Genomic DNA, 115,343 nt, shown 5'->3' with positions numbered 1-115,343 from the left:
GGGAAGCGTCTCGCGCCCCGCGGACCTCGGCTTCCTGCTCCAGGAGATGCCGTTCGAGGCCGGTGCCACCGTCGCCGCCGTCCTGGACGACGCGCTGCGCGAGGCCCGTGAGGACCTCGCGGAACTGGACCGGCTCGGCGCGGAGATCGCCCGGCTCCCGGAGTCCGACCCGGGCCACCCGGAACTCCTGGACGCCTACGGCCGGCGGCTGGAACAGGCCCGGGACCGGGAGTCCTGGGACGCCGACCGGCGAGCGGCCCTGGTCCTCGACGGGCTGGGCCTCGGCGCGCTCGGCCACGACCGCGCGCTCGGCTCGCTGTCCGGCGGGCAGCGCGGCCGGCTGGCCCTCGCCGCGCTGCTCGTCCGGCGGCCGTCCGCGCTGCTGCTGGACGAGCCGACCAACCACCTCGACGACGGCGCCGCCGCCTTCCTGGAGGAACAGTTGCGCGCACTGCCCGGCACCGTGGTGGTGGCCACCCACGACCGGGCGTTCCTCGACGCCGTCTGCACCCACCTGGTCGACCTCGACCCGGCGGTGGACGGGCCGGTCCGCTACGGCGGCAACTACAGCGCCTACCTGGGCGAGCGGCGCGCGGAACGGGAGCGCTGGGAGCGGCGGTACGCCGAGGAGCAGCAGGAGTTGGCGCGGCTGCGGCACACCGCCGGGGTGACCGCGCACCTGGTCGCGCCGGACCGGGGACCGCGCGACAACGAGAAGATGGGCTACGGCCACCGGGCGGGCCGGGTGCAGAACCAGGTCTCCCGCCGGGTGCGCAACGCCACCCGGCGGCTGGAGGAGCTGGAGCGCGCACAGGTCCCCGAGCCGCCGCGCCCGCTGCGGTTCGCCGTCGAGGCCCTGGCGACGGACGTCGACGTGCTGGCGACGGACGTCGACGCACTGGCGGCGGACGCCGACGCGCCGGCGGCGGACGCCGACGCCTCGGCCGTGGACCCCGGGGGGAACCCGCGCCCCCTGGTGTCACTCCGGAACGTCCGGGTGCCCGGCCGCCTCGCCCTGGACACCCTGGAGCTGGCGGCCACCGACCGGCTGCTGGTCACGGGCGGCAACGGGACGGGCAAGTCGACGCTGCTCGCCGTACTCGCCGGGCTCCTCCCCGCCGAGGGCACGGTGCACCGGCACCCCGGGCTGACGGTCGGACTGCTCACCCAGGACACCGTGTTCGACCGGCCCGACCGCACCGCCCGCGACACCTACGCGCTGGCGCTGGGCGCGGCGCGGGCCGAGCGGGTGCCGCTCGGGTCGCTCGGCCTGCTGCACCCGGCGGACCTGGACAAGCCCGTCGGCCGGCTGTCCGTCGGGCAGCGCCGACGGCTCGCGCTGGCCCTGCTGGTGGCCGACCCGCCCCGGCTCCTGCTGCTCGACGAGCCCACCAACCACCTCTCCCCGCGTCTCTGCGACGAACTGGAGGAAGCCCTCGGCACCGGCCCCGGCGCGATCGTCCTCGCGAGCCACGACCGCTGGCTGCGCCGCCGCTGGCAGGGCCGCGAGCTGCGGCTGGAGCCGGCCGGGGCCGCGCGTCATTGCTCCCCCGGGTAGTCACCTGTCAGCATGGTGATGTGAACCTCGACCATGTCTTCGTCTGCGGGCACCCGGCCCTGGACTTCGCGGCCACGCTCCGCGCACGGCGCACCGTGCGGTTCGAGATGTTCGTGACGCCGGAACGCCTGAACGCCTGGTACCTGGACTGCGAGCTCGTGGACACGATCACGCCCGGCGACGAGCACGGCCTCCGCGAGGCGAAGACCGTCCGCGAGGCCGTCTACCGGCTCGTCACCGACCGCCGGCTCGGCGAGGCCTTCGACCGGGAGGCCCTCGCCGTGCTGAACGCGGCCGCGCGCAAGCCGCCCGTGACGCCGCAGCTCACCACGACGGGGCGGCGCAACGCGGCGACCCCCGGGCAGGCATTGGCGACCGTCGCGCGCCAGGCGGTCGAACTCCTCGGCGGCCCGGACGTCCCGCTGATGAAGGAGTGCGGCAACCCGGAGTGCACCCGGGTCTACATCGACCGCTCCCGGGGCCTGCGCCGCCAGTGGTGCGGCATGGAGTCCTGCGGCAACAGGATCAAGGCCGCCGCCTACCGCGCGCGCAGGAGGACCCCGCCCGCCTCGGCCGCGCGATAGCTCGCCGCCAAGGGGCGCGTCCGGCGCCGGACGCAGCACCACTCTCCGTCCTGGACACCCTGGTGCGGCCGGGCCGGGACAGCGACGGCTGACCGGTCCCGCCCTCAGGCGAAGAACGAGGCCGCCGGACCGTACCCCAGCCGCAGGACGGCCTCCGCCCAGCCCCACAGCTGCGCGCCGTCCGGCCAGGGCCGCTGCTCCGCGCCGGTGGAACACCGGTCAGGGGTGTGACGGCGACACCCGGCCGCCCGCGGACACGTGTGCGCCGAGGTTGCCATGTCCTGCCTCGCTCTCGAATCGGGGGGGTGGGCGGGTCCCGTGCCGGACGGGGGGCAGGCACGGGACCCGCCGCCTGGGAGGGGTGGATCAGGCGGCGACGCCGGCGTGGATGACGACCGGGATGTTGTCGCGCGTGGCCTTGGAGTACGGGCAGATCCGGTGCGCGGCGCGGGCCAGCTCCTCGGCGGTGGCCTGGTCCACGCCGCCGAGCACGGGGCTCAGGACCGCGGAGAGCGAGAACTCGCCGTCGTCGCCGTGGGTCAGCGTGATCTCCGCCGTGATGGAGGTGCTGGTCAGCCGGACCCCGCGGTCGCCGGCCGCCCGGCGGAGCGCCCCGAGGAAGCAGGCGGCCCACCCGGCCGCGAGCAGCTGCTCCGGATTGGTCGCGGTGCCGGCGCCACCGAACTCCTTCGGAACGGCGAGACCGGTCTCCAGCAGACCGTCGGAGGAACGGACCCGGCCGCCGTTGCGGCCCTCCCCGTCGACGTCGACGACGGCGGTGTAGCTGACTGCCATGACTGGTGCTCCCCATCTGGATCGGATCGGTGTCCGGCCGCTCCCTGCGATGCGCACAAATCCTCTGCGCCATCACCTGTTCAGCCGGTGACGCAATGATGGCAACCCATTCCGTCACCCGTCAAGCAGGTGACGAGATCTCATCGAGGGGCTAGCACAGGGCGGGCGGAAGGATAAAGAACATGCCAAAGGTGAACCGGCCGGAGGCTCGGACGTGCTATGGCCGACGGGCCGCGCACGTGCCATGCTCTCCAAGGCGACGGACGGGACAGACCGGCGGGGGTACACCGTGGAGTTCCATGTTCTGGGGACAGTCGAACTCTCCGTCGGTGGAAGGCCGGTGACCCTCCGGACCAACAAACTGCGCTGCCTGGCGGCGGCACTCGCACTCGACGTCGGCCGGCCCGTACCGGTCGACACCCTGATCTCCCGGCTCTGGGGAACCGAGCCTCCCGCCAAGGCCCGGGCAGCCGCGCACTCGTACATCTCCCGGCTGCGCACCGCGCTCCGGCTGGCCCAGCACGCGGACGGCGACGCGCCGCCCGCGGTGATCAACCGCAGCGCGCACGCCTACACCCTGGCCACCGATCCGCAGCGGGTCGACTGGGCACGGTACGTCCGACTCGGCCGACGCGCGCGGTCGCTCGCCGACGCGGGCCACGACCGCCAGGCACTCGAAGTCCTCCGGCAGGCGGACGACACCTGGCGGGGCGAGCCCCTCGCCGGCCTCCCCGGCCAGTGGGCGCAGGCCGCCAGGAGCACCATGCGCGACCAGTGGCTCGCCACCACACTCATCCGCTTCGAAGTCGAGCTCAGACTCGGGCACTTCGCCGATCTGGTGCCCGAACTGTCCGCGCTGGCGGAACAGCGCCCGACCGACGAGCGGGTGGCGGGCCACCTGGTCACCGCGCTGTACGGCTGCGACCGCTTCGCCGACGCGCTGGAGGTGCTCCGGCGGACCCGGCGGTTACTGCGCGAGTACCTCGGCACCGAACCCGGGGACCAGCTCAGACTCCTTCAGCAGCGCGTCCTCCGCCGTGCCCCGATCGGCGGGATCCTGACCCGTCCGGCGGGTGCCGCCGCCCCCGCCGCCCCGACCGCCGCCGCGCCGCCCCCTCCCCCGCCCGCCACGGCCGACCGCGGCCCCGCGCGCAGCAACTACCTCCCCGTGCTGCACCGGCTGGTGGGCCGCGACGCGGAACTCCGGCGCCTCCTCTCAGCGTCCACGGGCGGCTACATCGGAGCGGTCTCCGGCATGGCCGGCACCGGGAAGACCCGCCTCGTCGTCACCGCGGCGCACCTCCTCCAGGACCGCTACCCGGACGGCCAGTACTACGTCGACCTCCGCGCGAACGGCGGCGCCCAACAGCCCCTGGAGACCGGGACGGTGGCGACGCTGCTGCTCAGGCAGTTCGGGATCCCGGCCACCTCGATCCCGACCGACCGGGAGGAGCTGTCGGCCCGGTGCCGCGGCCTGCTCGCCGAACGCCGGGCCGTGGTCGTGCTGGACGACGCCCGGGGGCCCGAGCAGATCCGTCCCCTGCTCCCGGCCGACCCGGCCTCCTTCGTGCTCGTCACCAGTCGGCACCGACTGGTCGAACTCCCGTGCAGCCCGATCTTCCTGGACGTCATGACGCCCGAGGACGCGGTGGAGCTCTTCACCATGCTGGTCGGCAAGGAACGGGCCGACGACGCCGCAGGAGCCGAGGCCCTCGTCGAGCTGTGCGGTCGGCTCCCGCTCGCCATCGACCTGGCGGCGAGCCGGTTGAAGGCCCACCCCACCTGGTCCCTGGAGCACTTCCTCCGGCGGCTGTCCCGCAGGAGCGGCCGGCTGGACGAACTCCGCCACGGGCTGGAGAGTGTGGCCCTGGCCTTCGACGTCTCCTACCGGTCGCTTCCGCGCCCGCAGCAGGAGGCGTTCCGCCTGCTCGGTCTGCACCCCGCTCCCGACTTCGGCCCCGACACCGCCGCGGCCCTGGTCGGCCGGCCGCTGCGGGAGACCGATCGGATCCTGGAGAGCCTGCACGACCTGCACATGCTCCAGGAGAACTCGCCGGAACGGTACGGCCTGCACGACCTCCTGCGCGAGTTCGCCGTCGATCTCGTCACGGCCGAGGAACGGCGGCAGGCGGTCCGAAGACTCGTCGACTTCGCCTTGCGGGCGGCCGATCGAGCCGACCGCAGCCTCAATCCCCGACGCTTCCGACTGGCCGTTCCCGAACTGCCGCGACACGCCCCCGTGGACGCCCTGCTGGACGGACTCGACTGGCCCGACGACCGGGCGATCAGGGGGTGGCTGGGCGCGGAACTCCCCGGGCTGGTCGCCGTGGAGGCCCACGCCCGGACCAACGGCCTGGCCGAGGAGGCCGCATGGCTCGCCCACGCCCTCACCGACCACCTGGAGTCCGAGGGACTGTGGCGCGAGGCCGACGGGATGCACCGGGCCGCGGCCGACCACTTCCACGCCCGAGGCGAGGACCTGGCCGAGAGCCACGCCCTCCTGGCGCTGGCCTCGGTCCGGATCCGCACCGCCCGGTACACCCTCGCCGAGCCGGCCGCGGAGGGCGCCCTCGCCATCGCCCGGACAGCGGGCGACGCCGGGTGCACGGCGGAGGCGCTGGAGCGGCTCGCGAAGATCCGTTGGAACCAGAGCGACCTGACGGCCGCGCTGTCGATCCAGCGCGAGGTCGTGGAGATACACCGGCAGGCGGGGGACGAAGGGAACAGAATCCGCTGCCTGAACAATCTCGGCGCGGTTCTCGTCTATGTCGGCGACCATCAGGCAGCACTGGAATCGTTCACCGAAGCCTTACCCCTGGCCGAATCCATGGGTGATGCGCGCCTCCGGCTCCTGATTCTCGGAAATATCGGCGGCATACACCTCAGCACCAGGAATCCGAATGCCGCGCGCGACGCGTTCGAGCAGATCCTGACCATCGGGGAAAACATCCTCTCACCGAATGATCTGGCGATCGTCCGCATGAACCTCGCGGAGTCCTTGCCGCTCCCCGCCGACGCCGACCGCGCCACGGAGCTCATCCGGTCCGCGTTCCGCACCTTCCGCCAGACCGGAAACCGGCAGCTGGAGACCAGTGCCGGCAACGGGCTGGGAAACGTGCACCTGGAGACCGGGCGCTACGAGGACGCCCTGGACCAGTACGCGCGCGCCCTCGAACTGGCCCGGTCGATCGGCGCCCAGCGCGAGGCCGCCGGTGCGCTGCGCGGACTGGGCCGGGCCGAGCACGCCCTCGGCCGGTCGTCCGACGCGCTCGGCCACCTCCAGCAGGCCGTAGAACTCTCCCGGCAGATCGAGGCGACGGAGGAGGAGGCCCACGCCTGCGAGGCGCTGGCCGAAGCGCAGCTCAGGGCCGGACACCTGGAGGCGGCCCGGACGACACTTCAGCGCGCTGTCGAGCTCTCGGAGTCGGCCAACCTGTCAGAATCGAAAGAGATGCGCAACCTTCGCAAAGAGCTTGATCAATAGTCGAACATAAATCGCCAGGCTGGCCTGAAGTCAACGCTCATGCCATTATTCCTGTGATCACCCGCCCAAACGATCATCAGGAAAGTATTTCGTGGACAAATTTGCCTTGTACATGGCGGCCGCCCTGGCCGTGGCCCTGCCCGCGCTGACCGTAACCGCGCACGGCAGGCCCGACAAAGCCGAAACGGCGTCGACCACCGAGGCCTGGGTGCCGCTCTGGGCGCTCAAGGCGGCTGCCGCGGACCCCACCGCCTGAACCGGGTCCGCGGCAGCCCGTCACCCGGTTCACACCGCGACGCCGTACCCGGCCGACAGGCCCGGCACCCCCACGGCTCCCGGCGTCGGCCCCTGGCCCGCGCCGGCCTGCCACCCGCGCGGGGACACCCCGTAGGCGGCGCGGAACGCCCGGCTGAAGTGACTGGCGCTCACGAAGCCCCAGCGTCCGGCGATCGCCGCCACGCTCACCTGGCCCGAGGTCCGGCGGGCCAGGTCCCGGCGGGCCATGTCCAGCCGCTGGCGCTGGATCCAGCGGGCCACCGTCACCCCCTCGAAGCGGAACAGCTTGTGCAGGTAGCGCACCGACACGTGGTGGGCCGCCGCGATCCGCTCGGGCGAGAGGTCCGGGTCCCCCAGGTGCCGCAGGATGTGGTCCTTCACCCGGGCCAAGGTGGCGAGCGCGACCTCGGGCGCCTCCGGGACGGACCGGCCGCGGCGCTCGTGGGCGAGCACCGCGAGCAGGTCGAGCGCCGTGGCGGCGAGCCAGGAGGCCAGCTGCGGCTCCATCGTGTCGGCGGACCGGGAGAGGCACTCCAGGTAGGCGGCGACCAGCCGGGCGGTGCCCCCGCCGGCGTCGAAGGCCGTCGCGGTCAGCACCCGCAGGTCCTCCTCGGAGACACCCCCGGCCGACCGCGGCCAGTGGAAGGCCGTGAGGACGAAGGGCTCCGGCAGCTCCTTGACGAACGGCCGCCCGGCGTCGGAGATCGCGAAGGTGCCCGGGCGCAGCTCCACCCGGTGGCCGTCCTGGAGCAGCCGGGCGGTACCGCAGTGCTGGAGCCCCAGGGTGAGGTGGTCCTCTCCCCCGCGGGCGATCAGCCCCGCGGTGCGCTCGACCCGCTGGGGGCCGGCCTGCACCAGGGAGACCCGGGTGGCGCCCAGGCCGTGGCTGGTGATCGTCGCGGGCGCGGGCACGCTCTCCAGCAGCGTCACGTCCAGCGGGACGAAGGTGCGGGAGACGGCCCGGTGCCAGTACTCGGCGCGGTCGGCGGGCGGTACCAGGGCGGAGTCGAAGACGACGGGCATCGGTACTCCTCGTACGGCTGTCGGCCGGACCGGCCGGTCCGGTGTCGCGGTGTCGGGTGGGCACGGGCCCGCGTCGGGACGGTGCGAGAGGGTCACCAGGAGCGTCCGTGCAGGGCGACGTGCACGGTGTCGACGGCCTGGATCAGCGCGGCCCGGGCGGTACTGGTGGGGCAGTCCGCGGCGAGCAGGAGGAAGCCGTGGACGGCGCCCTGGTAGCGCATCGCCACCACCGGGACCCCGGCCGCGCGGAGCCTGGCCGCGTACGCCTCGCCCTCGTCCCGCAGCACGTCGGCCTCGGCGGTGACCACCAGGGCCGGCGGCAGCCCGGCGAGTTGGTCCAGGGAAGCGCGCAGCGGCGCGGCGGTGGCCTCGGTCCGGCGGTCCGCCTCCGGCAGGTAGTCGTCCCAGAACCGGCGCATGTGGTCGCGGTGCAGGAAGTAGCCGGCCGCGAACCGGTGGTAGGACGGCGTGTCGAAGTCGGCGTCGGTGACCGGGCAGAGCAGCACCTGGTGGACCAGCGGCGCGTCGCCGCGCTCCCGGGCCAGCAGGGTCAGCGCCGCCACCAGGTTGGCCCCGGCGGAGTCGCCGACGGCGGCGATCCGCTCGCCGTCCAGTCCGATCTCGTGGCCGTGCGCGTGGATCCAGCGGGCCACGGCGTGGCACTGCTCGACGGCCACCGGGTAGCGGGCGGCGGGCGCCCGGGCGTAGTCCACGTAGACCACGGCGGCGTCGGTGCCCAGGGCGAACTCCCGGATCAGCCGGGCGTAGCAGGCGGCGTCGCCGAGCGACCAGCCGAGGCCGGGCAGGAACAGCACGACGGGGCTGGGCCCGCCGGCGCCGACCGGCCTGGTGACCTGGACGTGCACCCGTCCGGTCGGGCCGCAGGGCAGGGCGAGCCACTCGGTCGTGGTGCCGTACGGGTCGTCCTGGTCCTGGTGCCCGTCCGGGTCACCAGGCCCGTCGGCGCCGTCCGGAGGGTCGTCCGGGGCGAGGAAGGAGAGGTCCGGCAGTTCCGTCGCGGACCGGCCGGCTCCGGCGTCCAGGAAGTCCTGGAGCGCCCGGTCGAGCACCGGGCGCCGGTCGGGCTGGGGGGTGGGGTCGGACAACTCTTGCTCCTGGCTTCGGTCGGCGGGCACGGTGGTTCCTTGAGTGCCCCGGCCGTGGTGGCCTGCGGGGAGGCCTGATCGTTCCCTGTGGCGGGCGGGCCGTCGGCTCCTCCTCAGCCGGGTTCACCGTGCGGGAGTGAACGCCACTCGCGCGGCGAGACGCCGTACGCGGCGCGGAAGGTCCGGCTGAAGTGCGCAGGGTTGACGAAGCCCCACCGCTGGGCGACGGCCGAGACCGTGGGCGCGGTGCGGCCCCGGCGGGCGAGTTCGCGGGCGCAGGCCTCCAGCCGGAGCTGCTGGACGAGGCGGCTCACCGTCACGCCCTCGCCCTCGAACAGCCGGTGGAGGTAGCGCACCGAGATGTGGTGGGCCTGGGCGATCCGCTCGGGCGACAGGTCCGGTTCGCCCAGGTGGCGGTCGACGTACTCGCGCACCCGCTGGACCAGGTGCACGTTCTGGGCGCCCGGCTCGTCCGTCTCCCGGGCGGGTGCCAGCTGGGCGATGAGCGTGCCGAACAGGTCGGCGACGCTGCCGGCCAGCCGGTCCCCGACCGGCGCGGGGAAGGAGTGCGCGGAGGCGGCGAGGACGCCCAGGAAGGGCAGCAGCACCGGTCCGCACCCCTCGGTGGGCCCGACGGCCGTCGCCGAGGCGTGCCGCAGGTCGCGCTCCGGCACCCCGAGCATCCGGCGCGGCACGTGGAACAGGTGGGTGCGGAACCGCTCGGGGTAGTCGACCGCGTACGGGCGCGCCGTGTCGTACAGCACCAGCCCGCCCGGCGGCACCTCCGCGCGGCGCCCGTCCTGCTCCAGGACGGCCCGGCCGGCCACCTGCAGGCCGACCCCGACCTGCGGCTCGCTGCGCGGGGCGCGCGCGATCAGCGCCGCGGTGCGGGAGAGCCGGGCCGCGTCCGCCTCCAGGGTGGAGATCCGCACGTACCCGAGGCGGTGCGACTCCAGGAGTCCGTCGAAGGGCCGCCCGGTGCGCGGGTGCACCTCCAGCGGTACCAGCGACCGCGACACCGCTCCGCTCCAGAAGGCCGCCCTGTCGCCGTCCGCGACCGACGCCGTCGTCACCCGCACGCCCATCTGACCGTCCTTCCGCCGGAGTCCTGCGCACTCCAGCCTGGACCGCCCGCGCGGCGGGCCGGTAGGTCATCTGACTGTCGTGCCGGGGCGGTACGTCACGGGGCTCGGCGGGGCGACCGGGGCGGACCGGTCGGCCGGGTGTTTCCGCAGGTCAGACGCCATCCAGGGCGTGGGCGAGCGCGGCCCGCGTGGTGATGCCGAGCTTCGGGAAGATCTTGTAGAGGTGGGCCCCGACGGTGCGCGGCGACAGCTGGAGCTGCCGGCCGATCTCCTTGTTGGTCAGACCGGTCGCGGCCAGCCGGGCGATCCGCAGCTCCTGCCCGGTCAGCCCGGACGGGTCGGTGGCCGGCGGCCCGTCCTGGGGCAGGGCCACCGAGTCGCCCGCGGCCCGGAGCTCCTCCTCGCACTGCGCCGCCCAGGGGGTGGCCCGCAGCCGGCGGAACACGTGGTGGGCCGCGCGCAGCGCCTCCCTGGCCCCGGGCCGGTGGCGGCGGCGCAGCCACGCGCCGTGGGCGAGCCGCAGCCGCGCGAGGTCGAACACCCACTGCTCGGCGCCCGGCACGGCGTACGCCGCGCGGTAGGCGGCGTCGGCCTCCTCGTCGTCCGCGGCCAGGGCGGTGGCGGCCGCCCACAGGAAGGCGTGCCGACCGGAGATCTCGGCCGAGCGCGCGGCGGCGCCGGCCGCGAGGTGGGCCCGGGCCTCCTCGTGCCGGCCGGTGTGCACGGCGGCCGTGACCAGGTCGAGGACCAGCGCGTGGTTCCAGGGCGGGCCGCCGGGCAGCCGCCCGGGCGGGGTGAGCTCGCAGAAGTGGGCGTACGCCTCCTCGTAGCGCCGGTGGGCGAGCGCGACCAGTCCGCGCAGATGGGCCAGGCGGTCGAGGACGTACCGCATCCGGGCGCGGGTGGCGGTCGGCCGGACGCTCCGCTCGATCTCCCGCAGCCCGGCCTCGTCCCCCCGGCCGGCCAGGAAGTGGGCGTAGTACTGGCGGAACATCAGGGCGTTGGTGTGGTAGCCGAGCTCGTCCGCGATCTCGGCCTCCCGCAGGCAGACGGCGGCGCGGTCCCAGTGGCCGAGCAGGTAGTCCTGGTGGGCCTTGGCCTTGGCCACCGAACCCTCGATGGCGTAGCCGTGCAGGCCGGCGAAGCGCTGCCAGAGGTCGCCCACCGGGCAGTCGAGCGCCGAGGCGGTCCACAGCAGGAGCCAGGCCGCGCCGACCTCCTGCTCCTCGGTCATGCCCTCGGCCGTCGCCAGCAGGTCGTCGGCCGCGCCCGGGGCCGGGTCGGTCCAGGCCCGCAGGCACAGCCGGCCCGCCTCGGAGACGTTCTCCCGGTGCCGTTCCAGGGCGCGCCAGGCCCAGGGGTCGTCCGTGTAGGTGGCGGCCAGGAGGAGTTTGAAGTACACCTGCTCGACCAGCCCGCCGAAGGTGTCGGCGCCCGGCGCGGTCAGGGTGTCCAGGGCCGCGGGCAGCAGCGCGGCGGAGGACTCGAAGTCGACGTGGTGGCTCTGGTCGGCGTAGACCACCGCGTACGAGAACAGCGGGGCGACGTCCGGCGGGACGGTGCCGGTCCTCAGCTCCTCCACCAGGGCCGCGGTCTGGCGCAGCTGCCCGCCGCGGGCCGACATCACGGCGGCCGCGGTGAGCCGGCGGACGCGGTCGCCGGGGCTGGGGCTGAGGGCGGCGGCGCGTTCGAGCAGCAGCGCGCCCTCCGCCTCGCCGCCCCGGCGGGCGAGGTCGTGGCCGGCCTCCTGGAGGCGGCGCGCGAGGTCGTCGTCGGGCAGCAGCGCGGCGGCGGCCTCGTGGACCAGCCGGCGGGGGTCGTCCGGCGCCAGGGCGTCGGACAGCGCGCGGTGCGCCTCCCGGCGCGCGGTGTCGGAGGCGGCGGAGACGACGGCGGTGCGGACCAGGGGGTGCCGGAACACCAGCTGTCCGGCCGGGTCGAGCCGGGCCAGGCCCTCCGCCTCGATCCGTTCCAGGATCTCCCGCGCGTTCTCGTCCGCGAGGGCGCGGAGCCACTCGGCGCTGCCGGAGTCCGGGCCGGCGGCCAAGGCGCCGAGCAGGAGGATCCGGCCGACCTCCGGGGTCACCGTCCCCAGCCGTTCGGTGAACATCCGCTCCAGCTTGCGCCCCAGCGGCAGCCGCTCGGGCAGTGGAGCGGTGCCCCGCTGCTGGGCGGCCGCCAGCTGGCGCGGCAGCTCCACCAGGGCCAGCGGGTTCCCGGCCGCCTCGGTCAGCACGCGTTCCCTGGCGGGCGCCGCGAGTTCGGGATAGCAGGTGCCCAGCAGGACGGCCGCGTCCTCCTGGGGCAGCGCCGGGACGTCGACGGCCTCGGCCGACCAGGTCTGGACGGCCGGCCCGTCCGGGCGGGTGGCCCCGACGATCACCACCGGCAGCTCGGCGCACCGCCGGTGCAGGAAGGCGAAGACGGTCGCGCTGGACGAGTCGAGCCAGTGCAGGTCGTCCAGGACCAGCAGCACCGGGGCGGTCCGCACCGCCTGTTCCAGCAGGGCGAGGGCGGCGGCGCCGACGGCGAAGCCGCTCGGCGTCCCGGAGCGGACGCCGAAGGCGCTCTCCAGGGCCTCCCGCTGGTGCCCGGACAGCGCGTCGGAACGCTGGAGCAGCGACCAGAAGGCCTGGTGGAGGGCGCCGAACGCGAGGTCCGTCTCGGCCTCGGTGCCGACCGCGCGCAGGACGGTGAACCCGCGTTCGCGCGCCGCCCGCTCCACCCAGGCCACCAGGGTGCTCTTGCCGACCCCGGCGTCCCCGTGCAGCAGGACGGTGGAACCGCTGGCGCCGTCCACGGCCTGGACCAGCGCCGCGGTCAGCAGCTCCGTCTGCCGCTGCCGACCGACCAGGATCGGGAACCGCCTGTCCTCCGCCACTGCTTCTCTCCCTCGGGCCGGCCGGGCCGCTCGCCGGGCACCCAAGGCTACCGCCCGCCGGAACCGCTCCGAGGTCACGGGCCGGGCGGCTGGAACGCCCCCGGCCGCCGGGCGGGGGCGGTGCGTCCGGCCCCGGTCATGCGCCGGTGGAGCCGGTCACTCCCGGTAGAGCAGGACGGAGGCGCCCGCCAGGACGGCGCTGGCGACCAGGGCCCAGGCGATCTGCCCGTGCAGGACGAGGACGGCGCCCGGGGCGGCGCCGGCCAGCATGGTGACGACGGAGAGGACCTTGCGCCGCTGGCGGGGGGCGCTGCCGCCGGCCGGCCGGGAGTCGGCGGCCAGGCCGGTCAGGGTGAGGGTGAGCACGGTGGTGGTGAGGTCCGGTATGCCCAGGCCCCTGACGGTGGCGTTGCGGATGCCCATGGCCAGCGCGAGCAGGGCGATCACCGGGTACTGCGCGGCCCCCTCGGGGCTGTGGACGAAGAGGACGGCGGCGGCCGCCGCGTGCAGCACCGCCTCCAGGACGAAGGCCGCGCGCAGCCGCGCGGGGCGTCGGACCGAGCCCTGCCGGGTCGCGATCCGGCCGGCCACTCCCGCGCCGAGCAGGAAGGCGGCGAGCGAGGTCAGCGAGCCGGCGACGGAGAAGCCGGGTGCGCCGGCCAGGGCGAAGGCGATGACGACGACGTTGCCGGTCATGTTCGCGGTGAAGACGTGGCCGAGGCCGAGGTAGCTGACGGCGTCGATGAGGCCGCTGACCAGGGTGAGGCCGAACAGGGCCAGGGCCAGGGGGTGGCGGTCGTGGATGTGAGGTCCGGACGGCTGCGGCGGCGGTGGGGTGGTCACGACGGCTCCTCGTGCGGGAGGGGGAGGGGGACGCGGGTGGGGCACCCCCCGGTCCGGGCGGTGCCCCGTGACGGAACCGGCGGGCGCGTCAGAAGAAGCAGGGGTCCAGCGGCACCTGGGGCTGCCCGGGCAGGGCGAGGCCGCGGGCGGTACGCCAGGCGAGCTGTTCGCCGGAGGCCGCCACGGCCTCCAGCACGCCTTCGGCCTGCTGGACACCGGCGGCCGGGCCGGGGGCGGGGGTGGCGTGGTAGCCGCCGAAGCGGGTGACCGGGCTCCAGGACGGCGACACCTCGGGCAGCTCGGGGGCCAGCCCCTGGTGCTCCTGGACGGCGTGGACGATGCGGCCGCCGACGACGGTCAGGACGGCCTCGATGTGCGGGATGTCGGCCTCGGGGACGGTGAAGTAGTCGGCGCTGAGCAGCGCCAGGTCCGCGTAACTGCCGACCGTCAGACGCCCCTTGACGTCCTCCTCGCCGGTGAGCCGGGCACCGCCCAGGGTGTAGAGCTCCAGGGCCTGCTCGCGGCCGAGCCGGTTGTGCTCGGCCGCCAGGCGCCGGCCGCTGACCGCCCGTCCGGAGACCAGCCAGTGCAGGGCGACCCACGGGTTGTAGGAGGAGACCCGGGTGGCGTCGGTGCCCGCCGCGACGGTCAGGCCGCGGTCCAGCATCGCACGCAGCGGCGGGGCCTCGGCGGCGGCCGGGGCGCCGTAGCGCGAGACGAAGGCCTCGCCCTGGAAGGAGAGGCGGTTCTGCACGGAGACGGCTCCGCCCAGCGCCGCGATCCGGTCGAGGCTGTCCGGGCTGACGGTCTCGGCGTGGTCGAAGAGCCAGCGGTTGCCCTGCGGGAAGAGGCCCTCGGCGGCGAGCTTCTCGAAGACGGCGAGGTCGCGGCGGATGGTCTCGTCGTACGTGGCGTGCAGCCGGAAGCCCCAGCCGTTCTCCATGAGCAGCCGGACGGCCTTCTCGAACTCCGTCTCGTAGGCGCCCAGTTGTGGCCGGGGTTCGGTGAAGTTCTCGAAGTCGGCGGCGGCCCAGGTGAGGTTCTCCCCCGCGCCGTTGAGGCGCAGCCACGCGTCGCCCTCGCCGGGGCGCACGGTGTCGACCCACCGGCGGAGGTCGTCCAGTTCCTGCCCGGCGGTCTGCGGGAACAGGTGGTAGGCGATGCGCAGGCTCAGCTCACCGCGGCGGGCGAGTTCCATCACGGTGCCGTAGTTCTCGGGGAAGCTCTGGAAGCCGCCGGCGGCGTCGATCGCGGAGGTGAGGCCGAAGCGGTTCAGCTCGCGCAGGAAGTGCCGGGTGGAGCCGATCCGGTCGGCCTCGTCCAGGGTCGGTGCCTTGGCCAGGGTGGAGTACAGCAGCAGGGCGCCGGGGGCGGCGATCAGCAGGCCGGTCGGCTCGCCGTCGTGTCCGCGGACGATCTGGCCGCCGGCCGGGTCGGGGGTGTCCCGGGTGAAGCCCGCGGCGCGCAGCGCGGCCTTGTTGAGCAGCGCCGACTGGTAGAGGTGCAGCACGAACACCGGGGTGTCGGGCGCGGCGGCGTTGAGCTCGGCCAGGGTGGGCAGGCGCCGCTCGGCGAACTGGTCGGCGGACCAGCCGCCGACCACCCGCACCCACTGGCCGGGCGGGGTGCGCTCGGCCTGCAGCCGGAGCATGGCCAGGGCCTCGCGCAGCGTCCGGACGCCGTCCCAGCGCAGCTCCAGCACGTAGTTGAGGCCGCCGCGGATGACGTGCAGGTGCGCGTCGTTGAGGCCGGGGACGGCCCGGCGGCCGAGCGCGTCCACCACCCGGGTGCCGGGGCCGACCAGCGGGACGACGTCGGCGTCGTCGCCGACCGCCTGGATCAGTCCGTCCCGGACGGCCACGGCGGTGGCCTGCGGGCGGCGCGGATCGTTGGTGTACACCTTGGCGTTGCGCACGACGAGGTCGGCGGGCTGGTCGGGGGTCCCCGGGCGGATTCCGGCGACGGGCATGGTGGACAAGGGGGGTCCCTTCGTTCAGTGCTGGTTCGGCGCGGGGCCGCGAGGGCGCTCCGGCGCGAGGCCGTGCGTCGAACCTAGGCAGCGGGTGGCGCCGAAGGGGCTTCGCAGCGCATGACCGGTTGTCCGGCAGTGCACTTCGGTGCGCGGGGGCCCGCGGCCGGCCGGTGGTGCGTTGTCGGAACAGTCCCGGGCACAGAGCGAGCAGAACCGCCGGAGCATCGCGGACTAATGTCGCCAACGTGACGCCGAGCCGATCCGGCCGGCGTCCGACGCAGTGTCAACTTCCTGCATCCCCAAGGAAAGAGAACCCACCATGGTCGACTTCGCCAACGTCCACGCCGCGCCGAGCCCGGACCTGCTGACCCCGGACAACGCGATGATGCTGTTCGTTGACCACCAGCCGCAGATGTTCTTCGGCACCGGCAGCGGCGACCGCACCGCCATCATCAACTCCACCGTCGGCCTGGCCAAGGCCGCGAAGATCTTCGACGTGCCGGTGGTCCTGTCGACCGTCGCCGCCGAGTCCTTCTCCGGCCCGATCCTGCCGCAGCTGAAGGCCGTCTTCCCCGACCAGGAGGTCATCGACCGCACCAGCATGAACGCCTGGGAGGACGAGGCCCTGGTCGAGGCCGTCAAGGCCACCGGCCGCAAGAAGATCATCCTGTCCGGCCTGTGGACCGAGGTCTGCCTCGTCCTGCCGGCGCTGTCCGCGCTGGACCAGGGCTACGAGGTCTACGTCGTCGCCGACGCCTCCGGCGGCGTCAGCCCGCTGGCCCACGAGCACGCCCTGCAGCGGATGACCGCCGCCGGCGCCGTGCCCGTCACCTGGGTGCAGGTCCTGCTGGAGCTCCAGCGCGACTGGGCCCGCAGCGAGACCTACGTCGCCGTGACGGACCTGGTCAAGGAGCACGCCGGCGCCTACGGCCTGGGCGTCTTCTACGCCCAGTCGATGATCAACCCGCACGCCGCCGGCTGACGGAGCCTCCCATCATGAACACGGGTCTACTCCTGCTGCGCCTGGTCGTCGGCCTGCTGATCGCGGGCCACGGCGTCCAGAAGGTCAGCTTCCACCTCGGTGGCGGCGGGCTGGAGGGCGGCAGCGCCGAGTTCCGGGGCGACGGCTTCCGCGGTGGCAGGCTCACCGCGGTGGCCGCCGGCGGCACCCAGATCGGGGCCGGGCTGATGCTGGCCGCCGGCCTGCTCACCCCGCTGGCCGGCGCGGGCGTCATGGGCGTGATGACCGTCGCCCTGACGGTCAAGTGGCCCCACGGACTGTGGGTCCAGCACGACGGGTACGAGTTCCCGTTCGTCCTGATCGTCATCGGCGCGGCGCTGACCGCCACCGGCCCCGGCCAGTGGTCCCTCGACGGGGCCCTCGGCCTCGCCGCCTGGCCGCTGTGGTGCCTGCCCGCGGCCGTGGTCGCCGGTGTCGGCGGCGGCCTGGCCACCCGGCTCGCACTGCACCGCCGCTGACGCGGCGCACCACGGCCGAAACGGAGCACCACGGCCGGAGCGGCCGGAACACACCGGGCTCGGGCCCCCTCGGAAGGGACACCTTCCAGGGGGCCCGAGCCCGTTGGGCGTGCCGGTCCCGACCCCTGGAGGGTCTGGGCCTCCGGAAGGCGACGTCCCCTGGAAGGCCTTCGGCCCCCTGGAGGAGGGAGCACCCGCGGGTGCTCCCTCCTCCAGGGGGCCGATCCGCGCTCCCCCGCCGGATCCGGTCTCAGCGACCGTCCACCAGTCGCCTCGACTCGGCGTCCCAGTCGATCAGTTCGGCCTCGCGGCCGCGCGGCACGAGGGCGAAGCTCTCGCGCAGCCAGCCCTGCACCGGCCCGACCGGGACGTCGATCGAGGCGGTGCCGTCGTCACCCCGCAGCGTGATCCGCAGCCGCCGGCGGCCGTGGCAGCGGCACGGCGGGGAGATCCGCACGTCGCCCGTCCCGGCCGGCCGGTGCAGGCCCTTCCACAGCAGGTCGCGGGAGAACTCCCAGGTGCCGACCGCGGGATCGGAGCCGGGGAACTCCATGACCACGGAGAACGGCTCGGTGCCGTGGTAGCCGAAGCGCACCGGGAGGTCGATGAACTTCCCTTCGCCGATGTGGAGTTGGGCGGCGACGGCGAGCACGGCACAGTCCGCGCCCGCCGTGGGGCCCTGGTCGGGGAACGGCTGGCGTCCTGGCACGGGCACGGGACCTCCGGGGGCTGGGGACGGAGACGGAGAAGTGCCGGGCCCGCCGACGAAACGGGCCCGGCACTGTGCGGAGCCGGGCCTGCCGACGAACAGGCCCGGCCCGCGGTCACTCCCCGGTACCGGGGGTGACGACCAGGTGCTCGGCGAGGAACCAGACCTGGGTCTCGCCGGTGCGGATGATCTGCGAGACCAGGAGGTCCTGAGTGCCGTCGTCGCCGAGCTTCGCCGTACGGGCGGCGGCGTCGCGGACGTCGGCCAGGATGGTCTCGTGCGCGTCGAGGAGCCGCGAGAGCATCGACCGCGCCCCCTCGACGCCGTCCGGCGGGCGCGGCACGCCGGTGATCTGGGCGGCGTGCCGGGGGTCGCCCACCGCGACGCCGCCGAGGCTCTGCACCCGTTCGGCGAGCGCGTCGACCAGCTCCAGTTGCTCCTGGGCGTGCTTGTCGAAGAGCAGGTGCAGCTGGTAGGCGGTCGGCCCGCGCATGCCCCAGTGGTACTTCTTGTACAGCGCGTACAGGAACTGGGTGTCCGCGAGGACCCGGTTGAGCCGCTGGCACGAGTACTGCCGGGCGTCGTGGGAGAGCGCGATCGGCAGCTGGGTGACGGTGCCGAACTCCTGGATCTCGGGACCGTGCTGGTGGAGGCGAGGCTGGCTGGTCATGGTGCTCCTGGGGCTGGGTGGTTGCGGGGAAGGGCGGGTCAGTAGGCCGTGGACCGGACGGCCTCGCGGATCACGTCGGCGACGCGTCCGGGGTGGGAGAGCATCACCAGGTGCGAGGAGTCCACCTCGACGGTGGTCATGCCGGCCCGCTGGTAGCCGAAGCGCTGGACCTCGGGGTTGAGGGTCCGGTCGGCGGTGGCGACCACCCCCCAGGACGGCTTGGTCCGCCACGCGGCGGTGGGCGCGGCCTCGCCGAACGCGGCGGCGGCGAGCGGGCGTTGGGAGACGGCGAGGACCCGGGCCAGCCCGGGGTCGACGTCGGCCGCGAAGATCGCCGGAAGGCGGTCGACCGCCACCGACACGTCGGTGCCCTCGCCGTCCCCGCCCTCCAGCGGGAAGGGGGCGTACACCAGGGCGGAGGCGAGGTCGGAGTCCGGGAAGCGGCCCTGCAGCTCGCCCAGGCTCTCGCCCTCCTCCAGCGCGTAACCCGCCAGGTACACCAGCGCCTCGACGTTCTCCTCGGCGCCCGCCACGGTGATCACCGCGCCGCCGTAGGAGTGGCCGACCAGCACCACCGGCCCGGGGATCCGCCGGACCACCGACGCGAGGTACGCGGCGTCCCCGGTCAGGCTGCGGTTGGGCACCGCCGGCGCCACCACCTCCAGCCCGTCGGCCAGCAGTTCGGGGATGACCTCGGCGAAGCTGGAGGCATCGGCGAAGGCGCCGTGCACCAGCACGACGGTGGGCGTGTCTCTGGTCGTCATGAGGGGTCCTCACTGGGGCCTCGTCAGAGGCCTCCGGATCACTGGCGGCTGTCGCCCCCAGGCTAGGAACGCGCGGGCCCGGGGCCTGTTCCGACGGCGCACTGCCTGCGGTCGGCCAGCGCACCGGGCACCGGGGCCGGGGCAGGATCCGGGGCCGGGCCGCCGGTGCGCCCGGCCGCAGCGCTCTCGGACGATTCGGGGTGCTCTCAGAGGCAACCGGCCGGCGGCGGCCGGGCCTAGCGTGGGCCGCGTCGCAGCCAGACGCTGCCGCAAGGAAAGGAACACCCCATGCCGTACATCACCGTTGGCCAGGAGAACTCCGCCTCCATCGACCTCTACTACGAGGACCACGGCACCGGCCAGCCGGTCGTGCTCATCCACGGCTTCCCGCTGAACGGCGCCTCCTGGGAGCGCCAGAGCGCCGCCCTGCTGGACGCCGGCTACCGGGTCGTCACCTACGACCGCCGCGGCTTCGGCCGGTCCTCGCAGCCGACCACCGGCTACGACTACGACACCTTCACCGCCGACCTCCACACCGTGCTGGAGACCCTCGACCTGCGCGACGCCGTCCTGGTCGGCTTCTCGATGGGCACCGGCGAGACCGCCCGGTACGTCGCCACCTACGGCTCCGAGCGGATCGCCAAGGTCGCCTTCCTGGCCTCGCTGGAGCCCTACCTGCTGAAGACCGACGACAACCCGGAGGGCGCCGCCCCGAAGGAGTTCTTCGACGGCGTCGTCGCGGCGGTGAAGGCCGACCGCTTCGCCTTCTACACCGACTTCTTCAAGGACTTCTACAACCTGGACGAGAACCTCGGCACCCGGATCAGCGAGGAGGCCGTCCGCAACAGCTGGAACGTCGCCGCGTCCGGCGGCGCCTTCGCCGCCTCGGCCGCGCCGACCACCTGGTACACCGACTTCCGCGCCGACGTCGCCCGCATCGACGTGCCCGCCCTGATCCTGCACGGCACCGGCGACCGCACCCTGCCGATCGACAACACCGCCCGCGTCTTCCACAAGGCGCTCCCCGCCGCCGACTACGTCGAGATCGAGGGCGCTCCGCACGGTCTGCTCTGGACCCACGCCGAAGAGGTCAACGCCGCGCTGCTCGCCTTCCTCGCCAAGTAGCCCGGACGGCCGCCACACCCCCGACCGCGGCCGTCCGCACCCGCGCCGGTACCGCCGTCGCCGCCCTTGGGCCCGGGCGACGGCGGTACCGGCCACCCCCGACCCGCGCCCGGGACCGCTCCCGGCGGACACCGGGCGCGCGCCACGACCAGGAGGTCCCCGTGAAACCCCGCTTAGCCCGTCGTCTGGTCCCGCTGGTGGCGGCGCTCGCCGCCCTGACGGCCGCTCCCGCCGCCTCGGCGGCCGGGAACGCCCCCGCCGCGCAACCACCGGGCGCCCACCGGCAGTTCGCCGTCGGCCCGCAGTACGACTCCACCCACGTCTACGTCGAACCCGGCACCGAGCAGGCCTTCGTGACCAGCTGGACGTCCACCTTCGGCGGCACCACGATCGGCCCGGTCTCCACCCAGGTGACCCCGACCCCCAGCCGGACCCTGTCGGAGCTGGTGGTGTCCCCGGTCGGCACGCTGTCGGTGTTCGACTTCACCACGCCCGTCCCGTACCCCTTCGGCACCGAACGCACCGGCTGGCTGGTGACCGACCTCGACCAGGCCGTCCGCGCCGCCCGGGCCGACGGCGCGACCGTCACCGTGGCGCCGTTCGCCGACCCGATCGGCCGCGACGCCGTGGTCCAGTTCCCCGGCGGGGTCAGCGCCCAGCTCTACGTGCACACCACGCCGCCGTCCTACCCGGCCCTGGCGAGCGTGCCGGAGAACCGGCTCTACCTCTCACCGGACGCGGTCGGTGCCTTCCTGCACAGCTACCTCTCCTTCACCGGCGGCCGGATCGTCTCCGACGACCGGAGGGCCGACGGCGCCGCCCTCGGCCTGCCCGGCACCACCTACCGGCTGATCCGCCTCACCTCCGGATTCGGCACCACCACGGTCGCGGTGACCGACGGCCACCTGCCCCACCCGTTCGGCCGGGAGCTCACCGGATACGGCGTGCCGGACGTCGCCACCACCCTGGAGCGGGCGAAGGCCGCCGGCGCCTCGGTGCTGTCGGGGCCGGTCCGCGCGGACGGCCGGGACAGCGCGATGGTGCGGTTCCCGGGCGGCTACATCGCGGAGATCCACACCGCTCGGTGACCGGCGGGACGCGGAGGCGCGGGTGGGCGGCCGGGCACACGTCGCCCGGCCGCCCACCCGCGGGCCTCCGCTCGTCCGCGTCCGCCCCCGTCAGGTGGCGCTCCGCCCCCACCACCCGTCAGGTGCCGTACCCCTCGGCCGCGTTCCGCCCCGGCCGGGCCGGAACCGACCTGGCGGCGTCGTGGATGAACTCGGCGACCGTGCTCGGCCGGGAGACGGCCACCGCGTGGGAGGCGTCCGGCAGTTCGAGCACGGTGGCACCGGCCCGCTGCGCGGTGAAGCGCTGGATCGACGGCGGCAGTGCCTGGTCGGCCCCCGCCACCAGGGCCCAGGCGGGCGTGGTGCGCCAGGCCGCCACCGTCGGCACGTCGGTCAACACCCGTTCTGCGGCCGGGCGTTGGAGCGCGGCCAGCACCTGGGCCACCTCCGCGTCGAGGTCGGCGGCCACCAGCGGCCGGAAGCAGTCCGCCGGCACGGTGAGCTCCGTCGCCCGGTCGGTGCCCCCGACGGTGAACTCCGAGCGCCGCAGCCGCGGGATGAGCGGCGAGGGGTCGAAGCGGCTCGCGAGCACGTCGTAGCTCTCGCCGACGTCGGGGAGGTACGCGGCCACGTAGACCAGCGCCACGACGTTCGGGGCGCCCCCGGCCTCCGTGATCACCATGCCGCCGTAGGAGTGGCCGGCCAGGACGACGGGGCCGTCGATGCCCGCGACGACGGAGGCCAGGTAGGCAGCGTCGTGGGCCAGTCCGCGCAGCGGGTTCGCGACGGCGAGGACCGTCAGGCCGCGTCTGTGGAGTTCGGCGATGACGCCGAACCAGGTGGTGGCGTCGGAGCAGCCGTCGTGGACGAGCACGACGGTGGGCCGGGTGGGGTGCATGGCTGCCTTTCGGATGGCGCCGGCGCCACGTCCCGCCGGGCGCGGTCGGGCCGTCGTCACCGGGCGGCGGTCGGGCCGTCGTCACCGGTCGACGGGGCATGGCCTCGGCGGGACGTGGCGTCGGCGGCGCCGGGTGGAGGGGGTCAGGAGGCCGGGCTGCGGCCGTCGGTCTGCGCGGCGTAGGCCTGCCACTCGCGGGGCGAGACCCCGTAGGCGTCGCGGAACGCCCGGCTGAAGTGGGAGTGGCTGACGAACCCCCACCGGTGCGCGACCGCGGAGACGCTGGTCTGCCGGCGGGACGGGCGCTCCAGCTCCCGGCGGCAGGCGTCCAGCCGCCGCTGCCGGACCCACTGGCCGACGGTCGTCCCGTCCTGCTGGAAGAGCTTGTGGAGGTAGCGCACCGAGATGTGCTGCGAGCGGGCGATCGACTCCGGCGCGAGGTCCGGGTCGGCGAGGTTCTCCTCGATGTGGGCGCGGATCCGCGCCAGCAGTTCGGCCGAGCCGCTCAGGTGCTCCGGGCTCTCCCGTTCGAGCAGTTCGGTCACCAGGATGGCGACGATGTCGGAGACGCTGCGGGCGAGGTGGTCGCCCGGCCGGGCACGGTGGGCCCGGGTCCGGGCGGCGAGGGTGCGCAGGAACTGGGAGGCGAGCGAGCCGACGCCCTCGCTCCCGCGCGCCATCAGGCCGCCCGTGCGCCGGACGTCGCCGTGCCGGACGCCCAGGTAGAAGCAGGGGACGCGGAAGTGGATCATCCGGCACCCGACCTCCTGCAGCAGGCCCGCCGGGTGGACGGTGGTGCCGATCAGCAGGTCCCCGGGGGCGAGCGCGGTGCTGACGCCCTGGCGGCGGACGGAGGCCGCGCCGCGGACGTGCAGGGCGACGTAGAGGCAGTCCTCGGGATCGGTCCCGGGCGGTGGGGAGAGGACGTCGATGACGCCGTTGCCGCTGTCGTGGGCGACCCCGTCGAGGGGGTGGACTTCGGCTTCGGGCGCGGGGGTTTCGGGCATGGGTGAGGGACCCGACGGGATCACGGGAGGCTCCGACCGGTTTCGAATCGTTCAGGTGCAGGGGAAGTGGCCCGCCGCGCCGCAGGGCCGACGCGGCGGCGGGGCGTTCAGGAGAGGAACTGCTCCACGACGGCGTTGAACTCGCCGGGGTTCTCCAGGAACGGGAAGTGCGAGTTCGCCACGGACTTCGGGAACACGTGGAGGCGGGCGCCGGGGATCCGCTCGGCGATGAAGCGCTGGGAGGCCGGGTCGACGTGGCTCCCCTCGCAGCCGAGCACCAGGGTCGGCACGTCGACGCACTCGAGGACGTCGCGCCAGTCCTGGGCGCAGTGGTCGAACAGCAGCGGGACGCCCGCGTACGCCGGGGTGGCGCGGACCTGCTCGGTCACGAACGCCGGCAGGCCCGGGTCGGTGTCCCCGCCGAACATCGAGCGGACGAAGTCCTCGCGGACCTTCTCCCCGTCCGGGCCGGCCAGCGCGGCGCCCAGTTCCAGCAGCCCGGCGACGTCGAAGAGGGCGCCGGACTCGCGCCGCTCCCCCTCCGTCATCCAGGGCACCGCCGCCACCGCGGCCGGCTGGTCGACCAGGACGAGCCGGCGGATGCGGCCGGTGCCCTGCTGGTCGATGAGGCTCCACCACACCGAGGCGCCCATCGACCAGCCCAGCGCGTCGAAGGCGTCCAGGCCCAGGTGGTCGACCAGGCCGAGGACGTCGCGGGCCAGCCGCGCGATGCGGTAGCCGTGGCGCGGCTTGCCGGAGCGGCCGTGGCCGCGGAAGTCCACCGTCACGACGCGCCGGCCCGGCGCCAGCCCCTCGACCTGGTGACGGAACATCTCCTGGGTCTGGCCCCAACCGTGGAGCATCACCAGCGGCACCCCGTCGCCGCCGCTGTCGCGGTAGGCCAGGCGCACACCGTCGTTCGTGATCAGTTCGTGCATGGTGCTCGTTCTTGTCCGTTCGTTTCGGCTCACGGGTCCGGGGAGTCCGGAACCCGCGGGTCGCCGGGGGATGAGCGGCAGCTCGTGGTGACGATTCTCGCGGTGGGCTGAACCCGTTGGCCACCGACCGACGTAGGGATTGCCCGACGAAGCTTCATCGCTCTGTAGCAACGGGGGGCTTCGGCGCCGCCCCCGGACCGGCCTCCAGCAGGTCCCGCAGCCGCAGCCCCATGTGCAGCACCAGGCGGTGCGCGCCGTTGTCCAGGTCCAGGCCCGTGATCTCCTGGATCTGGCGCAGGCGGTAGTACAGCGAGGTGCGGTGGACCTCCAGGGCCTCCGCGGTCTTGGGCACCGAGCCGGCGTTCTCCAGGAAGCAGCGCAGGGTCTCCTCCAGCCGGGCGTTGCCGCCGCCGTCCAGCAGGCGCCGCAGCGGCACCGGCAGGAGGGAGGCGGTGAGCGCGCTGTCGGGCAGCTGGAGGAACACCGCGTACTCCCCGAGCCGCTCCCAGTCGCCGATGCCCTCCAGCCGGGGCAGCCGGCGGGCCGCGCGGGCCGCCACCCGGGCCTGGTCGTAGGAGATCCAGGCGTCGGCGAGCGCCGTTCGGCGTCCGCCCACGCCCACCACCACGGCCGGCTCCGGGCCCAGGAAGGTCCTCAGGGAGCGGACGACCGCGCGGCACTGCTGCTCCAGGTCCTCCGCCGCCGGTTCCCGCTCGAAGACCTGCACCAGGACCGCCCGGTCCTGCTCGACCGCCGCCAGGCCGCGGGCCGTACGGGTCTGCCGGAACGGCTCCAGCGCACCGCGCAGCGCCACCGCGATCTGCCCGGACGGCCCCCGCTGGTCGGAGACGGCCACACTGGTCACCACGACGTGCGGGCCGGCCGGCAGCAGCCCGTCGTCCAGCAGCCGCTGGTGCGCCGCGCAGCGCCGCGCCGAGTCCGAGCCGACCAGCTGGTCCACCAGCCGCCGGATCTGCTCCTCGTCTTCGTCCGACGCCAGCTGCTCGGCGAACATCTCGATCGCCACGGCGCGGGCGACCCGGTCGATGGCGGCGGTCTCGGCCGCGGTGAGGGGCTCCCCCGCGGCCACGACCATGAGGATGCCCAGCAGGTGGCCCCGCTCGCGGACCGGGACGCAGTAGCGCGGCTGCAGCCCCAGGTCGTCGCGGCCCGGCAGGACCCCGGGCCTGGTCCACTGGGCGACCCCCTGCGACAGCACGTAGCGGATGGCCTCGTCGTCCGCGATGCCCTGCAGCAGCGTGCGCACGCGCACCGGGTCCTCGTCGCCGAAGTGCCGACTGGTGCAGATCATCCGCACCAGCGGGTCGTCGAGGACGACGGAACGTCCCAGTTCCTCGGCCAGGCCGTCCACCAACGTCTGGAGCGCCTCGCCTCCCGAACGCGAGCGCTGGTTCCACCTCTGCATGATCAAAATCCTCCCGGCGCCCTTCATACAAGGAGCGGAACAGGATGGACAAACCTTCAACAAACCGAGGATTCGGGGGGCTCCGACCGGACCGGAGCACGCCCTCCCCGGGCGGCCGCCACCCCCGGACGAGGCGCCGCTCGCACCGCCGCTCTCCGCCAGACGCCTTGCTGAACAAGCAAGTTGAATGACCATCAGGCGACGCGACGACCGTCGGACCGGCCACCGACCGCACCACTGCGCGAACGCCGGACCGGTCGGACGGGACAACGAGGAGCCCGCGCCCCGCCTTCCACACCGACCGAACGGTGCGCAGATCGTCAGCTCGCGGTGCACGGCCGGAACATCCGGGCCGTGCACCGCTTCCTAACCTGAGGAGCGATTCCGCCTCCCCCTGCTCGTCGGCAGCTCCCAGGGCCCGAGGCGAGAGCGTCGCGCCGCCACCGGCCCCGCCCCGGTGCCCCGACCGTCCGACGCGCCGCCCGACCCCTCTCGACCCCGTCCCGACGCCGCACCAGGAGAAGACCCGTGCCCGCCCACCACTCCCTCTCCGGCCCCCAGCCCCGCCCGGAGGCCACCAGCACCGACGTCGCCCTCGACGCCCGGCTGGTCCTCGGCGAGCACAGATCCGTCGACATCCCGGTACGCCTCGGCTACCGCAGCGACGACCCGCTCGCCGTCGCCCTCCAGTTCCTCGGCCCCGCGGCCGAAGCAGGCACCTGGCGGTTCTCCCGCGACCTCCTGTGGGAGGGCCTGCAGAAGCCCGCCGGCCTCGGCGACGTCCGCGTCTGGCCGCCCTGCACCTGCCACGGCCGCGCCTCGCTGCGCATCATGCTCCGCGGCGTCGACAGCGTCGTCCTCGTCGACCTCCCCTCCCGCCAGGTCCGACGCTGGCTCCGCCGGGAGACCTTCTCCCTGGTGCCCCAGGGCTCGGAGGGCGCCCTGATCGACTGGACCACCGAACTGAACGGCCTGACCACCTGACGGCCGGGCCCCCGTCGGGGATCCGTCCCGTCCCCGAACCGCGGGCGTTCCGGCCCGGGTACGTCGGCGACGAGCTCGGTCGCGACGCGGACTCGTGAACAGCCCCGCCGCTACGCAGCTGCGACGACCGCGCCGCGCAGCAGGCTGCGTGCGCGTTCGGCGCCCCGCCGGTTGCGTTCGAGAGCGGCCGCATCCGGCCCGGCCCCAGGAGTCGCGACTCCCGTGCACCGTCGGCAGACGGCGCCCCCGCCCGCCACCGGATCCGCGCAGCGCGCGCATTCCCCCACGCCGCCGGAAGCGTCACCGGCCGCGACCACCGCCATCGGCACCGCCCCCGCCCCCGGCATCCGCCGCTCCAGACGCGCGCGCAGGAAGCCCGCCGGCGCCAGCACGTGTGAGGGCAGACCGCCCAACAGCGCTTCCCGCAGCCGCCCCACGTCCGGATCCCGGGCGAGCCAGTCCGCCACCAGCGGTGCGAGGTCCAGGACTTCGACCGCCCCCAACCGCAGGCGCCGGTCCGGGGCGGTCAACCGCCCGAGCAGTTCCGCCGCTGCGGCCCGGGCCTCCCCGTCGGCACCGGCGTCACCACCCCCGACCGCCCCCGCCACGGCTGCCGCGCCCACCGCCGCGCGGGAGGAGGTGTTCTCCTCGTTCTTCTCCCCCTCGGGGGAAGTGCCGACCTCCCGGCCCTCCCCCGCACCGAGTGCCGGGTTCTGGACCGCACCGCGCCAGGCCGCCTCGATCTCGTCCGCCTCCGTCAGCGGCACGCTGCTGACCAGGACACGCGTCGTCCACGTGCCCTTGGTCGGGTGCTGGGAGCGCCGGACGTGCAGGAAGCCCTCCTCGATCAGCTGGGCCCGCGCACCGGCGACTGCCGTGCGCCCCTCGGGCATGCGCCCGCCGATCGTGAGGACGGTGTCCCGGCTGCCGGGCGGCAGCGACAGCGCCCACAGCAGCAGCGTCTTCGCCGTGGCCCGCAGACGCGGGTGGCGGACGATCTCGTGTGGCGCCCGTACGTAGCGTTCGGGCGCGATAAAGTGCACGTGCATGAGGAGCCTTACTCCTTGTGCCTGACCCCGGGGTGTTGGTAGCACCGCCGGGGTCAACTATTGATCTGTAGCCGGACGGTAGCACACCGTCACCACCCCCCGCCCGGGAATCCGCGAACCGCCCAGGCGGGATGCCGATCGCCGCGAGGGGTCAGGACGCGCCGGCGGTCGAGAGGGCGCCCACGGCGAACTCGTGGGTCTTCGCGGCCGCCTCGTCGACCGGCACGTGCTTGCCGTCCGGCGGGAAGAGGTCGACGACGCCGATCGCGCCGTGGTGCGCCCAGAAGCAGGTCGTCATCTTCTGCAGGTCGTCGTCACCGGCGACCATCATGTCCAGGTCGCTGCCGAAGCGGAAGTGTCCGTCGCCCTTGTCGCAGGTCATGCCGTCCAGCGCGGGCACGCGGACCGCCTCGTACCGCACACCGGTGTCGGCGGCGAGCTTCTCCGCCTTCGGCAGGCCGCCCTTCGCGCCACCGCCGTCGGATCCGCAGCCCGTGGCGAGCACGCCGACCACGACGACGGCGGCCAGAATCCCCCGGTTGTTCTTCACCACTGATCTCCCCTGATCGATGATCATCAAGAGATCCTATGACCTGCCCGGGGCGCTTCCCTGACGGTCCGTCCGCGCCCGGACGGTGCGGAGCGACCCGGCCTCGCCTCCCCTCCGTGCGATCGGCCCGCCCCTCACCGCCGGAGTTGCCCGGGGAGCGTACGACACGTCACACTGCCTCCCTCACTGGCGGCTTCCGCTGCGCAGTGGCCCCGGGGCCGGGGCCGCGGTGGTCGGCCTCGACGCGCGCCTCAGGGCGTGGGAGCGGTGAGGTATCGCTGGATCGTGGGTCCGAGCCAGTCCACGATCTCCTCCCGGCTGAGCTCCATGCTCGCCGGGAACCGAAGGACATAGCGCGTCAGGGCGAGCCCCAGCACGGTCGAAACGCACAGCGCCGCGCGCGCCTGGGCCTGCTCCGGGTCGGGGCCGACCCTGCGGGCCAGCGGGATCAACTGCTCGCGGAGCACGCTCTGGATGCGATCGGCGGCGGCCGGATCGGTGGCTCCGACCCGCATCAGTGCGGTGAACTCCCCGTTCTCCTCCCACAGGGTGAGGAAGTGGCTGACCAGCGTGCGCCCGATCTCCTCGCTGGGCTCGACGGGGAGGTCGAGCAGCCCGGGGTTGATCGCGACGGCGGCCGCGAACAGGCCCGCCTTGCTGTCGTAGTAGCGCATCACCATCGATGGGTCGATCTTCGCGTCGCGCGCGATGGCCCGGATGGTCGCCTTCTCGTAGCCGTCCGCTGCGAACCGCTCGCGGGCGGCGGCGAGGATCGCGGCGCGGGTCGCGTCGGAACGCCGTACGGCCTGCTGGTTCTCGGTGGTGCCAGTCATGCCCACGAATGTAGGCCAACGGCTGTTGACAGTCCAGGGGCGCACCTCTACGTTTGCCAACACATGTTGCCAACGCTTGTTGCCAACGTGCGTTGTGGAGATCGGAGCACCCTTGACCGGGCCACCGACCGCGAGAGGACGTACCGACATGGCCAGGGCGGCCGGCGGATCCCCGTCCTCCCCCGGACGGTCACCCGTCAGTGCCCCCCCCGCTCCGGCCCCCGTCATTCGGCAGGCCATCGGCCGACCCGGCCTCCTGCCCCACCCAGTCCGAACACCGAAGGAGAAGCGTCGTGTCACTGAAGAAGGTCAACACCGTCCTGGCCACGCTCGTCGTCCTGTTCGTCCTCTACCTCGGGCTGTCCTTCATCCTGGCGCCCGGGGCATCCACTCCCGGCGTGGGCCTGCCGACCTGGCCCACCGGTGACGGCGGCGGCTTCCTCACCATGAAGGGCATCCGCGAGTTCTCGATGGGCCTGGTCGTCGGCATCCTGCTGCTGACGGGCCACCGCCGCGCCCTGGGCTGGGTCCTGCTGATGGAGGCCGTCGCCCCGTTCGGCGACATGATCAACGTCTTCGCCCACCACGGCTCCGTCGCCGCCGCCCTCGGCATCCACGGCCTGACCTCGGCCCTGATCGCCGTCACCGGCCTGCTGATGCTCCGTGAGACCGGCAGGGCCCACGAGGCCCCCGACTCCACGCCCGCGCCCGCCGCGCAGCCCGCCTGACACTCACACCGAACGCGAGACGCCCCCGAGCACGCCGAACCCGCCGGGCGACGGACACCGGGCAGGCAGCGGACCGACCGTCCCGACACGGCGGCCGCCTGCTGGAGAGCACCCCGCCTGGCCACAGCCCCCCAGCTCAACGCTCGCGCCCCCGGGCCTTCAGCGGCACGGCCGGCAGCTCCGGGGCGGCCAGCCGGTCGCCCGCGTAGCCGTGGACCTCGCCGAAGCGGGTGCCGGTGATCCAGTCGGGCCTGCCCCAGCGAGGCAGGCCCGCACGTGGCTCCGGCTGTTCGGGTCACGCAGCCGACATGCGTTGCTGCTTCACTCACGCATGAACGTCGGGGGAGCGTCCCGATACACCCACGGGACCGACATGTTCGGATACTCCGCAGTCTTCCCGACGCTCATGAACTGTTGAGCAACGGGACCTCCTCTGCAACGGCTACCGAACGCCGGAGAGGTTCGCACTCGAATAGCAGTGCGGTCGAGCCGAGGTCACCTGTTAACCGACTCCACCATCCTTACTATCCGTACCATCTTCCCGGCACTTACAGCCCGGGCCTTCCACCATTCGCCCCCTTGACTCCCAGTCACCCGGGGATGGCTATCGCTGAACGTCAGACGAAGGTTTCAGGTCCAGTGAGACGGTCGTGACGCCATGAGGTCTGTGGTGCGGGTCCCCTGCGCTTGGCGGGATGGTCGATCCAAGCCGTCCAGCCCAAGACCGAGGTCAGCCGCACCTAACCCAGCCTCTCCCCAGAGTCATGGCCGCCTTCCAGCGTCAGGATCCAGATGGCCAGCTACCCGAAGCCACCTCAAGGCCTCGTCTTCCCGCGACCGGCGGTCTATCGAAGCGCACGAGCCCCGCTGACTCTCCATCAACCGATCGGTGGATGGAGAGCATCCGCCGCAGCAAGCGGCAGGTGTGGCCGTCCAGTCGATCCGGCGGACCGGGGTCGGCTGCCAGGCTGATGCCATGGCAATCATCGAGGTGGAGAACCTCGTCAAGCGCTATGGCGACCACTCCGTGCTGAACGGGGTCAGCTTCGCCGTCGAGCAGGGCGAGATCTTCGGCATCCTGGGCCCCAACGGGGCCGGCAAGACCACGACCGTCGAGTGCATCGAGGGTCTGCGCACCCCGGACGGCGGGACCATCAACGTCTGCGGTTTGGACCCGCAACGCGACGACGGCGAGCTGCGGCAGCTGCTCGGCGCGCAGCTGCAGGAGAGCGAGCTGCCCGACAAGCTCAAGGTCGGCGAGGCGCTGGAGCTGTACAGCTCCTTCTACCGCCAGCCGGCCGACTGGCGCGAGCTGGCCGAGATCCTCAACCTCACCGGCAAGCTCGGCACCCAGTTCCGGCGCCTGTCCGGCGGTCAGAAGCAGCGGCTGTCGATCGCCCTCGCGCTGCTCGGCACCCCGAAGGTGGCGGTGCTCGACGAGCTCACCACCGGCCTGGACCCGCAGGCGCGTCGCGACGTGTGGGGCCTGATCGAGCGCATCCGCGACCGGGGCGTGACGATCTTGCTGGTCACCCACTTCATGGAGGAGGCGGAGCGGCTCTGCGACCGGCTGGCCGTGATCGACACCGGGCGCGTCATCGCGATCGACACCCCGGGCGGCCTGGTGTCGAGGGTCGACAAGAGCCAGCGGCTCCGGTTCCGGCCGTCCGGGCCGCTGGACGAGGCGAAGCTGTCCGCGCTGCCCGAGGTCACCGCCGTCGAGTGGGCCGGCCCCCAGATCGTCGTGACCGGCACCGGGGACCTGCTGCTCGCCGTGACCACCCTGCTGGCCGGCCAGCGGATCTCCGCCCTCGACCTGCGGGTCGAGCAGAACTCGCTGGAGGACGCGTTCGTAGCGCTCACCGGCCGCCCCGTCGAATCCTGAGGAGTCCCACCGTGTCCCCCCTGCTCCGGCTCACCGCCACCGAGACCAAACTGTTCCTCCGCGAGCCGATCGTCGTGTTCTTCGCGGTCGCGTTCGCCCCGATCCTGCTGGTCGTGCTCGGCCTGATCCCGTCTATGCGGGAGAACAGCCCGGAGCTCGGCAACGTGCGGCCGATCACCCTGTACCTGCCGATCGTCGTATCGATGGGCATCGCCCTGTTCGCACTCAGCGGTCTGTCCCAACTGTTCGCCTCCTACCGGGAGAAGGGCGTGCTGCGGCGGATGCGGACCACGCCGGTCAAGCCCGGCGTGATGCTCGGCGCGCAGTTGCTGATGGCCACGGTGCTGTCCGTGGTGACGATGCTGGTCATGCTGGCCATCGGCAAGCTGGCCTTCGACGTGGACCTGCCCCGCAAGCTCCCGGCGTACCTGCTCAGCTACCTGCTGGTGGCGCTGGCGATGTTCGCCGTCGGCCTGCTCGTCGCCGCGCTCGCGCCGACCGGCCGCAGCGCCAGCGCGATGGGTTCGCTGGTCTTCTTCCCGCTGGTCTTCTTCGCCGGCCTGTGGCTGCCGCGCGCGAAGATGAACGACGTGCTGCTGACGATCAGCGACTTGACGCCGCTCGGCGCCGGCGTGCAATCATTGCAGGACACCACCGCCGGACACTGGCCGCAGCTGATCCACCTCGCCGCCATGCTGGGGTGGACGATCGTGGCCGGCGGACTGGCCGCGCGATACTTCCGCTGGGAGTAGTGGGTGAGCATCGAGGCCGAGCTGCGCGCCGAGTTCGATCACTGGGAGCGTACGGAGACCGCGACCTTCAAGGCCCTCCCGTACGTACTCCTGGCCATCAGCACCCTGATCACGCTGTTCCAGCTGGTCCGGCAGGTGCCGATGCACGTAACCCTGGTGCTCGGACTCTCCGCCGCCGCCGCGCTCTGGATGCTCTGCTTCCGTACGCTCCGCCTGGAACGGCGTCAGAACCGCCGGCTGATGGGCGGATACTACGCCGGGCTGATGCTGCTGGCCGCCTGCCTGGTGGCCGTCGCTCCCTGGTACGGGCTCTTCACTTTCGTCGGCTACCCCCAGGCGTTCCAGTACCTGCGGGGTCGTCGGCGTTACGCCGGCGCCGCCGCTACCGCGATGATCTCGGCGGCGGCGTTCATGGGGGGCGTGAGCGGCATCAACGACGCCCGGATGTGGTGGGCGTGGCTGGCCGTCGGGCTGATCTCCGCGGGGTTGGCCGGGGCGCTCTTCTACTTCGTCGAGATGGCCGACCACCGCAACGACAAGCAGAAGCAGGCGCTCGTCGAACTGCACGAGGCCAACGTCAAGCTGGAGGCGGCACTGGCGGAGAACGCCGGCCTGCACGCCCGGTTGATGGTCCAGGCCCGTGAGGCGGGCGTGCTGGACGAGCGGCAGCGGATGGCCCGGGAGATCCACGACACCCTCGCCCAGGGGCTGGCCGGCATACTCACCCAGCTCCAGGCCGCCGAGCAGACCATGGACGAGCCCCCGACGCTGCGTCAGCACCTGGCGAACGCGACGAACCTGGCCCGCGAGAGCCTCGTCGAGGCCCGCCGGACCGTCCACGCGGTGGAGCCGTCGGTGCTCGCCGAGGCCCGGCTCCCGGACGCGATCGGCGACGTGGCCAGGCGCTGGTCGGAGATCCACCACATCGACGCGGCGCTCACCACCACCGGTGACGCCCGGCCGATGCACACCGAGGTCGAGGTGACGCTGCTGCGGACCGCGCAGGAGGCACTGGCCAATGTGGCCAAGCACGCGCGGGCCAGCCGGGTCGGCCTGACGCTGTCGTACATGGAGGACCTGGTCACCCTCGACGTGCGGGACGACGGCGTGGGCTTCGACCCGAACGCCAAGCGGGTCAGCGGCTCCACGAACGGGGGCTTCGGCCTCGTCGGCATGCGCCAGCGGGTGCAGCGCCTCGCCGGGCGGTTGGCCATCGAGTCGGAACCGGGTGGCGGGACGGCGATCTCGGCGGCCGTCCCCGCCATCCCCGCGGGAGGTGCGGATTGATCACGCTACTGATCGTCGACGATCATCCGGTGGTGCGGGACGGACTGCGGGGCATGTTCACCGCCGACCCCCGGTTCGAGGTGCTCGGCGAGGCCGGTGACGGCGCGGAGGCCATCACCGCCGCGGAGGAACTGCGGCCCGACGTGGTCCTGATGGATCTGCGGATGCCGAGGACCGATGGGGTGACCGCCATCAAGGAACTGACGAAGCGCGGCGTGCCCGCGCGGGTGCTGGTGCTCACCACGTACGACATGGACAGCGACGTCGTGCCGGCCATCGAGGCCGGCGCCACCGGCTACCTGCTGAAGGACGCGCCGCGGGAGGAGCTGTTCCGTGCGGTGGAGGCTGCCGCGCAGGGGCAGGCGGTGCTCTCCCCCTCGATCGCGACCCGGCTCATGGGCCAGGTGCGACGGCCCGCGCCCGCGCCGCTCTCGGCGCGCGAGCTGGAGATCCTGGAGTTGGTCGCCCAGGGGACGACCAACCGCGAGGCCGCTCAGAAGCTCTTCATCAGCGAGGCGACGGTCAAGACCCACCTCCTGCACATGTACGCCAAACTCGGGGTCAGCGACCGGGCGGCCGCCGTGGCCGCCGGGTTCTCGCACGGCTACCTGACGCCCTGACGAGGCTCGCACCGCACACGTGGGTGCCTCCCCGGCGGCACAGCGCCGGGGAGGCACCCACGCGACGCGTCACCGTCCGCCGGCGGAAGGGCTGGTAGTGCCCACGGCCTCCGAGAGGTGGCCGTCCAGGAGCCCGATGACCCGCGGCATCTCCTCGGTCAGGAAGAAGTGGCCGCCGGGGAAGACCTGGAGGTCGAACGCCCCGGTGGTGTGGGCCCGCCAGTCCTCCGCCTCCGCGATCGAGGTCTTGGGGTCGCGGTCGCCCGTCAGGGAGGTGATCGGGCAACTGACGACGGCGTCCTGCTCGGCACGGTAGGTCTCGATGGCGCGGTAGTCGGCGCGCAGCGCCGGCAGCGCGGCCGCCATCAGGTCGGGGTCGTCGAGGACGATGGACGAGGACCCGTCCAGTCGGCGGATCTCGGCGGTGATCGCGTCGTCCCCGAGCAGGTGCACTCCCTCGGACGGTCCCAGCCCGATCGCCGGGCCGCGGCGGCCGGAGACCACCAGGCGGGCGGCCGGCCGCCCCGCCGCCTCGAGACGGCGGGCCACCTCGAAGGCGACGACGGCGCCCATGCTGTGGCCGAACAGGACCAGGGGCAGCTCGGGCCGCCGGGCCAGCACCTCGTGGATGCGATCGGCCAGGACGTTCAGGTCGGCGATCGGCTCCTCACGGCGGCGGTCCTGGCGGCCCGGGTACTGGACGGCCAGCACCTCGACGCGGTCGGCGGCGGCCAGCGCGAACGGCACCGGGCGGTAGAAGGGGGCGGTGCCCCCCGCGTGCGGGAAACAGACCAGGCGGGCGGTGGGAGCTTCCGTACCGCGGTAGCTGCGCAGCCACAGGTCGTCGTCGGCGGCGGGGGTGGGGTCGGGTCGGGTGGACATGGTTCTCCGTTCAGTGTTCGCGGTCGGGACCGATCTCGGCCTCGATGAGGGCGAGCAGTTCGTCGTCGGTGGTGTCGGACAGGGCGTCCGCGGCGGTCCCGCGGCCGGGCCCGCCGACGGGCCGGCCCACCAGCGACTCCAGCCGGACCAGCGCCCGCGCCCTGGCCGTCGGGTCCTCGGTGGCGGCGAGCAGTGCTTCGAGGGTGTCGAGCGCCGCGGGTAGCGGGTCGGGGTTCAGCTCGGCGTGCAGGCGGGACGCCAGGGCGGCGGGCGACGGGTGGTCGTACACCAGGCCCGGCGCCAGCGCGAGGCCGGTGGCGGACGCGAGCCGGTTGCGCAGCTCGACGGCCAGCACGGAGCCCATGCCCTGGGACTTGAAGGTCCGGGTCGGGTGCACCCGCCCGGCGCCGTCGTGGCCGAGGACGGCCGCGGCGTGGCCGCGGACGAGGTCGAGCACGGCCCGTTCGGTGCCCAGGGCCGCGGCGACCGGCCGAGCCCCCGGGTCCGGGGACACGGCGGCGGCGGGAGCCGGACGCACCGAGGCCGGCTGCCCGGCGGCCAGCCAGTGGTGCGTGCGCTGGAAGGGGTACGCGGGCAGGTCCACGGTTCGTCCGGCCGCCGGCAGGACGGCGCGCCAGTCGACGGGCACGCCCTGGACGTGGGCCTCGGCCAGCGAGGCCAGCAGGCGCTCCGCGCCGCCGTCCTCGCGCCGCAGCGTGCCGACGGCCACCTCGGCGGCGATGGCGCCGACCAGCAGCGGATGCGGGGACACTTCGACGAAAACGCCGTGGCCGGCGGCGGTGAGCACCCCGACGGCCCGGTCGAACTCGACGGTCTCGCGCAGGCTCGCGTACCAGTAGTCCGGGTCCGCCTCGGGGCCGGCCAGCCACCGCCCGGTCAGCGCGGAGACCATCGGCACCCGGGCCGGGCCCGGCTCGATCCCCTTCAGGACGGCCAGGACCTCTTCGCGCAGCTCGTCCACGTGGGCGCTGTGCGAGGCGTAGTCGACCGGGACCATCCGGGTGCGCACCGTCTCGCCGCACGCGGCCGCAAGCTCCCGCAGGGCCTCGGGCTCACCGGACACCACTGTCGTCGCGGGACCGTTCACCGCCGCGACCGACAGCCGCCGCCCGAACGGCGCGATCCGCGCCCGGACCGCGTCCACCGGCTCGGCGACCGAGAGCATCCCGCCACGACCGGCGAGCGCCGTCAGCGCCCGGCTGCGCAGCGCCACGACCTTGGCCGCGTCGTTCAGCGAGAGGATCCCTGCGACGGCGGCGGCGGCGATCTCGCCCTGCGAGTGGCCCACCACCGCGTCGGGGACGACACCCGCCGTCTCCCAGACAGCGGCCAGCGAGACCATCACGGCCCACAGCGCGGGCTGCACCACGTCCGCGGCCTCGAAACCGTGGCGCCCGGCCAGGACGTCGTCCAACTGCCAGTCCACGTACGGCGCGAGAGCCTCAGCGCACTCCGCCAGCCGGGCCGCGAACACCGGGGACGACGCGGCCAACTCACGGCCCATGCCGACCCACTGGCTGCCCTGGCCGGGGAAGACGAACACCGTACGCCCGGGACCTTCGGGGCGGACCGCGCCGGTGACCACCACGGCGGAGGGGCGGCCCTCCGCGAGGGCCGCCAGACCTTTCCGCGGCTCCGGGCCGAGCAGCACCGCGCGGTGGTCGAGCGACGCCCGCGTCGTGGCGAGCGACCAGGCGACCTCACGGTCCGACGGCTCCGGCCGGGCCGCCAGGTGCTCCCGCAGCCGGTCGGCCAGCGCGGCCAGCGCGGCCGGTGTCCGGGCCGACAGCGTCCAGACGGCGGCGGCGTCGAGCAGCGGCCGGGGGCCGGAGCCGTCCGCCGCGGTCACGCCGGGGGCCGGGGCGGACGGGTCGGCCGGTGCGACCGGGGCTGCCTCCAGGACGACATGGGCGTTGGTGCCGCCGATCCCGAAGCCCGAGACGCCCGCGCGGGGCGGGTGCGTGCTCTCCGGCCACGGTGCCGGCTCCGTCAGCAGCTGCACCGCGCCGTCTCCCCAGTCGACGGCCGGCGTGGGCTCGGTGATGTGCAGCGACGCGGGGAGCGTGCGGTGCCGCAGCGCGAGGACGGTCTTGATGACGCCGGCGGCACCCGCCGCGGCGAGGGTGTGACCGAGGTTGGACTTCACCGAGCCGACCAGCAGCGGGCGCCCGTGCGCCCGATCCCGGCCGTAGGCGGCGAGCAGGGCGCCCGCCTCGACGCGGTCGCCCAACCGGGTGCCGGTGCCGTGCGCCTCGACCGCGTCGACGTCCGCGGGGGCCAGCTCCGCGTCGGCGAGCGCGGCGAGTATGACCTCGCGTTGGGCCTCGCCGTTCGGAGCCGTCAGGCTGTGGCTGGCGCCGTCCGAGTTGACGGCCGATCCACGGATCACCGCCAGCACCCGGTGGCCCAGGCGGTGCGCCCGCTCCAGCCGCTCCAGCACGAGGACGCCGGCCCCCTCCGACCAGGCGACGCCGTCCGCGTCCGCGGAGAAGGGCTTGCAGCGGGCGTCCGGGGCCAGACCGCCCAGCGCGCTGAACGCGACGTGGTAGCCGGGTGTCGTCATCACCGTCACCCCGCCGGCCAGTGCCAGGTCGCACCGGCCGTCGCGCAGCCCCTCGACGGCGAGGTGCAGCGCCACCAGCGAGCTGGAGGCAGAGGTGTCAACGGTGAGCACCGGCCCGTTGAGGCCGAGGACATGGGCGAGGCGCCCGCTGATCACGCTCGGGGCGGTGCCGGTGAACAACACGCCGGCCAGGTCGGCGGGCGCTTCGTGCAGCGGCGGCCCGTACGGCCGGGCCTCGGCGCCGAGGAACACCCCGGTGCGGGAGCCCCGCAGGGTGGTCGGGTCGATGCGGGCGCGTTCCAGGGCCTCCCAGCCCACTTCCAGGGCGAGCCGCTGTTGTGGGTCCATGGCGTCGGCCTCGCGCGGGGAGAGGTCGAAGAACGCGGCGTCGAACCGGGTCGCGCTGTCGAGGAACCCGCCGCGGTCGGTGGCGCAGCGCCCGTCGCGGCGCAGCGCGTCGAGGTCCCAGCCACGGTCGGTGGGGAAGGGGCCTGTGACGGTGCGGCGGTCGACGAGGGCCTGCCACAGGTCCTCGGGCGAGTCGATGCCGCCGGGGTAGCGGCAGGCCATGCCGACGACGGCCAGGGGCTCGGAGCTCATGCGCCGGCTCCGCCCGCGGATCCCACGGGGCCGAGGGCGGGGGCCTCGACGCGCACGGTGGTGGGGGCCGGACGGCGGTCGGGCACCAGGTGCCGGAACTCGATGCCCGCGCGCCCGGAGCCGGCCGCCCCCGCGTCGGCGGCATCAACGTCGACGGGGCCCGCGGAGGGCAGTTCGGCGAGGCAGTCACACGCCGCGTCGGTGAAGCCGGCGAACCGGTAGGCGATCTCCATCATCCGGTTGCGGTCGGTGCGGCGGAAGTCGGCGGCCAGGTGGACGCCGGCCGCCGCCGCCTCGCCGATCAGCCAGTCGAGCAGGACGGCGCCCGCGCCGAAGGACACCACCCGGCAGGAGGTGGCCAGCAGCTTCAGGTGCCAGACCCGCTCGTGGTAGCCGACGAGCAGCACGCCGACGGCGCCGTGCGGACCGAAGCGGTCGGTGAGGGAGACCGTGAGGACCTCGTGCTCCGGATCGGCGATCAGGCGCCGCAGGTCGGCGTCGGAGTAGTAGACGCCCGTGGCGTTCATCTGGCTGGTGCGGAGGGTGAGTTCCTCGACCCGGGAGAGGTCGGCGTCGTCGGCCCGCTTGATCTCCATGACCAGTTCCAGCGAGCGGAGGAACGCCTCGTCGGGGCCGGTGAACTCCTCGCGCTCGGCGGCCCGGCGAAAGCCCGCCTGGTACATGCTGCGGCGGCGGGCGGCGTCGACGGTGACGACGGCCGGGCTGAACTCGGGCAGGGCGGTCAGCTCCGCGGCCCGCGCCGCGTCGAAGCAGCGGACCTCGGGGTGGTGGTGGGCGACCTCGGCGCGCTCCGCCGGCTGGTCGTCGATGAAGGCGACCGTCGTCAGGGCGAAGTTCAGCCGGTCCGCGATCTCCTTGACCGACCGGGACTTGGGGTGCCAGCCGATCTGCGGCAGAACGAAGTACTCGGCGATGCCGAGGGCCTCCAGCCGCTGCCAGGCGTGGTCGTGGTCGTTCTTGCTGGCCACGGCCTGGAGGATGCCGCGGGCGTCGAGTTCGACGACGGTGCGGCGGATCTCCTCGGGCAGGACCACCTCGTGGTCCTCCAGGAGGGTGCCCCGCCACAGGGTGTTGTCCAGGTCCCAGACCAGGCACTTGACGAGGGTGGGTGCGTCGGACACGGGGCGCTCCTTCGATTTCCGTCCGTTGCCGTGTTCGTGGTGCGTGTCGTGTATGCCGTACTCGTGGTACGTCGTGCCGGTCGCGCCCGTGCGGGGCGGGGGGCGGCTCAGAGCCGGTCTAGGGCGTGCCGGGCGAGGATCAACTGCGAGATCTCGGTGCTGCCTTCGATCAGTTCCATGGCCTTGGCGTCCCGGTAGGCCCGGGCCACCACGTGGCCGTCGGTGAAGCCCCGCGAAGCGAGCACCTGGACGGCCGTCGCGGCACCACGGGTCGCGTGGGTGGCGGCGACCTGCTTGGCCAGCACCGCCGTCACCGCCGCGTCCGGGGCGGTGCGGTCCCACTGCTCGGCGGCATGCCTGCAGACCTGGGTGGCGATCCGCTCCGAGGTGTAGAGCTCGGCGATGTGCCGGGCGACCAGCTGGTGCTCGGCGATCGGGCCGCCGCCCTGCTCTCGGGTGCGGGCGTCCCCGACGGCGGCCGTGAGGCAGGCGCGCAGGATGCCGACACAGCCCCAGGCCACCGACATCCGGCCGTAGGACAGGCCGACCGTGAACAGCAGCGCCAGCGGCTGGCGGCCGCCGCCGAGCACGGCGGCGGCCGGGATCCGGACGTCGTCGAGCACGACACGGCAGTGCGTGGCGGCGCGGCAGCCGAGCGGGGCCGCGACGGGCTCGACGCGGACGCCGGGCGCGTCGGTCGGCACCATCGCGGCGGCGCCGTCCGGACCGTCGCCGTAACGGCCGATGACCATGACGAGGTCGGCGTAGGCGGCCCCGGTGATCCACATCTTCTCGCCGGAGACGATCAGGTCGCCGCTCCCGTCCTCGGCCGGACGGATGCGGGTCGTCATGCCGCTGAGGTCGGAGCCCGCGCCCGGCTCGCTGAAGCCCACGCAGGCGAGCCGGCCGCTCGTCAGCTGCCCGAGGTAGCGGTGACGCTGCTCGCGGTCGCCGAAGCGACGGACGACCGCCGCGGCGATCCCCTGGACCGTCATGACGCTGCGCAGCGAGCTGCACAGGGCTCCGACGTGAGCGGTGAGTTCGCCGTTCTCCCGGCCGGTGCGGCCGGGCCCGCCGAAGCGGGCCGGCACCTCGGCGCACAGCACCCCCATCGCACCGAGCTTGCGCAGCAGGTCGACGGGGATCCGGCCGGCCGCGTCCCAGGCGGCCGGCCCGTCGCCGATCAGGGCGTCGATCGCGACGGTGTCGAAGCCCGTTCCGTCCGGACCCGCGCCGCCCGTACCCGTGGCGTCGCCGCTCATGCGTCCCCGGTTTCGCGAAGGCGCAGCACCATGGCCGCCATGGCGCGGATGCTGCGGAAGTTGTCCCGGTTCAGCTCGGCGCCGACGATCTCGATGTCGTACTCGTCCTCCAGGAACACCACCAGTTCCATGGCGAACATCGAGGAGATCGCGCCGGTGGCGAAGAGGTCCTGCTCGACCTCGGGTTCGGCGCCGGTGTGTCCGACGAGGAAGGCGCTCAGTGCCTGCTCGACGGCGGTCGTCCCGGCACCGGCATTCGCGGTGGTCATGTGTCCGTACCTTTCGTAGTTCCGTGTGGCCGTTCGGGGGAGCCCGGTGCTCAGCCGTACGTGTAGAAGCCCCGGCCGGACTTGCGGCCGTGGTGCCCGTCGCGGACCTTCCGGAGCATCAGCTCGCAGGGATCGCACTCGGGGTCGCCGGTGCGCTCGTGCAGGACCCGCAGGGAGTCGACGAGGTTGTCGATGCCGATCAGGTCAGCGGTGCGCAGCGGCCCGGTGGTGTGGCCGAGGCAGCCTTCCAGCAGCCCGTCCACCGTCTCGACGGAGGCGACGCCCTCCTGCACGAGCATCGCCGCCCGGTTGATCAGCGGGTGCAGCAGCCGGTTGACGACGAAGCCCGGTGCGTCGTTGACCACCAGCGCCGTACGGCCGAGCGCGGTCAGCAGCGACGTGACGGCGGTCATCGTGGCGTCACCGGTGGCCCGGCCGCGGATCACCTCGACCATGGTGATCAGGTAGGCCGGGTTCATGAAGTGCACGCCGACGAGCTCGTCGCCGCGCGCCACCCAGCCCGCCATCTCGTCGATGGGGATGCACGAGGTGTTGGAGATCAGCAGGGTGCCGGGGGCGACCAGCCCGGAGACCTCGGTCAGCACCTTGCGCTTGACCTCGGCGACCTCCACGACGGCCTCGACGACGGCGGTCGCGTGGGCGATGTCGGCCGGCGCGGTGGTGGTGGCCAGCGTGCCGTGGGCGCGGCCCGCGGGGAGGGCCTCCAGCAGCTGGGCGTGCTTCAGCTTGCGGCGGATCGCCGTCCGGGCCGTGGCCAGGGTCTGCTCGTCGACGTCGACGAGGGTGACGTCCACGCCGTGGCCGAGGGCGAGGGCGGCGATGTTGGTGCCCATGACGCCGCCGCCGATGACGGCGAGGCGGTGCTGCTCGTGACGGTCAGTCATCGTGTCCCTCCCGGGTGGTGGTGAAGCGCTCGTCGAGCCAGGAGTCGACGGCTCGCGCCGTGGTCCCGGCGTGGGCGCCGATCATGGTGAAGTGGTCGCCCGGAACGGTCACCGGGGTGAGGTCGCCGGAGAGGCCCCACGGGAGGTCGACGGCGCCGTCCCCGCCCTCGGGGCCACCCGGCTCGCCACCGTGGCGGACCAGCAAGGTCGGCAGGTCCGCGGTGTACGGGACGTGGCCGCGCCAGTCCTGGACGTAGTAGTGGGCGAGCGCGGTCAGCCAGTCGTCCCCGCCGATGCCGCCCGCGTCGACGCCCCCGGGGTTGCCCAGGAGTACGGCGGCCGGCAGGGTACCGATGATCTCGTCGGGGGCGCCGGCCGACCGCGGGGCGAAGCTGTCCAGCAACACCAGCGCTGCGGGAGCCCGGCCCAGCTCGGCGAGGCGGACGGCGAGGGCCTGCGCGACCAGCCCGCCGGAGGAGTAGCCGACGAGGACGAACGGGCCGGCCTCCGGGGCGGTCTCCGGGGCGGCGAGCACCGTCCGGGTGCACAGGTCGAGCAGCGCGTCCGGGTCGGTGGCCAGCGGTTCCCCCGCCGTGTAGCCGGGGATCACCGCGGAGAGGACGTGCCGGGGGCGGCGGAGGCCCTGCACCACCCGGACGAACTCCTGGGCGCCGCCCGCACCGAACGACGGCAGGCAGACGAGCGTCGGCCCGACGGTGTCCGCCGACCGGCGGGTGAGCGGGACCAGGGGCGGGACGCCCGCCAGCTCGTCCGCACCGGCGAAGCGGGGCCGGAACCGGGCCAGCCCAGCGATCATCCGTACGGCGTCGGCCCCCTGGCCGAGGCTGTTCGCCCGCAGGTACAGGGCGGCCAGCGTCTCGGGAGCCGATAGGCCGGAGCCCGCCGCCGTCCCGGTGCTCCCGGCCGGCCCCGTACCATCCGCGGGCTCCGGCGAGGCGGCCAGCGCGAAGCGGGGCGCGGCCCGCTCCGGCCCGCCGTCCTGCCGCACCGGGCCCTCGGCGAGCCGCTCCCGCAGGTACGCGGCCGTCAGGGCGGGGGTCGGGTGGTCGAAGACCAGCGGACCACTCAGCCGCAGACCGGTGGCCCCAGCGAGCCGCTTGCGTAACTCCAGGGCGCTCAGCGAGGTGAACCCCTGCTCCAGGAAGGTGGCGTCCGGATCGACGGACGCCGCGTCCGGGTGGCCGAGCGCGGCGGCGGCGTGCTCAAGGACCAGCTCCAGCAGGACCGCCTCCCGCTCCCGCGCCGACCGCGCCCCGCCGAGCCGGGCGGACAGCCGGACGGCGGCGGACGACCGCCGCGCACCGGCGCCCTCGTCGCCCTCGAACCCGTCCCCGTCCTCGTCCCCCTGCTCCAGGACCCGGAGGGCGTCGGGAAGCGCGGACAGCAGCGGGCTCGGCCGGTGCAGCGTGTACAGCGGCACGAACCGTTCCCAGTCGACGTCGGCGACGACGAGCAGCGTCTCGTCGTCGTCCAGTGCCTGGGCGAGGCCCTCGATGCCGCGCTCGGGAGCCATCATCCGCAGCCCGTACGCGCTCAGCTGCTCACCCGCCTCCCCCGCGCCCATGCCGCCGCCGCCCCACAGGCCCCAGGCCACCGAGGTGGCCGCCAGTCCGGCCGCGCGCCGCCGCTCGGCCAGGGCGTCCAGCGCCGCGTTGGCGGCACCGTACCCGGCCAGCAGCCCGCTGCCCCAGGTGGCGGCGCCGGAGGAGAACAGCACGAAGGCGTCCAGCTCCAGTCCGCGTTCGGCCGACAGCTCGTGCAGGTGCAGGGCGCCGCCGACCTTCACCTCGGAGACCTCCTGCAGCCCGGCGTCGGTCAGCGCGGCGACCGGCGCCCCGTGGCCGGTACCCGCCGAGTGCACCACCGCCGACAGCGCGGGGCCGGTGGCGGCGACGCGGTCCAGCAGCGCGCCGACCGCGGACCGCTCGGCGACGTCACAGGCGACCACCTCGACGGCACTGCCGAGGGCCGCCAGTCCGGCCGCCAGCTCGGGCACCCCGGGCGCCGCCGGGCCCGAGCGGCCGGCCAGCACCACGCGCGGGGTGCCGCGCTCGGCCAGCAGCCGCGCCGTCCGGCCTCCGATCAGGCCCGTACCGCCGGTGATCAGCGCCGTCCCGGCGGTCCGCCACGGCTCGGCGGGTCCGGCGGGTCCATCCGGGCCCGCCGCCGGGCGCGGGGCGCGCACCAGGCGGCGCGCGAACGCTCCCGTGCCGCGCAACGCGACCTGGTCCTCGCCCCCCGGCCCCGCGGCGAGCAGCCCGGTCAGGCGGTCCCCGACCGAGGCGTCGAACCCGGCCAACGCGTCTCCCCCGGCCGGGAGGTCGACCAGGCCGCCCCACTGCTTGGCCTGCTCCAGACCCGCCGTCTGCCCCCACGCCCACACCTGGGCCTGCGCCAGACTGGGCACCTCGCCCGGCAGCGCCGCCACCGCGCCGCGGGTCAGCACCCACAGCGGCACCACCGACCCCGCGTCGAGCAGCGCCTGCAGCAGCGCGCTGGAGGCCGCCAGACCGGCGGGCACCCGGGGCCGGCCGGGCAGTGGCGTCTCGTCCAGCGCGAGCAGGGACACCACACCCGCGAACTCGCCGACACCGCGCAGGACGTCGCCGAGAGTCCCGCGATCGGCGGCGCCGGTCTCCAGCACCCGGACCTCGACGCCGCGGGCCCGCAGCGTGCCGGCCACCTCGGCGGCCGTCTCGGCCCCGGCCGGGCCGGCGACCACGAGCCACGTGCCGGACGGCACCGAGGCCGCCGGTGCCGCACCCGACGGCCCGTCGAGGGACTGCCACTCGACGCGGTACCGCCAGCCGGCCACCGTGTCCCGGGCCACCGGCTCCGGGAACACCGGCCAGTAGCGGCGGTACTGGAAGGCGTAGGTCGGCAGGTCGACGGTGCCGCTCCCAGTCCCGGCGGGCAGCAGGGCGGTCCAGTCCACGGGCAGGCCGCGGACGTACGCCTGGGCCAGCGAGAGCAGGAGGCGCCCGGCGCCGCCGTCGTCGCGGCGCAGGGTGTCGGCCACGACCGGGCCGTACGCCTCCAGGCTGTCCGCGATGGCCGGGGCCAGCACCGGGTGCGGGGACACCTCGACGAAGGCGCCGTGACCGGTTCCGGCGAGGGTGTGCACGGCCCGGTCGAACTCGACGGTCTCGCGCAGGCTGGCGTACCAGTAGTCCGGCACCAGTTCGGATCCGGAAACCGTGGCGCCGGTGCTGGAGGAGACCATCGGAATCCGCGCCTCGCGGGGGGCGATGCCGTGAAGGGCGGCGAGGATCTCCTCGCGCAGCTCGTCCACGTGGGCGCTGTGCGAGGCGTAGTCCACCGGGATCATCCGGGCGCGCGGCGAATCCCCGCAGGCGTCCGCCAGTTCACGCAGCGCGTCGGCGTCACCGGAGACGACCGTCGCCGACGGGCCGTTCACCGCCGCGACGGAAAGGCGGGTTCCGTACGGAGCGATCCGCGCGCGGACGCCCGCCACCGGCTCGGCGATCGACAGCATCCCGCCACGACCGGCCAGCGCCTTCAGGGTCCGGCTGCGCAGAGCAACCACTTTCGCCGCGTCCTCCAGCGAGAGGATCCCGGCCACGGCCGCCGCCGCGATCTCGCCCTGGGAGTGGCCCACCACCGCGTCGGGAACGACACCGGCCGCCTCCCAGACCGCCGCGAGCGAGACCATCACGGCCCACAGCGCCGGCTGCACCACATCAGCGGCCTCGAAACCGTGAAGGCCCGCCAGCACATCGTCCAACTGCCAGTCCACGTACGGCGCCAGAGCCTCGGCGCACTCGGCCAGCCGCGCCGCGAACACCGGCGAAACCTCCGCCAGCTCGCGACCCATGCCGACCCACTGGCTGCCCTGCCCCGGGAAGACGAACACCGTCCGTCCCACCCCGGCCGACGGCACCTCGCCCGTCAGCACCCCGGCCCCGGGCCGGTCCGTGGCCACGGCCTCCAGTTTCGCCGCCAGCTCGGCACGGTCGGCGCCCAGCACCACCGCGCGCCGCTTGAACGCCGTCCGCGTGGTGGCGAGCGACCGGGCCACCTCCGGCAGCGGCAGCTCGGGGCGTGCCAGGAGATGGTCCCGCAGCCGCCGCGCCTGGTCCGCCAGGGCCTCCTCGGACCGTCCGGAGACGGTGACCGGGAGCACGACGGGCTCCGCGATCAGCACCGGCGTCGTGGCCTGCGCCGACACCGCGGCCGGCTCCGGCGTCCCGTCGGACTCCGGCGCGGCCGGCCCTCCGGCGGGCGCCTCCTCCAGGATCACGTGCGCGTTGGTGCCGCTGATCCCGAACGCCGAGACGCCCGCGCGACGCGGCTGTTCGCCCGCCGGCCACGCGACGCGCTCCTGGAGCAGGCTCACGTGCCCCGCCGACCAGTCGACGTGCGGGGTCGGCTCCGCCGCGTGCAGCGTCGCCGGCAGCTCCTCGTGCCGCAGCGCCAGCACCATCTTGATCACACCGGCGATGCCGGCCGCCTGCTGGGCGTGCCCGATGTTCGACTTCACCGACCCCAGCCAGAGCGGCCGTTCGGCCGGATGCCCCTGCCCGTACGTCGCCAGCACCGCCTGCGCCTCGATCGGGTCGCCCAGCGTGGTGCCGGTGCCGTGCGCCTCGACCACGTCCACGTCCCCCGTCGCCAGCCGGGCGTTGGCCAGCGCCGCGCGGATCACCCGCTGCTGAGCGGGGCCGTTGGGCGCGGACAGGCCGTTGGAGGCACCGTCCTGGTTGACGGCGCTCCCCCGGACCACGGCCAGCACCCGGTGCCCGTTGCGCCGGGCGTCCGACAGCCGCTCCAGCACCACCACACCCGCGCCCTCGGCGAGGCCCATGCCGTCCGCGCTCGCCCCGAAGGCCTTGCAACGGCCGTCCCGGGCAAGGGCGTTCTGCTGCGAGAAGCCCACGAACTCGCCCGGGCTGACGATCACGGTCACCCCGCCGGCCAGCGCCAGCGTGCACTCCCCCGCGCGCAGCGACTGCACGGCGAGGTGCAGCGCGACCAGCGAGGAGGAGCAGGCGGTGTCCACCGACACCGCCGGCCCGGTCAGGCCCAGCGTGTACGACACCCGGCCGGACAGCACGCTCATCGCCGTACCGGTGATCAGGTGCGCCTCCGAGCCCGAGAGGTCGCCGCCGGCGGTCGCGTACCCGGAGGGCGCGGCGCCCGCGAACACGCCGGTGGCCGACTCGCGCAGGCTCGCCGGGTCGATCCCGGCCCGCTCGACCGCCTCCCAGGCCGTCTCCAGCAGCAGCCGCTGCTGCGGGTCCATCGCCAGCGCCTCGCGCGGGCTGATCCCGAAGAACCCCGCGTCGAAGTCCGCGGCCCCGGACACGAACCCGGCCTGGACGGTGCTGCTCGTGCCGTCCGCGCCCGGGGCGGCGTCGAAGAGCGCGTCGAGGTCCCAGCCGCGGTCGGTGGGGAACCCGCCGACCGCGTCCCCACCCGCCGCCAGGAGGTCCCACAGGTCCTCGGGGGTACGCACGCCGCCCGGGTAGCGGCAGGCCATCCCGACGATCGCGATCGGCTCCCGCTCCCGCTCGGTCACCTCGCGCAGCCGGGCCCGCGTGCTGCGGAGCTTGGCGGTGGTCTGCTTGAGGAAATCGAGCAGTTTCTCTTCGTTCTGCATGGTGCTGTCGCTCACATTCGACCTCGTTCGGGAGGAGTTGGCGCCGACGGTCCCGGCATGGTCAGTCGAAGTCCGGATCGTCGAGCTCGTCCTCCAGGAGGGCGAACAGCTCGTCGGCGGTGGCCTCCTGCAGAGCGCGCTCGTCAGCCTCGCCCGTTCCGTCCGCCCCGGTCTCGCGGACGGCGCGGAAGCGGTGGGTCAGCGCCTCCAGGCGGGCGACGATCTCCGCGCGGGTCTCGTCGTCCGACGGGGTGAGCCCGGCGGCCAGCCGCTCGAACTCGTCCAGCACGGCCGTGTGGCCGACCAGTTCCCTCCCGGTCAGCTCGGTGATCAGGAAGTCCGCCACCGCCTCCGGGGTCGGGTGGTCGAAGACCAGCGTCGACGGCACCCGCACCCCGCACGCGCTGTTCAGGCGGTTGCGGAGCTCGACGGCGGTCAGCGAGTCGAAGCCCAGCTCGCGGAACGCCCGGCTCGCCATGATCTCGTCCGCCGAGTCGTGGCCGAGAACCGCGGCGGCGTGCGTCCGCACCAGTTCCACGACGGTCCGGCGCCGCTCGGCGGCCGACAGGCCGGCCAGGCGGGCGGCGAACTCGTTGCGCTGGTCGTCCTCCGGACGGCCGGAGGAGGTGTCCTCCTGGGCCTCGGGGATGGTGTCCAGCAGCGGGCGCGGGCGGGCGGCGGTGAAGACCGGCGCGAACTTCTCCCACTCGACGTCCGCGAGGGCGATGAACGTCTCGTCGTCGGCCAGCACCTCACCGAGCGCCGTCAGGGCCCGGTCGGTGTCGAGGAAGTTCATGCCCTGCCGCAGCAGCCGGTGCGGGGTCACCCGGCCGGGCGCCTGGTCCATCGCCGCGTCGACGGCGTTCCAGTCGCGGGTGTTCCACACGCCCCACGCGATCGAGGTCCCCGGCAGGCCACGGGCGCGACGGTCCTCGGCGAGGCCGTCCAGGAAGGAGTTCCCGGCCGCGTACGCGCCGTGGTCGTTGCTGCCCCAGGTGGCGGAGATCGAGGAGAACATCACGAACTCGTCGATGCCCAGGTGCGCCGTCGCCTCGTCCAGGTGGACGGCGCCGGCCGCCTTCGCACCGAGTGCCGCCGCCAGACCCTCCCGACTGGTGTCCTCAAGTCGGGCCAGGTACGGCGTGTTCGCCGAGTGCAGGACGGTGGACAGGCCGGGGCCGGAGTCCTCGATCCACGCGACCATGGCCGTGACCTGCGAACGCTCCGTCAGGTCGCACGACACGACCTCGACGGCGGTGCCCGAACCCGCGACCGTGGCGGCCAGCGCCGCCACGCCGGGCGCCGACGGCCCGGAGCGGGAGGTCAGAACGACCCTCGGCGCACCGTGCTCGGCCAGCCACGGGCCGACACAGACACCGATCGAGCCCGTACCGCCGGTCAGCAGGACGGTCCCCTGAGGGCTCCACGCTCCGGCCTTGGGCCGGTGTTCCTCGGCACGCACCAGGCGGCGCAGGAACACACCCGACGGCCGCACCGCGACCTGGTCCTCCCGACCGTATGCGAGGACGCCGGCCAGCCGGGCGGCCGCATCGGCGTCCACCACCGGCGGCAGGTCGACCAGACCGCCCCAGCGGTCCGCGTGCTCCAGGCCCACGGCGCGGCCGAGGCCCCAGACCTGGGTCTGCACCGGACTCGTCGTCACCTCGCCGTCCGTGACCTGCACCGCGCCACGGGTCAGCACCCACAGCGGAGCGGCGATCCCGGCCCGGCCCAGCTTCTGCACCAGATCGAGGGTGTCGGCGCTGCCGCGCGGGACCCACCCGAACTCGGCGTCCGGCGACTCGTCCAGGGCCAGGAGGGACACCACGCCCTGGACATCCGCACCGGCACCGGCGATGGCCGCATCGAGGCCCGCCAACGTCGTCCGCACGGCCTCGGCACCACAACTCGCCAGCGCCTCGGCGACCGTCGTCGCGTCGGGACCGTCGCCGACGACCAGCCAAGTGCCGGTCAATTCCGCCGGGCCGCTCGCGGTGGCCGGCTGCCAGGTGATCCGGTAGCGCCAGTCGTCCACCGACAGCTTCGCCCGCTCCACCGCCGGGGCCTCGGGCCAGTAGCGCCGCCGCTGGAACGCGTAGGTCGGCAGCGCGACCGCCGTGCCGCCGCCGAGCACCGACGCCCAATCGACGGGAGCGCCCTGGACGTAGGCCTCGGCGAGCGAGGTCAGCAGACGCTGCGCGCCACCCTCGTCGCGTCGCAGGGTGCCCACGACGACCGGGGAGCGCTCCTCCAGGCTGTCACCGATCGCCGGGGTCAGCACCGGGTGCGGCGAGACCTCCAGGAACACTCCGTGGCCCCCGTCGCCGAGGATCCGCACGGCGCGGTCGAACTCCACGGTCTCGCGCAGCGACGCGTACCAGTACGCCGGGTCCAGCTCGGGGCCGGACAGCCACGCGCCGGTCAGCGCCGAGACCATGGGGATCCGGGCCTCGGTCGGCGTGATGCCCTGGAGGACGGCGAGGATCTCCTCGCGCAGCTCGTCCACGTGGGCGCTGTGCGACGCGTAGTCCACCGGAATCATCCGGGCACGCGGCGAATCCCCACACGACTCGGCGAGCTCGCGCAGCGCGTCGGCGTCACCGGACACGACCGTCGCCGACGGGCCGTTCACGGCCGCGATGGACAGGCGGGTTCCGTACGGGGCGATCCGGGCGCGGACACCGTCCACCGGCTCGGCGATCGACAGCATCCCACCGCGACCGGCAAGGGCCTTCAGGGTCTTGCTCCGCAGAGCCACGACCTTCGCGGCGTCGTCGAGGGAGAGAATCCCGGCCACCGCCGCGGCGGCGATCTCGCCCTGCGAGTGACCCAGCACCGCCTCCGGTGCGACACCGGCCGCCTCCCACACCGCGGCCAGCGACACCATCACCGCCCACAGCGCCGGCTGCACCACATCAGCGGCTTCGAAACCGTGGCGCCCCGCCAGGACATCGTCCAACTGCCAATCCACATAAGGCGCCAGAGCCGCAGCACACTCCGCCAGCCGGGCGGCGAACACCGGCGAGGCCTCCGCCAACTCACGGCCCATGCCGACCCACTGACTCCCCTGACCGGGGAAGACGAACACCGTCCGCCCCACACCACCAGGAGCCACCGCCCCGGTCACCACACCCGCCGCCGGCTGACCCGTCGCCACCGCCGCCAGACGCTCCGCGAGCTCGCTCCGCTCGCCACCGAGCACGACGGCCCGGTGCTCCAGCGCCGCACGCGTCGTCGCGAGCGACCACGCCACATCGCCGACCGGCAACTCCGGCCGCGCCAGCACGTGTTCACGCAGTCGTCCCGCCTGACCCGCCAGTGCCGCAGCGCTCTGACCGGAGACCGGCCAGGCCGACGTCCCACCGGCGAGCACCGGAAGCGCCTCGGCTTCCAGCTCCTCGGCTTCGGCGTCGGGTGCCTCCTCCAGGATGAGGTGGACGTTGGTGCCGCTCACGCCGAAGGCCGACACACCGGCCCGGCGCGGCCGCTCGCCGGCCGGCCACTCCACCGCGTCCTGCAGCAGACGGACGTTGCCCGTGTCCCAGTCCACGTGGGTCGACGGCTGCTCCGCGTGCAGGGTCTTCGGCAGCATGCCGTTTCGCAGCGCCATCACCATCTTGATCACGCCGGTGACACCGGCGGCGCACTGGGTGTGGCCGATGTTGGACTTCACCGACCCCAGCCACAACGGCCGGTCCTCGAAGCGCTCCTGGCCGTACGTCGCCAGCAGCGCGCCCGCCTCGATCGGGTCACCGAGCGTCGTACCCGTGCCGTGCGCCTCCACCGCGTCGACATCGGAGGGCGACAGCTGCGCGTTGGCCAGCGCCGCGCGGATCACCCGCCGCTGCGAGGGACCGTTGGGCGCCGCCAGACCGTTCGACGCGCCGTCCTGGTTGGCCGCGCTGCCGCGGATCACCGCCAGCACCTGGTGCCCGTTGCGCCGGGCGTCCGAGAGACGCTCCAGCAGCACCATGCCCGCGCCCTCGCCCCAGCCGATGCCGTCGGCCTCCTCCGAGAACGCCTTCGACCGGCCGCTGGAGGCCATGCCGCCCTGGCTGCCGAACTCCATGAACGCGCCGGGCGAGACCATCACCGCGACACCGCCGGCCAGCGCCATCGAGCACTCGCCCGACCGCAGGGCGAGCATCGCCTGGTGCATCGCCACCAGGGAGGACGAGCAGGCCGTGTCCACCGTGATGGCGGGACCGGTCAGGCCCAGGCAGTACGAGATCCGGCCCGAGGCGACTGCAGACACCGTGCCGATCAGCCGGTAGCCGTCCAGGCTCCGGTCGTCGGCCGGCAGGCTCGCGTCGTAACCGGCGTGGCTCGCACCGACGAAGACGCCGGTCGCCGAGCCGTGCAGCGACTTCGGGTCGATCCCCGCGCGCTCGATCGCCTCCCAGGACGTCTCAAGCAGCAGCCGCTGCTGCGGGTCCATCGCCAGCGCCTCACGCGGGCTGATCCCGAAGAACCCCGCGTCGAAGTCGGCCACGTCGTAGATGAATCCGCCCTGTCGGCGGTACGCCTGCCGCTGGCCGAAGCCCTCCTCGACCGCTTCCCAGCCTCGGTCGGTCGGGAATTCGCTGATCGTGTCGGTCCCCGCAACGAGCAGGTCCCAGAACTGGTCGGGCCCCGTCACACCGCCCGGGTACCGGCACCCCATGCCGACGATCGCGATCGGCTCGCCGATCGCCGCGGCCACGACCTGGACCGCACCGTCGGCCTGGGCCGTCTGCCCAGCGGTGCCGACGAGTTCGCCCCGCAGGTAGTCCGCGAGGGCGGTGGCGTTCGGGTGGTCGAAGACCATCGTGGAGGCCAGCTTGACACCGAGCACCTTGGAGAGGCGGTTCCGCAGCTCGACCGCTCCGACGGAGTCGAAGCCCAGCTCCTTGAACGCGCGTTGCGGCAGCACGTCGTCCGCCGAGTCGTGGCCGAGAACAGCGGCCGCGTGACCCCGCACCAGGTCGGTCAGGACCTGACGCTGCTCAGCGACCGGCATGCCGGCCAACCGGCCCGCCCACTCGCCGACTTCCTCGGTCGCGGACTCGACGGCGGCCTCCGCGGCCAGGACGGCACGCACCTCGGGAAGGTCCGCCAGCAGACGGCTCGCCCGGTGCAGGGTGTACGTCGGCACGAACTGCGACCAGTCGAAACCGGCCACCACCATCGCACCCTCACCCGCGTCCAGGACCTGACCCAACGCCAGCATGCCCCGACGCCCGTCGATACCCTCCATCCCGAACTCACGCAACCGCTCACCACCCGAGCTCGCGGCCATACCGACACCGGACCACAGACCCCACGCGACCGACGAGGCCACCAGACCCCGGGAACGACGGTCCTCCACCAACGCGTCCAGATGCGCGTTCGCCGCCGCGTAACCACCCAGGCCACCACTGCCCCACACACCCGCACCCGACGAGAACAACACGAACGCGTCCAGATCCCGACCCGCCGTCAACTCGTCCAACACCATCGCGCCACCGACCTTCGCCGACAGCAACCGCGACAGCTCGGCCACCGACAGCTGCTCCACCGGTGTCCTGCCGCCCGTTCCGGCCGAGTGGACCACCGACGACAACGCCGGTCCCGTAGCGTCGATCGAGTCGAGCAGCCCCGCCACACAGCCGCGATCGGCGACGTCGCACGCCACCACCTGCACCGCCGAACCACGAGCCGCGATCGACGCCGCCAACTCCGCCACACCGGCGGCACCCGGACCCGAACGGGACGTCAGCACCACCCGCGACGCACCACGATCCGCCACCCACTGGGCGGTGATCGCACCCACACCACTCGTGCCACCCGTCACCAGCACCGAACCACGCGGCGACCACACCTCCCCCACGACCGGACGGCCGGCACGCACCAACCGCCGCGCCACCACCCCGCCCGCACGCACCGCCACCTGATCCTCATCGCCGACCAGCACAGACACCAACCGCGCACCGACGCGGGCGTCCACCACAGCAGGAAGATCGACCAACCCGCCCCAGCGACCCGCCAACTCCAACGCCGCCACAGCACCCAGACCCCACACCTGCGCCTGCACCGGCCGCACCACATCACCCGCGACCGCACCCACCGCACCCCGCGTGACCACCCACAGCGGAGCGGACACACCGAGCCGGCCAAGCTCCCGAACCAGCGCGACCGTCGCCGCCAGACCACCCGGAACCAGCGGGAACGCCCCCACCGGCGACTCGTCCAACGCCAGCAGCGACACCACACCCCGCAGATCGGAGCACGCGGCCACCGCAGCGGCGACGCCATCCGGAGCCGAGCGGACCACGGTCGCCCCGTGGGACTCCAGCGCCTCCGCAACCGCAGCGACATCCGGGGACTCCCCGACCAGCAGCCACGTTCCGGCCAGGACCCCGCCGGACTCGCTCACCGGCACCCACGACACCCGGTACCGCCAATCCGCGACCGCCGACCCGGCCCGCTCACGGCGCCGCCAGTCGGTCAGCGCGCCCAGCGCGGCATCCGCCGGGTCCACCCCGAGCAGCTCGGCGAGCGCCGTGACATCACCACTCTCCACGGCGGTCCAGAAACCCGCCTCCGCACCGGTGGCCTCGCCCGCTTCGGAACGGCGGCCGTCCAAGGCGGGCCAGTAGTGGCGGTGCTGGAACGCGTAGGTCGGCAGTGCGACGGTCGTCCCGCGGCCGAGCACCACCGCCCAGTCGACGGGGGCGCCCTGGACGTAGGCCTCGGCGAGCGAGGTCAGCAGACGCTGCGCGCCACCCTCGTCGCGTCGCAGCGTGCCCACGACGACCGGGGAGCGCTCCTCCAGGCTGTCACCGATCGCCGGGGTCAGCACCGGATGCGGCGACACCTCCAGGAACACACCGTGCCCCGCATCGGCGAGAATGCGCACGGCGCGGTCGAACTCCACGGTCTCGCGCAGCGACGCGTACCAGTACGCCGGGTCCAGCTCGGGGCCGGACAGCCACGCGCCGGTCAGCGCCGAGACCATGGGGATCCGGGCCTCGGTCGGCGTGATGCCCTGGAGGACGGCGAGGATCTCCTCGCGCAGCTCGTCCACGTGGGCGCTGTGCGACGCGTAGTCCACCGGAATCATCCGAGCACGCGGCGAATCCCCACACGACTCGGCGAGCTCGCGCAGCGCGTCGGCGTCACCGGACACGACCGTCGCCGACGGACCGTTCACCGCCGCGACGGAAAGGCGGGAACCGTACGGGGCGATCCGGGCGCGGACGCCGTCCACCGGCTCCGCGATCGACAGCATCCCGCCACGACCGGCCAGCACCTTAAGGGTCCTGCTCCGCAGAGCCACCACCTTCGCCGCGTCCTCGAGGGAGAGAATCCCCGCGACGGCGGCAGCGGCGATCTCACCCTGCGAGTGACCCACCACCGCATCCGGCGCGACACCGGCCGCCTCCCACACCGCGGCCAGCGACACCATCACCGCCCACAGCGCCGGCTGCACCACATCCGCGGCCTCGAAACCATGCCGGCCCGCCAGCACATCGTCCAACTGCCAATCCACATAAGGCGCCAGAGCCGCAGCACACTCCGCCAACCTCGCCGCGAACACCGGCGACGACTCCGCCAGCTCGCGCCCCATCCCGACCCACTGGCTCCCCTGACCGGGGAAGACGAACACCGTCCGCCCCACCCCACCAGGAGCCACCGACCCGGTCACCACACCCGCCGCCGGCTGACCCGTCGCCACCGCCGCCAGACCCGCCGCGAGCTCACTGCGCTCGCCGCCCAGCACGACCGCACGCTGCTCGAACACCGAACGCGTCGCCGCGAGCGACCACGCGACGTCGCCCACCGACAACTCCGGCCGCGCCACCACGTACTCGCGCAGCCGGCCCGCCTGACCCGCCAGCGCCGCAGCGCTACGACCAGAGACCGGCCAGGCCACACCCGCCGCCCCGGTGAGTACCGGGTTCTCCCGGCCCGCCAGCTCAACCGCCGCCTCGGCGGCCGCCGGGGCCTCCTCCACGATCAGGTGGACGTTGGTGCCGCTGATCCCGAACGCCGACACGCCCGCCCGGCGCACCCGCTCGCCCGCCGGCCACTCCACCGCCTCCTGCAGCAGACGGACGTTGCCCGCCTCCCAATCGACGTGCGAGGACGGCTCGTCCGCGTGCAGGGTCTTCGGCAGCACGCCGTGCCGCAGCGCCATCACCATCTTGATCACACCCGCCACACCCGCGGCCTGCTGCGCGTGCCCGATGTTCGACTTCACCGACCCCAGCCACAACGGCCGGTTCTCGAACCGCTCCTGGCCGTACGTCGCCAGCAGCGCGCCCGCCTCGATCGGGTCACCGAGCGTCGTACCCGTGCCGTGCGCCTCGACCACGTCCACATCCGCCGCCGACAGCTGCGCACTCGCCAACGCCGCACGGATCACCCGCCGCTGAGCGGGGCCATTGGGCGCGGACAGGCCGTTGGAGGCGCCGTCCTGGTTGACGGCGCTCCCCCGGAGCACGCCGAGCACCTGGTGCCCGTTGCGGCGGGCGTCCGAGAGGCGCTCCAGCACCAGCATGCCCGCGCCCTCACCGATGCCCATGCCGTCGGCGCCCTCGCCGAAGGCCTTGCAGCGGCCGTCGGAGGCGAGCGCCCGCAGGCGCGAGAAGCCGACGAACTCGCCCGGGTCGGCCATCACCGTCACACCACCCGCCAGCGCCATCGAGCACTCGCCCGACCGCAGCGCCTGGCCCGCCTGGTGCAGCGCCACCAGCGAGGACGAGCACGCCGTGTCGACGGTCACCGCGGGCCCGTTCAGGCCCAGCGTGTACGAGATCCGGCCGGACAGCACGCTCAGCGCGTTCCCCGTGATCAGGTGCGCCTCGGCGCCCGGGACGGTGGCACCCGTCGCGATGTAGCCCGACGACGCCGCACCGATGAACACGCCGGTCGCCGAGCCGTGCAGCGACTTCGGGTCGATGCCGGCCCGCTCGACGGCCTCCCAGGAGGTCTCCAGCAGCAGCCGCTGCTGCGGGTCCATGGCCATCGCCTCGCGCGGGCTGATCCCGAAGAACCCGGCGTCGAACTCCGCGGCCCCGCTGAGGAATCCGCCCTCCACGACGTAGGTCGAGCCCTCGGCGTCGGGGTCGGGGTCGAACAGCGCCTCGATGTCCCAGCCGCGGTCGGCCGGGAACGCGCCGATCGCGTCGCCGCCCGCCGCCAGGAGGTCCCACAGCTCCTCCGGAGTCCGGACGCCGCCCGGGTAGCGGCAGGCCATGCCGACGATCGCGATCGGATCGGTCGACACCGCCGCCGCCGTCACGGCCTGGCTCTCGTCCGAGTCCGCGCCGAACAGCGCGGCCAGGATCTCATCCGCCAGCGCCGACGCGCTCGGGTGGTCGAAGATCACCGTGGACGGCAGCCGCAGGCCGCACGCGGTGTTCAGGCGGTTGCGCAGCTCGACGGCGGTCAGCGAGTCGAAGCCCAACTCGCGGAAGGCCCGGCTCGCCACGATCTCGTCCGCCGACTCGTGGCCCAGCACCGCGGCCGCGTGCGTCCGCACCAGTTCGGTGACCGTCCGGCGCCGCTCGGCCGCCGACAGGCCGGCCAGCTGGATCTCGAAGTCACCACGCCCGTCCTCGTCACGACGGACCGTCGTGTCCTCCTGGGCCTCGGGGATGGTGTCCAGCAGCGGGCGCGGGCGGGCGGCGGTGAAGACCGGCGCGAACTTCTCCCACTCGACGTCCGCGAGGGCGATGAAGGTCTCGTCGTCGGCCAGGATCTCGCCGAGCGCGGTCAGCGCCCGCTGGGTGTCGAGGAAGTTCATGCCCTGCCGCAGCAGGCGGTGCGGGGTCACGCGACCGGGCGCCTGGTCCATCGCCGCGTCGACGGCGTCCCAGTCGCGGGTGTTCCACACGCCCCACGCGATCGAGGTCCCCGGCAGGCCACGGGCGCGACGGTCCTCCGCGAGCCCGTCCAGGAAGGAGTTCCCGGCCGCGTACGCGGCGTGGTCGTTGCTGCCCCAGGTGGCGGAGATCGACGAGAAGAGGACGAACTCGTCGATGCCGAGGCCGGCTGTCGCCTCGTCCAGGTGGACAGCGCCGGCCGCCTTCGCACCGACCGCGACGGCCAGCTCCTCCCGGCTGGTGTCCTCCACCCGGGCCAGGATCGGCGCGTTGGCGGAGTGCAGGACGGTGGACAGGCCGGGGCCGGAGTCCTCGATCCACGACACCATCGCCGTGACCTGCGCACGCTCCGTCAGGTCGCAGCTGACGACCTCGACGGCCGAACCGCCGTTCGCCACGGCGGCGGCCAGCGCCGCCACGCCGTGCGCCGACGGCCCGGAGCGGGAGGTCAGAACGACCCTCGGCGCACCGTGCTCGGCCAGCCACGGGCCGATGCAGACGCCGATCGAGCCGGTGCCGCCGGTCAGCAGGACGGTGCCGCGCGGCGACCAGCCCTCCGGCTCCACACGCCGGGCCTCGGCCCGCACCAGGCGGCGCAGGAACACACCCGACGGCCGCACCGCGACCTGGTCCTCACCGCCATCGGCGAACACACCGACCAGACGAGCCGCGGCATCGGCGTCCACCACCGGCGGCAGGTCGACCAGACCGCCCCAGCGGTCCGCATGCTCCAGACCGACCGTACGACCCAGGCCCCAGACCTGCGTCTGCACCGGGCTCGTCGTCACCTCGCCGTCCGTGACCTGCACCGCGCCGCGGGTCAGCACCCAGAGCGGAGCGGTGACACCGGCCCGGCCCAACCTCTGGACCAGGTCGAGGGTGTCGGCGCTGCCCCGGGACAGCCACGCGAACTCGGCGTCCGGCGACTCGTCGAGCGCCAGGAGCGACACCACACCGCGCACGTCCCCGCCTGCGATGGCCGCATCGAGGCCCGCCAACGTCGTCCGCACCGCCTCGGCGCCACGCGCCGCCAGCGCGTCGGCAATCGTGGCCGCGTCGGGGGCGTCGCCGACGACCAGCCAGGTGCCGGACAGGTCCGCCGGGCCGCTCCCGGTGGCCGGCTGCCAGGTGATGCGGTAGCGCCAGTCGTCCACCGACAGCTTCGCCCGCTCCACCGCCGGGGCCTCGGGCCAGTAGCGGCGCCGCTGGAACGCGTAGGTCGGCAGCGCGACCGCCGTGCCGCCGCCGAGCACCGACGCCCAGTCGACGGGAGCGCCCTGGACGTAGGCCTCGGCAAGCGAGGTCAGCAGACGCTGCGCGCCACCCTCGTCGCGTCGCAGGGTGCCCACGGCGACCGGGGAGCGGTCCTCCAGGCTGTCACCGATCGCCGGGGTCAGCACCGGATGCGGCGAGACCTCCAGGAACACTCCGTGGCCCCCGTCGCCGAGGATCCGCACGGCGCGGTCGAACTCCACGGTCTCGCGCAGCGACGCGTACCAGTAGGGAGGGTCCAGTTCGGGGCCCGCGAGCCATGCACCGGTCAGCGCGGAGATCATCGGGACCTGCGCCTCACGAGGCCGGATCCCGTCGAGGACGGTCAGGATCTCCTCGCGCAGCTCGTCCACGTGGGCGCTGTGCGAGGCGTAGTCCACTGGGATCATCCGGGCGCGTGGGGACTCCCCGCAGGAGTCCGCGAGTTCGCGCAGCGCATCCGCGTCACCGGAGACGACCGTCGCCGACGGACCGTTCACGGCCGCGATGGACAGGCGGGAACCGTACGAAGCGATCCGGGCGCGGACACCGTCCACCGGCTCGGCGATCGACAGCATCCCACCGCGACCGGCCAGCGCCTTCAGGGTCTTGCTCCGCAGAGCCACCACCTTCGCGGCATCGTCCAGGGAGAGAATCCCCGCGACGGCGGCAGCGGCGATCTCGCCCTGCGAGTGACCCACCACAGCGTCGGGAGCGACACCTACCGCCTCCCACACCGCCGCGAGCGACACCATCACCGCCCACAGCGCCGGCTGCACGACGTCAGCGGCCTCGAAACCATGCCGGCCCGCCAGCACATCGTCCAACTGCCAATCCACGTACGGCGCGAGAGCCTCGGCGCACTCGGCCAGCCGCGCGGCGAAGACCGGCGAGGCCTCCGCCAGCTCGCGCCCCATGCCGACCCACTGGCTGCCCTGCCCCGGGAAGACGAACACCGTCCGCCCCACCCCAGCGGCCGCCACCGACCCCGTGACCACACCCGCCGCCGGCTGCCCGGTGGCGACGGCCGTCAGCCCTGCCGCCAGTTCATCCCGGTTCGCGCCGAGCACGACGGCCCGGTGCTCCAGCGCCGCACGCGTCGTCGCCAACGACCAGGCCACATCGCCGACCGACAACTCCGGCCGCGCCACCACGTGTTCACGCAGCCGACCCGCCTGACCCGCCAGCGCCACCGCACTGCGACCGGAGACCGCCCAGGCCACACTCGCCGCCCCGGTGAGCACCGGGCTCTCCTGGCCCGCCGGCTCAACCGCCGCCTCGGCGGCCGCCGGGGCCTCCTCGACGATCAGGTGGACGTTCGTACCGCTCACACCGAACGCCGACACACCCGCGCGACGCGGCCGCTCACCCGCCGGCCACGCCACCGGTTCGCTCAGCAGCCGCACGTTCCCGGACGTCCAATCCACGTGCGAGGACGGCTCCTCGGCGAACAGCGTCTTCGGCAGCACCTCGTGCTGCAGCGCCATCACCATCTTGATCACACCCGCCACGCCGGCCGCGCACTGCGAGTGCCCGATGTTGGACTTCACCGACCCCAGCCACAACGGCCGGTCCTCGAAGCGCTCCTGGCCGTACGTCGCCAGCAGCGCGCCCGCCTCGATCGGGTCACCGAGCGTCGTACCCGTGCCGTGTGCCTCCACCGCGTCGACATCGGAGGGCGACAGCTGCGCATTGGCCAGCGCCGCGCGGATCACCCGCCGCTGCGAGGGACCGTTGGGCGCCGCCAGACCGTTCGACGCGCCGTCCTGGTTGGCCGCGCTGCCGCGGATCACCGCCAGCACCTGGTGCCCGTTGCGGCGCGCGTCCGAGAGACGCTCCAGCAGCACCATGCCCGCGCCCTCGCCCCAGCCGATGCCGTCGGCCTCCTCCGAGAACGCCTTCGACCGACCGCTCGACGCCATACCGCCCTGACGCCCGAACTCCATGAACGCACCCGGCGACACCATCACCGCGACACCGCCGGCCAGCGCCATCGAGCACTCGCCCGACCGCAGCGCCAGAATCGCCTGGTGCATCGCCACCAGCGACGACGAGCACGCCGTGTCCACCGTCACCGCCGGACCGTTCAGACCCAGGCAGTACGAGATCCGGCCCGACGCCACGGACGACACCGTGCCGATCAGCCGGTAGCCGTCCAGGCTGGTGTCCTCGACGGGCAGGCTGGCCTCGTAACCGGCGTGGCTCGCACCGACGAAGACGCCGGTCGCCGAGCCGTGCAGCGACCGCGGGTCGATCCCGCCGTGCTCGATCGCCTCCCAGGCCGTCTCCAGCAGCAGCCGCTGCTGCGGGTCCATCGCCAGCGCCTCACGCGGACTGATCCCGAAGAACCCCGCGTCGAAGTCGGCCACGTCGTAGACGAATCCGCCCTGCCGGCGGTATCCGCCCTGGTTGTCGAACGCCTCCCAGCCGCGGTCGGACGGGAACCCGCCCACCGCGTCAACGCCGTCGGCCACCAGGTCCCAGAACTCCTCGGGACCGACCGCCCCGCCCGGGTACCGGCACCCCATGCCCACGATCGCGATCGGCTCGCGGGCGCCGGACTCCAGCTCCTTGACCCGCTCACGGGTTTCGAAGTGCTCGGCGGCCAGCTTCCTCAAAGCGTCGAGCAGCTGCTTCTCATCGGCCATCGTGGGTCCTCCTCGACGTCGTCTTGATCTGAGCACCGGAGATCATCACGACGCCCCCAGTTCCTTGTTGATGAAGTCCAGAACCTCGTCGGCCGAGGCTTCGTTGAGCTGTCCGGCCACGGTCTGCCGGGTGACGGCGGCGCCGCCATCCTCCGCGCCGGTCCCGGGGGCGCCGCGCCGCATCCACCGGGACAGCAGGGTCTGCATGCGCTCGGTGATGTCCTGGCGCGCGTCGGCTCCCCCGTCGACGGAGTCCAGTTCGGCAGCCAGCCGCTCCAGGGTCTCCAGCACCGGATCGCCGTCGTCCGCTCCGCCGGTGCCGACCAGCTCACCTCGTACGTAGTCCGCGAGGGCGGTGGCGTTCGGGTGGTCGAAGACCATCGTGGAGGCCAGCTTGACACCGAGCACCTTGGAGAGGCGGTTCCGCAGCTCGACCGCTCCGACCGAGTCGAAGCCCAGCTCCTTGAACGCGCGTTGCGGCAGCACGTCGTCCGCCGACTCGTGGCCGAGGACCGCGGCCGCGTGACCCCGCACCAGGTCGGTCAGGACCTGACGCTGCTCAGCGACCGGCATGCCGGCCAACCGGCCCGCCCACTCGCCGACTTCCTCGGTCGCGGACTCGACGGCGGCCTCGGCGGCCAGGACGGCACGCACCTCGGGAAGGTCCGCCAGCAGACGGCTCGCCCGGTGCAGGGTGTACGTCGGCACGAACTGCGACCAGTCGAAACCGGCCACCACCATCGCACCCTCACCCGCGTCCAGGACCTGACCCAACGCCAGCATGCCCCGACGCCCGTCGATACCCTCCATCCCGAACTCACGCAACCGCTCACCACCCGAGCTCGCGGCCATACCGACACCGGACCACAGACCCCACGCGACCGACGAGGCCACCAGACCCCGGGAACGACGGTCCGCCACCAACGCGTCCAGATGCGCGTTCGCCGCCGCGTAACCACCCAGGCCACCACTGCCCCACACACCCGCACCCGACGAGAACAACACGAACGCGTCCAGATCCCGACCCGCCGTCAACTCGTCCAACACCATCGCGCCACCGACCTTCGCCGACAGCAACCGCGACAGCTCGGCCACCGACAGCTGCTCCACCGGTGTCCTGCCGCCCGTTCCGGCCGAGTGGACCACCGACGACAACGCCGGGCCCGTAGCGTCGATCGAGTCGAGCAGGCCTGCCACGGAGGCCCGGTCGGCGACGTCGCACGCCACCACCTGCACCGCCGAACCACGAGCCGCGATCGACGCCGCCAACTCCGCCACACCGGCGGCACCCGGACCCGAACGGGACGTCAGCACCACCCGCGACGCACCACGATCCGCCACCCACTGGGCGGTGATCGTACCCACACCACTCGTACCGCCCGTCACCAGCACCGAACCACGCGGCGACCACACCTCACGCACGACCGGACGGCCAGCACGCACCAACCGCCGCGCCACCACCCCGCCCGCACGCACCGCCACCTGATCCTCATCGCCGACCAGCACAGACACCAACCGCGCACCGACGCGGGCGTCCACCACAGCAGGAAGATCGACCAACCCGCCCCAGCGACCCGCCAACTCCAACGCCGCCACGGCACCCAGACCCCACACCTGCGCCTGCACCGGCCGCACCACATCACCCGCGACCGCACCCACCGCACCCCGCGTGACCACCCACAGCGGAGCGGACACACCAAGCCGGCCAAGCTCCCGAACCAGCGCGAGCGTGTCAGCACCACCACGCGACACCCACGGGAACGCCCCCACCGGCGACTCATCCAACGCCAGCAGCGACACCACACCCCGCAGATCGGAGCACGCGGCCACAGTCTGACCGATCCGGTCAGGACGATCCGCAGTGACGACATCGGCACCGTGATCCGCCAACGCCTTCGCCACGACGCCCGCATCGGCGCCGTCCCCGACCAGCAGCCACGTTCCGGCCAGGACCCCGCCGGACTCGCTCACCGGCACCCACGACACCCGGTACCGCCAGCCCTCGACCGCCGACCCAGCCCGCTCACGGCGCCGCCAGTCGGCCAGCGCCGGCAGCACCTCGCCCAACCGGTCACCATCGATGTTCAACACCGCCGCCAGGCCGTCGGCGTCCCCGCCCTCGACCGCCGCCCAGAACTCGGCATCGACGACGGAACCCTCGGCAACCTCGGCCACCGCCTCCGGCCAGTAGTGACGGTGCTCGAACGCATACGTCGGCAGGTCCACCGTCGAACCACCGCCCACGAGCCCAGCCCAGTCGACGGGAAGTCCCCGCACATAGGCCTCGGCGAACGACGTCAGCAGACGCTGCGCGCCACCCTCGTCACGTCGCAGCGTGCCCACGACGACCGGAGAGCGCTCCTCCAGGCTGTCACCGATCGCCGGGGTCAGCACCGGATGCGGCGACACCTCCAGGAACACACCGTGCCCCGCATCGGCGAGGATCCGCACGGCGCGGTCGAACTCCACCGTCTCCCGAAGCGACGCGTACCAGTACGCCGGGTCCAGCTCGGGGCCGGACAGCCACGCGCCGGTCAACGCGGACACCATCGGGACCTGCGCCTCACGAGGCCGGATCCCGTCAAGAACGGACAGGATCCCCTCACGCAGCTCATCCACGTGCGCGCTGTGCGACGCGTAGTCCACCGGAATCATCCGAGCACGCGGCGAATCCCCACACGACTCGGCGAGCTCGCGCAGCGCATCCGCGTCACCGGACACGACCGTCGCCGACGGACCGTTCACCGCCGCAACCGACAGCCGGGAACCGTACGAAGCGATCCGGGCGCGGACACCGTCCACCGGCTCCGCGACCGACAACATCCCACCACGACCGGCCAGCACCTTAAGGGTCCTGCTCCGCAGAGCCACCACCTTCGCGGCATCGTCCAGGGACAGAATCCCGGCCACCGCCGCGGCGGCGATCTCACCCTGTGAGTGGCCGACCACCGCATCGGGAGCGACACCGGCCGCCTCCCACACCGCGGCCAGCGACACCATCACCGCCCACAGCGCCGGCTGCACCACATCGGCGGCCTCAAAACCATGGCGCCCAGCCAGCACATCGTCCAACTGCCAATCCACATAAGGCGCCAGAGCCGCAGCACACTCCGCCAACCTCGCCGCGAACACCGGCGACGACGCGGCCAACTCGCGACCCATCCCGACCCACTGACTCCCCTGACCGGGGAAGACGAACACCGTCCGCCCCACACCACCAGGAGCCACCGACCCCGTCACCACACCCGCCGCCGGCTGACCCATCGCCACCGCCGCCAGACGCTCCGCGAACTCGCTCCGCTCGCCGCCCAGCACGACGGCCCGGTGCTCCAGCGCCGCACGCGTCGTCGCCAGCGACCACGCCACATCGCCGACCGACAACTCCGGCCGCGCCAGCACATGTTCACGCAGCCGACCGGCCTGACCCGCCAGCGCCACCGCGCTACGACCGGACACCACCCACGCCTGGGGCCCGCTCTCCACAGCCGGGGCGGGAGCCGGGTCACTCGCGTCGAGAGCGGCCGGGGCCTCTTCGATGATCACGTGCGCGTTGGTGCCGCTGATCCCGAACGCCGACACGCCCGCCCGGCGCGGCCGCTCACCCGCCGGCCACTGCACCGCCTCCTGCAGCAGACGGACGTTGCCCGCCTCCCAGTCCACGTGCGAGGACGGCTCGTCCGCGTGCAGGGTCTTCGGCAGCACACCGGCCCGCAGTGCCATCACCATCTTGATCACACCCGCCACACCCGCGGCCTGCTGCGCGTGCCCGATGTTCGACTTCACCGACCCCAGCCACAACGGCCGGTCCTCGAACCGCTCCTGGCCGTACGTCGCCAACAGCGCACCCGCCTCGATCGGGTCACCCAACTCCGTACCCGTCCCGTGCGCCTCGACCACGTCCACATCCGCCGCCGAGATCCGGGCGTTGGCCAACGCCGCACGGATCACCCGCCGTTGAGCCGGACCGTTCGGCGCCGTGAGACCGTTCGACGCACCGTCCTGGTTGATCGCGCAGCCGCGCACCAGGCCCAGGATCCGACGGCCCTTGCGCTGCGCCTCGGAGAGGCGCTCCAGCACGAGCATGCCCGCGCCCTCGCCGATGCCCATACCGTCGGCGCCCTCGCCGAAGGCCTTGCAGCGGCCGTCGGAGGCGAGCGCCCGCAGGCGCGAGAAGCCGACGAACTCGCCCGGGTCGGCCATCACCGTCACACCGCCGGCGAGAGCGACGTCGCACTCGCCCGATCGCAGCGCCTGCACCGCCTGGTGCAGCGCGACCAGGGACGACGAGCACGCCGTGTCCACCGTCACCGCCGGGCCCACCAGGCCCAGGGAGTACGAGATCCGGCCGGACAGCACGCTCAGCGCGTTCCCGGTGATCAGGTGCGCCTGGGCTCCCGCCTCGCCGCTCGCGGCGCCGATGTAGCCGGAGGAAGCCGCGCCGACGAAGACGCCGGTCGCCGAGCCGTGCAGCGACTTCGGGTCGATGCCGGCCCGCTCGACGGCCTCCCAGGACGTCTCCAGCAGCAGCCGCTGCTGCGGGTCCATCGCCAGCGCCTCACGCGGGCTGATCCCGAAGAACCCGGCATCGAACTCCGCAGCCCCGCTGAGGAATCCGCCTTCGACGACGTACGTCGAGCCCTCGGCGTCCGGGTCGGGGTCGAAGAGCGCGTCGACGTCCCAGCCGCGGTCCGCCGGGAACGCGCCGATCGCGTCGCCGCCCGCCTCCAGGAGCTCCCACAGCTCCTCCGGAGTCCGGACGCCACCGGGGTAGCGGCAGGCCATGCCGACGATCGCGATCGGATCGGTCGACACCGCCGCCGCCGTCACCGTCTGGTCCTCGTCCGAGTCCGACCCGAACAGCGCGGCCAGGATCTCATCCGCCAGCGCCGAGGCGCTCGGGTGGTCGAAGATCACCGTGGACGGCAGCCGGACGCCCACGGCCGCATTCAAGCGGTTGCGCAGGTCCACGGCGGTCAGCGAGTCGAAGCCCAGCTCGCGGAACGCCCGGCTCGCCATGATCTCGTCCGCCGAGTCGTGGCCCAGCACCGCGGCCGCCTGGGCCCGGACCAGCTCCACGACGCTCCGGCGCCGCTCGGCCACCGGCAGGCCCGCCAGGCGGGCGGCGAACTCGCTGCGCTGCTCGTCGACCGTACGAGGGGCGGTGTCCTCCTGCGCCTCGGGGATGGTGTCCAGCAGCGGACGCGGGCGCGCGGCCGTGAACACCGGCGCGAACTTCTCCCACTCCACATCCGCGACCGCGATGAACGTCTCGTCGTCCGCGAGGACCTCGGCGAGCGCGGTCAGCGCCCGCTGCGTGTCCAGGAAGTTCATGCCCTGCCGCAACAACCGGTGCGGGGTCACCCGGCCGGGCGCCTGGTCCATCACCGCGTCGACGGCGTCCCAGTCGCGGGTGTTCCACACACCCCACGCGATCGACGTCCCGGGCAGGCCACGGGCGCGACGGTCCTCGGCGAGCCCGTCCAGGAAGGAGTTGCCCGCCGCGTACGCGCCGTGGTCGTTGCTGCCCCAGGTGGCGGAGATCGAGGAGAACATCACGAACTCGTCGATGCCCAGGTCTGCCGTCGCCTCGTCCAGGTGGACAGCGCCGGCCGCCTTCGCACCGACCGCCAGGGCGAGCCCGTCGCGATCGGTGTCCTCCAGCCGTGCGAGGAACGGGGTGTTCGCCGAGTGCAGGACGGTGGACAGGCCGGGACCGGAGTCCTCGATCCACGACACCATCGCCATGACCTGCTCACGCACCGTCAGGTCGCACGACACGACCTCGACGGCCGAACCAGCCTGCGCCAGCGTGGCCGCGAGCGCCGCCGCCCCGGGCGCCGACGGGCCGGAGCGGGAGGTCAGAACGACCCTCGGCGCACCGTGCTCGGCCAGCCACGGACCGAGGACCACACCGATGGCACCCGAGCCGCCGGTCAGCAGGACGGTGCCGCGCGGCGACCAGTCCTCCGACTCGACGCGACGGGCCTCCGCCCGTACCAGCCTGCGCAGGAACACCCCGGATGGCCGCACCACGACCTGGTCCTCCCGGCCGTCTGCGAACACACCGACCAGACGGACCGCGGCATCGGCGTCCACGACCGGCGGCAGGTCGACCAGACCGCCCCAGCGGTCCGCATGCTCCAGGCCGACCGTACGGCCGAGACCCCAGACCTGGGTCTGCACCGGGCTCGTCGTCACCTCGTCCGGGCCGACGGCCACCGCGCCCCGGGTCAGCACCCACAGCGGAGCGGTGGCCCCGGCCCGACCCAACGCCTGCACCAGCTCGACGGTCTCCGCCAGCCCGCGCTGAACCAGCGGGTGGTCGGCGAGCAGCGGGCTCGGGCGGTGCAGGGTGAAGGCGGGCGCGAAGGTCCGCCAGTCCACGTCGGCGATGGTGACGAGCGCGTCGCGCCCGTCCATCGCCTGGCCGAGCGCCCGGACGGCGGTGCCCGGGTCCAGGACGCCCAGGCCGTGCCGGACGGAGGACTGCGCGGTGGCGCCGCCGTCGGCCCAGGGGCCCCAGGCGACCGAGGTGGCGACCTGTCCGCGGGCGCGGCGCTGCTCGGCGAGGGCGTCGACGAAGGCGCTGCCCATGGCGTAGCCGGGTACCAGGGCGCTGCCCCAGGTCGCGGCGACGGAGGAGAACAGGACGAAGTCGTCCAGGTCGAGGTCGGCGGTCAGTTCGTCGAGCCAGCGGGCGCCGGCCGACCGGGCGCCGGCGACGGCGGCGAGTTCCTCCGCGGTGGTGTCGGCGACGGCGGTGGCCTGTCCGGCGCCGACGGCGTGCACGACGCCGCGCAGGGCGGGGCCGCCGTCGGCGGTGATCTGCCGCAGCAGGCCGCCGAGTTCGGCGCGCCGGGTGGTGTCGCAGGCGGCGATGGACAGGGCGGCGCCCGAGGCGGCGACGTCGGCGGCGAGCCGGGCGACGTCGGCGGTCAGCGGCTCGCCGGCGGCGAGGACGACGCGTTCGGCGCCGCGCCCGGCGAGCCAGCGGCCGACCTCGGCGCCGATGGCGCTGGTGCCGCCGGTGACCAGGACGGTGCCGCGCCCGGGCCTGGGGGTGGCGGCGGCCGCGGCCGCTCGCACCAGGCGGCGGGCCAGGATGCCCTGCGGGCGCAGGGCCGTCTGGTCCTCGGCGACGGCGCCTGACAGCAGGGCGGCGAGCCGGGTGCCGGTGCGGTCGTCCCAGGCGTCGGCGGGCGGCAGGTCGACCAGTCCGCCCCAGTGCCCGGGGTGTTCGAGGCCGGTGACCCGGCCCAGTCCCCAGACCTGGGCCTGGAGGGGGCTGCCGCTCTCGCCGGGGCCGGTGGCCACGGCGCCGGAGGTGAGCACCCACAGCGGGGTGCCGGGAGCGCCGGCGCCGAGGTGCTGGATGAGGTCGAGGGTGGCGGCCACGCCCCGGGTCATGGTCGGGTGCCCCTGGTCCGGGGACTCGTCCAGGGCGAGCAGGGAGACCACGCCGGCGGGGGCCGGGTGAGCGGCGAGGGCGGCGCGGTCGGCGTCCGGCAGGGTGCGGACGTCGGCGGCGCCGTGCTCGGCCAGGGCCCGGGCGACGTTCCGGGCGGTCTCCGGGTCGGCATCCGCGCCGACCAGCAGCCAGGTGCCGGTCAGTTCCGGCGCTGCGGGGCGCTCGGCGACCCGGGTCCAGGTGATCCGGTAGCGCAGGCCGGTCAGCGCGTCGTCGGGCGCGGGGGCGGCGGGCCGGGCCGGTTCGGGCCAGTAGCGGCTGCGCTGGAAGGCGTAGGTGGGCAGTTCGACGAGGTGGCCGGGGCCGTGCACGGCCGCCCAGTCGACGGGTGCGCCGGCCACGTACGCGGTGGCGAGCGAGGTGAGCAGGCGTCGGGCGCCGCCGTCCAGGCGCCGCAGCGTGCCGGTGACGACCGCCGCCTCGCCGAGGGTGTCCCGGACGGCGCCGGTCAGCGCGGGGTGCCCGGACACCTCGACGAACATCCAGTGCCCGCTGTCGCCGAGGGTTCGTACGGCCTGTTCGAACTCGACGGTGCCGCGCAGGCTCGCGTACCAGTAGTGGGCGTCGAGTTCCCGACCGTCCTGCCACTGCCCGGTGTACGCGGAGACCAGCGGGACGACGGCCGCGCGGGGCTCGATGTCCGCGAGCGCGGCGAGGATCTCCTCCCGCAGTTCCTCGACCTGGGGGCTGTGCGAGGCGTAGGCGATCGGGACCCGGGTGGTGCGGCAGGTGGGCGGGCAGGCGGCCGCGAACGCGTCGAGCGCGTCGGGGTCGCCGGAGACCACGCAGGACCGGGGGCTGTTGACGGTGGCGAGCGAGAGCCTGCTCTCGAAGCCGGTGAGCCGTTCGCGCACCGTGTCGGCCGGTTCGGCGACGGACAGCATGCCGCCGCGTCCGTCCAGGGTCCGCAAGGCTCGGCTGCGCAGGGCGGCGACCTTCGCGCCGTCGGCGAGGGTGAGGGCGCCGGCGACGGTCGCTGCGGCGATCTCGCCCAGCGAGTGGCCGACGACGGCGTCCGGGACGACGCCCGCGGCCTGCCAGACCGCGGCCAGCGACACCGAGACCGCCCACACAGCGGGCTGGAGCACGTCGGCGGCGAGGAAGTCGTGCCGGCCGGCCAGGACGTCCGCGAGGTCCCAGTCGACGTACGGCGCGAGGGCGCGCGCGCACTCGGCGAGCCGCTCGCGGAAGACCGGTGAGTCCTCGGCGAGTTCACGGCCCATGCCGATCCACTGGCTGCCGTGGCCGGGGAAGACGAACACGGTGCGGCCGGCGCCGCCGGGCGCGACGGAGCCGGTGACCGCATCGGCCGCGGACTGTCCGGTGGCCACCGCCGCGAGGGCGGGCAGCAGTTCGGCGTGGTCCGCGCCCACGACCACGGCGCGGTGCTCCAGCGCCGGGCGTGTGGTGGCGAGGGACCAGGCCGTGTCGCCGACCGGCAGCTCGGGGCGGGCCAGCGCGAACTCGCGCAGTCGGCCCGCCTGGGCGGCGAGGGCACGCGGATCGCGGGCGCCGACCGGCCAGGCGACCGGTCCGCCGGACAGCACCGGCGCGGGGCCGGCCTCCGCCGTCCCGGGTTCGGGGCGGGCGGGCGGTTCCTCGATGATGACGTGGGCGTTGGTGCCGCTGACGCCGAAGCTGGAGACGCCCGCTCGGCGGGGCCGCTCGCCGTCCGGCGCCCAGTCGACGGACCGATGCAGCAGAGCGACGTGGCCGGCCGACCAGTCGACGTGGGAGGACGGGGTGTCGGCGTGCAGCGTGCGCGGCAGCTGCCCGTGCCGCAGGGCCAGGACGACCTTCATGATCCCGGCGATGCCGGCGGCGGCCTGGGTGTGGCCGATGTTGGACTTGACCGAGCCCAGCCACAGCGGCCGGTCCGCGGGCCGGTCCTGGCCGTAGGTCGCGAGCAGGGCCTGGGCCTCGATCGGGTCGCCCAGTTCGGTGCCGGTGCCGTGCGCCTCGACGGCGTCCACGTCGGCGGGGGCGAGTCCGGCGCTGGCCAGCGCGGCGCGGATCACCCGCTGCTGGGAGGGGCCGCTGGGGGCGGTGAGCCCGTTGGACGCGCCGTCCTGGTTGACGGCGCTGCCGCGGACCAGGGCCAGCACCCGGTGGCCGTTGCGGTGGGCGTCGGAGAGCCGTTCGACCGCGAGGACGCCGACGCCTTCGGCCATGCCCATGCCGTCGGCGCCGGTCCCGAAGGCCTTGCACCGGCCGTCGGCCGCCAGGCCGCGCTGCTGGGAGAAGCCGACCAGGTCGCGCGGGGTGGGCATCACGGTGACGCCGCCGACCAGGGCGAGGTCGCACTCGCCGGCCCGCAGTGCCTGGGCGGCGGAGTGCAGGGCGACCAGGGACGAGGAGCAGGCCGTGTCGACGGTGAAGGCGGGGCCCTCCAGGCCGAGGAGATAGGAGACCCGGCCGGACAGCACGCTGGTGGCGACGCCGATCATGGCCTGGCCCTCCTGGCGGTGGCCGGCCTGGTCGGCGGCACCCGCGATGAGGTGGTCGTAGCCGGAGCCGAAGCCGCCGACGAACACCCCGGTACGGCTGCCGCGCAGGCCGGTGGGGTCGATGCCGCCGCGTTCCAGGGTCTCCCACACGACCTCCAGCAGCAGCCGCTGCTGCGGGTCCATGGTGACCGCTTCGCGCGGGCTGATACCGAAGAACCCGGCGTCGAACTCGGCGGCCTCGTGCAGGAAGCCGCCTTCGCGGGCGTAGAGGGTGCCGGGCCGGTCGGCTGCGGGGTCGTAGAGGGCGGCCAGGTCCCAGCCGCGGTCGGTGGGCAGGCCGGTGATGGCGTCCCGGCCGGAGTCGAGCAGCTGCCACAGCTGCTCGGGGGTGTGGATGCCGCCGGGCAGGCGGCAGCCCATGGCGACGATCGCGACCGGGTCGGCGAGGTCCGGTGCGGCGGCGCGTGGAGCGGCCGGGGCGGCGGCGACCGCTCCGCCGTCGACCAGTCGGGCACGCAGGTGCGCGGCGAGCACCTGCGGGTCCGGGTGGTCGTACAGCAGGGTGGCGGGCAGCGGCAGGCCGGCGGCGGTGCTGAGCCGGTTGCGCAGTTCGACCGAAGTGAGGGAGTCCAGGCCGAGTTCGCTGAAGGCGCGGCCGGGCTCGATGTCCGCGGCAGAGGCGTACCCCATCACGGTGGCCGCCTCCTCCCGGATCAGGTCGCAGAGCAGCCGGTCCTGCGCTTCGGCGGAGGTCGACGCGGCCAGCCGGGTGGCCAGCAGGTGCTCCGAGTCGGCGGCGAGCGGCGCCGCGTCGGCGGACCCGGCGGACCCGGCCGCGTCGGCGGCCCGGATCTCGGGCATGTCGCGCATCAGCGGGGCGCGGCGCAGCTGTTCGGGGCCGCGGGCGGTGGCCATCGCGGCGAAGTCGACGGCCATCAGCGACAGCACGGCCAGTCGCGGATCCTGGTCCTCGACGGCGGCGGCGAGAGCGCGGACGGCGTCCTCGGGCTCCATCAGGACTTCCCACTTGTTGCGGGCGAGCCGTCGGCGGGCGCCTTCGCTGGCCTCGCCGACACCGCCGCCCGCCCACGGACCCCAGGCCAGCGAGGTGGCGGGCAGGCCGCGGGAGCGGCGCTGCTCGGCGAGGGCGTCCAGGTAGGCGTTGGCCGCGGCGTAGTTGCCCTGGCCGCCGTTGCCGAAGGTGGCGGAGATGGAGGAGCAGAGGACGAAGGCGTCGAGTTCCAGGTGGGCGGTCAACTCGTCCAGGTGGGCGGCTCCGCCGGCCTTGCCGTCGAAGGTGTGGGCCAGGCGGGCGGCGTCCAGCCGGTCCAGGACGCCGTCGTCCAGGGCACCGGCGGCGTGCAGCACGACGGACAGCTCCGGCCCGGTGGCGGCGATCCGGTCGAGCACTGCGGCGAGCGCGGGGCGCTCGGCGGTGTCGCAGGCAAGGACGTCCACGGCGGCGCCGGCGGCGGCGAGTTCGGCGGCGAGGGTCGCGGTGCCGGCGGCGGCGGGGCCGGAGCGGCTGGTCAGGACGAGGCGGCGGGCGCCGCGCTCGTGGGCGAGCCAGCGGGCGACGTGGCCACCGATGTGGCCGGTGCCGCCGGTGACGAGGACGGTGCCGCGGGGGACGAGCGGCCGCCGGTCGGCGGGGCGGGGCGGCTTGGGGGCGTGGGCGAGGCGGCGCGGGCGCAGGCCGTCGGTGCGCAACGCGACCTCGTTCTCGTCGCGGGCGGCGAGGACGGCGGCCAGGCGGGCGGCAGCCCGCTCGTCCCATGTCCCGGGCAGGTCGACCAGCCCGCCCCAGCGGTCGGGGTGTTCGGCGGCAACGGTCCGCCCGAGGGCCCAGACGGGCGCCTGCCGGGGGTCGGCGGCGCCGGTGCCGGGATCGGTGGTGACGGCGCCGGCGGTCAGGACCCACAGCGGGGCACCGACGGTGGCGTCACCGAGGGCCTGGACCAGGGCCAGGGTGGCGGCGAGGCCGCGGGCCACGGTGGGGTGGGCAGCGAGCGAGCCGGTGTCGAGAGCCAGCAGGGAGAGCACGCCGGCGGGCCGGGCGCCGTCCAGCGCGGCGGTGATCCGCCGCGCGTAGTCGCCGCGGTCGGCGTCGGCGGTATCCAGCTCGACGGTGACGGTCCGGGCGCCGCGGTCGGCGAGGGACGCGGCGCTCGGGTGTACGGAGTGTCCGGCAGGCGTGAACACCAGCCAGGTGCCGGTGAGCAGGGCGGGGGCGGGCTCGGGGGCGTGGACCCACTCGGCGACGAACCGCCAGTCGTCGGTGGGGTCGGCGGCGGGGCCCTGGGCTGTGGCCGCGGCCGCCGCCGGGCGGACGTCCGGCCAGAAGCGGCGGTGCTGGAAGGCGTACGTGGGCAGTTCGACGCACCGCGGGGCCGCGGAGGTGGGCAGCACGGCGGTCCAGTCGACCGGCAGACCGTGGACGTACGCGGTGCCGAGGGAGCGCAGCAGCCGCTCGGCGCCGTCGTCGTCACGGCGCACCGTATCGATCACCAGCGGGTCGGGCAGGTCGCCGCGCCCGGCCAGCACCTCCTGGACGGCGGGCAGCAGCACCGGATGCGCGGAGACCTCGACGAAGGTCCGGTGGCCGGTGGCCGCGAGGGCTTCGACTGCCTCGCCGAAGCGGACGGTGTTCCGGACGTTGGCGTACCAGTACTGCGGTCCCAGCTCCTCGCCGTCCACCACGCGTCCGTGGACGGTGGAGAACAGCGGGACGCCGGCGGGGCGCGGCCGGATGCCGGCCAGCAACTGCGGCAGCGCGTCCTCCAGCGGCTCGCACAGCCGCGAGTGCGCCACGAAGTCCGTGACCGGCACCCGCCAGCGCATCGCCTTGCGCTTGCGCAACACCCGTTCGAACTCGACGAGCGCGTCCGGCTCGCCGGAGACGACGGTCGCGGCGGGGGCGTTGACGGCTGCCACGGCGAGCCGGTCGCCGAAGGGTTCCAGGAGTTCGCGCACCAGCTCGACGGGCAGCACCACCGAGAGCATGCCGCCCTGGACGCGCAGACCGGTCAGCGCGGCGGCGCGGACGGCGACGACACGGGCGGCGTCGTCCAGGGTCAGCGCGCCGGCGACGGTGGCCGCCGCGATCTCGCCCTGGGAGTGGCCCACCACCGCGTCCGGCGTGACACCAGCCGCCTCCCACACCGCGGCCAGCGAGACCATCACGGCCCACAGCAGCGGCTGCATCACGGCGGCCCCGTCGGGCGCGGGGGCGCCCGGCGCGCCGGCGAGCACGGCGTGCGGGTCCCAGTCGACGTAAGGGCGCAGGGCCTGCGCGCACTCGGCGAAGCGGGCCGCGAACACCGGCGACTGGGCCGACAGCCGCCGGCCCATCCCCTCCCACTGGCTACCCTGGCCGGGGAAGACGAACACCGTCCGGCCCTCGCGGGCGGCACTCTCACCGACGAGGACGTGGTCGGCGGCCTCGCCGGCCATCACGACGGCCAGGCCCCCGGTGAGTGCGGCGCGGTCGGAGCCGACGACCACGGCGCGGTGCTCGAAGGGGCTACGGGTGGTGGCGAGTGACCAGGCCACGTCGCCGAGCGGCGGCGTGTCGGCAGCGAGGGCGTACGCGTGCAGGCGCCCGGCCTGGGCGGCCAGGGCGTCCCGGCCGCGAGCGGTGACCGGCCAGGCGGTGACGCCTGTGCCGGCGGTGAGCAGCGCCGCTCCGGCGGGCGCCGCCGGTTCGTCCCGCGCCGCGTCCACGGCGGCGGGGAGTTGCTCGGGGGCCTGCTCGATGAGGACGTGCACGTTGGTGCCGCTCATTCCGAAGGCGGAGACGCCGGCGCGCCGCGGCGCGTCGTGCGGGGTCGTCCAGGGCCGCTGCTCGGTCAGCAGCCGGACCGCACCGGACTCCCAGTCGATCTCCCGGGAGGGCTCGTCGGCGTGCAGGGTGCGCGGCAGCGTCCCGTGCCGCATCCCGAGCACCATCTTGATGAGCCCGGCGAGGCCGGCGGCGGTCTGGGTGTGGCCGATGTTGGACTTGGCGGAGCCGAGCCACAGCGGACGGTCCGCCGGCCGGTCCTGGCCGTAGGTGGCCAGCAGGGCGTGGGCCTCGACGGGATCGCCGAGGGGGGTTCCGGTGCCGTGCGCCTCCACCGCGTCGACCTGGCCCGGCATCAGGCCCGAGGCCTCCAGGGCTGCCCGGATCACCCGCTGCTGGGAGAGCCCGCTGGGCGCGGTCAGGCCGTTGGAGGCGCCGTCCTGGTTGACGGCGGTGCCCCGCACGACCGCCAGGACGGGGTGGCCGAGGCGCCGGGCGTCGGAGAGCCGTTCGACAGCGATGGTCGCGGCGCCCTCGGACAGGCCCATGCCGTCGGCGGCGGCCGCGAAGGGCTTGCACCGGCCGTCGGCCGCCAGGCCGCGCTGCCGGGAGAAGCCGACCAGTTGGCTGGGGGTGGACATCACCATCACGCCGCCGACCAGGGCGAGTTCGCACTCGCCGGCGCGCAGTGCCTGACCCGCCAGGTGCAGGGCGACCAGGCCGGAGGAGCAGGCGGTGTCGATGGTGAGGGCGGGGCCCTCCAGGCCGAGGACGTAGGCGACGCGGCCGGAGATGATGCTGCTGGAGTGCCCGGTGACCAGGTAGCCCTCGGCCGCCGGGTCCCCGTCGGCCAGTCCGGCGCCGTAACCGGTCAGGGTGGCGCCGGCGAAGACGCCGACGGGGGTGCCACGCAGCGACTCGGGGGCGATGCCGGCCCGCTCCAGGGCCTCCCAGGAGGTCTCCAGCAGCAGTCGCTGCTGGGGGTCCATGGCGAGGGCCTCGCGCGGGTTGATGCCGAAGAAGGCGGCGTCGAACCCGGGGGCGTCGTAGAGGAAGCCGCCGCGGTAGGTGACGGACTTGCCCTGGCGGGTGGGGTCGGGGTCGTAGAGGTCGGGGTCCCAGCCGCGGTCGGTGGGCAAGCCCCCGATCACGTCGGCGCCGGAGGCGAGCAGACTCCAGTACTGGTCCGGGGTGGTGACCCCGCCGGGGAAGCGGCAGCCGATGCCGACGATGGCGAGCGGCTCGTCTGCGTCGGACACCGTGGTGCCCGGGGCCCGCGCGGGGGCGTCGGTGCCGGTGCCGAGGGCCGTCGCGGCGAGGTGGGCGCCGAGCGAGGCCGGGGTGGGGTGGTCGAAGACGATCGTGGACGGCAGCCGCAGGCCGGTGGCCGCGGCCAGCCGCTTGCGCAGCTCGACGGCGGTCAGCGAGTCGAAGCCCAGGTCGCGGAAGGCGCGGTGGCCGGCTATGTCGCCCGCGTCACGGTGGCCGAGGACGGCCGCGGCGTGACTGCGGACCAGGTCCGTGGCCAGGCGCTCGCGTTCGGGCACGCCGGCGGTGCCGCCCAGGGCGCGGGTGAAGTCGGTCCCCGGGGTGTCCGCCTCTGTGGCGGCAGCCGCGGACGCCCCGGTGGCGGCCGCGCCCCCATCGGAGGCCTGGCGGGCGGCGGGGATGTGGTCCAGTAGTGCGCTGCGGCGGGCCGCGGTGAAGACCGGCGCGAAGTCGGCCCAGGCCATGTCGGCCAGGGCGAGATAGGGCTCGGTGGCGCCGGTTCCGTCGGCGAGGACCCGGCCGAGCACGTCCAGCGCGCGGCCCGGCTCCAGGAAACGGGTGCCCTGCCGGCGCAGGACGTCGCCGGTGATGGTGGCCGGGCCGTTCGGGCCGAAGGCGTCCGGCGCCGACCAGTCGCGGGTGTCCCACACGCCCCAGCCGAGCGAGAGCGCGCCGGCGCCACGTGCCGCGCGCCGCTCGGCGAGCGCGTCGAGGTGGGCGTTGGCGGCGGCGTAGGCGCCGTGCTCGGCGCTGCCCCAGGCGGCGGCGATCGACGAGAAGAGGATGAACTCGTCGGCGTCGGTGACCAGTTCGTCGAGGTGATCGGCACCGGCCGCCTTGCCGGCCAGCGAGGCCTCCAGACCCGCGAGGTCGGTGTCGTCGAGGCGGGTGAGGTGGAAGGCGTTGGCCGCGTGCAGGACGGTGGACAGCCGCGGGCCGGTGGCGGCGATCCGGTCGAGCAGGGCGGCGAGCGCGGCGAGGTCGGCGAGGTCGCAGGCGACGACGTCGACGGCGGTGCCGCCCTCGGCGAGGGCGGCGGCGTGGGCCGCGAGCGCCGGGACCGGTCCCGAGCGGGTGGGCAGGACGAGGCGCTGGGCGCCGCGCTCGGCCAGCCAGGTGGTCAGGTGCGGGCCGATGGAGCCGGTGGCACCGGTGACGAGCACGGTGCCGCGCGGGGACCAGGCACGGCCCGATCCGGCCGCGGCCGTCCGGGGGGCGTGGACCAACCGCCGGGCGAAAGCCCCGGCGCGACGCAGTGCCACCTGGTCCTCGGCGCCGTCGGCGAGCACGGCGGCGAGCCGGGCGGCGGCCCGCTCGTCCCAGGCGTCGGCGGCCGGCAGGTCGACCAGTCCGCCCCAGCGGTCGGGGTGCTCCAGCGCGGCGACCCGGCCCAGTCCCCAGACCTGCGCCTGGACGGGCGCGGGCGGAGTGTCGTCGGGGGTGACCCGCACCGCGCTGCGGGTGAGTGCCCAGAGCGGGGCGTCGATCGCGGCGTCCCCAAGGGCCTGCACCAGGGCCAGGGTGGCGGCGGTGCCGTGCGGGACGGCGGGTGAGCCGGCCAGCGGGCGGGGGTCCAGCGCGAGCAGCGACAGCACGCCGGTCGGCTGCGCGGGTGTCCCGGGGAGCGCGGCGAGCGCGGCCGTGAGTTCGGCGGCGAGCTCGGTGCGCAACACCGCCTCGGTGCGCAGCACGACGGTCTCGGCGCCGTGCGCGGTCAGGGCCGCGACGTGGTCGGCAGGGTCTGTGTCCTGCCGGGTGACGACCAACCAGGTGCCGGTCAGAACGGGGGCGGCGAGGTCGAACGGCTCCCAGGCCGTGCGGTAGCGCCAGCCGTCGTCGCTGTCGGTGGCGACCGCCGTCGGCGCGGCCTCGGTCCGGCGGGGCCAGTAGCGGCTGCGCTGGAAGGCGTAGGTGGGCAGCTCGATCCGCTCGGCGCGGGGAAGGACGGTGGTCCAGTCCACCGGAGCACCCTGGACGTACGCCTCGCCGAGGGAGGCGAGCAGCCGCCGGTCCCCGCCGTCGTCGCGGCGCAGCGTGCCGATGACCACGGGGTCGCGGTCCGCGAGTTCGTCGCCGACAGCCATGGCCAGCACGGGGTGCGGGGACACTTCGACGAAGGTGTCGTGGCCGTCGTCGCCGAGCGTGCGGACGGCACGGGCGAACTCGACCGTTTCACGCAGGCTGGCGTACCAGTAGCCGGCGTCGAGTTCCGGCCCGACGAGCCACTGCCCGTTCATCGCGGAGATCATCGGGAGGCGGGCCTCGCGGGGCTCGATCTCCTCCAGGGCGGCGGTGATGCCCTCGCGCAGTTCCTCGACGTGCGCGCTGTGCGAGGCGTAGTCCACCGGCAGGACGCGGGTGCGCACCTCGGGGTGGCGCTTGGCGAGCTCCTGCAGCGCGGCCTGGTCCCCGGCGACCACCGTGGCCGACGGACCGTTGACGGCCGCCACCGACAGGCGGTCCCCGAAGGGCTCCAGCCAGCTGCGGACGGTGTCGGCCGCGCTGTCAACGGCCATCATCCCGCCGCGCCCGGCGAGGGCCGTCAGGATCCTGCTGCGCAGCGCGACGACTTTGGCCGCGTCGTCGAGGGACAGGATCCCGGCGACGACGGCGGCGGCGATCTCGCCCTGGGAGTGGCCCACCACCGCGTCCGGCGCGACACCGGCCGCCTCCCACACCGCGGCCAGCGACACCATCACCGCCCACAGCGCCGGCTGCACCACATCGGCTGCCTCGAAACCGTGCCGACCGGCCAGGACGTCGCTTAACTGCCAGTCCACGTACGGTGCCAGAGCATCAGCACACTCAGCGAGCCGCGCGGCGAACACCGGCGAGACCTCCGCCAGCTCACGCCCCATGCCGACCCACTGGCTGCCCTGACCGGGGAAGACGAACACCGTTCGGCCGGCGCCCTCGGCCCGGGTCTGTCCGGTCACGACGTCCGCCGCGGGCTTCCCAGCGGCGAGCGCGGCCAGGCCCTCGGCCGACGTGGGGTCCAGCACCACGGCGCGGTGCTCGAAGGCGGTGCGGGTGGTGGCGAGCGACCAGGCGACCTCGGCGGGCGCCGCCCCGGGCCGGGTAGCGAGGTGGGCGGAGAGCTTGCGGGCCTGCGCGGCCACGGCCTGCGGCGTCCGCCCGGACAGCACCCAGGCGCTCGCACCGGGCAGGACGGGCGGGGCGGACGTCTCGACGTCCTCGTCACCGGCCGGCTCCGTGGTCGGCGCCTGCGGCGCGGGCGCGTCCTCCAGCACCAGGTGCGCGTTGGTGCCGCTGATGCCGAACGCCGAGACCGCGGCGCGCCGCGGGGCGTCGTCCGAGCGCCGGGGCCAGTCCACCGGCTGCTGCAGCAGCCGCATCCGGCCCGCGGTCCAGTCGACGTACTCCGAGGGCTGCTCGGAGTACAAGGTGCGGGGCAGCACGCCGTGGTGCAGCGCCATCACCATCTTGATGACGCCCGCGACACCGGCCGCGGCCTGGGTGTGCCCGATGTTGGACTTCACCGACCCCAGCCACAGCGGCCGGTCGTCCGTGCGTCCCGCCGCCTGTCCGTAGGTCTCCAGCAGGGCCTGCGCCTCGATCGGATCGCCCAGCCGCGTGCCCGTTCCGTGCGCCTCCACGGCGTCCACGTCGGCCGCCGTCAGCTTCGCGTTGTCCAGGGCCGCCCGGATGACGACCCGCTGGGAGCTGCCGTTGGGCGCGGTCAGCCCGTTGGAGGCTCCGTCCTGGTTGACCGCGCTGCCGCTGATCACCGCGAGGACGGGGTGGTCGTTGCGCCGGGCGTCCGACAGCCGCTCCAGGACCACCATGCCGGCACCCTCGCCCCAGCCCGTTCCATCGGCGTCCGCCGAGAAGGGCTTGCAGCGGCCGTCGGCGGCCAGGCCCTGCTGGCGGGAGAACTCCCGGAACAGCACCGGCGAGGACATCAGGGTGGCGCCGCCCGCCAGGGCGAGGTCGCACTCCTTGGCGCGCAGTGCCTGCACCGCCAGGTGCAGCGCCACCAGGGAGGATGAGCAGGCGGTGTCCACGGTCACAGCCGGTCCGACCAGGCCGAGGGTGAAGGAGATCCGGCCGGAGAGCACGCTGTTGGCGGTGCCGGTGAGCAGGTGGCCAGTGGCGTCTGCGAAGTCCAGTGCCCCGTCGCTCCCGTAGGCCGCAGCGGAGGAGTAGACGCCGGTGAACACGCCGGTGCGGGACCCGTGGAGCGTGGACGGATCGATGCCGGCGCGCTCGACCGCCTCCCAGGAGGTCTCCAGCAGCAGCCGCTGCTGCGGGTCCATCGCCAACGCCTCACGCGGGCTGATCCCGAAGAACGCGGCGTCGAACTCGGCCGCCTCGTACAGGAATCCGCCCTCACGGGTGGTGGAACCGGGAAGGTCGGGCGAGTCGTACAGCGCCGCGGCGTCCCAGCCGCGGTCGGCCGGGAACCCGGCGACCGCGTCAATGCCGTCCGCGACCAGCCGCCACAGCGCCTCGGGACTGTCGACCCCGCCGGCATAGCGGCAGCCCATGCCGACGACGGCGATGGGCTCGTGCCTCAGCATCTGCAGTTCCGTCCGGGTACTGCGAAGCTTGGCGGTCACGACCTTGAGATAATCGCGAAGCTGCTGTTCGTCGGCCATGCCGGCTCTGCTCCCCCCGTAGTGAACTGCGCATCGACGTGCTGACCACATGCGCGTACGGCGGACGCGGCCCTTCACTGCTATACGTGTTTCTTCACGGTGCTGCTCCCGCCGCGCGGGCATGCGGAAGGCCGCGGCCGACCGCTCATCGCGGTGGCCGCGCTGCCTCCCGGCGCCCGGCGGTGGCTCCCGCACGCTCAGGCGCGGGATTCGGTTCCGTTCCCCGCCGGGCGAGGACGGCGTGCGGTCAGGGCGTGGCGTCGGCCGTCACGTTGACGGCCTCCTCGCCCTCTCCGCTCTCGGCCGTGGCCGGCTGAGCAGGCACGCTCAGGCCGGGGACGGACAGGTCCGGGATGACCTTGACGGTCTCGAAGCCGGCCTCGATGGCCTCGGCGAGCGTGGCCGTGACCTCGTCCTCGAATTCGATACGGGTGACGGCGACATCCGCGTTCGTCGGGAGGGTGTCATCGACGAACGCGATGCCGGCGCCGCTCGCCTCCTTCAGTGCGACCTTTTCCTTGTCGTTCACTTCGCGGTTCAGGACAAGCGAGAACCTGTGCACCATGATTGTCCGCTCCTCTGGTGAATGAGTAAGTTCTTCTTCAGACATGCCACTGGCCGATTTCGACCCTGCCAGCGATTCAAGGGAGAAACAAAGACCTGCGGGCATTCCGGGAACGGAAACCCACCCACTTTCGACAACAGAATTCCGGCCGACGGCAAACCCGCGTGGTTCGGACCCCAGCCAGGGCAGCCCCATTCCGCCGCGGATTCGCATGAGACCAGCTCAGCAGCGGGCACACACCGATGGCCGATCGGCTACCCGACTGCTCGGCCCTCGCCCGAAGACCCGGGGCGGAGAAAGCCCGGCATCGCTTCAGCGCGAGCGGCGCACCCGAACGACCGAACACCCCCGGCGCCAGCACCAGACGCCTCGACCGCCAACCGCGCCAACCGGATTCCGGCAAGCGCGCACGCGCTCCTTCACCCGCCCCCTCCCTCGTACCACCCCGGCTTAGTACACACCCCGCCCGGAGCGATCATCTACGGAATCGCTGACACTGACTACTTCATCACATCCACTGAAAACGACCCGAAGGTTCGCTTCCACCTCTCCCCCCGTCCCCGTGTCCGACTTTGACCCCAAATCGGTCGAACGCCGACAGAAGGTCTTTGCCTATCCGATGCCCCACCTGGGTGACAGTCAGTGTCAAAACTCTGCCGAGTATAGGTGTGCCTCTCACGCAAGCGCAACACTTTTCGAGCCACCCTTGCACATCAATCACTGCAGTCCCATCCGCCACACAGCCAACTCCCACCACATCCGTTACCGCCCGGATATCCGGTAAGAAATATTCCGCTTTGCCGCGCCCTTTCCCCTGCCACCACCCATGAGCTGCACCGATTCATCCCTGACCGGCCGGCACCGCCGAGCCGCATGCCAGGACCGTCCCAGTACGTCTCGCCGAGCGGGCGCGAGCCGGACAGCTCGTTCAGCTCTCCAGGGCTTTCTGACCGGTCCGGTGGAGATCACGCCCTGCCAGCTGCTGACCAGCCGGCCCGACCGGGCCGCGCCTGCTCCCTCGTCGGCGGACGCAACATCCGCAGCTGCGGCCGGCCCTGACTCCAGACCCAGCACATGCGCGAGGACGTGCTCATCCTGCCGGGCGCCGCCCCGGACGCGAGCGCACTTCTGGACCCGTACGAGGACAGGGCCACCGACCCGCACGACCGGCTCGGCATTCGGCTCCGCGAGGACTGCCCCGGGCTGCGCCTCGTCCGCATCATCGAACGCGACGCCGCCCGGGAAGTGCCGCACGTCGACAGCCGGGACCATGTACGTCCAGTCCCTGCGCACGGCCCATCTCCACACGAACGTGGCCACCCGGCTCCCCCACCCCCTCCATGCCGCCGACCTCGCTGCCCGCTACCAGCGGTAGACGCGCGTGAGGTCGCGCCACGCCGAGCGCCGAACGCAAGCGCCAAATCCACATTTCCGCACAGTCAGCGCACCCGTCCGCGCGACTTCAACGGGATCGACGGCAGCTCCGGCGCGGGCAGTCGTGCACCGTCGTAGCCGTGGACCTCGCCGAAGCGGGTGCCGGTCATCCAGTCGCTGCGGGCCCGGGCGATGTCCTCGGTGGAGCGGCCGATGAAGTTCCACCACATGACGATCTTCTCGTCGAAGGGCTCGCCGCCGAGGAGGAGGACGGCGGTGTCGCCGTGGGCGCGGAGCGGGAGGTCGGGGCGGCCGCAGCCGAGGTAGAGCAGGGAGCCGGGCTCGACCGGGACGCCGTCGACGTCGGCGCGGCCGGACATGGCGAGGACGGCGTACTCGAAGTCGGGGACGAGCGGGAGGCGGAGGTCCGCGCCGTCGGTGAGGGCGAGGTCGGCGCCGACCAGCGGGGTGTGGGTGGTGCCGGGCGAGGTGGCGGTGTCGAGCGTGCCGAGGATGACGGTGGCGCGCAGCCCCGGGGCGGTGACCACGGGCAGCTCGGGGTGGTGCTCGAAGGCGGGGGCGCCGTGCCGGCCGGCCTCCGGCAGGGCGACCCAGAGCTGGGCGCCGTGCAGGTGGCGGGCGTGCGGGCGCGGGGACTCCTCGGAGTGCGAGATCGCCCGGCCGGAGGTCATCAGGCCCAGCTCGTACGGTCGGACGGTCTGGAGGCTGCCGAGGCTGTCGCGGTGCAGCACCTCGCCCTGGTGGAGCCAGCTGACCGTCTGCAGCCCCATGTGCGGGTGCGGCGGGACCTGCATGCCCGGCTCGTCGGCGATGTCGTCGGGCCCGTAGTGGTCGACGAAGCACCAGGCGCCGACCATCCGGCGGCCGAGGTTGGGCAGCAGTCGGCGGACCACCGTGCTTTCACCGAGCGGGAACTGACGGGCCGTCAGCAAGTCCTTCACGGGGCCGGTGCCGGCCTCGCGGCCGCAGCTGGTCAGGGTGGGCCTGGTGTCGAGGTTGCTCATCGCGGTTCCACCACCGTACGGGGAGACGGAGAGGGGCCGGCGTCGCTCGGGGCGGGGGGGCCGGGCGGGGTCCTCGGGGACGCCGTCACCGATCATCCGCCACGGTGCGGCATTCCTCCACCCGCGCCCGGCCGTCCGGCGGTCGGACCGGTGAGCGGCGGGGCTCAGTGCCCGCAGGCCCACCAGGCGTCGGCCGACGCCTTCCCGGCGAGCTCCCGCAGGTTGCGGACCGCCTCGGCCGGGTCCTCGGCGCCGTACACCGCGGAGCCGGCCACGAACACGTCCGCGCCCGCCTCCGCGCAGCGCTCCACGGTGTCGGCCGCGACGCCGCCGTCCACCTGGAGCCACAGCTCCAGGTCGTGCTTGGCGATCAGCTCCCGGGTGCGGCGGATCTTCGGCAGCATGATGTCCAGGAAGGCCTGGCCGCCGAAGCCGGGCTCGACGGTCATGATCAGCACCATGTCGAGCTCGGGCAGCAGGTCCTCGTACGGCTCGATCGGGGTGCCCGGCTTGAGCGCCATCGAGGCGCGGGCGCCCTTGGCGCGGATCTCGCGGGCGAGCCGGACGGGCGCGGCGGCGGCCTCGACGTGGAAGGTGACCGAGCCGGCGCCGGCCTCGACGTACTGCGGGGCCCAGCGGTCCGGGTCCTCGATCATCAGGTGGAGGTCGAGCGGGATGTCGGTGGCGCGGGCGAGCGACTCGACCACCGGCACGCCGAGGGTCAGGTTGGGCACGAAGTGGTTGTCCATGACGTCCACGTGCAGCCAGTCGGAACCCCGGACGGCCTCGGCCTCGTCGGCGAGCCGGGCGAAGTCCGCGGACAGGATGCTGGGGTTGATCTGGGCCATGACCGACTACCTTCGTACGAGGGCTTGCGAGGGCTGGGCGGCGCCCCCGGAGCGGGCACCTCATCCCATCATCCCGCGCGCCGGCGCCGCCGACCGCACACGGTGACCTCCGCGTGACCGTCATCACATCCGCTCCGGGGTTACCGGGGCCCTCGCCATGGTCATCAGCCCTGGAACGGTCCACAGCCCTGAACACGTCCGAGGAAGGTCTCCCGATGACCGATTCCGTCCACCCGGCCCGCGCCCTGTGGTGGCTCTTCGAGCCGGTGCACGCCGTCACCTACTTCCTTCCCGAGGGCGCCGCCGCCTTCGAGGAGGCGGGTCTGCAGGGCCGCCTGCACGGCTACTTCGGCACCCGCGCGGCCCCGCTCGGCGCGGTGGACGCCCCGCCGGTGACCGCCGCGTTCTTCACCTTCGCCCCGGCGATGGTCGAGCGCGCCCTGCCGGAGGTGTGGAGCCGCACGAGCCCGGAGGAGGCGCTGACCGCCCGGCTGAAGGCCTCGGCGACGATCCTGGGCCAGCTGCTGGAGCACGTGGACAGGGAGCAGGTCGAGCTGGTCGCCGAGACCCTGGAGCAGGCCGCCACCCGGCTGGACTGCGCCGGACGGGTGCTGGCCGCCGCCAACGCCGCGCTCCCCCGCCCCAGTGGCCTGTACGAGCGGCTCTGGCAGGCCGCCACCCTGATGCGCGAGCACCGCGGCGACGGCCACGTGGCCGCCCTGGTGGCGGCCGGGCTCGACGGCTGCGAGGCGCTGGTGGTCCGCTGCGCGATGGACATGCGGCGCGAGATGATCCAGCCGCTGCGCGGGTGGACGGACGCCGAGTGGGAGGCGGCCGCCGAGCGCCTGGTCGAGCGCGGCTGGCTGACCGCCGAGGGGGCGCTCACCGAGCTCGGCCGGATCCGCCACCAGAGCCTGGAGGCCGCCACCGACCTGGCCGCCGCCCGGGTCTGGGACGGCTACCCGCGCGCCGAACTCGACCGGCTGGCTGCGGCGTTGAAGCCGGTCTCGGCGCTCTGTCGCGGCCGGCTGCCGATCAACCCGATGGGACTGCCGGACAACAACCAGTGACGGCAGGCCCGTTGCGCCCGGACGGCGGCGCCCCGGGCGGGCCCAGGACGATCCCCCGACCGGCGTAGAACCGCCCGAACGTCCGCCACGGCACGCGCGCGAAGGCCTGTGACTCCCCCGGGAACCCGGAGGGGTTGTGGATCAGCAGCGCCGTGTCCGTGGCGCCCACCGCCAGCACCAGGTGCCCGCCGCGCCGCACCGGATCCGGCCCGTACGGATCGCGGATCGACGGGTGCACCGACACCATCACCAGCCGGCCGCCGGCCACCTCGGCGGAGACCTGATGCGGCGTCAACTCCGCTGCGCGCGCCGCCAGTCCCCAGCGGCGCTCGACGTACTCGGCGAACGGCGCGTGGATCAGCCCGCGCAGGCTCTCGCCGTCCCGCAGGTACGCGCCGGCCGCCACGCACTCGCCCGCGAGCGCCATCGCCGCCGGGGTGACGCCCCACCAGTGCGCCAGCGCCATCCGCAGGCAGGCCACCCCGCACAGCCGCCAGGACCACCACGCGTACTCCTCCGAGGTGGCCGCGCCGGACTGCCCCCAGCGCGGGTCGGCGGACGCGTCCAGCCGCCCGTCGACGATCTCCCGCACCAGCTCCGCCGACTCCCACTGCGCGTGGTACGGCACCTCGTGCACCACCCGCAGCGGCCGCGCCGGCGCGTGCGGCCGCGCGTCACCCCGATCCACCATCCCCCGACGCTCTCACGGCGCGGCGACGGGACGGCCGGCGACACTCCCGGCGCGGCCGCACTCCCGACGCGCCCGCCCTCAGGCACCCCCGCACCCCCGCACCCCCGACGCGCCCGCGCTCAGGCGCCGGTCCCCCTGGCCACGTCGGATCCGCCCGCCCCGCCGACCCCGCCGGCCGCGCCCGCCCCGTCGGCCGCCGGCTCGCGGTAGGCCAGCCGCTGGGCCGCGTTCCGCCCCCGCGCCTCCACCGGCAGCGAACCGGTGGCGGCGGCCAGGCCGAACGGCGGCATGTCGAAGTAGATCGACTCGTACCCGCCCGGCGGCACGATGTACGACTCGTGCCACAGCCCGACGTGCCCGCGCACCTTGCCCTCCCGCTGCTTGCGGTTGGCGATGCCCCACACGGTGTGGTGGAAGCCGTCCGGCGCGTGGGCGTAGCCGTACAGCTTCTCCTTCGACTCCCAGTACTGGACGACGTAGTAGGTGCGCGGCGAGGCGGTCAGCAGGATGCGGCCGCGCAGGCCGCGCTCGGGGGCGCGGCGCAGCTCGTACAGCATCCGGAGCATCGCGTACATCACCGGGCCCCAGTGGTGCACGGCCCAGAACCGGTTGATCCGCATGCCGATCAGCAGCACCACCGTGTCGCCGGTGGCGGCGGCGGTGGTGAAGCCCGGCTGTGGTCTGGCGAACAAGGACAAATCTGCCTCCCCGTACCCTTGCCCATGTAGGCCGTGACTACATCAGCGCCGGGTGCCCCGGTCAAGGCTCGCCACGGGCACAATTCGGCTACGGAGAAGGCGTGTTGGCGATGTGCCGGCCCGGCCCCGCGCCCCGGCCCCCGCCGGGCCGGAGGCGCGGCCGGGGCGGGGAGCGGCCGGAGCCGGGACCGGGGAGCGGCCGGGGGCGAGCGGACCGCCCTACCAGGCGTAGTCCTCCGGGGCGGGCCGGTGGCCCGGGAAGAGCTCGTCGAGGCGGTCGAGGGTCTCCTGGTCCAGCTTGAGGTCGAGCGCCCCGAGGGCCGCGTCGAGGTAGGCCGGGGTGCGGGGGCCGATGATCGGGGCGGTGACGGCGGGGCGGGAGAGCAGCCAGGCGAGGGCGAGGTCGGCGGGGTCGGCGCCGAGTTCGGCGGCGAAGTCCTCGTAGGCCTGGATGCGGTCGCGGTGCCTGGCGAGGAGTTCGCTGGCGTAGGGCATCGCACTGCGGTCGCGGGTGCCCTCGCGCTCCTTGCGCAGGATGCCGCCGAGCAGGCCGCTCCGCAGCGGGGACCACGGGATCAGCCCGACGCCGTAGTGCTGCAGGGCGGGGACGACCTCCAGCTCGACGGCGCGGTCGAGCAGGTTGTAGAGGGACTGCTCGCTGACCAGGCCGAGGAAGCGGCGGGCGCGGGCGGTCTCCTGGGCCTGGGCGATGTGCCAGCCGGCGAAGTTGCTGGAGCCGACGTAGACGATCTTGCCCTGGGCGACCAGGACCTCCATCGCCTGCCAGATCTCCTCCCAGGGCGTGGCCCGGTCGATGTGGTGCATCTGGTACAGGTCGATGTGGTCGGTCTGCAGGCGGCGCAGGCTGGCCTCGACGGCCTTGCGGACGGCGAGCGCGGAGAGCCTGCTCTCGTTCGGCCAGTCGCCCATGTCGGCGTAGACCTTGGTGGCGAGGACGGTGCGCTCGCGGCGGCCGCCGCCTTTGGCGAACCACCGGCCGATGATCTCCTCGGTACGGCCCCGCTGGCCGCCCGCGCTGTCGCGGCCGTAACTGTTCGCGGTGTCGAAGAAGTTGATGCCGCGCTCGTGGGCGGTGTCCATGAGGCGGTGGGCCTCGGCCTCCTCGGTGTGGGGGCCGAAGTTCATGGTGCCGAGGCAGAGTCGGGAGACGGTCAGGCCGGTGCGGCCGAGGTGGGTGTACTCCATGGCGCCCCACCCAAGACCACACCGGCTCCGGTGTCCAGCGCATCAGGGGTGCGCCGGAGCCCCGCGGATCACCGCCCGTGGCCGGCGAACTTCCGTACGGCCAGCGGCACGCAGGTCACGAGCAGCACGGCGCTCCAGAGCAGTGCGGCGGGGACGGCGTGCTGCGTCGGCCAGGCGGTGCCGGCCGCCGAGGGGTTGCCGAACAGCTCCCGGCAGGCCTGGACGACGGAGCTGACCGGGTTCCAGTCGGCGAGGAAGCGCAGCCAGCCGGGCATGCCGCCGGTCGGCACGTAGGCGTTGGTGACCATCGCCAGCGGGAAGACCGCGACGGACAGCTGACCGGCCGCCTCCTCCTTGCCGACGGCCAGGCCGAGCACGGTGCCGACCCAGGTCATCACGAAGCGGAAGAGCAGCAGCAGGGCGAACGCCCCGGCCGCGTCGGCGAGTCCGTGCCGGGCGTGCCAGCCGACGGCGAGGCCGACCAGGGCCAGCAGCGCCAGGACGACCACGCTGACCAGCAGGTCGGCGAGGGTCTGCCCGAGCAGCAGTCCGGTGCGGGAGAGCGGCATGGAGCGCAGCCGGTCGGTGACCCCGCGCCCGACGTCGCGGGCGGCGCCGACCATGGTGGTCATGACGCCGTTGGTGGCGACCATGGCGAACATGCCGGGCATCAGGAACTCCCGGTAGTCACCGCCGCCGGGCACCCGCATGGCGCTGCCGAAGACGTACCCGAAGACCACCACCATCACCACCGGCACGCCCAGCGAGGCGGCCAACAGCCCGGGTGAGTGGCGGTAGTTGAGCAGGACGCGGAGCATCGAGGTCCAGGTGTCGGACACCAGCCGGGCGGCTGCGGACGGTCGCGGAGCGGCGTGGACGGCGACGGCCATCAGGCGGCCCTCCCTGCGTCGGCGGACTCGTGGGCGAGGGTCTCGTGGGTGAGGGTGAGGAACACGTCGTCCAGCGAGGGCGCGCGCACCGCGACGTCCTCGGCGACGACGCCGGCGCCGTCCAACTCGCGCACCAGCGAGGGCAGCAGGACGGGCATGCCCGGGACGGTCAGCACGGTGACCGTCCGCTCGGCGACGTCCACCTGCGCGTCGCCGCCGGTCATCGAGGACAACACCACGGCGGTGGCGGCGAGTTGGGCGGGATCGGCCAGGGTGACGGAGACCTGGCTGCCGATCGCCGCCTTGAGCCGGTGCGGTGGGCCGGTGGCGATGGCGGCGCCGTGGTCGACCACCACGATGTCGTCGGCGAGGCGGTCGGCCTCCTCCAGGTACTGGGTGGTGAGCAGCACGGTGGTGCCGCCGTCCGCCAGCTCCTTGACGGTGTCCCAGATCGCCTGTCGGCTGCGCGGGTCGAGCCCGGTGGTGGGCTCGTCCAGGAAGAGCACCGACGGGCTGGTGACCAGGCTGGCGACGAGGTCGAGGCGTCGGCGCATGCCGCCGGAGTAGGTGCGCACGAGCCGGTCGGCGGCCTCGGTGAGGTCGAAGCGGGTGAGCAGTTCGTCGGCGCGCTCCCGGGCCCGGCGGGCGCCGAGGTGGTGCAGCCGACCGAGCAGCCGCAGGTTGTCGCGGCCGGTGACGCCCTCGTCGACGGCGGCGTGCTGCCCGGCGAGGCCGATGGCCCGCCGGACGTCCTCGGCGTCCCGGACGACGTCGTGCCCGGCGACCCTGGCGGTGCCGCGGTCGGGGGCGACCAGGGTGGCGAGGACACGGACGGCGGTGGTCTTGCCTGCGCCGTTGGGGCCGAGCAGGCCGCAGACCGTGCCGGCCGGGACGGTGAGGTCGAGGCCGCGCAGGGCCTCGGTGGCACCGAATCGTTTCTCCACGCCCGCCATCTCGATGGCGGGCCGGGTGGTGTCGGACATGGCTCTGCCCCTTCTCCAGGTACAGCGTACGTAGAAGCGCGCGCCAGCGCATCGTACTACGTACGCCGTACGTATCTACGATGAGGAGAGCGAGGTGATCTTCCAGTGCCGTCCAGCGAACCGACTCCGTCCAGCAAACCCACGCCACCCGACGCCCCCGAGGTGATCTGGCTGCGCCCCGAGCGCACCGGCCGCGGCCCGCGCCCGGCCCACAGCCGCGCCTCGATCGCCGCCGCGGCCATCGGGATCGCCGACGCCGAGGGCCTGGACGCGGTCTCCATGCGGCGGGTCGCGGCGGCGCTCGGCGCGGGCACCATGTCGCTCTACAACTACGTGCCGAAGAAGGAGCACCTGCTCGACCTGATGCTCGACGCGGCCGCCGCCGAGTACCGGCTCCCGCCCGCGCCCAGCGGCGACGTCCGGGCCGACCTCACCGACCTCGCCCACCAGCAGCTGGCCGTCTTCCGCCGCCACCCCTGGCTGCCCGCCCTGGTACTGGCCCGCCCGAGCATCGGCCCCAACGCCCTGCGCTACACCGACCACTTCCTCGCCGCCACCGCCCCCACCGGCCTCGGCGGCGGCGACCGGATGGAGGCGATGGCGCTGTTCAACGGCTTCGTCGGCCAGTTCGCGCAGTACGAGCACACGGCGGCCGCGGGCGCCAAGTGGCAGGCCGAGCTGGTCGGTTACCTCGGCCGGGCGGCGGCGAGCGGTGAATTCCCGCACCTGGCCCAGGCCTTCGCCACGGCCGGCCCGCCCGCCGACCCGGACCGGGCGTTCGACCGCGCCCTGGACCGGGTGATCACCGCCATCCTGGCGCCGGCGGACGGGAGTTAGCCCAGCGCCTCCCTCGGCAGCAGCCCCGCCACCCGGCCGTCCACCAGCACCAGCACCGCGGGCCGCCCGCCCGCCAGCGCCGCCCGCGTCTCGGCCGCCGACTGCCCGACGCCGACCGTCGGCAGCGCCGGCCCGACCAGCGCGCCCAGCGGGTCCCCCGGCTTGGCCGCGCCGTCCGCGAGCGCGGCCGTCAGCACCTCCCGGGACACCGCGCCGACCACCTCCGTCGCGGCCACCCCGTACGGGCGCGCCGCCCGCGCCAGCACCGCCGGGGCGACGCCACCGGGTGCGGTGCGCAGCGCCTCCAGCGCCCCGCCCACGGTCGCGTCGGCGTCGACCACGACCAGCGGCCCGGCGGCGTCGAGCAGCGGCCGCAGTCCCTCCCCGTCCTCCTCCAGGAAGCCCCACTCCCGCATCCACGCGTCGCTGTGCACCTTGGACAGGTAGGAGCGCCCCGAGTCCGGCAGCACCACCACGACCAGGTCGTCCGGCCCGAGCCGCCGCGCCACCCGCAGGGCCGCCGCGACCGCCGCGCCGGAGGACGGCCCGGCCAGCAGGCCCTCCTCCCGCGAGAGCCGGCGGGCGGTCAGCAGCGACTCGCGGTCAGGGATCCGCTCGTAGGAATCGATCACCTCCGACCCCAGCGCCTGCGGCCGGCGGTCCTCGACGGTCTCGGGGTGCAGGTAGTGCCCGATCGACTCGACGAACCACGGGCTGCCGTCCCCGCCCCCGTACGAAGAGGACTCCGGGTCCGCGCCGACCACGGTCACCCTGCCCCCGGAGGCCTCCTTCAGGAAGCGCCCGTTGCCGGTGACGGTGCCGCCGGTGCCGACGCCCGCCACGAAGTGGGTCACCCGGCCGCCGGTCTGCTCCCAGATCTCGGGGCCGGTGGTCCGGATGTGGGCGTCGGGGTTGGCCGGGTTGTCGTACTGGTTGGCGAGCCAGGCGCCCGGGATCTCCTCGACCAGCCGCCGGACCACGTTGAACAGGTGCCTCGGATCCTCCTGTGGCACCGAGGTCGGCGCGAGCACCACCTCCGCGCCGTACGCCCGCAGGATGTCGGACTTCTCGGCCGACGCCTTGTCGGCCACCCCGGCGATCACCCGGTACCCGCGCTGCCGTCCGACGATGGCCAGGCCGATGCCGGTGTTCCCGGAGGTCGCCTCGACGATCGTCCCGCCCGGCCCCAGCAGCCCGTCCCGCTCGGCGGCGAGGACCATGGACAGCGCGGCCCGGTCCTTGACGCTGCCGCCGATGCTGAGGAACTCGGCCTTGGCGTAGATCGGCGCGGCGATCCCGGCGCCGAGCCGGGCCAGGCGGATCAGCGGCGTGCCGCCGATCGCGTCGAGGACGGATTCGTGAACTGCGGCCATGGTCGGCCCCTTTCGCTGACACTGTCTCAGCCCGAGCCTGCCCAGGCCAGGGGCTGGATAGACGGCGGCGGTGGTGCGACCACCCGTCACCGCGCCGGGATCACCGCGCCGGGATCACCGCGCCGGGCACGCGCTCACCGGCCGGTGCCGCCCAGCCGCCCCAGCCACGCGGTCAGCGCCGCCCAGAAGCCCCGGCGCTCGGGCCGCTCCGGCTGCTCGGGCTGCGGCGCGTTCGGCACCCGCAGTTCCGGGCCGTCCGGTGCGACGCCCTGGGCCCGGGCGGCCCTGAGCCACACCGGGAGCTCCGCGAGCAGCAGGTCGTACAGCTTCTGGTCGGAGACCTTCCGGGGGTCCGGCCCCAGGTGGACGAAGCCCGCGTTGTCGATGGGCCGTCTCGCCGGGACCGCCAACTCGTCCAGCTTGCGCAGGAAGTCGAACTGCCGGCTGCCCGGGTCGCCGAACCCGATGAACTGCCAGAAGATCGGCAGCTTCGCGGCCTCGCACAGCCGCTGCTCCGCCGCGCCCTTGTCGATCGGCCCGCCGTCCGTCTGGAACAGCACCAGGGCCGGCGCCGTGGTACCGCTCTTCCGGAAGTGCTCGACCACGGCATCCATCGCCAGGTGGTAGCTGGTCCGGCCCATGTGGCCGAGGCGCGCGACGATCCGGTCGATCCAGCCCGCGTGGTCCGCCAGGGCGATCTCCTCCTCCGCGTCCACCTCGGTGGAGAAGAACACGACGGGCACGCTCCCGTCGTCGTCCAGGTTGGCCGACAGCCCCAGCACCCGGTCCGCGAGCGCCTGGACGCTGCCGTCCTTGTAGTAGGGCTTCATCGAGCCGGAGTAGTCGATCACCAGGTACACGGCCAACCGCTGGCCGCTCAGCCCGCTCCGCTCCACCGAGGCGCTCGCGGTCTTGTAGAGGTTCACCAGCGCGGGCGCGCTCTGCTCGACCTTGCTCAGACTGACGGCCACGGGCCACTCCCTCACTCACCGCGGCAGCCGGGGGCCGCCGGAGCGCGTGATCGTCGACGCGCCCCGGACACTCTGCGGCGCGGACAGGCGTGGCGGCAAGCCGCTACGCGAAGCAGCCGTTCACAGGAACAGCGGGTCGGACGGCCACGGGTAGCCCAGTCGATCAACCTCGTACCCTCCCCAGACTTCGGCGGTGGCCCGGGGATCTGCTGCGGTCAGCCGCGCTTCGAGCTGCTCGGCCTGGAGCTCCGGGGCGTCCTCGGAGATCCAGAGGGTCGTCCCGAACTGCACGTGGGGCAGGTCCGTGTCGGCCCGGCCCGGCCCAACAGGGACCGGGGGTCCGCTGCCATGTACCGGGAGCCTCCGACGCCGCCGGGGAGCACCTCTGCCAGGAGATCCCGGCCGTTGACGACCGGGCGGACCTGCACGCCGCCCTTGCCGTCCGGTGGGCACACGATGTTCAGGCTGAGAAGGTCCGGTTCCATGGCCACCGGCACATGGTCGCGGACCCGGCCCCGGCTGTCATCCGAATTCGGGCGGCCCCCGCTCACAGGCCGCCCGGGTGCCGCGACAGCCAGTCGGCGTGCCGTTCCCTCAGCCGGTCGCGCTCCTCCGTCGTGGCCAGGTGGACGTCCGCTCCGCCGTCGTACGGGTGGTAGAGCCGCCGCATGCCGGTGCCGGTGATGATCACCCCGCCCTCCCGGTCGTCGGCGACCCGGCGCAGCAGCCCGTCCAGGCTGCCGCGCCGCCACTGCCGCCGTTCCACGAAGACGTGGCAGTACGTGCGGAACTCCGGCACCTCGTCGTCCGACTGGAGCCAGGTCCGCCAGTGCTTGGCGTCCCGGCGCATCCGGGGGACGCTCGCCGAGCCCGTCCACCTGGGGGTGAGGACGTACACCTCGGCGCCGGCGAACAGCTCGTCCAGCACGGTGTTGTGGCGCTCCAGGACGATCGCGTACTCCCGCTCGTCGTCGGGGTACCGCTTGGACTCCGGCAGGCTGTGGAACCGCACCCAGACGTCCCGTTCCCGGCCGATCTCGTACCCGACTGGCTCGGTGCCGGGCCACCGTCGTTCCCAGAGCGCCGTCAGCGCCTCACGGTCCACCCGCTCCTCCTCCTTCTCGATGGCAGGGGAGTCTGCCACATCCGTCCCACCAGCCCCGGCCTGGTGAGATCCCCTCGTCAGGGCCGCCCGGCTCCCGTAGCGTGGTTCGGTCGATCTTGAGGAAAGACCAGGGCAGAACGGGGCACCACAGATGCAGCAGCACCAGGGCTGGGGCGGCGCCCGCAGCTTCGGCAACGACGGCGCCGGCGGCCAGTTCGCCTTCGGGGACGACGAGTTCGGCGTCGGCTTCGCCTACGTCGCCAACCGGATGATCGGCCACGGCGACGCCCGGGCGAACCGGCTGATCGAGGCGGTGCGCGCGTGCCTGGACTGACCGGCTTCCTCCCGCTCGTCACCGCCCTGGCCACCACCGGCGGCCTCGGCGAGCTGCGCTACGGCGCCTCGCTGCCCGAACTCGCCGCCCGCTACGGCGATCCGTGGGACGGCGGCCGGGTCCACCGGAACAGCCGGTGGCCGCACGCCTTCGGCTGGGGCGACGTGCAGGCGGTGTTCTGCCGCTGCCGCAAGCTCCACTCGCTGTCCCTGCCGGTCTGGCACGGCGAGCTCGACCTCCCCCAACCGGGCGGCGGCGCGCTGACGTTCGCCACCCGCGTCACCGAGGCCGAGCTGACGCCCGCGCTCACCGCCACCGGCCACGGCTGGCGGACGCTGACGTACGAGAACCTGCCGAACCAGCGGAACCTGGAGTTCTCGCCCGCCGAGGAGGTCCGGGTCGAGCTGGTGCTCACCGACCGCGACGGCTACGACCGGCCGCCGCTACCGGAGTGGGTGCTGCACAAGGCGGTGCTGTGGGGCTTCGAGCACGCCGAGTGCCCCGAGCCGGACGGCACCCTGCCGGACGACGGGTGGGGTGCGAGCGTCGAACAGTAGGGCGGCGACTGGGGCGCGCGGCCGAACTCCGGACCCGCGACGGGCCGTTCCGCCTCGCGTGCGCAACGGCCCGTCGGCTCCCGCTACTTCAGCAGGAAGTCGTACACCGCCTGCCGTCCGGCCGGGTTCGCCGCCCGGTTCTGCACCGAGTGCGCCGCCCCGGGCACGATCACGATCCGCGGGTGGTGCGCGAACTCGGCGTACTCGTCCATCAGTTCGTACGGTGTGGCGAGGTCACGGTCGCCGCCGAGCAGCAGGACCGGCACGTCGGGCAGCCTGCGGTGCTCCGACGGCATCGGCGGCACCGGCGTCCGCGGCCAGTCGAGACAGACCAGGAGACTGCCGAGCCCGGTCGCGGTCGCCGGGTCGTACGGCCAGGTCTGCTCGGCGGTCAGCCGCTGCCGGGTGCGCTCCAGCGCCGCCGCGCGGCCTTCGACGGGGGTGTCGGTGGTGCCCCACGGGAAGCGCGAGTCGGCGCACAGGGTGGCGGAGTGCAACCCCTGGCTGAGCTCCTCGGCCGAGGCGGCGTCGACCTCCCGGTGGACGAGGTCGAAGAAGTCCTGGAGCTTCGCGGGCCGACCGGCCGCGGCCTCGTGCAGGATCTCCGGGACCGCGCCGTAGTCGGGGTCGATGAACTCGTAGCCGGTGAGCGCGCTCAGGAGCTGCGCCCCGTTGCCGTACCGCCGGACGGTGGCCGCGAGGTCGGCGGCCGGGTCGGTGGTGCAGCCGGTGGCCTGGCAGGCCGCCCGCAGGACCCGGGCGGTGGAGGGTAGGGCGGCCAGGTCGAGGGGGTCGAAGCCCTGCCGCGGCGCCACCGAGTCGAGCACCAGCCGGGCCACGTGCGCCGGGTGGGCGAGGGCGTAGCGCTCGGCGACGACGGTGCCGTAGGAGACGCCGTCCAGGGTGAGGCGCCGGTCGCCGAGGGCGCGGCGCAGCAGGTCGATGTCGGCGACGGTGTCCGCCGTGCTGTAGAAGCGGGCGTTCGGGCCGAGGGCGGCGGCGCAGTCGGCGATCGACTGCTTGCGCGGCACGGCGAGGTCGGAGGAGCCCATGTCCTCCTGGAGGCCCGGGCAGCGGAGCGCGCCCCGGCCGGTGCCGCGCTGGTCGAACATCACCAGGCGGTAGTCCTTGAGAACGGGTTCCAGCCTGGCCGCGATCCGGTCCATCCCGGGGACGCCGGGCTGGCCGGGGCCGCCGGTGAGGAACAGCAGGTCGCCCTTGGGCGCCCTGGTGGTGCCGGTGACGGCCACCCGGAGGTCGAGGGTGCCGGGGGTGGCGCCGCGGTGGTCGAGCGGGACGGTGAGGGTCCCGCAGGTGAGCTCGGGGGCGTCCGGGCAGGGCGCCTGCCCGGTGATCCCGGTGCCGGGGGTGGTTCCGGTGCCGGTGCCCGTTCCGGTGCCGGGTCCGGTGGAGGCGAGGGCGGGGGTGGCCAGGGTGGTACCGGCGACCACCGCGAGGGCGCCCAGCAGGGCGGCGACGCGGCCGCGCGTACTCGTCATGTTCGTCCTTCCGCTCGCACCGCGTCCATGCCGACGCGGTCACGGAAGTAGCCTGCGCCCCGGGGCACTTCGACGGCGAGCGTGCGGCGGGCGTTACGCGAACAGCGCGCGTCCGGCCGGGGACTCCTCAGCCCAGCGCCCGCGGCAGCACCACCCGCACCCACTCCTCCGGCTGCGACAGGTGAGGGGCGTGCCCGGCGCCCTCGTACAGGTGGCGTTCCGCCTTGGGCAGGGCGAGGTCGATGAGGTCCAGCACCTCGCCGAACATCGGCGCGCTGTCGTCGCTCTGGGTGAGCAGCGCCGGTTCGCCGAACCGGGAGAGCCCCGTGAGGTCGAGGTCGAGCGCGTCCGGGTCGCGCAGCTCGTCCAGGTAGGTGGGCGCGTTGCGGATGTAGGTGTGCCGGACCGGCGCGGGCAGCTGCTCCCAGGCACCGGGGCCGAAGGCGAGGCTGTCCACGTACAGTTCGGCGGCCGCGGCGGACTCGGCCTGCTCCAGCAGCTCCCGGACGGCGGCGATCCGGTCGGCGAAGGCGGTGCCGATCGGGCGCAGGTCCGGGTCGGCCAGCAGGATGCCGGTGCCCGGCGGCTCGTGCACGGCGATCCCGCGCAGCAGGTCGGGCCGGGCGGCGGCGAGCCGGAGGGTGACCAGTGCGCCGTAGGAGTCGCCGTAGGCGAAGGCGGGCGCCAGGCCCAGCCCCTGGATCAGCCCGGCCAGGTCGGCCGCGTCCTCGTGCACCGAACCCTGGGTGAGCAGGTCCTCGCTGCGGCTGTGCCCCCGGCGGTCGTAGGCGACCGCGGTGGTGGACTCGGCCAGGCCCGGCAGCACCCGCGCCCAGGAGTCCGCGTCGCTCCAGGAACCGTGGACCAGGACGACGCCGGGGCCCTCTCCGTGGGCCTCGTAGTGCAGCGCCACCCCGTTCACCCTGATCTCGGTCATCACGAGCCTCCCGATCTCGGCGGTGCTCCCCCACCAGACTGACACAACCGCCCGGAACGCTCAGATCCTCCGGCGGCGGGTCCCCTTCCCGGGGGAGCTCCGGTGACGAAGGTCATCCCCGGGCGCGATCCGGCCGCCGCACCGCCCGTGCCAGGCTCGACGCATGCACTACGACGTACGCCGGCTGGCCGCCGGGGAGTGGCGGGAACTGCGCGGGATCACCCTGGAGGCGCTGCGGGACTCCCCGAACGCCTTCAGCTCCTCCTACCCCGACACCGCCGCCCTCCCCGACGACCACTGGCGGCAGCGGGCCGCCCACCAGGCCACCGCGCGGGAGAGCGCCACCTTCACGGCCGGTGACGGGAACGGCGCCCGGGTCGGGATCGCCGGCGTCGAGCCGCTGGCGGACGTCCCCGACCACGTGCACATCCACTCGGTCTACGTCGCCCCGGCGCACCGCGGAGCCGGCGGCCCGGCCGCCGAGCTGGTGCACGCGGTGATCCGGCACGCCCGGGAGCACACCACCGTGGGGGCACTGACCCTGGGCGTGCACGAGGACAACGAGCGCGCCCAGGCGTTCTACCGGCGGCTCGGCTTCGAGCCGACCGGGAAGGCGGTCCCCTACGTCCTGCGACCGGCGGAGCGGATCCTCGTCCTCGGCTACCCGGGGTTCCGGGCGTAGGGCTGCCCGCGTCAGGGCTTGTGGCGTCGGGGCTGCCGGCATGGGGGCTTCCGGCGTCGGGGGCTGCCGGCGTCGGGGGCTGCCGGGTGCGGTCGGGCGGCCGCCGGCAGCCGCCTGTCAGCTCATCACCCGCACCGGCGGCTCGTCCCGCGTCCCGTCCTCCGCCACCACCGTGAACCGCTCCGGGCCCGACAGCGACAGGTCCACCGGGTAGAGCGACGCGGTGTCGTTGACGTCCAGCACGGCGCTCCGCCGCCCGGTCGCCGCCTCCACCCGGGTGACCCGGCCCCGGGTCATCGCCCACACCGAGCCGCCGTCCACCACCAGCCCGGTCACCCGGTCGTCCAGCCCCGCCGTCCACCGCTTGCCGCCGTCCGTGAGCGAGTACGCCAGCAGCCGGCCGGTGGCGGTCCGGCTCGGGTGCCCGCCGCCACCGCTGATGCCGACGTCGCCGGGCCTCTCGCCCGGCACGACGAACAGGTCCCCCACCACCACCCCGCCGAACAGCGGCCGGGCGCTGAACTCGTCGAAGGCGTGCAGCCCGCCCAGCATCACGTCCAGGTCGTACTCGTCCCCGGCGACCGGTATCGCCGCCCGCTGCCGGCCGGCCCGGTCGTAGCTGAGCACCGCGTGGGTGCCGCCCTCCGCCTGGGCGTCCACCCACACCGCGAGCGGGTCGACCGACACCACCGCGAGGTTCCTCAGCCCGCCCGCCGCGGGCAGCGCGATCCGCTGCCGCTCCCGGCCGTCCGCCGGCGCCAGCGAGCGCAGCAAGGGCGGCGCGTCGCCGCACCGCGCGACCGTGACGGCGTCCCCGGGCCCGCCCGCGACCTGCAGCGGGGCGCAGCCGGGGTCGGCCGCGCTATGCCAGACGTCCCGGCCGTCCGCCAGCCGTACCGCGCGCCAGCCGGCCTTCTCCTGGAGGAGGGCCTGCGGCCCGGCCACCGCGAGCACGTCCGGCGTCGCGTCGTCGCCATCCCGGGCGGGCGCGTCCACGGTGGCGGTCCAGCGCTCCCCGCCGTCGGCGAGGTCGAGCGCGGTGACGGCGGAGCACGGCCGGCCGGGCGGCGAGTGGCCGATCAGGCCGACGGCGCCGCCGCGGCCGGTCCCGTCCGGCCCGGTGCCCCGGCTCATCGCGCACACCGAGTCCTCGCCGGGCGGGGTCCAGCGCCAGGCGACGGCCCCGGTGTCGCCGCGGTACGCCACCACCAGGTCCGGCCGGACCCGCACCACCAGGCCCCCGCCGGCCCAGCTGCCCACCGCGCGGATCGTGGACGGACGGTCCAGCGGCGCCTTCCAGGAGTCGTTGAGCCCGTCCCCGGCGAAGCCGACGAAGATCCCGAGCCCCAGCAGCGCCCCGACGGCGGCCGAGGGGAGCCCGGCCCTCGGGTGGATCAGTGCCCAGACGAAGCCCGCCCCGCACGGCACCAGCCCGAGGACGCTGACGATCCCCAGGTAGGCGAGGCTGTCGCCGCCGAACCCGTGCGCCCGGCCGAACAGCACCGCCAGCCCCATGCTCGCGAACATCGCCCCCAGGACCCCGCCCGAGACCACCGGCCAGGTCGCCCCGGCCCGGGCGAACCCGGCTCCCCACCCCGCCCGGACGACACTGTCCTCGGGCCGCCGAACGGCCATGCCGGTCTCTCCCCTGCGACGCGCCGCCCACCCGCGACGGGGCGACGATCATCGGATCGTCGCAGAGCGCGCCATGGTCCGGAACAAAGAGCAGGGAAAACCCCGGCCATGACCCGCACATACCAGGCCCCGGCGCAGAGGGCACGGTGCGTCCCCGCCCCTAGGGTCTGTCCGTCCCGGCTCCCCCCGGCCGCCTTCCTCGCGGCGGAAATCGATTGCCCGCCCCCCGGGCCGCTGACTACCGTCTCCCGACATGACCGCGACTCCCACGACCCCCGACTGGCGCACCGCCAACCGTGCGAACTGGGACGAGCGCGTACCCGTCCACGCCGCCGGCCGGTTCTACGACCTGCCCGGCTTCGTCGCGGGGCGTGACACCCTCCAGGACTACGAGCCCGCCGAGGTCGGCGACGTCACCGGCCGGACGCTGCTCCACCTCCAGTGCCACCTCGGGCTCGACACCCTCTCCTGGGCCCGCCGCGGCGCCGTCGTCACCGGGCTCGACTTCTCCGCCCCGGCCGTCGCGGCCGCCGCCGACCTCGCCGCCCGGGTCGGCGCCGACGACGCCCGGTTCGTCACCTCCGACGTCTACGAGGCCGTCGAGGCGCTCGACGGGCGGACGTACGACATCGTCTACACCGGCTTCGGCGCGCTCTGCTGGCTCCCCGACCTGACCCGCTGGGCCCGGACGGTCACCGCGCTCCTCTCCCCCGGCGGCTTCCTCTACGTCGCCGAGCACCACCCGGTGGCCGATGTCCTCGCCGACGACGGGCGCGGCTTCGAGGAGGACTACTTCGAGCGCACCCCGATCGTCGTAGACCACCCCGGTACCTACGCCGACCCGGACGCCCGGCTCGACGCCACCGTCACCGTCCAGTGGCAGCACGGCCTCGGCGAGGTGGTGACCGCCCTGGCCGACGCGGGCCTGCGCCTGGACTTCCTCCACGAGCACGCCCACGGCCACTTCCGCGTCCCGGCCGGCTCCCCCGCCCCGCAGTCCTACTCCCTCCGGGCCACCCGGCCCCGATGACGCCGCCCGTCAGGTCGCGCCGGGGCCGGGGCGGGCCAGGCCGGGGTGGCCGGGGCTGGGACTGGGACTGGGGCCGGGGGTGAGCGGGCCAATATTCGCCCCCTACGGTCGGCCCGGCTCCGCGCCCGGCACCCAGTTCCCGTGCAGGCCCAGCGGCACCCGCACCGGCAGGTGGATGCGGGCGACGGGCTCGCCGGTGAAGTCCTGGGCGGCGAGGATCACCAGGTCCGTCGCGCCCCGGGCCGGGTCGAGGACGTAGGCCATCAGGTACCCGTCGTCCTCCGCCGTCGGCGACTCGGCGGCGACGAACACCGCCTCGCCCACCGCCCCGTCCCGCCCGAACTCGTGGGCCTCGACGGTCCCCCGCTCCAGGTCGTGCTTGAGCAGGGCGTTGCTGAAGCCCTCGTCCGGGCGGTCGTCCCCGGGGCCGGCCGGCGGCGCGTAGAGCTCGACGGCGGCCGCGTAGCCGTAGCGGTAAGGGCGGCCGGTGCGGCGCGGATTGAGGCGCGGGAACTCCTGGACCCGGTCGTCCAGCCGCTCCTCCCGCACCGTCCCCGCCGCCAGGTCGATCGTCCAGCGGTCGAGCGTGGGCCGGCTCGCGCCGATGGCCCGCAGGTCCATGCCCGGCGGGTGCCGCACGACGTCGACCACCAGCGAATCCGCCGTCCGCTCGTACGCGTTGAGGGTGTGCCCGACCAGGTGCGGCGCGAGCTCGAACCACCGCACCGCGCCGCCCTCGCGCGGCATCACGCCGACCCGGGCGGTCCGCCGGTCGTCCCAGGTGAACGGCACCCCGGTGGCCAGGTGCGCCGCGCTGAACACCACCGGTGTGTCGTACAGCAGCACGAACCGCTCGGTGAGCGCGAAGTCGTGCATGTACGGGTTCCCGGGCACCTCGATCAGCGTGCTGCGCCTGACGTCCCCGGCGGCGTCCATCACGATGTGCTGCACGTGCTCGGAGCCGTACCGGAAGGCCAGCGAATGCAGCTCCCCGGTGTGCGGGTCGAGGATCGAGTGGGCGTTGGCGCTGTACCCCTCCGGCGTGGCGCCCAGCTCGCAGGGGCCCACCGTGTCCAGCTCGTAGGTGAGTTCGTACGGGCGGATGCCGCCCTCGATCAGCGCGTAGGTGCGCCCGGCGAGGCCCGCGACCTGCACGTTCGGGGAGACGTCCAGCCGCTCGTCGACGGGCGTGCCGCGCCGGGGCTCGCCGAGCCGGTCGGCGACCGCGCCGGAGCGGACCCAGCGGTTGCGGTACCACTCGGCCCGCCCGTCCCTGATCCGGACGCCGTGGACCATGCCCGCGCCCAGCGTCCACAGGTGCGCGACCGGGTCCTCGATGCCCAGCGGATTGGGACCGTTGCGCAGGTAGCGGCCGTCCAGGTGGGCCGGTATCCGGCCGGTGACGGGCAGGTCGTAGGCGGTGACCTCTTCGGTCACCGGGGCGAAGTTGCCGGACAGGTAGCGGTTGCGGCCGGTGTCGCTGCCGCTGGTACTGCGGCTGCGGCTGGCGGTGTCACGGTTCATGGTGTCGACCTCTCGTCCGGTGATGGGGTGCCTGCGCCGAACGCCCTTCCCAGCGCGGCCATCAGCGCCTCGTAGCGCGCCCCGGCCTCGGCCGGCGCGAAGTGGCCGGCGAGCTCCAGGCTCACCGCGCCGTGGGTGGCCGCCCAGAACAGCTTGGAGACCTCCTGGGCGTCGCCGGGCCGGAAGGCTCCGGCCGCCATGCAGGCGTCCACGGCGGCCACCGAGGCGCCGAACGCGCCGTCCGCCACGGCCAACGCCTCGGCGCTGGGCCGGAACCCGGGCACCGGCTGCTCGAACATCACCCGGTAGTAGGCGGGTTCGGCGATCGCCCGCTCCCGGTAGGCCCGGCCGAGCTCGGTCAGGTACGCCAACGGGTCGGCACCGCGCGGGACCTGCTCCTGCGCTCGGCGCAGCCGCGCGAAGCCCTCCCGGTACAGCGCGTCGAGCAGGCCCTCCTTCCCGCCGAACATCGTGTACAGCACCTTCGTCGAGGAGCCGATCTCGGCGGCGATCCGGCGCACGGTCAGCGCGGCGGGGCCTTCGGCGACGAGGAGGGAGATGGCGCGGTCGAGGATCACGGCGCGTACGGCGTCCTGGCCGGTCCGCTGCGCGTCCTGGTAGGGCGTGCTCATGGGTAACAACGTAACCGATGGGAAACACTGTTACCAGCCCTTCGGGCGAGCCGCCTCCGAACCCGTGTCCCCGCGGCCGTGTCACGTTCCGGCGGCCCGCCCGGTCCCTGCTGGTGACGGCCTCGGGCCGGCCCGACCCGAAGGCCAGGACCACCCGAAGGACCCGAACGACTCGAAGGAGCGAGCGATGCGCGTACTGCTGGCAGGTGCGACCGGGGCGATCGGTGCCCCGTTGACCAGGGTGCTGACCGGCGCGGGCCACCAGGTCCTCGCCCTGGCCCGCTCCGAGCGATCGGAACGGGCCGTCCTGGCCGCGGGCTGCACGCCCGTACGGGCCGACGCGCTGGACCGCGATGGGCTGCTGCGCGCGGTGGACGGCCTGGCGGCGGACGCGGTGATCCACCAGCTCACCGCCCTCCGCGCGCCCTCCCGCAGGGTGGCCGCCGACAATCCGACCAACGTGCTGCGCGTCCGCGGCTCCGCCAACCTGCTGGCCGCCGCGCGGGTCCTGGGCGCCGCGCGCTTCCTCACCCAGTCCCTCGTCCTCGGCTACGGCTACCGCGACCACGGGGACCGGCCCGTCACCGAGGAGGACCCGTTCGGCGTGTACCGCACCGGCTCCCGGCCCACCTCCTCCGACCACGTCGTCACCGGCCTCGTCGAGGCCGAGCAGCGGGCCTTCGAGGCGCCGCACGTCGCCGGGATCGCCCTGCGCTACGGCCTGTTCCACGGGCCGGGCACCTGGTTCGACCCGACCCCCGGCGCCCGCCCGATGCCCGTGCCGCTGGGCGGCGGCGGGGTGCTGTCGTGGATCCACGTCGAGGACGCCGCCACCGCGACCCTGGCCGCGCTGGAGCACGGCCGGGGCGGCGAGGCCTACAACCTCGCGGGCGACCACCCGGCGAGCTTCGGTGAGCTGGCCACCGTCGCCCGCCGCGGCCGCCCGGCCCTCCGCCTCCCCGGCTGGGCCCTGCGCGCCGCCGTGCCGTACCTCGGCGAGCTGATGCTGGACACCACCCTGCGGGTCTCCAGCGCCAAGGCCGCCCGCGAGCTGCACTGGACCCCGCGCCACCCCGACCCCCGCACCGCCCCGGCCGCCGTCCCGCACTGACCGCCGGGCACCTGGCGCGCCCGTCCGGAGCGGGGAGTCGGCCCGGCCGACTCCCCGCTCCGGGCACCCTTCCGACGCATCCCGCCCTCGCCGACGCGGTGCGTCCCGGGCGCGCACCGGCCCCGGGCGCTCGCGCGCCGATCGGCGCGCCGGCCGTCCGCCAGGTGCGCGCCAACCCTCCGCCACGGTCTGCCAGTTGGCGCGGGACCAAGGTTTGCCCCGGGCCGTCGGCGCACCCGATCTCCGCATCGTGCTGAGCCGACCGGGTCAACCTCTTCGCCGGACAGTACGCGTACGCCCGGTCGGCTCGTTCTGCTGTACATGCCTCCCCCGATCTCGACGCCGTTCCCGTCGCCCGCGCACGACACCGCAAGGAGGTTCCCGTGGCTGTGATCGGCCGCGCGACGGCCACCGTGGTCGCGCTGGGCATCCTGCTCGTCCCGGCGGCCGTCTCGGCGGGCACCGACCTGCCGCCCGAGCTCGGCGCGGGCTGGTGGGAGGTGTCGGCCAACGCCGCCAACGTCCGGGTCGACCACTTCGGCGAGGAGACCGTCATCGGCCTCGCCCGTTCGGGTGACCGGGTCGAGGTGGTGGACACCTGGACCTCGCCGCTCGGCGCCCGCTGGGCGAAGGTCATGGTGGAGCGCACCCGGGTGTCCGGCTGGGTCCTGTGGTCCTTACTGGCGCACCGCGACCCGTCGTCGGAACCGTAGAATCCGCCTGTACACATCAGGAGGGAATTCGCGTGTTCCGAGCGCAGCGTCCGCGCACCGCAGAGCTGACCCCGTGGCAGGGCGAGGGGCCGGTCAACGGCGTCGCCCTGCTGCTGCCGGGCGGATTCATCCGCAGCCGGCGCGCACCGCTGAAGGTCGCCGAGCTGGGCCTGCGGGACCTGGCCGCCGAGCTCACCGACCGCGGCCGCCCGCACGGCCTCGCGGTGCACCTGCTGCGCTACCGCCACGGCGGCTGGAACGGCGCCGACGCGGACACCGCCGTCGACACCCGCTGGGCGCTCGACGAGCTCGCCCGGCTGTACCCGGGCACGCCCGTCGTCCTGGTCGGCAACTCGCTGGGCGGGCGGGCCGCCTTCTGGTGCGCCGGGCACCCTTCGGTGGTCGGCGTGGCCGGGATCGCGCCCTGGCTGCCCAGCGGCGACCCGGTCGACCAGCTGGCGGGGCGGCGGGTGCTGATCGTGCACGGCACCGGGGACCACAGCTCGGCCAGTGCCACCCAGTCCCTGGAGTACGCGCTGCGCGCCCGGCGGGTCGTCCCGGACCTCGCACGCTACGAGGCCCCGGGCGCCAACCACCTCCTGATCCGCGAGTCCCGCGACATCAGCGCGCTGACCACCGCCTTCACCCTGGCCGCCCTGGGCGCCGAACCCGCTCCCCTGGTGGCGGGGACGGTCTGCACCCGGCTCCCGGCGCGGGTGTAGCCGCCCCCCGCCGTCCGCACCTTCCGCTCCCCGGTCCTCCCCTGCCGATCGGCAGGGGAGGACCGACCGCATTTCCGTGGGGTTCCTGCCGATCGGCACATGCGCGAACAGGGTTCTGGCGATCAGTCTTGGAGTCACCGCGACGGCGGCCACCCGGGCCGCCGCGGAAGGGAGTCTCCGCCGTGTTCCGTGCCCAAGATCTCCGCCTGCGCACCGCGGCCGCGCAACTGAATGTCCGTCAGCCTCGTGTTCTCCAAGGCGGGCCTGCCCGCCCCACACCCGTCCCAGCAGCACCGGAGAGCACATGGCCGTCAGCAAGCCCACCACCCTCGCCCTCGGTCTCGCCGCCCTGCTCCTCGCGGCCGCGCCCCCCGCGCCCGCCCTCGGCCGGACCCCACCCGCCGGTCCCGATCCCGCCGCCCTCGACGCCGCGATCGCCGCCCGGTCGGGCGATCCGGCGGCGGGCGCGGTCGCCCGGGTGACGGTCGACGGCGTGGTCTGGCGCGGCAGCACCGGCGACCCGGTGAGCGGGCGGCCGGTGGCGCCGAACGCCGCCTTCCGGATCGGCAGCATCAACAAGACCTTCGTCGCCGCGGTGCTGCTCCAACTCGCCGCCGAGCAGCGGATCTCCCTGGACGGCACCGTCCAGCAGTACCTGCCCGGAACGCTCCCGGCGGGCTTCACGCTGCCGATCACCGTCCGTCAACTCCTCGACCACACCAGTGGACTGCCGCAGGCCGTCGAGGGCCCGCAGGGCGTGGACCGGGACGGCCTGATCGCCCAGCGGTTCGCGACGGAGACGCTCGACCAGGTCATCCAGCGGACGCTGCGTCCCCACCCGGAGGACGGTCTGCCCGAGGCCGTCCCGGCCTTCGACCCGGGCACCGCGCAGGAGTACAACAACTTCAACTACCGGCTGGCGGGCCGGATCATCGAGCAGGTGACCGCACACACGGTCAGGGAGGAGGTCACAGCCCGCATCCTGAGGCCGCTCGGCCTGCGGCACACCGAGGTGACGGAGGGCAGGCCCTCGATGCCCGAACCCCACCTGGCCGGCTACTTCCCCGACAACGCCGGCACTCCGACGGACGTCTCCGAGCAGGGCGGCAACCCGGAGTCGATGGTGTCCACCCCGGCCGACCTGGACCGCTTCCTGAGCGCCCTGCTGGACGGCGAACTCCTGCCGCCCCGGCAACTGCAGGACCTGCTCACCCTGCCCCGGGACGCCTCCGGCCGGCTGCTGCCCGTCCGCGGGGCGGGCGAGTGCCGGTTCGGCCCGGACAAGGGGCTGGCCTGCTACAGCGCCGGGCTGATGGCCATCCCCCTGCGGGACGGCACGGTGGTCTGGGGCAAGACCGGGCACGACCTCGGGTACTCCGACGGCATCTTCACCACCCCGGACCTGCGCAGGCGGCTGGTCTACTCCATCGGCACCGGCGACGGCACCCCCGCACCGGCGCTCCGGCTCGCCGCCACGGCCTTCGGCCCCTTCGCCCCCTGAACCCGACCGCCCCGACGACCCGCACCGACGACCCGCACCGACGACCGCATCGACCCCGCGCCCCCGAGCACCCGCCGCCGAGCGCCCGCCCCGCTACCCGCCGCCCTGAAGGAACCCGCATGATCACCGTCCCCGACGCCCTCGCCCGCACCACCGTCGACCGCGAGGGAGCCCCCGGCTCCGCCTGGATCGCCGAACTCCCCGGCATCGCCGCCGAACTGCTGGACCGCTGGGGCTGCGTGCCGGACGGCGGGGCCACCCACGGCGGCATCGGTCTGATCCTTCCCGTCCGACAGGCGGCGGGGCGCGCGGCCGTACTGAAGGTCTCGTTCCCCCACCCGGGCAACGTGCACGAGCCGGACGCCTTCGCGGTGTGGGCGGGCCGGGGCGCCGTCCGGCTGTACGAACGGGACGACGAGCGCTTCGCGATGCTGCTCGAACGGGCGAGTCCGACCACGCTCGCGGAGGTCCGGGACAGCGACGAGGTGCTGACGGTCGCCGGGCGGCTCAGTCGCCGGCTCGCCGTCCCGGCGCCTCCGGGGCTGCCCCGGCTGAGCGACCAGGCGGCGGACTGGGAGGCCGGGCTGCGCAGCGACGCGGCGTCCCTGGCCCACCCCCTGTCGGCCCGCGCGGTGGGCGCCGCCCTCGCGACCGTCCGCGAGCTCGCCCGCACCCAGCCGGACGTGCTCGTCCACGGCGACCTCCACCCCCGCAACATCCTGCGGGCCGAGCGCGAACCCTGGCTGGCCGTGGACCCCAAGGGCTACGTGGGGGACCGAGCCTACGACGGCGGCACCCTGCTCAAGGCGCACGCCCTGGCCCTGCTCGGCGCGACGAACGTGCGCCGCGCCCTCCTCCGCGCGCTCGACGTCTTCACCGAGGCCGCCGAGCTGGACCGCGCACGCACCCGTCGCTGGGCCCAACTCCACGCAGTCCAGGCCGCCTTCTGGGGTCGACGGCACGGCTTCCGGCTCGCCCGAGGCGGCCCCGAGCTCGACCGGCTCACCCGGTACGCAGACGGGCTCGCCGAAGCGCTCACCCCCGCCTGACCGGCACACCCGACCGCCGACGAGCGCCGAGACACACCCGGCCCCTCGCGAAAGGAGCCCCACCCGACACCACCGCACTCGTACCAGCGCAGTCGCACCACCGCAGTCGCGACCTCGAAATCGTGTTGGCGGTCGGCGGCCCCTGCTGCCTATGGTCGGGGGATGACCACTCGAACCTTCCGCATCATGGTGCGCGGCGTCTTCGACGGCCTGACCGACGATCAGCGCGCCGACCTGCTCGCCGCCGCACCCGAGCACGACGTGCTGCACGCCGCCTTCACCCGCGAGGGCCACCTCAGCTACGACCTCTCCGCGCGCGCCGCCTTCACCTTCCGCTTCCTCGACGAGGGCGAGGCCGAGGAGGACATCCTGGAGGCCACCGAGCGGGCCGAGCAGTCGGCGCAGACCTGGCTCGCCCAACGCGGTTACGGCTACAAGAACCTCCGATCCCAGGCTGAGGACCTCTCCCAGGCGCCGCTCGGCAAGCGTCAGCGCCGCGCCGCCAACGCCACGCGCTGACCCGACCCCCTCCCCCTCCGCCACCTCCTTGACGGCTCCGCGTCGGGATATACTTGAGTAGTCAAGGAGGTGGCAATGACAGAACAGCCGACGCAGCCGGCACCCCCGACGCCGGAGGCGCAGGTCGAGCGGACCGGGAGCGCACCGACCGCCACGGGCCCGGGCCCCGACCCGCTGGACACCGCCCTGCGGCTGGTCCGCGCCCAGACCGCCGTGGTCAAGCGCTTCGACGCGAGCCTCAGCGGCCTGCACGGCGTCAGCCTGGCCGACTTCACCATGCTGCTCCACCTCTCCCAGGCTCCCGGAGCCCGGATGCGCCGGGTCGACCTCGCCGAAGCGCTCGGACTCACCGCCTCCGGCGTCACCCGCGGCCTCGCGCCGCTGGAACGGATCGGCCTGGTCGCCCGCGAGGCGGCGGCCCGCGACGCCCGGGTCGCCTACGCCGCCCTCACCCCGACCGGCCGGGAGCGGCTCACCGAGATGCTGCACACCGCCCGACAGGTCGCCGCCGACCACTTCACGGCAGAACGGTGGAGCACCGAGGACCTCGGGCTGCTGTCCACCCTCCTCGCCCGCCTCGGCGGCACCGCCCCCGGCCAGCGCCTCGGCTGATCCGCCGACCCAGCTCCCCACCCACACCCCCGCCACACCCGCCGCCCGATCCCACGTCCTAGGCTGATCCCGCACGACTGGCACCACACGCATCACCCGCACCACCGGCACCACGCACACCCCCGCGAAGGGCAGCACCATGACCGACACCCCCGAGGCCGTCTGCCCCGACACCGCCACGGCGGCGTCCCCCGACCTCACCATCGACGGCACCGGTCTGCTCTGCGTCCAGCTCCTGCTCAAGCTGCGCGCCCGGATCGCCCACCTCCCCGCCGGCGCGGTGGTCCACATCCACACCACCGACCCCGCCGCCCCGCTCGACCTCCCCGCGTGGTGCCACCTGACCGGCCACGCGTACCTCGGCCAGGTCCCGTACGAGGCGACCGACCGCGAGGTGTACGCGCTGCGCCTCACCTCCGCCCCGGTCCCGACCCGCCCCGACCGCCCCTGGCACCCGGCCCCCGCAGCCGACACCCACACCGGCACCGGCACCGGCACCAGCACCGGCACCGGCACCAGCACCGGCACCGACTGACCACCCTTCACACCGCCCGCCAGGGACCCGCGCCCCGGAAATTCCCGCGCCCCCGCCCCCACCGTCGGGCCAGACTGCGTCCATGCCCGCAGCCGACGCCCCGCGCACGAGCCCGCCCACACGCCCGGCCCCACCCCCCACCGTCAACCACCTCCTCGGCCACCCGCCCGACGCCCGCCTCCTTCTCCTCAACTGCGACGACCTCGGCCTGGACGAGTCCGTCAACCTCGCCGTGATCGACGCCGTCCGGAACGGCGTCGCCGCCTCCTGCAGCCTGATGACGCCCTGCGCCGCCGCGCCGCACGCGCTCCGGTTGCTGCGCCGGCACCCGGAGGTCCCGTTCGGCGTCCACCTCACGCTGGTCTGCGAGTCCGCCGACCGCCGCTGGGGCCCGCTCACCGCCCGCGACCGGGTGTCCTCCCTCCTCGACGCCTCCGGCGACCTCTACGCCCCCACCCCGGCCGGACGCGCCGAGCTGCTCGCCCGGGCCCGACTCGACGAGGTCGAGCGCGAGTTCCGCGCCCAGATCGACGCGGTGGCGGCGGCCGGCCTCGCCCCGACCCACCTCGACTTCCACTGCCTGGCCGACGGCGGCCGCGAGGACATCCTCGACCTCACCTTCGCCCTCGGCGCCGAGTACGGCCTGGCGGTCCGGGTCTGGCTGCCGCCCGCGCTGGCCCGGATGCGCGAGCGCGGCCTGCCGGTGGTGGACCACGGCTTCCTCGACAGCTTCTCCGTCCCCCTGGACGGCAAGCCCGCCCACTACGCCCGCCTGCTCGCCGCCCTCCCACCGGGCCTCACCGAGTGGGCGCTGCACCCCGCCCTGTCCGGCCCGAGCGCCGGCGACCCGAACACCAGCGACCCGGACGACGGCTGGCGCGTCCGGTACACCGACCACGCGTTCCTCGTCTCCGCCGAGGCCCGTCGGCTGCTCACCGAGCACGGCATCACCGTCCTCGGCTACCGCACGCTCCAGGAGGCCTGGGAACGGGCCCGAGGACGGCTCACGGCCGACGCTCCCGGCCCGCCCGGTGTGCCACGATGAGGAGCTACGAACACCCCAGCGCCACACGGAGGTTGACCACCGTGAACCCGATCATCAGCTGCCGTTGGCAGGACCGGACCGGCGAGTGGGCCCTGACCGTCGGCCACAGCGGCGACGACTGGGAACTGCTCGCCTCGACCCCGTACTGGTCGGAGTCGATCCCCTTCGCGAACCCGGAGGAGGTCCGCCGACTCGCCCAGGCCCTGCTGGACCTGCCCGCTGAGCCCGAGCCGTACGAGTTCGAATGGCAGCTCTCCCGATCCCGACCGACTCGATCAGCCGGCTCAGCCGGACCGACCGGCTCGCCCGGCTCGCTCTCGGCGGGGACCGAGGCGGCCGACCCGACCCCTGACGGGAGCGAGCCCCAGCCGCACTTCGCGACCTTCGCCGTCGGACTCGACCCCACCGACGACCACCGCCCGTACCTCGCCTACCAGTCCTACTACGACCTGGGCCGGGCGACCGGACTCGGCCTGGAGGTGATCTGCGAGGACCCGCCGGTCGACCACCTCCGCGCCCAGGCCCACGCCTTCCTCACCACCTTCCCCGGCTCCGCCCGCCGGTAGCCACGCGGTCCCGGCCCCCTCACCAGTCCCCCGGCCCCGCACCGACCCGGCGCACCGGCTCACGCCACGGCGCGCACCGCCCAGTCCACCTCCGTCGCCCAACTCTCCGGCGCCGGCCAACCGTTGACCACCGCCAGCAGCTCCAGGTACCGCTCCCGCCGCGGATCGGCCATCGCCCCCAGCCGCTCCGCCAGCCGGTCCCGCACGGCCCCGGCATCCGCCGGCACCGCCCCCGCGCACCACCGCCCGTACCGCTCCACCAGCGCCGCGACGACGGCCGCCCCTTCCGGCGACCCCGGCTCCACCCCGGCCGCGACCGCCGGTCCGGCCAACTCCCGCACCGCCACCGCCAGTCCGGGCCTCGGCAGACCGACCCCGGCCTCCGGCTCCGCACCCACCGCCCCGACGCCCACCGCCCCGACGCCCGCCGCCCTGACGCCCGCCGCCTCCACGCCCGCGGCCTCCGCCGCCTCCGCCTCCACGAGCCCGCGCAACAGCGCCCGGAACCCGGCGTCCCCCGCCAACCGCGCCAACTCCACCCAGGCCTCGACCTGTTCGGCCGACGGTTCCTCCGGCAGCTCCGGCGTCAACGAGCGCGCCGCGGCGGCGAACCGCCCGCCACCGGCGATCCCGTCGAACACCCCCGTCAGGAACTCCCCGATCAACCGCCCCCGTTCGTCCTCCGTGAGCCGGGCCAACTGGTGCACAAGCGTCAACTCCTCAGGCGTCGAACCGAGCCTGGCCACCATCCCGAGCACCGCCCGCCGCAGCCGCAGCACCCGGATCTGGACGTCGATCGCCTCCGCCTGCGCGGCGGCGACGTCGGCCGGCGTCAGCTCGCGCTCCACCACCCGCCGGATCGCGGGCAGTCCGAGCCCGAGCTCGCGCAGGGTGCGGACCAGTTCCAGGCGCGCGACGGCGTCGGCGCCGTACCGCCGGTGGCCGGCCGGGTTGCGGTCGGCCGGCGGCACGATCCCCTGGTCCGAGTAGAAGCGGACGGTCTTGACCGTCAGCCCCGTCCGCCGGGCCAGCTCACCGATGGTGTACGTCGTGTCGCCGTTCATGGCCACCACCCTGCTACCTCCCCCCACGGGAGATGCAAGCACCGTTCGCGACCGGCTCACCGCTGGGGCCCGCGCCGTCGGCACTCCCCCCGCTCGGACCGCCGCGGCGTCCGCCAGGCGGCGAACAGGACGCCCGCCCCACCGATGACCGCCTGCGGCACCCCGTACCGGTCGGCAGACAGACAGACAGACAGACAGACAGACCAGGGTGCACACCGCCGGGATCGCCATCAGGGCGATCAGATCGAGCCGGACGCCGTCCCCCTCGGCCCGGTGGGACCGGGGTTCCGCCGCAGCACTCCGCGAACCGGCGGGTTCGTCCGGCGATCGTCGAATCCCCGATGACACTGCTCGTCTCCCACGGTCGGGAGGGGCAGCCGCCCGGGGTCGCACCCCGCGCCAACGGAACAGCCGCGTCGCGCCGCATGTCTCGTGGGGTCGCTTCCCCGGCCCCGCCGCTCCGGACACCGCACCGCCCCGACCTCCCCACCGCTCCGGCCTCCCCACCGAGGTGACACCCCGGCGGGGAGCCGGCGGAACCCGACGGGCCCGCCCGCCGCGGATCAGGCGGTACGCCGCAGCAGCGCCAGATACATCGCGTCCGTCCCGTGCAGGTGCGGCCAGAGCTGCACGTCCGGCCCGTCCCCGAGCGCCGGGACGCCGGGCAGCAGCGGGCGGGCGTCGATCCACTCGACTCGGCCGCCCTCGCCGCGCAGCACGTCGTCCACCACCGCGCGGGTCTCCGCGAGGTGCGGCGAGCAGGTCGCGTAGCCGACCACCCCGCCGACCCGGGTGGCCTCGATCGCCGAGCGCAGCAGGTCCCGCTGGAGCGGGCCGAAGGCCGCCACGTCGGCCGGCCGGCGCCGCCAGCGCGCCTCCGGGCGGCGGCGCAGCGCGCCGAGGCCGGAGCACGGCACGTCGACCAGCACCCGGTCGAAGCCGCCGGAGCGCCAGGCCGGGCGCGTCCCGTCGGCCGCGATCACGGTGTACGGGCCGGGGTTGCCCGTCAGGGCCCGCGCCACCAGCCGGGCCCGGTGCGGCTGCTTCTCGCTCGCGACCAGCGCCGCGCCCCGCTCGGCGGCCAGCGCGCCGAGCAGCGCGGCCTTGCCGCCGGGGCCGGCGCAGCCGTCCAGCCAGAGCCGGTCCGGCCCGTCCAGCGGCGCCGAGGCCAGCGCCAGCGCGACCAGCTGGCTGCCCTCGTCCTGCACGCCCGCGCGGTTCTCCTGCACCGCCGCGACCGAGCCCGGGTCGCCGCCCTCGGCGAGCCGCAGCGCGAACGGGGACCAGCGGCCCGGCTGGGCCTCCGGCAGCGCGTCGGCCAGCTCGCCGACGGTGGCCCGGCCGGGCCGGGCGACCAGGGTCACCTCGGGCCGCTCGTTGTCGGCCCGCAGCAGTTCCTCCACCGCGGTGCGCCCGGAGGCGTCCGGCTGCCAGCGGCCGAGCGAGTCCCAGAGCGCGGAGACCACCCAGCGCGGGTGCGAGTGCACGACCGCCAGGTGGTCCTCGGCGTCCTGGTCGTACGGCGGGGCGACCTGCTCGATCCAGGCGTCCAGGTCATGGGCGCTGATCCGGCGCAGTACGGCGTTGACGAACTTGGCCTTGCCGTCGCCGAGCACCACCCGGGCCAGTTCGACGGTCGCCGAGACGGCCGCGTGGCTGGGGATGCGGGTGGTGAGCAGCTGGTGGGCGCCGAGCGAGAGCACGTCCAGCACCGGCGGGTCGACCTTGCCGAGCGGCCGGTCGATGCAGGCGGCGATGATCGCGTCGTAGGTGCCCTGCAGGCGCAGGGTGCCGTAGACCAGCTCGGTGGCGAGGGCGGCGTCGCGCCGGTCCATGCCCTTCTGCTCGGCCTCGCGGAGCAGCGAGGGCAGGATCAGGTTGGCGTACGCGTCGCGCTCGTCGACGGCGCGCAGCGCGCGGAACGCGACGATCCGGGCCGGGTCCTTCTTCGGGCGGCGGTGCGGGCGGGGAGCGCGCTTGGCGCCGGAGTTACTGCCGGGGGTGGTCACAGGTGCCTCAAGGTGCTGCGGTGGTTATCGACGAACGGCTATCAACGAACACTGACGATCTCGAACGAACAGTAGCGCCAAACCGGAGCGTCAGCCTCCGAGGCGCTCCCCCGCCTCCAGCCGCGCGCCCCGCGCCCAGTCGGCGGCCCGCATCTCCTTCTTCCCCTGCGGACGCACCTCCCCCAGCTCGACGTCGTGGCTGCCGGTGCCGACCCGGACGCTGTTCTTGCCCACCATCGCGACCTCGCCCGGCGCCAGCTCGGCGGAGTCCGGCAGCAGCTTCACCGGCCCGGTGACCTTCAGCCGCTCGCCCCGGAACTCCGTCCAGGCCCCCGGGGCCGGCGCGCAGCCGCGCACCACCCGGTCGACCCGCAGCGCGGGGTGGTTCCAGTCGATCCGCGCGTCCTCGACGGAGATCTTCGGGGCGAGCGTGACGC

74 protein-coding genes and 3 pseudogenes (2 of these 77 only partly in view) are annotated in these 115,343 nt (G+C 74.4%); 30 read left to right on the top strand and 47 right to left on the bottom strand.

The window, feature by feature from the left end; genetic code table 11:
• Together ACFY0X_RS09470 and ACFY0X_RS09465 are read left to right on the top strand one after the other, a co-directional pair.
• On the top strand, positions 1-1,558 hold the 3' portion of the coding sequence (locus ACFY0X_RS09470) for an ABC-F family ATP-binding cassette domain-containing protein (protein WP_387751173.1). Its footprint begins 176 nt before the window's first position; only the last 1,558 of its 1,734 coding nucleotides appear in the window; its start codon lies beyond the left edge, outside the window; its stop codon occupies positions 1,556-1,558.
• A 20-nt stretch (positions 1,559-1,578) separates the two neighbouring features.
• On the top strand, positions 1,579-2,142 hold the full coding sequence (locus ACFY0X_RS09465) for a CGNR zinc finger domain-containing protein (protein ID WP_387751170.1): 564 nt from the start codon (positions 1,579-1,581) through the stop codon (positions 2,140-2,142).
• Positions 2,143-2,508: 366 nt separating this feature from the next.
• Here the strand turns inward: ACFY0X_RS09465 and ACFY0X_RS09460 are convergent, their stop codons facing one another.
• Positions 2,509-2,937 carry an Ohr family peroxiredoxin gene (locus tag ACFY0X_RS09460; RefSeq protein ID WP_387751168.1) on the bottom strand — a complete coding sequence of 143 codons (429 nt, stop codon included), beginning with the start codon at positions 2,935-2,937 and terminating at the stop codon, positions 2,509-2,511.
• Positions 2,938-3,277: 340 nt separating this feature from the next.
• Here ACFY0X_RS09460 and ACFY0X_RS09455 point away from each other — a divergent pair, with 340 nt between their 5' ends.
• Both ACFY0X_RS09455 and ACFY0X_RS09450 read left to right on the top strand, forming a co-directional pair.
• A complete protein-coding gene (locus tag ACFY0X_RS09455) occupies positions 3,278-6,421 on the top strand; it encodes a BTAD domain-containing putative transcriptional regulator (protein ID WP_387751165.1) in 3,144 nt (1,047 codons plus the stop codon).
• A gap of 91 nt (positions 6,422-6,512) precedes the next feature.
• Positions 6,513-6,677, top strand: a complete 165-nt coding sequence (locus tag ACFY0X_RS09450; protein ID WP_387751162.1) for a hypothetical protein — start codon at positions 6,513-6,515, stop codon at positions 6,675-6,677.
• 29 nt (positions 6,678-6,706) lie between these two features.
• Here the strand turns inward: ACFY0X_RS09450 and ACFY0X_RS09445 are convergent, their stop codons facing one another.
• The 6 genes from ACFY0X_RS09445 to ACFY0X_RS09420 all read right to left on the bottom strand — a co-directional run bounded on the left by ACFY0X_RS09445 (position 6,707) and on the right by ACFY0X_RS09420 (position 15,604).
• Positions 6,707-7,720 carry a helix-turn-helix domain-containing protein gene (locus tag ACFY0X_RS09445; RefSeq protein WP_387751159.1) on the bottom strand — a complete coding sequence of 338 codons (1,014 nt, stop codon included), beginning with the start codon at positions 7,718-7,720 and terminating at the stop codon, positions 6,707-6,709.
• A gap of 92 nt (positions 7,721-7,812) precedes the next feature.
• A complete protein-coding gene (locus ACFY0X_RS09440) occupies positions 7,813-8,826 on the bottom strand; it encodes an alpha/beta hydrolase (RefSeq protein WP_387751157.1) in 1,014 nt (337 codons plus the stop codon).
• A 113-nt stretch (positions 8,827-8,939) separates the two neighbouring features.
• Entirely contained in the window at positions 8,940-9,911 is a 972-nt protein-coding gene (locus ACFY0X_RS09435; protein WP_387751154.1) for a helix-turn-helix domain-containing protein, read from the bottom strand.
• Between the two features lie 151 nt (positions 9,912-10,062).
• The gene (locus ACFY0X_RS09430) at positions 10,063-12,792 is read right to left on the bottom strand and encodes an AAA family ATPase (protein ID WP_387751151.1); all 2,730 of its coding nucleotides are present in this window, start codon (positions 12,790-12,792) and stop codon (positions 10,063-10,065) included.
• A 156-nt stretch (positions 12,793-12,948) separates the two neighbouring features.
• Positions 12,949-13,635 carry a YoaK family protein gene (locus ACFY0X_RS09425; RefSeq protein ID WP_387751148.1) on the bottom strand — a complete coding sequence of 229 codons (687 nt, stop codon included), beginning with the start codon at positions 13,633-13,635 and terminating at the stop codon, positions 12,949-12,951.
• 88 nt (positions 13,636-13,723) lie between these two features.
• Positions 13,724-15,604 (bottom strand): amidohydrolase, encoded by a 1,881-nt coding sequence (locus ACFY0X_RS09420; protein WP_387751922.1) that lies wholly within the window; start codon positions 15,602-15,604, stop codon positions 13,724-13,726.
• A gap of 322 nt (positions 15,605-15,926) precedes the next feature.
• Here ACFY0X_RS09420 and ACFY0X_RS09415 point away from each other — a divergent pair, with 322 nt between their 5' ends.
• Entirely contained in the window at positions 15,927-16,589 is a 663-nt protein-coding gene (locus ACFY0X_RS09415; protein ID WP_387751146.1) for a hydrolase, read from the top strand.
• 14 nt (positions 16,590-16,603) lie between these two features.
• On the top strand, positions 16,604-17,086 hold the full coding sequence (locus ACFY0X_RS09410) for a DoxX family protein (RefSeq protein WP_387751144.1): 483 nt from the start codon (positions 16,604-16,606) through the stop codon (positions 17,084-17,086).
• 250 nt (positions 17,087-17,336) lie between these two features.
• On the opposite strand, the gene ACFY0X_RS09405 is transcribed toward ACFY0X_RS09410, so the two are convergent.
• From ACFY0X_RS09405 to ACFY0X_RS09395, 3 genes are all read right to left on the bottom strand, one after another.
• The gene (locus ACFY0X_RS09405; RefSeq protein WP_387751142.1) at positions 17,337-17,801 is read right to left on the bottom strand and encodes an SsgA family sporulation/cell division regulator; all 465 of its coding nucleotides are present in this window, start codon (positions 17,799-17,801) and stop codon (positions 17,337-17,339) included.
• Positions 17,802-17,910: 109 nt separating this feature from the next.
• Complete coding sequence (locus tag ACFY0X_RS09400) at positions 17,911-18,465, bottom strand: Dps family protein (RefSeq protein WP_387751139.1); 555 nt, start codon at positions 18,463-18,465, stop codon at positions 17,911-17,913.
• 38 nt (positions 18,466-18,503) lie between these two features.
• A complete protein-coding gene (locus ACFY0X_RS09395; RefSeq protein ID WP_387751136.1) occupies positions 18,504-19,229 on the bottom strand; it encodes an alpha/beta fold hydrolase in 726 nt (241 codons plus the stop codon).
• Positions 19,230-19,517: 288 nt separating this feature from the next.
• Between ACFY0X_RS09395 and ACFY0X_RS09390 the strand changes: the two genes are divergently transcribed.
• Positions 19,518-20,354: an alpha/beta fold hydrolase gene (locus ACFY0X_RS09390; protein ID WP_387751133.1), complete on the top strand. Its 837-nt coding sequence runs from the start codon at positions 19,518-19,520 to the stop codon at positions 20,352-20,354.
• Between the two features lie 161 nt (positions 20,355-20,515).
• A complete protein-coding gene (locus ACFY0X_RS09385) occupies positions 20,516-21,442 on the top strand; it encodes a VOC family protein (protein WP_387751130.1) in 927 nt (308 codons plus the stop codon).
• Between the two features lie 118 nt (positions 21,443-21,560).
• On the opposite strand, the gene ACFY0X_RS09380 is transcribed toward ACFY0X_RS09385, so the two are convergent.
• The 4 genes from ACFY0X_RS09380 to ACFY0X_RS09365 all read right to left on the bottom strand — a co-directional run bounded on the left by ACFY0X_RS09380 (position 21,561) and on the right by ACFY0X_RS09365 (position 25,690).
• Entirely contained in the window at positions 21,561-22,319 is a 759-nt protein-coding gene (locus ACFY0X_RS09380) for an alpha/beta fold hydrolase (RefSeq protein WP_387751128.1), read from the bottom strand.
• Positions 22,320-22,462: 143 nt separating this feature from the next.
• A complete protein-coding gene (locus ACFY0X_RS09375) occupies positions 22,463-23,326 on the bottom strand; it encodes a helix-turn-helix domain-containing protein (protein WP_387751125.1) in 864 nt (287 codons plus the stop codon).
• 107 nt (positions 23,327-23,433) lie between these two features.
• The gene (locus ACFY0X_RS09370; protein WP_387751122.1) at positions 23,434-24,264 is read right to left on the bottom strand and encodes an alpha/beta fold hydrolase; all 831 of its coding nucleotides are present in this window, start codon (positions 24,262-24,264) and stop codon (positions 23,434-23,436) included.
• Between the two features lie 154 nt (positions 24,265-24,418).
• Positions 24,419-25,690 carry a PucR family transcriptional regulator gene (locus ACFY0X_RS09365; protein ID WP_387751119.1) on the bottom strand — a complete coding sequence of 424 codons (1,272 nt, stop codon included), beginning with the start codon at positions 25,688-25,690 and terminating at the stop codon, positions 24,419-24,421.
• A 528-nt stretch (positions 25,691-26,218) separates the two neighbouring features.
• Here ACFY0X_RS09365 and ACFY0X_RS09360 point away from each other — a divergent pair.
• Positions 26,219-26,674 carry an SsgA family sporulation/cell division regulator gene (locus tag ACFY0X_RS09360; RefSeq protein WP_387751117.1) on the top strand — a complete coding sequence of 152 codons (456 nt, stop codon included), beginning with the start codon at positions 26,219-26,221 and terminating at the stop codon, positions 26,672-26,674.
• Positions 26,675-26,784: 110 nt separating this feature from the next.
• On the opposite strand, the gene ACFY0X_RS09355 is transcribed toward ACFY0X_RS09360, so the two are convergent.
• The 3 genes from ACFY0X_RS09355 to ACFY0X_RS09345 all read right to left on the bottom strand — a co-directional run bounded on the left by ACFY0X_RS09355 (position 26,785) and on the right by ACFY0X_RS09345 (position 29,106).
• Entirely contained in the window at positions 26,785-27,723 is a 939-nt protein-coding gene (locus ACFY0X_RS09355) for a hypothetical protein (protein ID WP_387751114.1), read from the bottom strand.
• Between the two features lie 151 nt (positions 27,724-27,874).
• Positions 27,875-28,300, bottom strand: a complete 426-nt coding sequence (locus ACFY0X_RS09350; RefSeq protein WP_387751112.1) for a hypothetical protein — start codon at positions 28,298-28,300, stop codon at positions 27,875-27,877.
• A 224-nt stretch (positions 28,301-28,524) separates the two neighbouring features.
• Positions 28,525-29,106, bottom strand: coding sequence for a TetR family transcriptional regulator (locus tag ACFY0X_RS09345; protein ID WP_387751109.1), 582 nt, complete (start codon positions 29,104-29,106; stop codon positions 28,525-28,527).
• 293 nt (positions 29,107-29,399) lie between these two features.
• On the opposite strand from ACFY0X_RS09345, the gene ACFY0X_RS09340 reads away from it, so the two are divergent.
• Positions 29,400-29,834, top strand: a complete 435-nt coding sequence (locus ACFY0X_RS09340) for a DUF4267 domain-containing protein (protein ID WP_387751106.1) — start codon at positions 29,400-29,402, stop codon at positions 29,832-29,834.
• A 136-nt stretch (positions 29,835-29,970) separates the two neighbouring features.
• On the opposite strand, the pseudogene ACFY0X_RS09335 reads toward ACFY0X_RS09340, so the two are convergent.
• Positions 29,971-30,087 (bottom strand): annotated as a pseudogene (locus ACFY0X_RS09335) (pirin family protein); the annotation flags it as partial.
• A gap of 723 nt (positions 30,088-30,810) precedes the next feature.
• Between ACFY0X_RS09335 and ACFY0X_RS09330 the strand changes: the two are divergent.
• The 4 genes from ACFY0X_RS09330 to ACFY0X_RS09315 are packed head-to-tail and all read left to right on the top strand — an operon-like array spanning position 30,811 to position 34,378.
• On the top strand, positions 30,811-31,719 hold the full coding sequence (locus ACFY0X_RS09330) for an ABC transporter ATP-binding protein (protein WP_387751103.1): 909 nt from the start codon (positions 30,811-30,813) through the stop codon (positions 31,717-31,719).
• Positions 31,720-31,730: 11 nt separating this feature from the next.
• Positions 31,731-32,471: an ABC transporter permease gene (locus ACFY0X_RS09325; RefSeq protein ID WP_387751100.1), complete on the top strand. Its 741-nt coding sequence runs from the start codon at positions 31,731-31,733 to the stop codon at positions 32,469-32,471.
• Between the two features lie 3 nt (positions 32,472-32,474).
• Positions 32,475-33,758 carry a sensor histidine kinase gene (locus ACFY0X_RS09320; protein WP_387751097.1) on the top strand — a complete coding sequence of 428 codons (1,284 nt, stop codon included), beginning with the start codon at positions 32,475-32,477 and terminating at the stop codon, positions 33,756-33,758.
• Positions 33,755-34,378 (top strand): response regulator, encoded by a 624-nt coding sequence (locus ACFY0X_RS09315; RefSeq protein WP_387751094.1) that lies wholly within the window; start codon positions 33,755-33,757, stop codon positions 34,376-34,378. The genes ACFY0X_RS09320 and ACFY0X_RS09315 overlap by 4 nt, the downstream gene beginning before the upstream one ends.
• 69 nt (positions 34,379-34,447) lie before the next feature.
• On the opposite strand, the gene ACFY0X_RS09310 is transcribed toward ACFY0X_RS09315, so the two are convergent.
• The 12 genes from ACFY0X_RS09310 to rpe all read right to left on the bottom strand — a co-directional run bounded on the left by ACFY0X_RS09310 (position 34,448) and on the right by rpe (position 84,806).
• The gene (locus tag ACFY0X_RS09310) at positions 34,448-35,260 is read right to left on the bottom strand and encodes a thioesterase II family protein (RefSeq protein ID WP_387751091.1); all 813 of its coding nucleotides are present in this window, start codon (positions 35,258-35,260) and stop codon (positions 34,448-34,450) included.
• A 10-nt stretch (positions 35,261-35,270) separates the two neighbouring features.
• On the bottom strand, positions 35,271-38,444 hold the full coding sequence (locus tag ACFY0X_RS09305) for a type I polyketide synthase (RefSeq protein ID WP_387751089.1): 3,174 nt from the start codon (positions 38,442-38,444) through the stop codon (positions 35,271-35,273).
• A complete protein-coding gene (locus tag ACFY0X_RS09300) occupies positions 38,441-39,586 on the bottom strand; it encodes an HAD-IIIC family phosphatase (protein ID WP_387751086.1) in 1,146 nt (381 codons plus the stop codon). Before ACFY0X_RS09300 ends, ACFY0X_RS09305 begins: the two co-directional genes overlap by 4 nt.
• A gap of 107 nt (positions 39,587-39,693) precedes the next feature.
• Complete coding sequence (locus ACFY0X_RS09295; RefSeq protein WP_387751083.1) at positions 39,694-40,848, bottom strand: acyl-CoA dehydrogenase family protein; 1,155 nt, start codon at positions 40,846-40,848, stop codon at positions 39,694-39,696.
• On the bottom strand, positions 40,845-41,117 hold the full coding sequence (locus ACFY0X_RS09290) for an acyl carrier protein (RefSeq protein ID WP_387751080.1): 273 nt from the start codon (positions 41,115-41,117) through the stop codon (positions 40,845-40,847). Before ACFY0X_RS09290 ends, ACFY0X_RS09295 begins: the two co-directional genes overlap by 4 nt.
• 50 nt (positions 41,118-41,167) lie before the next feature.
• Positions 41,168-42,022 (bottom strand): 3-hydroxyacyl-CoA dehydrogenase family protein, encoded by an 855-nt coding sequence (locus ACFY0X_RS09285; RefSeq protein ID WP_387751077.1) that lies wholly within the window; start codon positions 42,020-42,022, stop codon positions 41,168-41,170.
• Entirely contained in the window at positions 42,015-47,678 is a 5,664-nt protein-coding gene (locus ACFY0X_RS09280) for an SDR family NAD(P)-dependent oxidoreductase (protein WP_387751075.1), read from the bottom strand. Before ACFY0X_RS09280 ends, ACFY0X_RS09285 begins: the two co-directional genes overlap by 8 nt.
• 46 nt (positions 47,679-47,724) lie before the next feature.
• Complete coding sequence (locus ACFY0X_RS09275; RefSeq protein ID WP_387751073.1) at positions 47,725-61,410, bottom strand: type I polyketide synthase; 13,686 nt, start codon at positions 61,408-61,410, stop codon at positions 47,725-47,727.
• A gap of 45 nt (positions 61,411-61,455) precedes the next feature.
• Complete coding sequence (locus ACFY0X_RS09270; protein ID WP_387751070.1) at positions 61,456-80,994, bottom strand: type I polyketide synthase; 19,539 nt, start codon at positions 80,992-80,994, stop codon at positions 61,456-61,458.
• Between the two features lie 247 nt (positions 80,995-81,241).
• On the bottom strand, positions 81,242-81,559 hold the full coding sequence (locus ACFY0X_RS09265; RefSeq protein ID WP_387751067.1) for a hypothetical protein: 318 nt from the start codon (positions 81,557-81,559) through the stop codon (positions 81,242-81,244).
• A 1,439-nt stretch (positions 81,560-82,998) separates the two neighbouring features.
• Positions 82,999-83,958 carry a pirin family protein gene (locus ACFY0X_RS09260; protein ID WP_387751065.1) on the bottom strand — a complete coding sequence of 320 codons (960 nt, stop codon included), beginning with the start codon at positions 83,956-83,958 and terminating at the stop codon, positions 82,999-83,001.
• Between the two features lie 164 nt (positions 83,959-84,122).
• Positions 84,123-84,806 carry a ribulose-phosphate 3-epimerase gene (rpe, locus tag ACFY0X_RS09255; RefSeq protein ID WP_387751062.1) on the bottom strand — a complete coding sequence of 228 codons (684 nt, stop codon included), beginning with the start codon at positions 84,804-84,806 and terminating at the stop codon, positions 84,123-84,125.
• A gap of 215 nt (positions 84,807-85,021) precedes the next feature.
• On the opposite strand from rpe, the gene ACFY0X_RS09250 reads away from it, so the two are divergent.
• On the top strand, positions 85,022-85,876 hold the full coding sequence (locus ACFY0X_RS09250; RefSeq protein WP_387751059.1) for a hypothetical protein: 855 nt from the start codon (positions 85,022-85,024) through the stop codon (positions 85,874-85,876).
• Here ACFY0X_RS09250 and ACFY0X_RS09245 read toward each other — a convergent pair.
• The 5 genes from ACFY0X_RS09245 to ACFY0X_RS09225 form a co-directional block, all read right to left on the bottom strand.
• On the bottom strand, positions 85,842-86,567 hold the full coding sequence (locus ACFY0X_RS09245) for a C39 family peptidase (protein WP_387751057.1): 726 nt from the start codon (positions 86,565-86,567) through the stop codon (positions 85,842-85,844). The genes ACFY0X_RS09250 and ACFY0X_RS09245 overlap by 35 nt on opposite strands.
• Before the next feature lie 119 nt (positions 86,568-86,686).
• Positions 86,687-87,259 carry a DUF4188 domain-containing protein gene (locus ACFY0X_RS09240; protein WP_387751055.1) on the bottom strand — a complete coding sequence of 191 codons (573 nt, stop codon included), beginning with the start codon at positions 87,257-87,259 and terminating at the stop codon, positions 86,687-86,689.
• A gap of 225 nt (positions 87,260-87,484) precedes the next feature.
• Complete coding sequence (locus ACFY0X_RS09235) at positions 87,485-88,471, bottom strand: aldo/keto reductase (RefSeq protein ID WP_387751053.1); 987 nt, start codon at positions 88,469-88,471, stop codon at positions 87,485-87,487.
• A gap of 68 nt (positions 88,472-88,539) precedes the next feature.
• Positions 88,540-89,361 (bottom strand): ABC transporter permease, encoded by an 822-nt coding sequence (locus tag ACFY0X_RS09230; protein WP_387751051.1) that lies wholly within the window; start codon positions 89,359-89,361, stop codon positions 88,540-88,542.
• Positions 89,361-90,344 carry an ATP-binding cassette domain-containing protein gene (locus ACFY0X_RS09225; protein WP_387751048.1) on the bottom strand — a complete coding sequence of 328 codons (984 nt, stop codon included), beginning with the start codon at positions 90,342-90,344 and terminating at the stop codon, positions 89,361-89,363. Before ACFY0X_RS09225 ends, ACFY0X_RS09230 begins: the two co-directional genes overlap by 1 nt.
• Positions 90,345-90,449: 105 nt before the next feature.
• On the opposite strand from ACFY0X_RS09225, the gene ACFY0X_RS09220 reads away from it, so the two are divergent.
• A complete protein-coding gene (locus tag ACFY0X_RS09220; RefSeq protein WP_387751045.1) occupies positions 90,450-91,181 on the top strand; it encodes a TetR/AcrR family transcriptional regulator in 732 nt (243 codons plus the stop codon).
• Here the strand turns inward: ACFY0X_RS09220 and ACFY0X_RS09215 are convergent.
• The 4 genes and pseudogenes from ACFY0X_RS09215 to ACFY0X_RS09200 form a co-directional block, all read right to left on the bottom strand.
• Positions 91,178-92,554, bottom strand: coding sequence for a pyridoxal-phosphate dependent enzyme (locus ACFY0X_RS09215; protein ID WP_387751042.1), 1,377 nt, complete (start codon positions 92,552-92,554; stop codon positions 91,178-91,180). The genes ACFY0X_RS09220 and ACFY0X_RS09215 overlap by 4 nt on opposite strands.
• Positions 92,555-92,817: 263 nt before the next feature.
• Positions 92,818-93,525 (bottom strand): annotated as a pseudogene (locus ACFY0X_RS09210) (VWA domain-containing protein); the annotation flags it as partial.
• Positions 93,526-93,645: 120 nt separating this feature from the next.
• Positions 93,646-93,816: a hypothetical protein gene (locus ACFY0X_RS09205; protein ID WP_387751040.1), complete on the bottom strand. Its 171-nt coding sequence runs from the start codon at positions 93,814-93,816 to the stop codon at positions 93,646-93,648.
• Between the two features lie 256 nt (positions 93,817-94,072).
• Positions 94,073-94,669, bottom strand: coding sequence for a hypothetical protein (locus tag ACFY0X_RS09200; protein WP_387751038.1), 597 nt, complete (start codon positions 94,667-94,669; stop codon positions 94,073-94,075).
• Positions 94,670-94,805: 136 nt separating this feature from the next.
• On the opposite strand from ACFY0X_RS09200, the pseudogene ACFY0X_RS09195 reads away from it, so the two are divergent.
• Both ACFY0X_RS09195 and ACFY0X_RS09190 read left to right on the top strand, forming a co-directional pair.
• Positions 94,806-94,964: pseudogene (locus ACFY0X_RS09195) on the top strand (carboxylesterase); the annotation flags it as partial.
• A complete protein-coding gene (locus tag ACFY0X_RS09190) occupies positions 94,952-95,521 on the top strand; it encodes a hypothetical protein (protein ID WP_387751036.1) in 570 nt (189 codons plus the stop codon). The pseudogene ACFY0X_RS09195 and the gene ACFY0X_RS09190, both read left to right, overlap by 13 nt.
• Before the next feature lie 83 nt (positions 95,522-95,604).
• Here ACFY0X_RS09190 and ACFY0X_RS09185 read toward each other — a convergent pair whose 3' ends face one another.
• Complete coding sequence (locus ACFY0X_RS09185) at positions 95,605-97,020, bottom strand: alpha/beta fold hydrolase (protein WP_387751033.1); 1,416 nt, start codon at positions 97,018-97,020, stop codon at positions 95,605-95,607.
• Between the two features lie 127 nt (positions 97,021-97,147).
• Positions 97,148-97,957, bottom strand: a complete 810-nt coding sequence (locus ACFY0X_RS09180) for an alpha/beta fold hydrolase (RefSeq protein ID WP_387751030.1) — start codon at positions 97,955-97,957, stop codon at positions 97,148-97,150.
• Positions 97,958-98,120: 163 nt separating this feature from the next.
• Between ACFY0X_RS09180 and ACFY0X_RS09175 the strand changes: the two genes are divergently transcribed.
• Complete coding sequence (locus ACFY0X_RS09175; protein ID WP_387751027.1) at positions 98,121-98,639, top strand: GNAT family N-acetyltransferase; 519 nt, start codon at positions 98,121-98,123, stop codon at positions 98,637-98,639.
• 117 nt (positions 98,640-98,756) lie between these two features.
• Here the strand turns inward: ACFY0X_RS09175 and ACFY0X_RS09170 are convergent, their stop codons facing one another.
• Complete coding sequence (locus ACFY0X_RS09170) at positions 98,757-100,274, bottom strand: PQQ-binding-like beta-propeller repeat protein (protein WP_387751024.1); 1,518 nt, start codon at positions 100,272-100,274, stop codon at positions 98,757-98,759.
• 253 nt (positions 100,275-100,527) lie between these two features.
• Here ACFY0X_RS09170 and ACFY0X_RS09165 point away from each other — a divergent pair, with 253 nt between their 5' ends.
• Positions 100,528-101,304 carry a class I SAM-dependent methyltransferase gene (locus ACFY0X_RS09165; protein WP_387751021.1) on the top strand — a complete coding sequence of 259 codons (777 nt, stop codon included), beginning with the start codon at positions 100,528-100,530 and terminating at the stop codon, positions 101,302-101,304.
• Between the two features lie 102 nt (positions 101,305-101,406).
• Here the strand turns inward: ACFY0X_RS09165 and ACFY0X_RS09160 are convergent, their stop codons facing one another.
• Positions 101,407-102,828 (bottom strand): carotenoid oxygenase family protein, encoded by a 1,422-nt coding sequence (locus ACFY0X_RS09160; RefSeq protein ID WP_387751018.1) that lies wholly within the window; start codon positions 102,826-102,828, stop codon positions 101,407-101,409.
• Positions 102,825-103,460: a TetR/AcrR family transcriptional regulator gene (locus tag ACFY0X_RS09155; protein WP_387751015.1), complete on the bottom strand. Its 636-nt coding sequence runs from the start codon at positions 103,458-103,460 to the stop codon at positions 102,825-102,827. Before ACFY0X_RS09155 ends, ACFY0X_RS09160 begins: the two co-directional genes overlap by 4 nt.
• A 187-nt stretch (positions 103,461-103,647) precedes the next feature.
• On the opposite strand from ACFY0X_RS09155, the gene ACFY0X_RS09150 reads away from it, so the two are divergent.
• The 10 genes from ACFY0X_RS09150 to ACFY0X_RS09105 all read left to right on the top strand — a co-directional run bounded on the left by ACFY0X_RS09150 (position 103,648) and on the right by ACFY0X_RS09105 (position 111,833).
• Positions 103,648-104,571, top strand: coding sequence for an NAD-dependent epimerase/dehydratase family protein (locus ACFY0X_RS09150; protein ID WP_387751012.1), 924 nt, complete (start codon positions 103,648-103,650; stop codon positions 104,569-104,571).
• A gap of 383 nt (positions 104,572-104,954) precedes the next feature.
• Positions 104,955-105,284, top strand: a complete 330-nt coding sequence (locus ACFY0X_RS09145; RefSeq protein WP_387751009.1) for a hypothetical protein — start codon at positions 104,955-104,957, stop codon at positions 105,282-105,284.
• Positions 105,285-105,316: 32 nt separating this feature from the next.
• Positions 105,317-106,006, top strand: coding sequence for an alpha/beta hydrolase (locus ACFY0X_RS09140; protein ID WP_387751006.1), 690 nt, complete (start codon positions 105,317-105,319; stop codon positions 106,004-106,006).
• A 304-nt stretch (positions 106,007-106,310) separates the two neighbouring features.
• The gene (locus tag ACFY0X_RS09135) at positions 106,311-107,507 is read left to right on the top strand and encodes a serine hydrolase domain-containing protein (protein ID WP_387751003.1); all 1,197 of its coding nucleotides are present in this window, start codon (positions 106,311-106,313) and stop codon (positions 107,505-107,507) included.
• Between the two features lie 119 nt (positions 107,508-107,626).
• On the top strand, positions 107,627-108,556 hold the full coding sequence (locus ACFY0X_RS09130; RefSeq protein ID WP_387751000.1) for an aminoglycoside phosphotransferase family protein: 930 nt from the start codon (positions 107,627-107,629) through the stop codon (positions 108,554-108,556).
• Between the two features lie 162 nt (positions 108,557-108,718).
• Entirely contained in the window at positions 108,719-109,075 is a 357-nt protein-coding gene (locus ACFY0X_RS09125) for a DUF6204 family protein (RefSeq protein WP_387750997.1), read from the top strand.
• 75 nt (positions 109,076-109,150) lie between these two features.
• A complete protein-coding gene (locus tag ACFY0X_RS09120) occupies positions 109,151-109,687 on the top strand; it encodes a MarR family winged helix-turn-helix transcriptional regulator (protein ID WP_387750994.1) in 537 nt (178 codons plus the stop codon).
• Between the two features lie 139 nt (positions 109,688-109,826).
• Positions 109,827-110,222, top strand: coding sequence for a sulfurtransferase TusA family protein (locus ACFY0X_RS09115; protein ID WP_387750991.1), 396 nt, complete (start codon positions 109,827-109,829; stop codon positions 110,220-110,222).
• Between the two features lie 82 nt (positions 110,223-110,304).
• Complete coding sequence (locus tag ACFY0X_RS09110) at positions 110,305-111,267, top strand: polysaccharide deacetylase family protein (protein ID WP_387750988.1); 963 nt, start codon at positions 110,305-110,307, stop codon at positions 111,265-111,267.
• A gap of 41 nt (positions 111,268-111,308) precedes the next feature.
• Positions 111,309-111,833, top strand: a complete 525-nt coding sequence (locus ACFY0X_RS09105) for a hypothetical protein (RefSeq protein WP_387750985.1) — start codon at positions 111,309-111,311, stop codon at positions 111,831-111,833.
• A gap of 59 nt (positions 111,834-111,892) precedes the next feature.
• On the opposite strand, the gene ACFY0X_RS09100 is transcribed toward ACFY0X_RS09105, so the two are convergent.
• From ACFY0X_RS09100 to fmt, 3 genes are all read right to left on the bottom strand, one after another.
• A complete protein-coding gene (locus ACFY0X_RS09100; RefSeq protein ID WP_387750982.1) occupies positions 111,893-112,897 on the bottom strand; it encodes a MerR family transcriptional regulator in 1,005 nt (334 codons plus the stop codon).
• Positions 112,898-113,460: 563 nt separating this feature from the next.
• The gene (locus ACFY0X_RS09095; protein ID WP_387750979.1) at positions 113,461-114,906 is read right to left on the bottom strand and encodes an RsmB/NOP family class I SAM-dependent RNA methyltransferase; all 1,446 of its coding nucleotides are present in this window, start codon (positions 114,904-114,906) and stop codon (positions 113,461-113,463) included.
• Positions 114,907-114,996: 90 nt separating this feature from the next.
• Positions 114,997-115,343 carry the end of a methionyl-tRNA formyltransferase gene (gene fmt, locus ACFY0X_RS09090; RefSeq protein ID WP_387750976.1) on the bottom strand. 592 nt of this gene lie beyond the right edge of the window, so 347 of the gene's 939 nt are visible here — the last part of the coding sequence; its start codon lies beyond the right edge, outside the window; the stop codon is at positions 114,997-114,999.

This window comes from Kitasatospora sp. NPDC001547 (assembly GCF_042894165.1).
Taxonomy (GTDB): Bacteria; Actinomycetota; Actinomycetes; order Streptomycetales; family Streptomycetaceae; genus Kitasatospora.
Note: the sequence above shows the minus strand (reverse complement) of the source record. Positions and strands in the feature narration are given on the sequence as shown.

Excerpts from the sequence above, each read along its gene's own strand:
- ACFY0X_RS09460 (WP_387751168.1), bottom strand. The coding sequence starts at position 2,937 with ATGGCAGTCAGCTACACCGCCGTCGTCGACGTCGACGGGGAGGGCCGC.
- ACFY0X_RS09445 (WP_387751159.1), bottom strand. The coding sequence starts at position 7,720 with ATGCCCGTCGTCTTCGACTCCGCCCTGGTACCGCCCGCCGACCGCGCC.
- ACFY0X_RS09435 (WP_387751154.1), bottom strand. The coding sequence starts at position 9,911 with ATGGGCGTGCGGGTGACGACGGCGTCGGTCGCGGACGGCGACAGGGCG.
- ACFY0X_RS09420 (WP_387751922.1), bottom strand. The coding sequence starts at position 15,604 with ATGCCCGTCGCCGGAATCCGCCCGGGGACCCCCGACCAGCCCGCCGAC.
- ACFY0X_RS09415 (WP_387751146.1), top strand. The coding sequence starts at position 15,927 with ATGGTCGACTTCGCCAACGTCCACGCCGCGCCGAGCCCGGACCTGCTG.
- ACFY0X_RS09410 (WP_387751144.1), top strand. The coding sequence starts at position 16,604 with ATGAACACGGGTCTACTCCTGCTGCGCCTGGTCGTCGGCCTGCTGATC.
- ACFY0X_RS09400 (WP_387751139.1), bottom strand. The coding sequence starts at position 18,465 with ATGACCAGCCAGCCTCGCCTCCACCAGCACGGTCCCGAGATCCAGGAG.
- ACFY0X_RS09395 (WP_387751136.1), bottom strand. The coding sequence starts at position 19,229 with ATGACGACCAGAGACACGCCCACCGTCGTGCTGGTGCACGGCGCCTTC.
- ACFY0X_RS09390 (WP_387751133.1), top strand. The coding sequence starts at position 19,518 with ATGCCGTACATCACCGTTGGCCAGGAGAACTCCGCCTCCATCGACCTC.
- ACFY0X_RS09380 (WP_387751128.1), bottom strand. The coding sequence starts at position 22,319 with ATGCACCCCACCCGGCCCACCGTCGTGCTCGTCCACGACGGCTGCTCC.
- ACFY0X_RS09375 (WP_387751125.1), bottom strand. The coding sequence starts at position 23,326 with ATGCCCGAAACCCCCGCGCCCGAAGCCGAAGTCCACCCCCTCGACGGG.
- ACFY0X_RS09370 (WP_387751122.1), bottom strand. The coding sequence starts at position 24,264 with ATGCACGAACTGATCACGAACGACGGTGTGCGCCTGGCCTACCGCGAC.
- ACFY0X_RS09365 (WP_387751119.1), bottom strand. The coding sequence starts at position 25,690 with ATGCAGAGGTGGAACCAGCGCTCGCGTTCGGGAGGCGAGGCGCTCCAG.
- ACFY0X_RS09355 (WP_387751114.1), bottom strand. The coding sequence starts at position 27,723 with ATGCACGTGCACTTTATCGCGCCCGAACGCTACGTACGGGCGCCACAC.
- ACFY0X_RS09350 (WP_387751112.1), bottom strand. The coding sequence starts at position 28,300 with ATGATCATCGATCAGGGGAGATCAGTGGTGAAGAACAACCGGGGGATT.
- ACFY0X_RS09345 (WP_387751109.1), bottom strand. The coding sequence starts at position 29,106 with ATGACTGGCACCACCGAGAACCAGCAGGCCGTACGGCGTTCCGACGCG.
- ACFY0X_RS09330 (WP_387751103.1), top strand. The coding sequence starts at position 30,811 with ATGGCAATCATCGAGGTGGAGAACCTCGTCAAGCGCTATGGCGACCAC.
- ACFY0X_RS09310 (WP_387751091.1), bottom strand. The coding sequence starts at position 35,260 with ATGTCCACCCGACCCGACCCCACCCCCGCCGCCGACGACGACCTGTGG.
- ACFY0X_RS09305 (WP_387751089.1), bottom strand. The coding sequence starts at position 38,444 with ATGAGCTCCGAGCCCCTGGCCGTCGTCGGCATGGCCTGCCGCTACCCC.
- ACFY0X_RS09295 (WP_387751083.1), bottom strand. The coding sequence starts at position 40,848 with ATGAGCGGCGACGCCACGGGTACGGGCGGCGCGGGTCCGGACGGAACG.
- ACFY0X_RS09290 (WP_387751080.1), bottom strand. The coding sequence starts at position 41,117 with ATGACCACCGCGAATGCCGGTGCCGGGACGACCGCCGTCGAGCAGGCA.
- ACFY0X_RS09285 (WP_387751077.1), bottom strand. The coding sequence starts at position 42,022 with ATGACTGACCGTCACGAGCAGCACCGCCTCGCCGTCATCGGCGGCGGC.
- ACFY0X_RS09275 (WP_387751073.1), bottom strand. The coding sequence starts at position 61,410 with ATGGCCGATGAGAAGCAGCTGCTCGACGCTTTGAGGAAGCTGGCCGCC.
- ACFY0X_RS09270 (WP_387751070.1), bottom strand. The coding sequence starts at position 80,994 with ATGGCCGACGAACAGCAGCTTCGCGATTATCTCAAGGTCGTGACCGCC.
- ACFY0X_RS09265 (WP_387751067.1), bottom strand. The coding sequence starts at position 81,559 with ATGGTGCACAGGTTCTCGCTTGTCCTGAACCGCGAAGTGAACGACAAG.
- ACFY0X_RS09260 (WP_387751065.1), bottom strand. The coding sequence starts at position 83,958 with ATGAGCAACCTCGACACCAGGCCCACCCTGACCAGCTGCGGCCGCGAG.
- rpe (WP_387751062.1), bottom strand. The coding sequence starts at position 84,806 with ATGGCCCAGATCAACCCCAGCATCCTGTCCGCGGACTTCGCCCGGCTC.
- ACFY0X_RS09250 (WP_387751059.1), top strand. The coding sequence starts at position 85,022 with ATGACCGATTCCGTCCACCCGGCCCGCGCCCTGTGGTGGCTCTTCGAG.
- ACFY0X_RS09245 (WP_387751057.1), bottom strand. The coding sequence starts at position 86,567 with ATGGTGGATCGGGGTGACGCGCGGCCGCACGCGCCGGCGCGGCCGCTG.
- ACFY0X_RS09235 (WP_387751053.1), bottom strand. The coding sequence starts at position 88,471 with ATGGAGTACACCCACCTCGGCCGCACCGGCCTGACCGTCTCCCGACTC.
- ACFY0X_RS09230 (WP_387751051.1), bottom strand. The coding sequence starts at position 89,361 with ATGGCCGTCGCCGTCCACGCCGCTCCGCGACCGTCCGCAGCCGCCCGG.
- ACFY0X_RS09225 (WP_387751048.1), bottom strand. The coding sequence starts at position 90,344 with ATGTCCGACACCACCCGGCCCGCCATCGAGATGGCGGGCGTGGAGAAA.
- ACFY0X_RS09215 (WP_387751042.1), bottom strand. The coding sequence starts at position 92,554 with ATGGCCGCAGTTCACGAATCCGTCCTCGACGCGATCGGCGGCACGCCG.
- ACFY0X_RS09185 (WP_387751033.1), bottom strand. The coding sequence starts at position 97,020 with ATGACGAGTACGCGCGGCCGCGTCGCCGCCCTGCTGGGCGCCCTCGCG.
- ACFY0X_RS09180 (WP_387751030.1), bottom strand. The coding sequence starts at position 97,957 with ATGACCGAGATCAGGGTGAACGGGGTGGCGCTGCACTACGAGGCCCAC.
- ACFY0X_RS09175 (WP_387751027.1), top strand. The coding sequence starts at position 98,121 with ATGCACTACGACGTACGCCGGCTGGCCGCCGGGGAGTGGCGGGAACTG.
- ACFY0X_RS09170 (WP_387751024.1), bottom strand. The coding sequence starts at position 100,274 with ATGGCCGTTCGGCGGCCCGAGGACAGTGTCGTCCGGGCGGGGTGGGGA.
- ACFY0X_RS09165 (WP_387751021.1), top strand. The coding sequence starts at position 100,528 with ATGACCGCGACTCCCACGACCCCCGACTGGCGCACCGCCAACCGTGCG.
- ACFY0X_RS09160 (WP_387751018.1), bottom strand. The coding sequence starts at position 102,828 with ATGAACCGTGACACCGCCAGCCGCAGCCGCAGTACCAGCGGCAGCGAC.
- ACFY0X_RS09155 (WP_387751015.1), bottom strand. The coding sequence starts at position 103,460 with ATGAGCACGCCCTACCAGGACGCGCAGCGGACCGGCCAGGACGCCGTA.
- ACFY0X_RS09150 (WP_387751012.1), top strand. The coding sequence starts at position 103,648 with ATGCGCGTACTGCTGGCAGGTGCGACCGGGGCGATCGGTGCCCCGTTG.
- ACFY0X_RS09135 (WP_387751003.1), top strand. The coding sequence starts at position 106,311 with ATGGCCGTCAGCAAGCCCACCACCCTCGCCCTCGGTCTCGCCGCCCTG.
- ACFY0X_RS09130 (WP_387751000.1), top strand. The coding sequence starts at position 107,627 with ATGATCACCGTCCCCGACGCCCTCGCCCGCACCACCGTCGACCGCGAG.
- ACFY0X_RS09125 (WP_387750997.1), top strand. The coding sequence starts at position 108,719 with ATGACCACTCGAACCTTCCGCATCATGGTGCGCGGCGTCTTCGACGGC.
- ACFY0X_RS09120 (WP_387750994.1), top strand. The coding sequence starts at position 109,151 with ATGACAGAACAGCCGACGCAGCCGGCACCCCCGACGCCGGAGGCGCAG.
- ACFY0X_RS09115 (WP_387750991.1), top strand. The coding sequence starts at position 109,827 with ATGACCGACACCCCCGAGGCCGTCTGCCCCGACACCGCCACGGCGGCG.
- ACFY0X_RS09110 (WP_387750988.1), top strand. The coding sequence starts at position 110,305 with ATGCCCGCAGCCGACGCCCCGCGCACGAGCCCGCCCACACGCCCGGCC.
- ACFY0X_RS09100 (WP_387750982.1), bottom strand. The coding sequence starts at position 112,897 with ATGAACGGCGACACGACGTACACCATCGGTGAGCTGGCCCGGCGGACG.